97 protein-coding genes and 2 rRNA genes (1 of these 99 running past the window's edge) are annotated in these 115,343 nt (G+C 49.7%); 50 read left to right on the top strand and 49 right to left on the bottom strand.

Going from position 1 to position 115,343, the window contains the following annotated elements:
• The 5 genes from ACYVJG_RS02550 to ACYVJG_RS02530 all read left to right on the top strand — a co-directional run.
• A protein-coding gene (locus ACYVJG_RS02550) for a D-alanyl-D-alanine carboxypeptidase family protein (RefSeq protein WP_460429625.1) crosses the window boundary here: on the top strand, positions 1–481 show its 3' end. It extends 662 nt beyond the left edge of the window; only the last 481 of its 1,143 coding nucleotides appear in the window; the start codon falls outside the window, past its left edge; the stop codon is at positions 479–481.
• A gap of 13 nt (positions 482–494) precedes the next feature.
• The gene (locus ACYVJG_RS02545) at positions 495–764 is read left to right on the top strand and encodes a YbeD family protein (RefSeq protein ID WP_460429624.1); all 270 of its coding nucleotides are present in this window, start codon (positions 495–497) and stop codon (positions 762–764) included.
• A 10-nt stretch (positions 765–774) separates the two neighbouring features.
• Entirely contained in the window at positions 775–1,395 is a 621-nt protein-coding gene (gene lipB, locus ACYVJG_RS02540) for a lipoyl(octanoyl) transferase LipB (RefSeq protein ID WP_460429871.1), read from the top strand.
• On the top strand, positions 1,392–2,345 hold the full coding sequence (gene lipA, locus ACYVJG_RS02535; protein WP_460429623.1) for a lipoyl synthase: 954 nt from the start codon (positions 1,392–1,394) through the stop codon (positions 2,343–2,345). Before lipB ends, lipA begins: the two co-directional genes overlap by 4 nt.
• Before the next feature lie 204 nt (positions 2,346–2,549).
• Positions 2,550–5,984 (top strand): class I SAM-dependent DNA methyltransferase, encoded by a 3,435-nt coding sequence (locus ACYVJG_RS02530; RefSeq protein WP_460429622.1) that lies wholly within the window; start codon positions 2,550–2,552, stop codon positions 5,982–5,984.
• A 204-nt stretch (positions 5,985–6,188) separates the two neighbouring features.
• Here the strand turns inward: ACYVJG_RS02530 and ACYVJG_RS02525 are convergent, their stop codons facing one another.
• The 3 genes from ACYVJG_RS02525 to ACYVJG_RS02515 form a co-directional block, all read right to left on the bottom strand.
• Entirely contained in the window at positions 6,189–6,509 is a 321-nt protein-coding gene (locus tag ACYVJG_RS02525) for a hypothetical protein (protein ID WP_460429621.1), read from the bottom strand.
• A 264-nt stretch (positions 6,510–6,773) separates the two neighbouring features.
• Entirely contained in the window at positions 6,774–8,633 is a 1,860-nt protein-coding gene (dxs, locus tag ACYVJG_RS02520) for a 1-deoxy-D-xylulose-5-phosphate synthase (protein WP_460429620.1), read from the bottom strand.
• A gap of 19 nt (positions 8,634–8,652) precedes the next feature.
• Positions 8,653–9,519 carry a polyprenyl synthetase family protein gene (locus ACYVJG_RS02515; RefSeq protein ID WP_460429870.1) on the bottom strand — a complete coding sequence of 289 codons (867 nt, stop codon included), beginning with the start codon at positions 9,517–9,519 and terminating at the stop codon, positions 8,653–8,655.
• A 250-nt stretch (positions 9,520–9,769) separates the two neighbouring features.
• On the opposite strand from ACYVJG_RS02515, the gene gyrA reads away from it, so the two are divergent.
• The 9 genes from gyrA to aroF all read left to right on the top strand — a co-directional run bounded on the left by gyrA (position 9,770) and on the right by aroF (position 19,067).
• On the top strand, positions 9,770–12,388 hold the full coding sequence (gene gyrA, locus ACYVJG_RS02510) for a DNA gyrase subunit A (protein WP_460429619.1): 2,619 nt from the start codon (positions 9,770–9,772) through the stop codon (positions 12,386–12,388).
• Positions 12,372–12,818, top strand: a complete 447-nt coding sequence (locus ACYVJG_RS02505; RefSeq protein WP_022654506.1) for a PaaI family thioesterase — start codon at positions 12,372–12,374, stop codon at positions 12,816–12,818. The genes gyrA and ACYVJG_RS02505 overlap by 17 nt, the downstream gene beginning before the upstream one ends.
• A complete protein-coding gene (locus ACYVJG_RS02500) occupies positions 12,815–13,255 on the top strand; it encodes a PaaI family thioesterase (RefSeq protein ID WP_022654507.1) in 441 nt (146 codons plus the stop codon). Before ACYVJG_RS02505 ends, ACYVJG_RS02500 begins: the two co-directional genes overlap by 4 nt.
• Before the next feature lie 36 nt (positions 13,256–13,291).
• Positions 13,292–14,377 carry a 3-phosphoserine/phosphohydroxythreonine transaminase gene (gene serC, locus ACYVJG_RS02495; protein ID WP_460429618.1) on the top strand — a complete coding sequence of 362 codons (1,086 nt, stop codon included), beginning with the start codon at positions 13,292–13,294 and terminating at the stop codon, positions 14,375–14,377.
• 17 nt (positions 14,378–14,394) lie between these two features.
• Positions 14,395–15,492: a prephenate dehydratase gene (gene pheA / locus ACYVJG_RS02490; protein ID WP_460429617.1), complete on the top strand. Its 1,098-nt coding sequence runs from the start codon at positions 14,395–14,397 to the stop codon at positions 15,490–15,492.
• Between the two features lie 13 nt (positions 15,493–15,505).
• On the top strand, positions 15,506–16,087 hold the full coding sequence (locus ACYVJG_RS02485) for an LOG family protein (RefSeq protein ID WP_460429616.1): 582 nt from the start codon (positions 15,506–15,508) through the stop codon (positions 16,085–16,087).
• A 24-nt stretch (positions 16,088–16,111) separates the two neighbouring features.
• Complete coding sequence (hisC, locus tag ACYVJG_RS02480) at positions 16,112–17,221, top strand: histidinol-phosphate transaminase (protein WP_460429615.1); 1,110 nt, start codon at positions 16,112–16,114, stop codon at positions 17,219–17,221.
• Between the two features lie 51 nt (positions 17,222–17,272).
• Entirely contained in the window at positions 17,273–17,959 is a 687-nt protein-coding gene (gene elbB / locus ACYVJG_RS02475) for an isoprenoid biosynthesis glyoxalase ElbB (protein WP_460429614.1), read from the top strand.
• Between the two features lie 85 nt (positions 17,960–18,044).
• On the top strand, positions 18,045–19,067 hold the full coding sequence (gene aroF, locus ACYVJG_RS02470) for a 3-deoxy-7-phosphoheptulonate synthase (protein ID WP_460429613.1): 1,023 nt from the start codon (positions 18,045–18,047) through the stop codon (positions 19,065–19,067).
• Here aroF and ACYVJG_RS02465 read toward each other — a convergent pair whose 3' ends face one another.
• Positions 19,068–19,736, bottom strand: coding sequence for a DUF484 family protein (locus ACYVJG_RS02465; RefSeq protein WP_460429612.1), 669 nt, complete (start codon positions 19,734–19,736; stop codon positions 19,068–19,070).
• Positions 19,733–20,563, bottom strand: coding sequence for a diaminopimelate epimerase (dapF, locus tag ACYVJG_RS02460; protein ID WP_460429611.1), 831 nt, complete (start codon positions 20,561–20,563; stop codon positions 19,733–19,735). The genes ACYVJG_RS02465 and dapF overlap by 4 nt, the downstream gene beginning before the upstream one ends.
• A gap of 285 nt (positions 20,564–20,848) precedes the next feature.
• Here dapF and ACYVJG_RS02455 point away from each other — a divergent pair, with 285 nt between their 5' ends.
• Complete coding sequence (locus ACYVJG_RS02455; protein ID WP_460429610.1) at positions 20,849–22,102, top strand: two-component system response regulator; 1,254 nt, start codon at positions 20,849–20,851, stop codon at positions 22,100–22,102.
• A 21-nt stretch (positions 22,103–22,123) separates the two neighbouring features.
• Here ACYVJG_RS02455 and ACYVJG_RS02450 read toward each other — a convergent pair whose 3' ends face one another.
• The 16 genes from ACYVJG_RS02450 to ACYVJG_RS02375 form a co-directional block, all read right to left on the bottom strand.
• Positions 22,124–23,536: an exonuclease domain-containing protein gene (locus ACYVJG_RS02450; protein WP_460429609.1), complete on the bottom strand. Its 1,413-nt coding sequence runs from the start codon at positions 23,534–23,536 to the stop codon at positions 22,124–22,126.
• On the bottom strand, positions 23,537–24,691 hold the full coding sequence (locus ACYVJG_RS02445; protein ID WP_460429608.1) for an MFS transporter: 1,155 nt from the start codon (positions 24,689–24,691) through the stop codon (positions 23,537–23,539). It lies immediately after the preceding gene.
• Between the two features lies 1 nt (position 24,692).
• The gene (locus ACYVJG_RS02440) at positions 24,693–25,094 is read right to left on the bottom strand and encodes an RNA-binding S4 domain-containing protein (protein ID WP_022654611.1); all 402 of its coding nucleotides are present in this window, start codon (positions 25,092–25,094) and stop codon (positions 24,693–24,695) included.
• On the bottom strand, positions 25,091–25,744 hold the full coding sequence (locus tag ACYVJG_RS02435; RefSeq protein ID WP_460429607.1) for a fumarylacetoacetate hydrolase family protein: 654 nt from the start codon (positions 25,742–25,744) through the stop codon (positions 25,091–25,093). Before ACYVJG_RS02435 ends, ACYVJG_RS02440 begins: the two co-directional genes overlap by 4 nt.
• 20 nt (positions 25,745–25,764) lie before the next feature.
• The gene (locus ACYVJG_RS02430; protein WP_460429606.1) at positions 25,765–27,117 is read right to left on the bottom strand and encodes a TrpB-like pyridoxal phosphate-dependent enzyme; all 1,353 of its coding nucleotides are present in this window, start codon (positions 27,115–27,117) and stop codon (positions 25,765–25,767) included.
• A 51-nt stretch (positions 27,118–27,168) separates the two neighbouring features.
• Complete coding sequence (rraA, locus tag ACYVJG_RS02425; protein ID WP_460429605.1) at positions 27,169–27,648, bottom strand: ribonuclease E activity regulator RraA; 480 nt, start codon at positions 27,646–27,648, stop codon at positions 27,169–27,171.
• Between the two features lie 33 nt (positions 27,649–27,681).
• On the bottom strand, positions 27,682–29,178 hold the full coding sequence (locus ACYVJG_RS02420; RefSeq protein WP_460429604.1) for a DegQ family serine endoprotease: 1,497 nt from the start codon (positions 29,176–29,178) through the stop codon (positions 27,682–27,684).
• Between the two features lie 49 nt (positions 29,179–29,227).
• Complete coding sequence (gene nth / locus ACYVJG_RS02415; protein WP_460429603.1) at positions 29,228–29,857, bottom strand: endonuclease III; 630 nt, start codon at positions 29,855–29,857, stop codon at positions 29,228–29,230.
• Complete coding sequence (locus tag ACYVJG_RS02410; RefSeq protein ID WP_460429602.1) at positions 29,854–30,543, bottom strand: electron transport complex subunit E; 690 nt, start codon at positions 30,541–30,543, stop codon at positions 29,854–29,856. The genes nth and ACYVJG_RS02410 overlap by 4 nt, the downstream gene beginning before the upstream one ends.
• Complete coding sequence (gene rsxG / locus ACYVJG_RS02405; RefSeq protein WP_460429601.1) at positions 30,540–31,166, bottom strand: electron transport complex subunit RsxG; 627 nt, start codon at positions 31,164–31,166, stop codon at positions 30,540–30,542. The genes ACYVJG_RS02410 and rsxG overlap by 4 nt, the downstream gene beginning before the upstream one ends.
• Complete coding sequence (locus ACYVJG_RS02400) at positions 31,163–32,206, bottom strand: RnfABCDGE type electron transport complex subunit D (protein WP_460429600.1); 1,044 nt, start codon at positions 32,204–32,206, stop codon at positions 31,163–31,165. The genes rsxG and ACYVJG_RS02400 overlap by 4 nt, the downstream gene beginning before the upstream one ends.
• A complete protein-coding gene (gene rsxC / locus ACYVJG_RS02395) occupies positions 32,203–34,194 on the bottom strand; it encodes an electron transport complex subunit RsxC (protein ID WP_460429599.1) in 1,992 nt (663 codons plus the stop codon). The genes ACYVJG_RS02400 and rsxC overlap by 4 nt, the downstream gene beginning before the upstream one ends.
• Positions 34,194–34,781: an electron transport complex subunit RsxB gene (gene rsxB, locus ACYVJG_RS02390; protein ID WP_460429598.1), complete on the bottom strand. Its 588-nt coding sequence runs from the start codon at positions 34,779–34,781 to the stop codon at positions 34,194–34,196. Before rsxB ends, rsxC begins: the two co-directional genes overlap by 1 nt.
• Entirely contained in the window at positions 34,778–35,359 is a 582-nt protein-coding gene (gene rsxA / locus ACYVJG_RS02385; protein ID WP_022654711.1) for an electron transport complex subunit RsxA, read from the bottom strand. Before rsxA ends, rsxB begins: the two co-directional genes overlap by 4 nt.
• A gap of 157 nt (positions 35,360–35,516) precedes the next feature.
• Positions 35,517–36,320 carry a GTP cyclohydrolase FolE2 gene (folE2, locus tag ACYVJG_RS02380; protein WP_460429597.1) on the bottom strand — a complete coding sequence of 268 codons (804 nt, stop codon included), beginning with the start codon at positions 36,318–36,320 and terminating at the stop codon, positions 35,517–35,519.
• A 149-nt stretch (positions 36,321–36,469) separates the two neighbouring features.
• On the bottom strand, positions 36,470–37,738 hold the full coding sequence (locus ACYVJG_RS02375) for an MgtC/SapB family protein (RefSeq protein WP_022654708.1): 1,269 nt from the start codon (positions 37,736–37,738) through the stop codon (positions 36,470–36,472).
• A gap of 375 nt (positions 37,739–38,113) precedes the next feature.
• Between ACYVJG_RS02375 and ACYVJG_RS02370 the strand changes: the two genes are divergently transcribed.
• Positions 38,114–39,982, top strand: a complete 1,869-nt coding sequence (locus tag ACYVJG_RS02370; RefSeq protein ID WP_460429596.1) for a methyl-accepting chemotaxis protein — start codon at positions 38,114–38,116, stop codon at positions 39,980–39,982.
• Between the two features lie 56 nt (positions 39,983–40,038).
• On the opposite strand, the gene ACYVJG_RS02365 is transcribed toward ACYVJG_RS02370, so the two are convergent.
• The gene (locus ACYVJG_RS02365; protein WP_460429595.1) at positions 40,039–40,332 is read right to left on the bottom strand and encodes a hypothetical protein; all 294 of its coding nucleotides are present in this window, start codon (positions 40,330–40,332) and stop codon (positions 40,039–40,041) included.
• Positions 40,333–40,342: 10 nt separating this feature from the next.
• Entirely contained in the window at positions 40,343–40,759 is a 417-nt protein-coding gene (cadR, locus tag ACYVJG_RS02360; protein ID WP_460429594.1) for a Cd(II)/Pb(II)-responsive transcriptional regulator, read from the bottom strand.
• A 91-nt stretch (positions 40,760–40,850) separates the two neighbouring features.
• Here cadR and ACYVJG_RS02355 point away from each other — a divergent pair, with 91 nt between their 5' ends.
• Together ACYVJG_RS02355 and ACYVJG_RS02350 are read left to right on the top strand one after the other, a co-directional pair.
• Entirely contained in the window at positions 40,851–43,112 is a 2,262-nt protein-coding gene (locus ACYVJG_RS02355) for a heavy metal translocating P-type ATPase (protein WP_460429593.1), read from the top strand.
• 187 nt (positions 43,113–43,299) lie between these two features.
• On the top strand, positions 43,300–43,929 hold the full coding sequence (locus tag ACYVJG_RS02350) for a tetratricopeptide repeat protein (RefSeq protein WP_460429592.1): 630 nt from the start codon (positions 43,300–43,302) through the stop codon (positions 43,927–43,929).
• Positions 43,930–43,976: 47 nt separating this feature from the next.
• Here ACYVJG_RS02350 and ACYVJG_RS02345 read toward each other — a convergent pair whose 3' ends face one another.
• On the bottom strand, positions 43,977–45,530 hold the full coding sequence (locus ACYVJG_RS02345) for an ATP-binding protein (RefSeq protein ID WP_460429591.1): 1,554 nt from the start codon (positions 45,528–45,530) through the stop codon (positions 43,977–43,979).
• A 75-nt stretch (positions 45,531–45,605) separates the two neighbouring features.
• Here ACYVJG_RS02345 and recD point away from each other — a divergent pair, with 75 nt between their 5' ends.
• A complete protein-coding gene (gene recD, locus ACYVJG_RS02340) occupies positions 45,606–47,666 on the top strand; it encodes an exodeoxyribonuclease V subunit alpha (protein ID WP_460429590.1) in 2,061 nt (686 codons plus the stop codon).
• Between the two features lie 52 nt (positions 47,667–47,718).
• Here the strand turns inward: recD and ACYVJG_RS02335 are convergent, their stop codons facing one another.
• The 3 genes from ACYVJG_RS02335 to speA form a co-directional block, all read right to left on the bottom strand.
• Positions 47,719–48,921: an ammonium transporter gene (locus ACYVJG_RS02335; RefSeq protein WP_460429589.1), complete on the bottom strand. Its 1,203-nt coding sequence runs from the start codon at positions 48,919–48,921 to the stop codon at positions 47,719–47,721.
• Positions 48,922–49,179: 258 nt separating this feature from the next.
• On the bottom strand, positions 49,180–50,334 hold the full coding sequence (gene earP, locus ACYVJG_RS02330) for an elongation factor P maturation arginine rhamnosyltransferase EarP (protein ID WP_460429588.1): 1,155 nt from the start codon (positions 50,332–50,334) through the stop codon (positions 49,180–49,182).
• Positions 50,335–52,224 (bottom strand): arginine decarboxylase, encoded by a 1,890-nt coding sequence (gene speA / locus ACYVJG_RS02325; protein WP_460429587.1) that lies wholly within the window; start codon positions 52,222–52,224, stop codon positions 50,335–50,337.
• Between the two features lie 344 nt (positions 52,225–52,568).
• Here speA and ACYVJG_RS02320 point away from each other — a divergent pair, with 344 nt between their 5' ends.
• The 6 genes from ACYVJG_RS02320 to rimO all read left to right on the top strand — a co-directional run bounded on the left by ACYVJG_RS02320 (position 52,569) and on the right by rimO (position 57,434).
• Positions 52,569–54,038: an inorganic phosphate transporter gene (locus ACYVJG_RS02320; protein ID WP_460429586.1), complete on the top strand. Its 1,470-nt coding sequence runs from the start codon at positions 52,569–52,571 to the stop codon at positions 54,036–54,038.
• 107 nt (positions 54,039–54,145) lie between these two features.
• Entirely contained in the window at positions 54,146–54,388 is a 243-nt protein-coding gene (locus tag ACYVJG_RS02315; RefSeq protein WP_460429585.1) for a FitA-like ribbon-helix-helix domain-containing protein, read from the top strand.
• A gap of 6 nt (positions 54,389–54,394) precedes the next feature.
• A complete protein-coding gene (locus ACYVJG_RS02310; RefSeq protein ID WP_460429584.1) occupies positions 54,395–54,823 on the top strand; it encodes a PIN domain-containing protein in 429 nt (142 codons plus the stop codon).
• Positions 54,824–54,937: 114 nt separating this feature from the next.
• Positions 54,938–55,561, top strand: a complete 624-nt coding sequence (locus tag ACYVJG_RS02305; protein ID WP_460429583.1) for a glycine zipper domain-containing protein — start codon at positions 54,938–54,940, stop codon at positions 55,559–55,561.
• A gap of 4 nt (positions 55,562–55,565) precedes the next feature.
• Positions 55,566–55,991: a hypothetical protein gene (locus ACYVJG_RS02300; protein ID WP_460429582.1), complete on the top strand. Its 426-nt coding sequence runs from the start codon at positions 55,566–55,568 to the stop codon at positions 55,989–55,991.
• Between the two features lie 108 nt (positions 55,992–56,099).
• Positions 56,100–57,434, top strand: a complete 1,335-nt coding sequence (gene rimO / locus ACYVJG_RS02295) for a 30S ribosomal protein S12 methylthiotransferase RimO (RefSeq protein ID WP_460429581.1) — start codon at positions 56,100–56,102, stop codon at positions 57,432–57,434.
• Positions 57,435–57,476: 42 nt separating this feature from the next.
• Here the strand turns inward: rimO and ACYVJG_RS02290 are convergent, their stop codons facing one another.
• The 3 genes from ACYVJG_RS02290 to miaA all read right to left on the bottom strand — a co-directional run bounded on the left by ACYVJG_RS02290 (position 57,477) and on the right by miaA (position 59,957).
• Positions 57,477–58,211, bottom strand: coding sequence for an oxygen-binding di-iron domain-containing protein (locus ACYVJG_RS02290; RefSeq protein WP_460429580.1), 735 nt, complete (start codon positions 58,209–58,211; stop codon positions 57,477–57,479).
• A gap of 3 nt (positions 58,212–58,214) precedes the next feature.
• The gene (locus ACYVJG_RS02285; protein ID WP_460429579.1) at positions 58,215–58,799 is read right to left on the bottom strand and encodes a hypothetical protein; all 585 of its coding nucleotides are present in this window, start codon (positions 58,797–58,799) and stop codon (positions 58,215–58,217) included.
• A 204-nt stretch (positions 58,800–59,003) separates the two neighbouring features.
• A complete protein-coding gene (gene miaA / locus ACYVJG_RS02280) occupies positions 59,004–59,957 on the bottom strand; it encodes a tRNA (adenosine(37)-N6)-dimethylallyltransferase MiaA (RefSeq protein WP_460429578.1) in 954 nt (317 codons plus the stop codon).
• Between the two features lie 279 nt (positions 59,958–60,236).
• On the opposite strand from miaA, the gene ACYVJG_RS02275 reads away from it, so the two are divergent.
• The 3 genes from ACYVJG_RS02275 (at position 60,237) to ACYVJG_RS02265 (ending at position 62,952) form a co-directional block, all read left to right on the top strand.
• A complete protein-coding gene (locus ACYVJG_RS02275) occupies positions 60,237–60,872 on the top strand; it encodes a GIY-YIG nuclease family protein (RefSeq protein WP_460429577.1) in 636 nt (211 codons plus the stop codon).
• A 161-nt stretch (positions 60,873–61,033) separates the two neighbouring features.
• Positions 61,034–61,963 carry a cysteine synthase A gene (gene cysK, locus ACYVJG_RS02270; protein WP_460429576.1) on the top strand — a complete coding sequence of 310 codons (930 nt, stop codon included), beginning with the start codon at positions 61,034–61,036 and terminating at the stop codon, positions 61,961–61,963.
• Between the two features lie 71 nt (positions 61,964–62,034).
• Positions 62,035–62,952, top strand: coding sequence for a bestrophin family protein (locus tag ACYVJG_RS02265; RefSeq protein WP_460429575.1), 918 nt, complete (start codon positions 62,035–62,037; stop codon positions 62,950–62,952).
• 98 nt (positions 62,953–63,050) lie between these two features.
• Here the strand turns inward: ACYVJG_RS02265 and ygfZ are convergent, their stop codons facing one another.
• A complete protein-coding gene (ygfZ, locus tag ACYVJG_RS02260; RefSeq protein WP_460429574.1) occupies positions 63,051–63,968 on the bottom strand; it encodes a CAF17-like 4Fe-4S cluster assembly/insertion protein YgfZ in 918 nt (305 codons plus the stop codon).
• A gap of 87 nt (positions 63,969–64,055) precedes the next feature.
• On the bottom strand, positions 64,056–65,441 hold the full coding sequence (rlmD, locus tag ACYVJG_RS02255; RefSeq protein WP_460429573.1) for a 23S rRNA (uracil(1939)-C(5))-methyltransferase RlmD: 1,386 nt from the start codon (positions 65,439–65,441) through the stop codon (positions 64,056–64,058).
• 110 nt (positions 65,442–65,551) lie between these two features.
• Here rlmD and ACYVJG_RS02250 point away from each other — a divergent pair, with 110 nt between their 5' ends.
• The 8 genes from ACYVJG_RS02250 (at position 65,552) to ACYVJG_RS02215 (ending at position 76,086) form a co-directional block, all read left to right on the top strand.
• Complete coding sequence (locus tag ACYVJG_RS02250; protein WP_460429572.1) at positions 65,552–66,658, top strand: L,D-transpeptidase; 1,107 nt, start codon at positions 65,552–65,554, stop codon at positions 66,656–66,658.
• Between the two features lie 260 nt (positions 66,659–66,918).
• On the top strand, positions 66,919–67,518 hold the full coding sequence (locus ACYVJG_RS02245) for a methyltransferase domain-containing protein (RefSeq protein WP_460429571.1): 600 nt from the start codon (positions 66,919–66,921) through the stop codon (positions 67,516–67,518).
• Positions 67,519–67,572: 54 nt separating this feature from the next.
• Positions 67,573–68,046, top strand: a complete 474-nt coding sequence (locus ACYVJG_RS02240; RefSeq protein ID WP_460429570.1) for a copper chaperone PCu(A)C — start codon at positions 67,573–67,575, stop codon at positions 68,044–68,046.
• 98 nt (positions 68,047–68,144) lie between these two features.
• Positions 68,145–69,767, top strand: a complete 1,623-nt coding sequence (locus ACYVJG_RS02235; RefSeq protein ID WP_460429569.1) for a methyl-accepting chemotaxis protein — start codon at positions 68,145–68,147, stop codon at positions 69,765–69,767.
• Between the two features lies 1 nt (position 69,768).
• A complete protein-coding gene (locus ACYVJG_RS02230) occupies positions 69,769–70,641 on the top strand; it encodes a Rossmann-like and DUF2520 domain-containing protein (protein WP_460429568.1) in 873 nt (290 codons plus the stop codon).
• Positions 70,642–70,909: 268 nt separating this feature from the next.
• On the top strand, positions 70,910–72,358 hold the full coding sequence (locus tag ACYVJG_RS02225) for an OmpP1/FadL family transporter (RefSeq protein ID WP_022654519.1): 1,449 nt from the start codon (positions 70,910–70,912) through the stop codon (positions 72,356–72,358).
• 133 nt (positions 72,359–72,491) lie between these two features.
• Complete coding sequence (locus ACYVJG_RS02220) at positions 72,492–74,867, top strand: 3-hydroxyacyl-CoA dehydrogenase NAD-binding domain-containing protein (RefSeq protein ID WP_460429567.1); 2,376 nt, start codon at positions 72,492–72,494, stop codon at positions 74,865–74,867.
• A gap of 16 nt (positions 74,868–74,883) precedes the next feature.
• On the top strand, positions 74,884–76,086 hold the full coding sequence (locus tag ACYVJG_RS02215; RefSeq protein ID WP_022654517.1) for an acetyl-CoA C-acyltransferase: 1,203 nt from the start codon (positions 74,884–74,886) through the stop codon (positions 76,084–76,086).
• Between the two features lie 451 nt (positions 76,087–76,537).
• Here the strand turns inward: ACYVJG_RS02215 and cphA are convergent, their stop codons facing one another.
• On the bottom strand, positions 76,538–79,135 hold the full coding sequence (gene cphA, locus ACYVJG_RS02210) for a cyanophycin synthetase (protein ID WP_460429566.1): 2,598 nt from the start codon (positions 79,133–79,135) through the stop codon (positions 76,538–76,540).
• Positions 79,136–79,150: 15 nt separating this feature from the next.
• The gene (locus ACYVJG_RS02205) at positions 79,151–81,298 is read right to left on the bottom strand and encodes a cyanophycin synthetase (protein WP_460429565.1); all 2,148 of its coding nucleotides are present in this window, start codon (positions 81,296–81,298) and stop codon (positions 79,151–79,153) included.
• A gap of 392 nt (positions 81,299–81,690) precedes the next feature.
• On the opposite strand from ACYVJG_RS02205, the gene ACYVJG_RS02200 reads away from it, so the two are divergent.
• The 3 genes from ACYVJG_RS02200 to ACYVJG_RS02190 are packed head-to-tail and all read left to right on the top strand — an operon-like array spanning position 81,691 to position 84,934.
• Positions 81,691–83,925, top strand: coding sequence for a cyanophycin metabolism-associated ABC transporter (locus tag ACYVJG_RS02200; RefSeq protein ID WP_460429564.1), 2,235 nt, complete (start codon positions 81,691–81,693; stop codon positions 83,923–83,925).
• Between the two features lie 15 nt (positions 83,926–83,940).
• Complete coding sequence (locus tag ACYVJG_RS02195; protein WP_460429563.1) at positions 83,941–84,438, top strand: cyanophycin metabolism-associated DUF1854 family protein; 498 nt, start codon at positions 83,941–83,943, stop codon at positions 84,436–84,438.
• A 16-nt stretch (positions 84,439–84,454) separates the two neighbouring features.
• Entirely contained in the window at positions 84,455–84,934 is a 480-nt protein-coding gene (locus ACYVJG_RS02190; protein WP_460429562.1) for a MaoC family dehydratase, read from the top strand.
• On the opposite strand, the gene ACYVJG_RS02185 is transcribed toward ACYVJG_RS02190, so the two are convergent.
• Positions 84,931–85,536, bottom strand: coding sequence for a Smr/MutS family protein (locus ACYVJG_RS02185; RefSeq protein ID WP_460429561.1), 606 nt, complete (start codon positions 85,534–85,536; stop codon positions 84,931–84,933). The genes ACYVJG_RS02190 and ACYVJG_RS02185 overlap by 4 nt on opposite strands.
• Complete coding sequence (trxB, locus tag ACYVJG_RS02180) at positions 85,536–86,495, bottom strand: thioredoxin-disulfide reductase (protein WP_460429560.1); 960 nt, start codon at positions 86,493–86,495, stop codon at positions 85,536–85,538. The genes ACYVJG_RS02185 and trxB overlap by 1 nt, the downstream gene beginning before the upstream one ends.
• Positions 86,496–86,637: 142 nt before the next feature.
• On the opposite strand from trxB, the gene ACYVJG_RS02175 reads away from it, so the two are divergent.
• A complete protein-coding gene (locus ACYVJG_RS02175) occupies positions 86,638–86,826 on the top strand; it encodes a hypothetical protein (protein ID WP_460429559.1) in 189 nt (62 codons plus the stop codon).
• Positions 86,827–86,905: 79 nt separating this feature from the next.
• Here the strand turns inward: ACYVJG_RS02175 and ACYVJG_RS02170 are convergent, their stop codons facing one another.
• The gene (locus ACYVJG_RS02170; protein ID WP_460429558.1) at positions 86,906–87,244 is read right to left on the bottom strand and encodes a P-II family nitrogen regulator; all 339 of its coding nucleotides are present in this window, start codon (positions 87,242–87,244) and stop codon (positions 86,906–86,908) included.
• A 108-nt stretch (positions 87,245–87,352) separates the two neighbouring features.
• Here ACYVJG_RS02170 and purL point away from each other — a divergent pair, with 108 nt between their 5' ends.
• Both purL and ACYVJG_RS02160 read left to right on the top strand, forming a co-directional pair.
• On the top strand, positions 87,353–91,318 hold the full coding sequence (gene purL, locus ACYVJG_RS02165; protein WP_460429557.1) for a phosphoribosylformylglycinamidine synthase: 3,966 nt from the start codon (positions 87,353–87,355) through the stop codon (positions 91,316–91,318).
• A 139-nt stretch (positions 91,319–91,457) separates the two neighbouring features.
• Entirely contained in the window at positions 91,458–92,462 is a 1,005-nt protein-coding gene (locus ACYVJG_RS02160; RefSeq protein ID WP_460429556.1) for a lectin-like protein, read from the top strand.
• Between the two features lie 57 nt (positions 92,463–92,519).
• Here the strand turns inward: ACYVJG_RS02160 and ACYVJG_RS02155 are convergent, their stop codons facing one another.
• Positions 92,520–93,650 carry an aminotransferase class V-fold PLP-dependent enzyme gene (locus ACYVJG_RS02155; protein ID WP_460429555.1) on the bottom strand — a complete coding sequence of 377 codons (1,131 nt, stop codon included), beginning with the start codon at positions 93,648–93,650 and terminating at the stop codon, positions 92,520–92,522.
• Positions 93,651–93,747: 97 nt separating this feature from the next.
• On the opposite strand from ACYVJG_RS02155, the gene ispF reads away from it, so the two are divergent.
• The 5 genes from ispF (at position 93,748) to ACYVJG_RS02130 (ending at position 98,391) form a co-directional block, all read left to right on the top strand.
• On the top strand, positions 93,748–94,257 hold the full coding sequence (gene ispF / locus ACYVJG_RS02150; RefSeq protein WP_022653969.1) for a 2-C-methyl-D-erythritol 2,4-cyclodiphosphate synthase: 510 nt from the start codon (positions 93,748–93,750) through the stop codon (positions 94,255–94,257).
• 56 nt (positions 94,258–94,313) lie between these two features.
• Complete coding sequence (gene rpiA / locus ACYVJG_RS02145; RefSeq protein ID WP_022653970.1) at positions 94,314–94,976, top strand: ribose-5-phosphate isomerase RpiA; 663 nt, start codon at positions 94,314–94,316, stop codon at positions 94,974–94,976.
• A gap of 141 nt (positions 94,977–95,117) precedes the next feature.
• Entirely contained in the window at positions 95,118–95,819 is a 702-nt protein-coding gene (gene phoU, locus ACYVJG_RS02140; protein WP_022653971.1) for a phosphate signaling complex protein PhoU, read from the top strand.
• Between the two features lie 151 nt (positions 95,820–95,970).
• A complete protein-coding gene (gene ppx, locus ACYVJG_RS02135; protein ID WP_022653972.1) occupies positions 95,971–97,458 on the top strand; it encodes an exopolyphosphatase in 1,488 nt (495 codons plus the stop codon).
• 237 nt (positions 97,459–97,695) lie between these two features.
• Positions 97,696–98,391, top strand: coding sequence for a hypothetical protein (locus ACYVJG_RS02130; RefSeq protein WP_460429554.1), 696 nt, complete (start codon positions 97,696–97,698; stop codon positions 98,389–98,391).
• A 65-nt stretch (positions 98,392–98,456) separates the two neighbouring features.
• Here ACYVJG_RS02130 and ACYVJG_RS02125 read toward each other — a convergent pair whose 3' ends face one another.
• The 8 genes from ACYVJG_RS02125 to ACYVJG_RS02090 form a co-directional block, all read right to left on the bottom strand.
• Positions 98,457–99,548, bottom strand: a complete 1,092-nt coding sequence (locus ACYVJG_RS02125; RefSeq protein WP_460429553.1) for a hypothetical protein — start codon at positions 99,546–99,548, stop codon at positions 98,457–98,459.
• Between the two features lie 452 nt (positions 99,549–100,000).
• The gene (locus tag ACYVJG_RS02120; protein WP_460429552.1) at positions 100,001–101,785 is read right to left on the bottom strand and encodes an ABCB family ABC transporter ATP-binding protein/permease; all 1,785 of its coding nucleotides are present in this window, start codon (positions 101,783–101,785) and stop codon (positions 100,001–100,003) included.
• 48 nt (positions 101,786–101,833) lie between these two features.
• Positions 101,834–102,457 (bottom strand): LysE/ArgO family amino acid transporter, encoded by a 624-nt coding sequence (locus tag ACYVJG_RS02115; protein WP_460429551.1) that lies wholly within the window; start codon positions 102,455–102,457, stop codon positions 101,834–101,836.
• A 116-nt stretch (positions 102,458–102,573) separates the two neighbouring features.
• Positions 102,574–106,443, bottom strand: coding sequence for an ATP-dependent RNA helicase HrpA (gene hrpA, locus ACYVJG_RS02110; RefSeq protein ID WP_460429550.1), 3,870 nt, complete (start codon positions 106,441–106,443; stop codon positions 102,574–102,576).
• A 57-nt stretch (positions 106,444–106,500) separates the two neighbouring features.
• Positions 106,501–107,073, bottom strand: coding sequence for a thermonuclease family protein (locus ACYVJG_RS02105; protein ID WP_460429549.1), 573 nt, complete (start codon positions 107,071–107,073; stop codon positions 106,501–106,503).
• The gene (locus tag ACYVJG_RS02100) at positions 107,070–107,639 is read right to left on the bottom strand and encodes a cob(I)yrinic acid a,c-diamide adenosyltransferase (RefSeq protein WP_460429548.1); all 570 of its coding nucleotides are present in this window, start codon (positions 107,637–107,639) and stop codon (positions 107,070–107,072) included. Before ACYVJG_RS02100 ends, ACYVJG_RS02105 begins: the two co-directional genes overlap by 4 nt.
• A gap of 25 nt (positions 107,640–107,664) precedes the next feature.
• Positions 107,665–108,087 (bottom strand): DNA polymerase III subunit chi, encoded by a 423-nt coding sequence (locus ACYVJG_RS02095; protein WP_460429547.1) that lies wholly within the window; start codon positions 108,085–108,087, stop codon positions 107,665–107,667.
• Positions 108,077–109,639 (bottom strand): leucyl aminopeptidase, encoded by a 1,563-nt coding sequence (locus ACYVJG_RS02090; protein ID WP_460429546.1) that lies wholly within the window; start codon positions 109,637–109,639, stop codon positions 108,077–108,079. Before ACYVJG_RS02090 ends, ACYVJG_RS02095 begins: the two co-directional genes overlap by 11 nt.
• 207 nt (positions 109,640–109,846) lie before the next feature.
• On the opposite strand from ACYVJG_RS02090, the gene lptF reads away from it, so the two are divergent.
• Genes lptF through ACYVJG_RS02075 form a run of 3 tightly spaced genes read left to right on the top strand, consistent with a single transcriptional unit; the run spans position 109,847 to position 114,584 of the window.
• Positions 109,847–110,944, top strand: coding sequence for an LPS export ABC transporter permease LptF (gene lptF / locus ACYVJG_RS02085; RefSeq protein WP_460429545.1), 1,098 nt, complete (start codon positions 109,847–109,849; stop codon positions 110,942–110,944).
• Entirely contained in the window at positions 110,941–112,020 is a 1,080-nt protein-coding gene (gene lptG, locus ACYVJG_RS02080) for an LPS export ABC transporter permease LptG (RefSeq protein ID WP_460429544.1), read from the top strand. The genes lptF and lptG overlap by 4 nt, the downstream gene beginning before the upstream one ends.
• Positions 112,017–114,584 (top strand): [protein-PII] uridylyltransferase, encoded by a 2,568-nt coding sequence (locus tag ACYVJG_RS02075; RefSeq protein ID WP_460429543.1) that lies wholly within the window; start codon positions 112,017–112,019, stop codon positions 114,582–114,584. Before lptG ends, ACYVJG_RS02075 begins: the two co-directional genes overlap by 4 nt.
• Here the strand turns inward: ACYVJG_RS02075 and ACYVJG_RS02070 are convergent, their stop codons facing one another.
• From ACYVJG_RS02070 to ACYVJG_RS02060, 3 genes are all read right to left on the bottom strand, one after another.
• Entirely contained in the window at positions 114,585–114,911 is a 327-nt protein-coding gene (locus ACYVJG_RS02070) for a hypothetical protein (protein WP_460429542.1), read from the bottom strand. It abuts the gene before it with no gap.
• A 181-nt stretch (positions 114,912–115,092) separates the two neighbouring features.
• Positions 115,093–115,205, bottom strand: a 5S ribosomal RNA gene (gene rrf / locus ACYVJG_RS02065).
• A gap of 59 nt (positions 115,206–115,264) precedes the next feature.
• Positions 115,265–115,343 (bottom strand): 23S ribosomal RNA (locus ACYVJG_RS02060); the annotation flags it as partial.

The following is a 115,343-nucleotide window of genomic DNA, read 5'->3' as shown; positions in this document are numbered from 1 at the left end:
TGGGATGAAAACCGGCTTTACTGATGCGGCAGGGTATAACCTCGTTGCCAGTTCGCGTCGTGATGGTCGCCGTGTGGTGTCGGTGGTGGTTGGCACCAGCAGCCCCGAAGCGCGTGCGGTTGAGAGTTCAAAGTTATTGAACTACGGGTTACAGTTCTTTGATACCCCACGGCTGTATATGAACAAAAAACCGGTGTCGAAACTCCCCGTGTTCAAGGGTAAAGAAAGCGAGCTGGAAATTGGTGTCAGCCGTGATGTGTATGTTTCTGTCCCCAAAGGCACTGCACGCAAGATTCAAGTGCAAATGACCACACAAAAACCGCTGTTAGCCCCGATTAAAGCAGGCCAAACCGTCGGTAAATTGAGTTTGTCCCTCGATGGCAAAGTGTTGGCTGAACAACCATTGGTGGCCTTGAAAGAAGTCCCCGAAGCGGGGTTCTTTGGCCGTTTAATCGACAGCATCAAGTTGATGTTACAGTAAAGAAATCATCACCATGTCGGATTCCACTCAGGATTTGTTGCAGTTTCCCTGCCAATTCCCCATCAAAATCATGGGTCACAACGTGCCCGAGCTGTTTCCTGCGATTTGTCAGGTGGCGGCTACGCATATCGAAACCTTCGATGCCAGCATGGTTGAAAGCCGTGAAAGTAAGGGGGGGAATTATGTCGCCCTCACCATCACTTTCGAGGCCCAATCGCGCATTCAGCTCGATAATTTCTATTTGGCGCTCACCAGCCATCCTTTGGTGAAGGTGGTGTTATAACGTGAGACCGATTGTCCGCTCTTTAGGCCAAGTGGAATACGAACCCACTTGGCGTGCCATGCAGGCTTTTACCGAGCAACGCACAGCCGAGACTGCCGATGAAATTTGGGTGGTTGAGCATCCGCCTGTGTTCACACAGGGGCTGGCCGGTAAGCCAGAGCATTTACTCCATCACACCACGATTCCAGTGGTCAAAACCGACCGTGGCGGACAAATCACCTACCACGGCCCCGGTCAGTTGGTGGTGTATTTGTTGTTGAATGTAAAACGCTATGGTTATGGTGTCCGCGAGCTAGTGCGGCGTATAGAACGGGCAGTGATTGCTTTGTTGGCGCAACACGGGATTGAAGCCTATGGCGATGTCAATGCACCGGGAGTGTATGTCAATGGTGCCAAGATTGCCTCGTTGGGACTGCGTATCAGGAATGGCGCCACCTATCACGGCCTGTCGCTGAATGTGGATATGGATTTATCACCGTTCAGTGTCATCAATCCCTGTGGCTATGCAGGTTTGGCGGTAACACAATTGCGCCAGCTCGGTATCACGCTATCGGTTGCAGAATGTGCGGCACAACTTCTGCCCCATCTCTACACACAACTTGAAGCAGAAGTCGGAGAAGACTCACCATGAAATTAGATAACGCTATTGGCGTGAAACACAAAGGCGAGGCCAAAACAGCCCGCATTCCAATCAAAATTGTGCCACTAGAAGAAAAATTAAAAAAACCAGAGTGGATCCGCGCCAAGTTGCCCACTGGCCAACGCTTTTTTGAGATTAAAGACATTTTACGCAGCCAAAAACTGCATACGGTATGCGAAGAGGCCTCTTGTCCTAATATCGGCGAGTGTTTTAGCAAAGGCACGGCCACTTTTATGATCATGGGCGACATCTGTACTCGCCGCTGTCCGTTCTGTGATGTGGGTCATGGCCGGCCTAATGCGCTCGATCCTAATGAGCCAAAACATTTAGCAGAGACAGTTGCCTCGCTGCGATTACGCTATGTGGTGATTACTTCCGTTGATCGTGATGATTTGCGCGATGGCGGGGCCGAGCATTTTGCTGAATGTATCCGCGAAATCCGCCGCTTATCACCCTCAACCCAAATTGAGGTCTTGGTGCCAGATTTTCGTGGTCGGTTGGAATTGGCACTCGATATTTTATCGATAGACCGTCCGGATGTGATGAATCACAATTTAGAAACGGCCCCACGTTTGTATAAACAAGCGCGTCCGGGTTCGGACTATCTGCATTCTTTACAACTGCTGCAACAGTACAAACAGCGTAATCCGGATGTGGTCACGAAGTCGGGGATTATGGTTGGTTTGGGTGAGACGGATGAGGAAGTCTATGAAGTCATGGCGGATATGCGCGCCCATGATATTGATATGATTACCATTGGTCAGTACCTACAGCCGTCTAATGGCCATTTGCCCGTATTGCGTTATGTCACACCAGAGCAGTTTAAGGTGTTTGAGAATAAGGCCTACGAAATGGGCTTTAAACATGCGGCAGTCGGTGCGATGGTGCGGTCTAGCTATCATGCCGATGTGCAGGCACATGAGGCGGGAGTGTACGAATAACGTTTGTTCAGTGTTGGCAAGCCCTCAACCATCGAGGGCTTTGCAATTCTATTGACATCCTCCTGCAACAGCACTTTGTTGAACCCGAAGCGACACAAACTAGCAAAGCCGCGCATGTACCGCGTGCCGGATCAACCATACCGGTTATGACATCACTTATGCTTTTGTTTTAACATTGGTCTTTTTGCTAGGGATTTTGTCGCCGTGTCGGATAACACCATTGAAACTTTTCTTCACCGCTGGTCAAAAGCGGGCGGTACAGAACGAGCCAATTACCAGCTATTTCTGACAGAACTATGTGCGCTGTTACAACTTCCCCTACCTGAACCCGCAGGTAACGACACTAAAGACAATGCCTATGTATTCGAGCGACGGGTTGTCATTGCCCAGCCCGATGGTTCACGAAATAATGGTTTTATCGACTTATACAAACGCGGTTGTTTTGTCCTAGAAGCGAAGCAAACAGGCAAGACATTAGACAGCAGTGGCTGGGATAAGGCCATGCTGCGCGCTCATAATCAGGCCGATCAATACGCTCGTGCTCTGCCAGTGGACGAAGGGCGGCCTCCGTTTATTATTGTGGTGGATGTTGGTCGAAATATTGAGCTGTATTCTGAATTTAGCCGCTCGGGGGCAACCTATACCCCTTTCCCCGATCCTGCCAACCATCGTATCCGCCTTGAAGATCTGCGAGATGACAACATTCGTCAGCGTCTAGCTGCGGTATGGCTCGATCCTCTCAGCCTCGACCCTTCTCGTCGTTCTGCGCGCGTCACTCGCGACATCGCCAATCAATTAGCCCTGCTTGCCAAATCATTAGAAACCGAAGGCCATGCACCACAGGAAGTTGCCGATTTTTTGATGCGCGCCTTGTTCACGATGTTTTCTGAAGATGTGGGGTTATTACCAGAACGTTCGTTTACCGAATTGTTATATCGTTTGCGCACTAAGCCAGAAAAATTTGCCCCAATGGTTGAAAACCTATGGCAAACCATGAATACCGGCGGTTTCTCTGCAATTTTAGAAGATACCTTATTGCGTTTTAACGGTGGCTTATTTGCCCACCCTCATGCAATTGCATTAAATCGGGATCAGCTTGAGCTGTTGATCTTGGCATCGGAAGCAAATTGGAGTGATGTTGAACCGGCCATTTTTGGTACTTTGCTCGAACGTGCATTAAATCCCCGTGAGCGTCACAAATTGGGGGCGCACTATACACCGCGTGCGTATGTAGAGCGGTTGGTTTTGCCAACGATTATCGAACCATTGCGTAATGAATGGCGCGAGGTGCAAGCGGCAGCATTGACTTATGAACAGCAAGGAAAACATAAAGAAGCGGTTGCCGAGGTTCGAGCGTTTCATCGTCATCTGTGCGAGATAAAAGTGCTTGATCCTGCGTGTGGCAGTGGCAATTTTTTGTATGTCACGCTCGATCACATGAAGCGGTTAGAGGGTGAGGTACTGAACTTGTTGCATGATCTTGGTGAGACACAAGGCTTGCTTGAGTTGCAGGGGATTACTGTTGATCCTCATCAGTTTTTGGGTTTGGAGATCAATCCTCGGGCTTCGCGTATTGCTGAGATGGTGTTGTGGATTGGTTATTTGCAATGGCATTTCCGTACACATGGGCATGTCAACCCACCGGAGCCGGTTTTGCGTGATTTTCATAATATTGAGAATCGCGACGCGTTGATAGATTACGAAGCGATGGAGTTGGTTGTTGATGCCGATGGCAAGCCTGTAACGCGCTGGGATGGGGTCAGTTATAAGATCAGCCCGATTACAGGGGAAAAAATCCCTGATGAATCATGTCAAGTTGAACAATATCGTTATCTTGCACCGCGCAAAGCGGTATGGCCACAAGCTGACTATATCGTAGGGAATCCGCCGTTTATCGGGGCATCGACGATGCGTCGGGCGTTGGGTGATGGTTATGTGAATGCGGTGCGCGGTACGTGGACAGAGGTACCTGAGTCGGCGGATTTTGTGATGTATTGGTGGCATATCGCGGCGGAAAGTGTACGGGCAGGTCACGTACAACAATTTGGTTTTATTACGACAAATAGCATTCGGCAAACTTTCAACCGCAGAGTGATTCAAGCTCAATTAGAGGCTAAAAGCCCGCTGTCGCTGGTTTTTGCGATTCCTGACCATCCATGGGTGGATTCTGCAGATGGGGCGAAAGTACGGATTGCAATGACTGTAGGGGCAGCAGGAAAACTTGAAGGACTGTTATTGAAAGTGCTCGATGAACAAAATTCTGACACTGATGAAATTTATGTGAATTTCCAATCTCATCAAGGAATGTTGTTTGCAGACTTAAAAATTGGGGCAAATGTAGTGGCATCTCGTTCACTACAAGCAAATTTAGGAATTAGCCAACGCGGTTTTGAATTGGGAAATGCAGGTTTCATTGTTTCTCATAGCGAGGCAATGACTCTTGGTTTAGATGTAATACCTTCAGTTTCTAGACACATAAAAGATTATCGAAATGGAAAAGACTTAACAGATCAGCCCCGTGGAGTCATGGTCATAGACCTATTTGGATTAGGTGAAGATGAGGTGCGGACACAGTACCCTGCTATCTATCAATGGTTACTTGAACGGGTCAAACCTGAAAGAGAGCACAACAGAGATCCACGCCTACAACGCCAATGGTGGCTACATCGTCGTTCACGTGATGATCTTCGTAAAATGATTGCCTCTGTTTTTAGGTTTGTTGCAACAGTTGAGACAATGAAACATCGAGTTTTTCAATTTATTGATACTAAAATTCTTCCTGATAACAAATTAGTAAATATTGCTATTGATGATGCTCATGCCCTAGGAGTATTAAGCAGTAGAGTTCATATTATTTGGGCTCTGGCCGCCGGTGGCACCCTAGAGGATCGGCCGTGCTACAACAAAACAGTCTGCTTTGAAACCTTCCCTTTCCCCGACGCCACCCCCGACCAGCAAACCCACATCCGCGCACTGGCCGAACAACTCGATGCCCACCGCAAACGCCAACAAGCCGAACATAGCGGCTTAACCCTAACAGGCATGTATAACGTACTCGAAAAACTGCGAAGTGGTGAAAAACTCAATGACAAAGAAAAACTGATACATCAACAAGGATTAGTGTCTATCCTGCGCGAACTACACGACCAACTCGACCGTGCCGTATTTGCCGCCTATGGCTGGGACGACCTTGCCGACAAGCTCGTGGGTTTACCCGGCGCAACAACACCGCTTTCTGACAAACCTGAAACCCAAGCAGAGGCCGAAGAAGAATTGCTGTCAAGACTCGTTGCCCTCAACGCAGAACGCGCCGCTGAAGAAGCCCGAGGTTATATTCGTTGGTTGCGGCCAGAATACCAAAACCCAACTGCGACAAAACCCGTACAGCAAACAGAAATCGAAATAGAAGAAACCGAAAAAACGCCCACCGACAAAATAACCAAACAACCTTGGCCAAAAAGTATGCGTGAACAAGTGGCGGCGGTTCGCTCGATCTTACAAGCACAAACTCTGTCGATTGAAGACATTGCCAACCACTTCAAACGCTCTCCCAAAAATGCGGTTCAATCTGTGATTGATGCTTTAGAAGAACTGGGCATGGTTCAACAAAACGAGGGCTTGTTTAGACTTGTTGCGTGATTTCCTGTGCAACAGAGTAAGGTGGATAAGCGTAGCGCATCCACCAACCAACTATCGACGAGCCCAAAGCCCAGTAGTGTGGGCACCGTTTTTGTGCCCACAACATCGACAAAAAATAGCAAAACACCGCCGTATGTAACACAAACCGGCACAAATATCAGGGCAGGCACAGAAGCCTGCCCCTGCATACGGCAACGGCGCTGATCAACCCTCGAAAATATCCTCTAACCGCTGCGCCTGCGTTAACGACACTCCCCACTGCTGCAACTGCTCCGGCGTCGCTGCCCGTAACCGCGACAACACCCAATCTGGCAACGGCTGACCAAACCGTGCCTCAATCAATGTTCGGAGAAGGGTTTGCATACCTTCTTCTCTGCCTTCTTCCCGTACAGTGATGATGTCGGTGTTGTAATCCCACACCGCCCGTTCACGTGCCAATGCCCGCAACCGTTCTTCCTTGGTCTGGCTCATTTGCTCTAGGGATTGCAAGACAGTCATTACCGGGGTGTGTGTCAGCTGTGCCATGATGTATTGCTCCTGCCAGTGTTCAAGACCCAGTTCTTTAACGCAGTGGGCGCAAGTTGGAGGCGGTCGGCTTTGTCTAATTCCAGAATATCAATTTGCTGTGCTTTGGTGAGGACAACATCAGGAATATGTTGATCGCGCAGTTCAAACCGCCATGAGGCTTGTTCTGAGTGTTCTACGACTTCTCATCAAAAAAACAAAACCCCCAAAACAATCGGGGGTTTGTCAGTGGTCTGAAGACGAACACCATGTTCGCCCAGATCGTCATACATTCTCGCAGGTCGATAACCACGTTTTCACCGAGGCGAGAATACCCTCGGCATCTAAACCACAGTCCGCCAGCAACACCGCTGGATCGCCGTGTTCAACAAACTCATCAGGTAAACCAAGATGTAAGAAAGCTGGACGATGAGAACAGGCGGTCAAAGCTTCAGCACAGCCAGCGCCAGCACCACCCGCCACCGCATTTTCCTCAATCGTCACAAAATAACGATGCTGCTGTGCCAATGAGGTCAACAACGCCACATCCAACGGTTTCACAAAACGCATATCTACCAGCGTTGCATCACAGGCCTCAGCCGCTTGCCACGCAGGATGCACCATACTACCAAACGCTAAAATGGCAATTTCACCTTGTCCTTGCCGTAACACCCGCGCTTTCCCGATGGGGAAGGCAGTCATATTGCTATCGGGCACTACACCGCTGCCACTACCACGCGGATAACGCACAGCCACTGGCCCATCGTGCAAAAAGCCAGTGTAGAGCATCTGACGACATTCATTCTCATCCGAAGGTGCCATCACCACCATATTGGGAATGCACCGTAAATACGATAAATCAAACGCGCCAGCATGGGTTGGGCCATCGGCACCAACTAAACCAGCACGATCAATCGCAAACAACACCGGCAAATTTTGAATTGCCACATCATGAATCAGTTGATCGTAAGCACGTTGCAAGAAGGTAGAGTAAATCGCCACCACCGGTTTCAGACCATCACAGGCCATCCCTGCGGCAAAGGTCACCGAGTGTTGCTCGGCAATACCGACATCGAAATAGCGGTCAGGATGTTCTTTTTCAAAACGCACTAAACCCGAGCCCTCGCGCATCGCTGGGGTAATCCCCACCAAGCGATGATCGATTTTGGCCATATCACATAACCAATCCCCGAAAATCTGGGTGTAGCTTGGTTTACTCGTTCCTTTTGCCGTTGCTAAACCACTGGCAGGACTGAATTTTGATACGCCGTGATACAACACAGGATCGTTTTCGGCCAGCTTATAACCTTGTCCTTTACGGGTCACCACATGCAAAAACTGCGGGCCAGAGAGCTGGCGGATATTCGAGAGGGTGTCGATTAAGGTTGGCAAATCATGGCCATCAATCGGGCCAAGATAATTAAAACCAAATTCTTCAAACAACGTTGATGGTGTGATCATGCCCTTGACGTGTTCTTCTGCCCGCGCAGCTAATTTCTGCAACGGCGGAGCAATGCCGAGCACGTTTTTCGAGCCTTTTTTCATCTTGGCATAAAAACGACCACTCATCAGCTTAGTGAGGTAATGGTTCAATGCCCCGACATTAGGCGAGATTGACATATCATTGTCGTTCAAAATCACCAATAAATTGGCATCCATCGTGCCAGCGTTATTCAATGCTTCAAACGCTTGGCCGGCGGTCATCGCACCATCGCCAATAATCGCCACCACGCGACGGTCGAGTCTGGCTTGTTTGGCAGCGACGGCCATACCGAGGGCGGCTGAAATCGAAGTGGAAGAATGACCGACACCAAAAGTGTCATACGGTGATTCACAGCGTTTTGGAAAGCCAGCAATCCCACCTTTTTGCCGTAGGGTGTGCATGAGATGGCGGCGGCCAGTCAGAATTTTATGCGGATAGGTCTGATGTCCCACATCCCACACCAAACGATCATCTGGGGTGTTAAATACGTAATGCAGGGCAATGGTTAATTCGATGGCGCCTAAATTCGAGGCAAAGTGTCCACCGGTCTTGCTGACCGATTCCACAAGAAATTCTCGCAACTCACGCGCCAACACAGGAAGGTCCTTACGGTCGAGGGCACGCAAATCCGCAGGGGAGTCGATACGGTCAAGTAAGCTCATGATGGCAAGCATTCATCCATTAAAAAGAACGGGTAATGATGTAGTCCGCTAGTTGCAACAGGCGCTTGGCATCATCACCAAATGGGGTTAAGGCAGCGCGGGCATCTTGATGCAAGTCCGCTGCAAATGCCTTGGCAGCGGCTAAACCCATGATACTGACGTAGGTAGGTTTGTCTTGGGCGGCATCTTTGCCGGCGGTTTTGCCTAGGGTTTGGCTATCCGCTTCACAATCTAAAATATCATCTACCACTTGGAAGGCCAGACCCATCCGGCCAGCAAAACGTTCCAACGCTGCGATCTGTTCGGCCTCTACCTGTCCGGCATGCGCCCCTAATAAGATAGCAGCTCGGATCAATGCCCCCGTTTTCAAGCAGTGCATCTGTTCCAATTCAGCTTGATTAAGCTGTTTGCCCACGGCGGCCAAGTCAATCGCTTGTCCACCCGCCATCCCACCAGCACCACTGGCATGGCTTAACTCTTTCAATAATAACAGTTGTGTATTCGCTGTTAGGCTGGGTAAGGGTTGGCATAGGATTTCAAAAGCCAATGTTTGCAAAGCATCACCCGCCAACAGCGCGGTGGCTTCATCAAAGGCAACGTGACAAGTCGGTTTACCGCGTCGCAAGACATCGTTATCCATACACGGTAAATCATCGTGCACCAACGAATAGCTGTGAATCAGCTCAACCGCACAAGCTGCAACGTCTAACACTTCGGCAGAGGCATGACTGAGCTCACCCGCAGCATAGACAAGCAAGGGCCGTACCCGTTTTCCGCCATTTAACACCGCATAACGCATTGCGGCATGAAAACGCTGTGGATGTTTTTGTTCAGAAGGCAAAACACGCAATAGAGCCTGTTCTACCTGATGTTGTTGCGCGGCCATCCAAGATGGTAAAGAAAGGGCAGCAGGATGCAAGATACAGTCTCCCAAGCGTGAGCAACAGTCGAAAACGGGCGGATTGTATCGGTTTTACCCAAGCAAGGCATCTAGCAAGCTCAGACTGCCTTGGCTATGGCCACAGCAAGGCACATAGTTTGCATCTAATTTCATTTTATTGCCGCCTGTGTTTAGGACGCTGTCCGTGTTAGAATCTGGGTCATTTTTCGTACCGCAAAGTGTGTGCGCTGACCTCATGACAGACCAATTATTCGCCAAGGAAACCATTTCCATCAGTCTCGAAGAGGAGATGCGTCGTTCCTATCTGGATTACGCCATGAGCGTAATCGTAGGGCGCGCGCTCCCCGACGTGCGTGATGGCCTCAAGCCTGTTCACCGCCGCGTGTTATTCGCGATGCACGAACTTCATAACGACTGGAATCGTGCTTATAAGAAATCTGCCCGTATCGTGGGTGATGTGATTGGTAAATACCACCCACATGGCGACACGGCGGTATACGACACTATTGTGCGAATGGCACAGGACTTCTCGCTACGCTATCCCCTGATTGATGGCCAAGGTAACTTTGGTTCGGTGGATGGTGATAATGCTGCTGCGATGCGTTATACCGAAATTCGTATGGCACGCATTGCCCATGAATTACTCGCCGATATTGAAAAAGAAACCGTTGATTTTGGGCCAAACTACGATGGTTCTGAACATGAACCGCTGGTTTTACCTGCCAAAATCCCGAATTTATTGATCAATGGTAGCTCGGGGATTGCCGTGGGGATGGCAACCAATATCCCACCGCACAACCTCAATGAAGTGGTCAATGCACTGTTGGCCTTACTCGATAAGCCTGACTTAACCATTGATGAGCTGATTGATTTTATCCCTGCCCCCGATTTTCCGACTGCCGGTATTATTTACGGCACCGCTGGGGTGCGTGAAGGCTATCGTACCGGCCGTGGACGGGTGGTGATTCGTGCGCGTACCCACGTCGAGGAATTTGGCAAAGATCGCCAAGCCATCATCATCGATGAGCTGCCTTATCAAGTCAACAAAGCCAATTTGTTAATCAAAATTGGGGAGTTGGTGCGTGAGAAAGTGGTGGAAGGCATTTCCGATTTGCGGGATGAATCGGATAAGTCGGGTATGCGCGTGGTAATTGAACTCAAGCGCAATGAAACCCCTGATGTTGTACTGAACCATTTATACAAACACACCCAGCTGCAAGACAGTTTTGGCATGAACATGGTGGCCTTGGTTGATGGTCAGCCGCGTTTACTTAACTTAAAACAAATCCTCGAAGCCTTCCTGCGCCATCGCCGCGAAGTTGTGACCCGTCGCACTGTGTTTGAACTGCGTAAGGCGCGTGAGCGTGGCCATATTCTAGAAGGTCTGGCGGTTGCACTGTCGCATGTCGATCAAGTGATTACTTTGGTGAAAAGTGCACCGAATCCGGCACAAGCCAAGAGTGAATTGATGGCGCGGACGTGGCCGTCTGCTTTGGTCAGCGAGATGTTGAGCAAAGTCGATGCACAACAAGCCCGCCCAGAAGGTTTATTACCAGAATACGGTCTTTCTGCCGCCGGTTATCGCCTGTCCGAAGCTCAGACTCAAGCCATTTTAGAGTTGCGCTTGCAGCGTTTGACTGGTCTGGAACAAGACAAAATTATCGGCGAATACCGTGAAGTGATGGATACCATCATCGACCTGCTTGATATTTTGGCGAAATCCGAGCGAGTGAATGAAATCATCGCACAAGAGTTGAACCAAATTAAAACCCAGTTTGGTGATGCGCGTCGCTCGGAAATCGAAAAATATGGCGCGGATATTCACATCGAAGATTTAATCCCACGCCAAGATATGGTCGTCACCCTGTCGCATAGCGGTTATATGAAAGCGCAGCCGATTGGGGATTACCAAGCCCAACGCCGAGGCGGACGCGGTAAACAGGCAATGGCAACCAAAGAAGAAGATTTCATTGATAATCTTTTTGTTGCCAATAGCCACGACTATCTATTGTGCTTCTCGAGTTTTGGTCGGGTGTATTGGATCAAAGTCTATGAATTGCCACAGGGCAGCCGCAATTCACGCGGTAAGCCAATCATCAACTTACTCCCACTGGCAGAAGGTGAAAAACTGAATGCCATTTTGCCAGTGCGTGAATTTAGCGATGACCGTTTTGTCTTTATGACCACCCGCGCCGGTATTGTGAAGAAAAGCGCCTTATCCGACTTCTCCCGTCCACGCAGCAGCGGCATTATCGCCCTTGGTTTGGATGAGGGTGATTATCTGATTGGCGCATCGATGACCGATGGCAGCCATGAAGTGATGTTGTTCTCTGATGCTGGCAAAGCAGTGCGGTTTGATGAGCAAGAAGTGCGTGCTATGGGTCGCAGTGCGCGGGGTGTCAAAGGGATGGAATTGCCAGAAGGCAATTTTGTGATTGCCATGCTGAGCGCACCTGCCAATGCTGCCGACTTTGCCCAAGTGCTGACTGCCACTGCCAAAGGCTATGGTAAACGCACACCGATCAGCGAATATCGTAAGAGTCGTCGTGGCACACAAGGCGTGATTGCCATTGACACCGGCGAACGCAACGGCGCCTTAGTCGCCGCCGCTTTGGTTGAGGAAACCGATGAGCTGATGCTGATGACCGATGGTGGTGTGTTGATTCGCACCCGTGTCGCAGAAATTCGGGAAACCGGCCGTGCCGCCCAAGGCGTGCGGTTGATTAACTTGGACGAAGGCGAAAAATTAGTCAGTTTGGAAAAAATCGCCGAACGTGACGAGGACGATACCACGCTTGGTGAGGCAGAAGCTGAGGGCGAAAACAGCGAGGTGGTTCATGACACCGTTGATTGACCGCATGCAACAATGGTTCGTCAGCTTGCCGCATTGCGCCACGCTGGGTCTGCGTTTTGTAGATAGCGCAGAGAATTGGGTCATTTTAGCGGTGGATTGGCGGGAGGAATTAGTCGGTAACCCTGCCACGGGTGTATTACACGGTGGCGTGATTACCAGCTTGGTCGATACCTGTAGCGCGTTGTCGGCATTCACTGGCTTGGAAGAAGCGGAAGCGATGGCCACGCTCGACCTGCGTATTGACTATCTCAAGCCCGCACAGCCACAGCAAACCGTGTTCTGTCGGGCGGAATGTTATAAGTTGGGACGACAAATCGCCTTTACTCGTGCGGTGTGTTACCAACAGGACATGAATAATCCGATTGCACACGGTCTAGCAACCTTTATGCGGGCTTCAAGTCGGGCAGTTTTAGGCGGAGGACAGGCATGACCAGCGATTACATGACCCGTTTTTTAGCCTTGCGTGATGCCAAAGACTATCACGGGATTATTGACAGTATTCCTTACGCCCGCTTGCTAGGGGTTGAAATGTCTGAAGATGGCGAAGGAAATCTGCTGTTTACCTTGCCTTTTGCCGAGCGTAATGTCGGCAATCCCATCCTCCCAGCATTGCACGGTGGGGTCATTGGTGGTTTTTTGGAAAATGCGGCCTTAATTCATCTGATGTGGATTCGGGAATCGCTCGAACCGCCAAAGGTGATCGATTTTTCTTTGGATTATTTAAAAAGTGGTCGGCCCCAACCGCTGTTCGCACGGTGTTCTCTCACCAAGCAAGGCAAGCGTGTAGCACACATGTTGATTGAAGCGTGGCAAGAAGATGCGCGCCAGCCAGTCGCTGTCGCACGTGCCCATTTCTTATTGGCTTAACCTGCCGCTGCGGCGGCCCTCGGAGATTCTCAACTGATGAGTAAGGTGTATAACTTTTCTGCAGGGCCTGCGGTCCTGCCGTATGAAGTGTTGTTAGACGCACAACGTGAACTCGCTGATTGGCATGGTTCTGGCATGTCAGTGATGGAAATGAGCCATCGTGGGCGCGAATTTATGGAAATCATCCATCAAGCTGAAGCCGATTTGCGCACGCTATTGGATATTCCAAAAAACTATAAAGTGTTGTTTCTCCAAGGCGGTGCCACCAGCCAATTTGCGATGGTGCCAATGAATTTGTTGCGTGGAAAACAATCCATTGACATCGTGTTGACCGGTCATTGGTCAAAAATGGCAGCAAAAGAAGCCAAGCACTTTGCGAATGTCAATATTGTTGCCAGTAGCGAAGACCGCGCCTTTAGCTATGTGCCAGAACAAGCACAGTGGCGTTGTTCACCCGATGCCGCGTATTTGCATTATGTCTCGAACGAGACAATCGGTGGTGTGCAATTCCCCTTCGAACCCACTGCTGATGTGCCAGTGGTGTGTGATATGTCCTCCGACTTTTTATCACGTCCAATCGATATCAGCCGCTACGGTTTGATTTTTGCCGGTGCCCAGAAAAACATTGGCCCCGCAGGGTTGACTGTGGTGATTGTGCGTGAAGATTTATTGGGCGAAGTGTCGCCAGCAACGCCAACCATGTTCGATTATCGCGTTCATGCTGACGCTGAATCGATGTATAACACCCCACCGACATTCTCGATTTATATCGCTGGTTTGGTGTTCAAATGGTTGTTGGCCCAAGGTGGTATCAAGGGCATTGCCGCACGCAATGAAGAAAAAGCCCATCTGTTATATCAAGCGATTGAAGACAGCGCCGGTTTCTATAGCTGCCCTGTTGAAGCGCCATTCCGGTCAAAAATGAATGTGCCGTTCCGCATTCATGATTCGGCCTTGGATGCCTTGTTCCTTGAACAAGCAGCAGATCGCGGCTTAGTACAACTTAAGGGGCACCGCTCGGTGGGTGGCTTACGGGCATCGATTTACAATGCGATGCCAATTGATGGTGTCAAAGCGCTCGTCAACTTTATGCACGACTTCGCTAGCCGTCATCCGCGTTAATGCCCGAAGGAAAGATTATGTCTGCTGCCCCTCATGCCCCCAACCACGACGACCAAGCCTTAAGTACCCATCGCCATGCCATCGACAGCATTGATGCGGAAATTTTGTCTTTACTCAATCAACGTGCTGGCCATGCGCGTGCCATTGGTGAGATCAAAGGCGGTGGGGTGATTTATCGCCCTGAACGTGAGGCTCAGGTATTACGCCGCATTAAAGACTTGAACCAAGGCCCGCTACCAGATGAATCGGTGGCGATTCTGTTCCGTGAAATCATGTCGGCGTGCTTGTCATTAGAAAAACCGCTGTCGATTGCTTTCTTAGGCCCAGAAGGAACATTTAGCCAAGCGGCGGCGGTGAAACACTTTGGCCATGCGGCCAATACAGTGGCTTGTGTTTCGATTGATGAGGCATTTCGGGTGGTTGAGGCGCGCAACTGTGACTATGTGGTTGCGCCGGTGGAAAACTCCACCGAGGGCGCAGTCGGACGCACCTTGGATTTGCTAGTCAGCACGCCGCTAAAAATCTGTGGCGAAGTGGTGTTGCGCATTCATCATCATTTATTGCGTAAAAACCCAGACGCCCCACTCCCGCGTAAGGTCTATTCTCACGCGCAATCGCTGGCTCAATGCCACGAGTGGCTAAACCGTTTCTTGCCTGATGTTGAGCGCGTGTCGGTGGCAAGTAATGCCGAAGCAGCACGCTTAGCCAGCGAGGATGAAACCGTTGCTGCGATTGCTGGCACGGCAGCAGCAGAACGCTATGGTTTGGTGCGGTTGCATGAAAATATCGAAGATGAACCTAATAACACCACGCGCTTTTTGGTATTGGGGCATCAGGATGCTACGCCATCAGGCCGTGATAAAACCACGTTGGTGTGCTCTGCTCAAAACCGTCCGGGGGCGGTACACAGCTTGTTAGCTCCCTTGGCCGATGCCGGTGTCAGCATGACCAAACTCGAATCTCGCCCCTCTCGCACCGGATTGTGGGAATATGTATTCTTTATGGATTTAGAAGGTCACCAAGCCGACCAAAAAATGCAAGAAGCATTGGATGCTTTGCGCCAACGGGCGGCTTTTGTGAAAGTGATTGGTTCATATCCCGTGGCGGTGATTTAAGGAACAGAACATCGTGAAAAATCTGTGCGTATTTTGTGGCTCTCAGTTCGGTAATCGCCCAGAGTATGAAGTGGCTGCCCGCTTGTTGGGGTTGGAATTAGCGGGTCGTGGCATACGCCTGATTTATGGTGGTGGCCGTGTTGGCTTAATGGGTGTGGTGGCTGATGCGGTGATGGCAGCCGGTGGCGAAGTGGTGGGAGTCATTCCCGAATTTCTGATGCAAAAAGAAATTGGCCACGTCGGACTGACTGAACTGCATGTGGTCGATTCCATGCACAGCCGCAAAGCCAAGATGGCCGAGTTGGCCGATGGTTTTGTTGCCTTGCCGGGTGGTTTTGGCACATTCGAAGAGTTTTTTGAGGTTCTAACTTGGGCCCAACTTGGTATGCACAACAAACCGGTTGGTCTGTTGGATGTGGCAGATTTTTACTTGCCGATGGTGGCGTTTTTACGCCACTCCGCTGCCCAAGGTTTTATCCGCAACGACCATTTGTCTTTGATTGTCCATGCCCGTGAACCAGAAGACCTGATTCAACGCTTAAGCGGCTATCAGGCCGTCACTGTCCCAAAATGGTTAGACCGCGCTGGAGCCTAATTTTACGTTGATTTTGGAGTGTTCATGCTGTACGCAACCCTTGCCCCCGAGTCGATCCGTGCGATCGCCCCCTATCAACCCGGAAAGCCCATCAGCGAATTAGCACGCGAGATGGATTTAGACGAGGCCTCGATTGTGAAATTGGCCTCGAATGAAAACCCGCTTGGTATGGGGTCACAAGCACAGGCCGCACTACAGGCCGCTGTCGCCGATTTGGCACGTTATCCCGATGGGAATGGCTTTGCGCTAAAACACGCCCTTGCCTCGCGTTTTAAAGTGGCACCACAGCAAATTATTCTCGGCAATGGTTCAAATGATGTGTTAGAGCTGGTGGCACGAACCTTTTTGGGCCCGGGCGATGAGGCCATCTATTCGGAGTTTGCCTTTGCCGTGTATCCGCTGGTGACACAAGTGACTGGGGCAACAGGGGTAGAAGTGGCAGCTCAGGCATGGGGACATGATTTAGCGGCGATGCGGGCGGCGATCACTGAAAAAACAAAAATTATCTTTATCGCCAATCCAAATAACCCCACTGGCACCCTTTTACCTGCCGATGAGCTGCATCAGTTTATCGCCAGTGTTCCGAAGGAAGTGCTGGTCGTATTGGATGAAGCCTACACCGAGTATCTGGCGGAGGGCGAAGGCGGCGACAGTGTGGCGTGGACTCGTGAGTTTCAAAATCTGATTGTCAGCCGCACTTTCTCGAAAGCCTATGGCCTAGCCGGTTTACGTGTCGGTTTCGCAATTAGCAATAGCGAAGTCGCAGATTTGGTAAATCGAGTGCGACAACCATTTAATGTCAATTCGCTGGCCCAAGCTGCGGCTGTCGCTGCCTTGCAAGATGAGGCTTTTTTACAAGAAAGCCGCCGTGTCAATGATGAGGGAATGCAGCAGATTACCGCTGCGTTAACCGAGATGGGACTCAGCTTTATTCCCTCTCGTGCGAATTTTGTCACCTTCCACTGCGATCATGCAGCACAAATCAATGATTATTTACTGCATCATGGGGTCATTGTGCGGCCGTTGGCTGGCTACCGGATGCCAAACAGCCTGCGTGTGAGCATTGGTCTAGCTGAAGAAAACGCCCGCTTTATCACAGTCTTGCGTGAGGCTTTGCAACACTACGCTGGCTAATTCCCGTCCTGCTCCCTAAATGGGAGCATTGCTTGTTACTGGAGGTTATTCATGACGTCTTCCGCCCTACCCGTTGCTGTAATGTTATCTGGTTCTGGTGTTTATGATGGTTCTGAACTGACCGAGGCGGTCAGCCTAATCGTAGCGCTTTCACAAGCGGGATTGGACGTTGCCTTTTTTGCCCCCAATCGCCCACAAATGCACGTCATCAATCATGCACAAGGGCAAGTGGCAGAGGAAAGCCGCAATATCCTGACCGAATCGGCACGGATTGCACGCGGTAAAATTCATGCCTTAGACGAGCTCGACGTAGCAAACTACGCTGCAATCGTGATGCCGGGTGGTTTTGGTGCCGTGAAAAACTTCACCGATTTTTTAACCGCAGGTGACAAAGCACAACTGGCTGACGATATTGGTCAAGTGTTACGTCAAGCGCTACAAAGCAAAAAGCCGGTGGTCGCACTGTGTGCAGCGCCCCTCGCTGTGGCTATCGCGGCGCGTGATGTGGGATTGAGCAATGTGCAACTGACTTTGGGGGACTGTGAATACCCTGATATGGTGAAAGCAGCTGCCAGCTGGGGTATTCCTCATGTTGTAACTGCAGTCGATCAAGCGTGTGTCGATCACAACAACGCCATTATCACTGCACCGGCGTATATGTATGGCGATGCCACCCCAGCACAGGTCTTTACCGCTGCACAACAGGCGGTACACGCTTTGGTCAAACTTTTATCGTAATCCCTACCCTGATCCCCCTCTCCGTACTCACAGTTGGGTGATTACCACCGCAGGAGAGGGGGACTTTTTTTAGGAAGTCGTGTCGATGATTATCATCATGCAAAGCCAAGCGCAAGAAGCCGAGATTCAGGCGGTGGTCGAGCGTATTGAACGGGCGGGTTTAACCGCGCATGTTTCACGCGGCACCGAGCGCACTTTAATTGGCGCTGTCGGTGATGAACGTCAACTGAGCAGCGAAGTATTTGAGCGATTGGCGGGTGTCGAAAAGGCCATGCATGTGGTGAAGCCTTACCGCTTTGTATCGCGAGAAGGTCATAGCAACGATACTGTGATTGATATTCGTGGGATTAAATTAGGCGGTGGTCTGCCAGTGCAAGTGATTGCCGGCCCTTGCTCGGTCGAAACACAAGAACAGATGGATGCCGCAGCAGAAGCGGTGGTGGCTGCCGGTTGTCGCATGATGCGCGGTGGGGCATTCAAACCCCGTACCAGTCCCTACGCCTTCCAAGGTTTGGGCATCACGGGTTTAGAATACTTTTTACATTCTGCCCGCAGTCGTCAATTACCCATCGTGACCGAACTGATGGATGTGCGGATGTTAGACACCTTCTTGGAATACGATGTGGATGTAATCCAAATTGGTGCCCGCAACATGCAAAACTTTGATTTGCTGAAAGAAGTCGGACGGGTCAACAAACCTGTGATTTTAAAACGCGGTTTATCCGGCACCATCAGTGAATGGCTAATGGCCGCCGAATATATTGCGGCGGGGGGAAATCACAATATTATTTTCTGTGAGCGCGGTATCCGCACCTTTGAAACGGCCTATCGCAACGTGTTAGACGTGACTGCCATTCCGGTGCTGAAACGTGAAACCCATTTGCCGGTGATTGTTGACCCCAGCCATGCCGGAGGTAAAGCGTGGATGGTACCCGCTTTATCGTGTGCTGCAGTAGCAGCAGGCGCCGATGGTTTGCTGATTGAAGTCCATCCTAACCCCTGCGAGGCATGGTGTGATGCTGACCAAGCGTTAACGCCAAGCCAGCTCAGTGAATTGATGCAACAACTGCGCGCTTTAGGCGCTGCATTACAGCGCCCCTTGGCCTAATTACAGTTCTAACGTGCGTTCAAACGCCGCTGCCATTAAAGCGGCGATACGACTCAACAACTCGGTATTCATATCCGAGGTAAAACGGGTCGGGTCGTCGCTGGCCAATGCCAACATACCAAACACTTCACCACGCACCGTCCGCAGTGCCACCCGCGCAAAGGATTGCATCCGATGGGCGTCGGGGAACCACTGCAATACCGCATCGCTGGCATACGGCCCACAATAAGGCCGCTCACCCAAGCGTTCGAGTTCAGGGATATTGGCCAGATAAATTTCACCCAAACCCTGCGCTCTGGGATGTACCAAGCGAATATCAGCACACGGGACAGCAAAGTCTAACCGTAAATGGCTATACGAGACTTGTAGCACCCGTTCTGGGGTTGTTGCGCGCAATAAATCAATCGCCATCCGATGGGCACGGTCAACAATCACATCGTTTTGTTCACCATAACGCAGTAGCTCACGCATATGCGAAGCCAACTGACGATTTTTATCACGCAACAGCAACAACTGACGTTCAATCAACGGCACGCTATGGGCAGCATGCGGATGTGGCACCTGAATTTCTGCCAACATCTCGGCATAGTCATGAAAAAACTCGGGATGTGAAGCCAACCACGCAGCAATATCTGCTGCATTCATCGCCATAATATCGTCCCCTTTCACAGTGTGACCTCGCCTTGGAATACCGTTACCGCAGGCCCAGTCATCCATACTGAATGGCCATTGCCAGCCCATTCAATCCGTAAAACACCACCGCGTGTGGTGACTTCGACACTGGCATCAAGCAAGCCACGGCGAATCCCACTGACCACAGCAGCACAGGCGCCCGTCCCACAAGCCAGCGTTTCCCCTGCACCGCGCTCAAACACACGCAAGCGAATATGGCTACGATCAACGACTTGCATGAAGCCTGCGTTAACGCGCTGAGGAAAACGCGGATGATGTTCAATATGTGGCCCCCATTCTGCCACGGGTGCGGAGTCCACTTCATTCACACATAACACCGCATGAGGGTTACCCATCGACACCACCCCAACGGCGATATTGATTTGATCGAGGGCCAATAGATGTTCCACGGCATCTTGCTCGGCAATAAAAGGGATATCAGCAGGTTCAAAGCGTGGTTTTCCCATATCAACGCGCACCAAACCGCCGTCCAACAACTCCGGCACAATCACCCCACGTGCGGTTTCTACCCGAATTTGTTTTTTATCTGTCAAACCCTGTTCAAAGACAAAACGGGCAAAGCAACGGGCACCATTGCCACATTGTTCAACTTCGCTGCCATCGTTATTGAAAATACGATAGCGGAAATCGTTGTTTGGGTCGTGTGGCGGTTCAACCAATAGCAATTGGTCAAACCCAATGCCAAAACGGCGATCACCCAGCTGTTGCAGCTGGTCTGTCGATAAATTGACCTGTTGGCGCACCCCATCCACCACCACAAAATCATTGCCCAACCCTTGCATTTTGCTAAATCGCAGTTGCATAACAGACTTTCTAAAACCAAACATAAGAGAGCTCAGATGATAACAAAGAGTGCTGAAGCGCATGTAGATAGAGATTACAGAGCGCTTAAAGACTGACAACACATACTATCTAACACGATCTAGCTATTTCAGGTATTAAATCGCAAAAAATCGGCGATTTGTTTATCAAAAACACATTTTTGTTTTATATGCTACAGGTTTTCAGCAATTGTCGTAGTCGTTTGATATTTCTATCATCCTTGTTAAGCCATCTACCCATTCATCTCTCAGAAAAATCATCAAATTATGAAAATCTTATATGCTGAAGACTCTATTTCTATCGCAAAACATGTACAAAATGTACTAGAAAGCATGGGTTACCATGTCACCCATGTGGCAAATGGCTTGGAAGCAGTGAAGGCGTATCAGGCTTCACCACCTGACTTGGTGTTAATGGATGTGGTGATGCCGGTGATGGATGGGATTGAAGCAACGCGACAGATCAAGAAAATGGGCGGGGAGAAGTGGGTACCGCTGATTATTATGACCAGCTTGACTGGTAACAATGAAATCATCGAGGGGTTTACCGCTGGTGCAGATGATTATTTAGTGAAACCGATGGATTTAAATGTCTTAGAAGCACGGATGCGTTCGATGCAGCGCATCGCCACCATTCAAGGCAGTTTGTTCGGTATTCTCGACAATATGTATGAAGGCGTATTGGCGATTGACGATGCAGGTATTGTGAAGTCGTACAACAAAGCTGCACAACAGATCTTTGGCTATACCGCCGAAGAAGTCATTGGGCAGAATGTCAAAATGTTGATGCCTTCGCCATTTCGTGATGAGCATGACGGCTACCTTGCCCGTTACAACCACGAAAAAACCCCACGCATTATCGGCACAGGCCGCAAAGTCAAAGGACAACGGCGAGATGGCTCGGTGTTTCCAATGCACCTTGCGGTCACCGAAGTTGAACGCCCGGGTAAAAATCTGTTTATTGGCGTGGTGCGAGATATTTCGATTGAAGAAGAAGCCCGCAAACGGATTGAATTTTTAGCCCATCACGACGCCCTAACTGGACTGCCAAACCGTGCCCGTCTTGGCGAGGTGTTAAGCCAAGCCGTGGCTAACCCTTACACCGAAGCGGCTTTATTGTTTATTGACCTCGATGGTTTCAAACCGATTAACGACCGCTATGGCCACGAAGTGGGCGATTTTGCTTTAAAAGAAGTCGCCAGCCGCTTGCAACAGGTCATCGGCGCCAGTCATTTTGTTGGCCGCTTGGGAGGCGATGAGTTTGTGGTCTTGCTCAACAACATCACCACCGAAGAAGGCGCTTTGATGTGGGCCAATCAGATTATTGATGCCATTTCAAAACCGATGCGCTTCAACAACAACATCACCTGTCTATTAGGCGCCAGTATTGGCGTGGCCTGTATTCCTAAACATGGTCGCAGCAACACCGACATCTTGTCTCATGCTGATGCAGCCATGTATGAAGCAAAGCGCGCCGGTAAAAACCGTGCCATCATGAGCAGCGGTAAAGCCGCAGAGTAAGGGCACACGGGAAAACGCGCATTAACCGCCTGTTGTTGCTTGTGCAAACGGTACAACCCGCGTGTGATCGAAAGGGGTTTTGAGTTGTTTGCGCAATAAGCGATAGATGTCGGCATCGAATGTTTTAGGGTGTGATAGCAAACCCTGTTCGGCGGTGCCGAGGTAACACCATTGGTCAATCACATGATGCAGCGTTTTCCCAGACAGCGGGTCTTGCTCAACCACAGCAATCGGTTGTGGAAATGGCCAGTTTTCCAGTTTCAACCGCGCCAGCGCAGTGACTAGCCGTTGGTTAAATGCGGCAGGTTGCTCACGCCCAACACAAGCACCACGACAGCGACGCACTTGAAAAGCAAAACAAGGCCCTTGCTGTTTACTGGTCACCTGTTCCACCCCCAAACGGCGCTGGCATAAACCATGTTGTTCAGCAATAGTCTGCAACACCCTTTTTGCCTCGCGTGGATGGCGAAATAAGCCATATAACGGGGTGGTGTTCTGGCTGAATACATCCTGCGTGGCCACTATTTTTGCTTGATAAAAGCCATCGCTATCAGCCACCAGTTCAATCGAGTAGCTCCCCGCCTCACCTCGCCCCATACGGTTAAGCAACGGTTGTTTTTGTTTAATCCACTGTGCCTCTAACAGCAAAGCGCCAAATTCACCCAAAGTTTCTTGCCATTCAATACGACACACCTGCTGTGCCAATTTCATTTCTTTGCTATTTCGATTAGCCGCATAAAAATGCTCTAATACTCGCGCCCGCAAGTTAATGCTCTTGCCGACATAGAGCAACGCATCACCCGCACCATAAAAGACATACACCCCAGCCTGTTCTGGTAAAGCATCCACCACGTCAGCATCGATACCCGCCGGCAATGCCGTGCGCCGTTTAAGTGCTTGAATCTCACGTTGTAGGGTGTCGGGGCTGTGTTGTTGCAGCAGAAAACGAATAAAAGCTTGTAGGCTTTCAGCATCGCCTAATGCCCGATGTCGTTCATGCACAGGTAAAGCGTGGCGTTGGATTAAAGCATCAAGATTATGTTTCCCTTCATCGGGATACAGCCGTTGCGACAGTTTGACCGTACATAAGGTTGAGGTTTGAAAACGACGATCTAAACGACGGAATTCATTTTTTAAAAAACCATAATCAAAACGGGCATTGTGCGCCACCAACACGCGCCCCTGAAGCCGCGTATAAATTTCATCGGCAAGTTCGGCGAAAATCGGTGCTTGTGACACCATTTCATTGCGAATACCGGTGATTTCTTGCACAAAAGGAGGAATCGCTTGTTGTGGATTGACCAAGCTAGACCAACGATCTCGTTCAACGGCCCCTTGCATTTCAATAATGGCAATTTCCGTCACTCGGTCGCGCAGCAAATCACCACCAGTCGCTTCTAAATCGACAATCACATAAGGTTTATCAAATAGCATCTAATTCTTCACCGATTCTGTACCACGCTGGATAGCATAACAGGCCAACCCATACGCCACACCCGCCGCACCCGCCGCAGGCAAAAACGCACTCAACATCCCTTGCCATTCCCACATCGCCCCTGCCACCAATCCACCCAAACTGCCCCCCAAGCCAAACGACACCATGATATACAGCCCCTGTGCCCGACCTTGAGCGTAAGCAGGGAAATAGCGATGAATCAGCGCCAACGCCGCTTGATGATGCAAAGCAAAGGTAAACGCATGGCCCAACTGCATCAACGCCATCAACCATCCCAACTGCGGCCACAGCGCAATACAGGTAAAACGCAATGCGGCAATCAATAAACTCACCCGCAGTAAATCAAGGCTGTCATAGCGTTGATTCAGATGTGTCACCCACCAAAATAGAGCAATTTCCGCCATCACCCCCAAATTCCACAGGCCACCAATTTGCAACGGGGAATAGCCCTGTTCAGCTAAACCGATTGAATAAAAGCTGTAATAGGGGCCATGCGCAAAGGCCATTAAAAAGAAGCAAACAAACAGCCAGATAATAGACCGTTGGCGGAAAAAACTGGAAATAGGGCGTAAAGGGATATCGGCGGTATGCGATGTTTTCACCCACGGCGGCACCAAGACACTGACCGCCGCTAAGGCGAACAACATCGCCAAAATCACCCACGGCACCACAGATAAACCAAACCACTCAATGACCGCTGCGGCAGAGAGGCTCGCCACCACAAAACCAATCGAGCCCCACACGCGAATTTGTCCATAACGTGCGCCGACATGATGCAGGGTGATCGCCTCCATTAACGGTAACGCCGCCGCCCAAAAGATCTGCATTACAGCCAAGCCGAGAAACATAAACCAGAAATCTTGCCGCCACAGTGCAAATAAGAATCCCAACAGGGACAGCACGCTGGCCAGTTGTATCAACTGGCGGCCTTGACCCGTGCGGTCTGCTAACAGCCCCCATAACACCGGCGGCCCCAGCCGCGACAAGGGGGAAAGCGCCAGTAACACCGCCACTGACCACGAAGAAAACCCTAAACTTTTAAGATAAGGGCCGAAATAGGGCGAAATCACACCCACAATGGAAAAATAAAAAAAGTAAAACACCGCCGCAGCGGTGGCTGGCGACAATGCCACCTTACCACCCACCAGAGCGGAAACGGTCGAGTTCGCGTCGATCTTTTTTAGTCGGGCGGTTTTGTCCTAAATCGCTGCCAGCATATAAGGCTTTTAGTTCTAATTGTCGTTGCTCGCGTGCAGCAAGGCTGGCTGCCGATTCTTGATACAGCTGTTGTGCAAGCGTTGCCGAACCACGTCGTTCGGACAACGCCAGCACCGTCAAGTGATATTCCAGCTGATTCAACTTTAGGAGAATCTGGTCACCGACTTTAAGGGTTTTGGCTGGCTTAGCACGTTCGCCATTGAGCCGGACATGACCCGCCTCAATCGCCTCTTGTGCCAGACCGCGCGTTTTATAAAAACGCGCCGCCCACAGCCATTTATCAATCCGAACCTTGCTTAATGCAGCGTCGGCGGTCATGCCTGCACCTCAAACCGCACATCAATCAGATTGTCCAACACCAAATATAAGTGATCGCCCGCCTGTAAGCGCGAGACCCCTTCGGGGGTGCCGGTGAAAATCACATCGCCTTCGGATAAACCATATAGCGTTGATAGATGGTGAACAATTTTAGCCACCGAGAACAACATCAATTTGGTGTTACCGCGCTGACGGACTTCGCCATTGACCGCGAGAGAGAAACTGAGTTGTTGCGGGTCGTTCACTCGCGTTGCTGGCACAAACTCAGACACACAGGCTGCCGAGGGGAAACCTTTGGCTTTGGTCCACGGCTGGCCTTTTTTCTTGAGTTCACTTTGCACATCACGGGCAGTGAGGTCTAAGCCAATGCCATAACCAGCGATATGAGACAAGGCGTCTTGCTCTGCGATATGCCGCCCCCCTTTGCCGATATACAACACCAGTTCACATTCATGATGCACATCTTGTGAATAGGCCGGCAGGGTGATGGGGTGGTTTTCGTCAATTAAGGCCGAGGTGGGTTTGAGGAACACCAGCGGTTCTTCTTCCACCACATTGCCCAACTCTGCCACATGGGCCGCATAGTTACGGCCAATGCAAAAGATATTGGCAACAGGAAAAGCCTGACCATCGAGCGTAATAGATGCCATGTCTCATCAATCCTTGTTATTTAGGCAAAGCTAGGCAAACGGGCCAACGCAGCGCGGATGGCTTCTTCTGGATAGACATAGTCTTCCAGTTCACCTGCAAAGTATTTATCGTAACTTGCCATATCAAAATGACCATGACCCGATAAATTAAAGAAAATCACCTTGGGTTCGCCGCTTTCTTTACAACGCAAGGCCTCATCAATCGCCGCACGAATGCCATGGCATGATTCTGGCGCAGGCACAATCCCTTCGGCACGGGCAAACGTGACACCTGCTTCAAAGGTTGCCAACTGCGGCACGGCCACTGCTTCGACCAAGCCTTCGTTGTAAAGCTGGCTAACCAAGCTTGAAGCACCGTGATAACGCAAACCACCGGCATGAATCGAAGGTGGCATAAAATCATGGCCGAGGGTGTATTGCTTCATCAACGGGGTTAAACCGGCGCTATCACCAAAATCGTAAGCGTAATGGCCACGGGTTAAGCTTGGGCATGAAGACGATTCGACGGCGACTAAACGGACGTTTTTGCCAGCCGCTTTATCTGCCAAGAACGGGAAGGCAACGCCACCAAAATTCGAGCCGCCACCACATGGCGCAAAGATCACATCAGGATAGTCGCCGGCAAGTTCAAATTGTTTCTTCGCCTCCAGACCAATCACAGTTTGATGTAACAACACATGATTCAGCACAGACCCTAAACCATAGGTGGTGTCTTTGCGGCTGGCGGCTTCTTCCACCGCTTCGGCAATCGCCAATCCTAATGAGCCGGGGTTGTTCGGGTCGGCGGCAAGCGCATCACGACCGGCAGCGGTCAAATCGGTTGGGCTGGCTAAGACCTCGGCCCCCCATGTTTGCATCATCGAGCGGCGGAAAGGTTTTTGCTGATAGCTGACCTTCACCATATACACCCGCACATCAATACCAAACATTTGGCCAGCGAGTGCCAACGAGGTTCCCCATTGACCGGCACCGGTTTCAGTGGTCATGCGGCGAATCCCCGCCTCGCGGTTATACCAAGCTTGTGCCACCGCCGAGTTGAGCTTATGTGAGCCAGCAGCACTGATGCCTTCATATTTGTAGTAAATCCGCGCTGGGGTACCGAGTGCCTGTTCTAAACGATGGGCACGGAATAGCGGAGAAGGCCGCCATTGTTGGTAAATCTCGCGCACTTCTTCCGGAATAGGAATCCAACGCTCGGTCGAGATTTCTTGTTCAATGATGTTATCGGGAAAAATCACCGACAAGGCATCAGGGCCAATCGGCTGGCCATCTGGCCCTAACACCGGCGCAGGGGCATTGGGCATATCGGCAACGATGTTGTACCAGTGGGTGGGGATATCCGATTCAGGCAATAAAAACTTGGTTTGTGGCATGACGAGCTTTCAATAGCGGCGGTGGCCACCGCCACCGCACAACGCAATCAATTACAGTAAAGGTTTAGGCGAAACAATCACACCGTCTTCATCGACATAGACGATCTGTCCGGGACGGAACGTCACACCTGCAAAGGTCACGACCAGTTGATGATCGCCAGCGCCCTTTTTCACCGATTTTAATGGATGGGTATTCAACGCCCGCACCCCAATCGGCAAGGCGTTAATCGCCACAGAATCACGAATACACCCATAGACGATAATGCCAGCCCAGCCATTCTTCACGGCCAATTCGCCGATTTGATCGCCGACCAAGGCACAACGCAGCGAACCACCGCCATCGACCACTAACACTTTACCGTGGCCGGGTTGGGCCAAGGCTTCGCGTACCAACGAGTTGTCTTCAAACACTTTGACCGTTTGAATCTCGCCACAAAAGCGCGTATGTCCCCCATACGATTGAAACATCGGGGTGGCGACTTGTAAGGTGTCGCTGTACTCGTCGCACAGATCAGTGGTTAAAAAGTCCATCTAAAGTTTCTCCTTTGTTTTTTGTTTTGACTGTCACTCTTTTAAGCGCAACGGAATAAACAGCGTGTTATCCATCCGCCGCACCAAGAGTGCAGCACTGTCACCGCTTTCATTCAATAATTTTTCTAGCGATTTGGCGTCAGCAATTTCATGCTGATTGACCGCGATAATAATATCACCATGCATTAAACCAGATTTTGCCGCCAATCCGCGCACATTTTCCACCAACACACCCCCCTTAATCGCCAGCTGTTGCCGTTGCGCTGTGCTTAATTCGGCAACCGTCAGACCTAACGAGGGGAAACTGGTTTTATTATTTTTTGGCGGTTCTTCTTTGCTTGGCGTCGAGACGGCATCAGGTTTTAACTCGGCCAACGTCACCTCGACTTCTAAAGCCTGCCCTTTACGCCACAGCCCCAATTTCACTTTGGTACCCGGCTGCCGCCCACCAATTAACAACGGCAAATCACGCGAACTCGCCACCGCTTCGCCATCTACCGTCAACACAATATCGCCAATTTGCAAACCAGCACTTGCCGCAGGGCTATTGGGTTCAACATTGACCACCAACGCACCTTCTGCTGTTTTACGACCAAACGATTGGGCTAAATCGAGCGATAATTCTTGAATATGCACACCTAACTGACCACGGCTGACCTTACCGTTTTTCTTGAGTTGTTCAGCGACTTGCATCGCGACATCAATCGGAATGGAGAAGGAAATCCCCATAAAGCCACCGGAACGGCTGTAAATCTGTGAGTTTATCCCCACTACCTCGCCTTTGAGGTTAAACAGCGGGCCACCGGAGTTACCCGGGTTAATGGCGACATCGGTTTGAATAAACTGGACATAGGTATCATCCGGCAAATTGCGTCCCTTGGCAGAAACGATACCGGCGGTAACCGTGTTATCAAACCCAAACGGCGCGCCAATCGCCGCCACCCACTCGCCGACTTTTAATTGCGAGGCTTGGCCAATTTTCACTGCAGGCAATTGTGTGGCTTCGATTTTTAAAACGGCAACATCCGTGCGCTTATCCATCCCAATCAGTTTGGCGGAGAACTCGCGTTTGTCTGCCATCTTGACCTGAATTTGACTCGCCCCTGCCACCACATGGGCGTTGGTCATAATGAAACCATCGGTGGATAGAATAAAACCAGAGCCATACGACATCGCTTCGCGCTCGGTCGGTGCGCTGCGGCCACCGCCTTGACCGGGTGGCATAAATCGCTTGAAAAACTCAAAGAAGGGATCGTCTTCTGGAATCGGGAAAGGGAACGGCGAGGTATTTTCCTCGTCTTGTTCTTCGCGGTTATTGGCCGTGATATTGACCACAGCCGGCCCTTCACGCTCGACTAATTGTGAAAAATCAGCCACCAACATCCCGACGGGTGCCCCAGCTTGTTGGGTGGTCACCGGTGGGGTTTGGGCGGGTTGATTAAAATACTGTTGGATACGATCACAACCGGTTAAGGCCACGGCCAATGCCGTTACGATAGCGACACGCGGGAAAGATGGAGAAATAAGCATGATTGTGTCCTTATCAGCAGGGTCTATCTTCGCTAGACCAAGGCATCACTTAGTTTTTATCAGGATATTCGCATAAATCAGCAATCAAACAATGCTGACAATCGGGCTTACGTGCCTTACAAATATAGCGACCATGTAAAATCAACCAATGGTGGATATCTAGCTTAAAGCGTTCTGGTACCACTGCAAGTAAATTATCTTCCACCGCTCGAACCGTGTTACCGGGGGCTAAACCCGTCCGATTACTGACTCGAAACAAATGGGTATCGACTGCAATGGTGGGTTGGCCAAAGGCGATATTCAATACCACATTGGCTGTTTTGCGCCCAACGCCCGGTAAGGCTTCTAGGGCTGCACGTTCGGAGGGGACTTGGCCTTGGTGTTGTTCTAACAAGCGTTGGCAGGTGGCAATGATATGTTTCGCTTTATTGCGATAGAGGCCAATTTGTTGAATATAAGGTATTAAACCAGCCTCACCCAACGCCAATATCGCCTCGGGTGTCGCTGCATCAGCAAACAATTTGGCAGTCGCTTTATTGACGCTGATATCCGTCGCTTGCGCTGACAAAATCACCGCAATCAGTAATTGAAACGGATTGGCAAACGCTAATTCGGGTTTGGGATTGGGATTAGCGTGTTGGAAGCGCAGAAAAATCTGTTCACGAACACTTGGTTTCATGCCGAGACTTCTTGTGTGACAGTTTTTTGCCGCAAAGCACGTTGTCGTGCCCGTTCGTCTAAAAGGTTTTTGCCTGCAATTAACAACGCCAAGCCCAAAAACGCCCCCGGTGGTAACAAGGCCAATAAAAACTGATAGTTCCACTCTGCCGGTACCAGATGCCACACCCACGTTTTTGCCGCAGGGCCAAACAGCATATCCAACCCAGCAAATAACGTCCCTCGGCCACAGACTTCACGCAGCGCACCCAAGGCGATCAATACCCCCGTCAACCCCAAGCCCATCATCAAACCATCCCACGCGGCTTCACGGACGGGATGTTTCGAGGCAAATGCCTCTGCTCGCGCCAGCACAATGCAGTTGGTCACAATCAAAGGAATAAAAATACCCAGCACGTTATACAAATCGTGGGCCCACGCATTCATCGACAGATCTACCACCGTCACCAATGCAGCAATGATGAGGATAAACACCGGATTGCGAATTTCATTCGGCACTAAATGCCGCACCGCTGCCACTGCGGCCCCCGACAGAGCAGTCACCAACGTCGTGGCCAGCCCTAAACCGAGGCCATTGACCACGGTTGAACTGACCGCCAACACCGGACACAGCCCTAATAATTGCGCCAAGCCAGCATTTTGTTTCCACAGCCCATTGTGGGCAATTTCACGATAGACGCTGCTCATCGATTCGCCTTTTGTTTCCATTCGTCCAACCATGCCACCGCACGGCCCACACAGCTGGTCACCGCACGGGCACTGATTGTCGCGCCTGTCATATAGTCAAACGCGCCACCATCTTTTTTGACCTTCCAATAGCCAACCGCTGCCGCAGGGCCCTGCCAGCTTTGGCCAGTGAATTGCTGAGCCCAATCACTTTTCGCCAAATCGATGTAATCACCCAAGCCGGGGGTTTCTTTATGGCTCACCACGCGCACACCCAGTAATTGACCTTGGGCATCCACGCCCAATAACAAACGGATTTTGCCGCTATAGCCATTAGGCGCAACGGTTTCAAAAGCATACGCCACCACTTGCCCCTGACGACGTGCCAGATGAATGACGGCAGGCTGGTCATGTCCCAAACGTTTGGCCTCAACCGGCGACAAGGCTACCGTATCTGACAGTGGTTGGTTATCGTAATCGCTAGGCAACACTTGCTGGAGCAAAGCCAGCTTAGCAGCGTATTCATTGGCTAATACCGTGTCGCGGGTCAGCCAATAGGTTGAGGCTAAAATAGCGCTGGCCACCACAGCAAAAGCAAGGAGAGTCAGCGCACTGCGACGGGCTTGTGTTAAAGCGGTTTTCATGATTTCGCCGCCTTGGTGGTAATTTTTTTATGTTGTTGGCCAAAAACAGGGGGACGGGTATAGCGGTCGATAAACGGCACTGCAATATTCATAATCAATACCGCAAAGGCCACACCATCAGGAAAACTGCCCCACACTCGAATCACATACAGCAAGATGCCAACCCCAGCGGCAAAAATCAGTTTACCTTTCGGTGTGGTCGAGCCTGACACCGGATCGGTCACAATAAACCACGCTGCAAACATGGTGGCCCCGCTGAACAGATGAACCACAGGTGGCGCATAGCGCAGAGGATCTATGAGATGCATCACACCCGACAGCGCGGCGACTGCCAGCAATAACGCCACCGGTGCATGCCACGTCATAATCCGTTGTTGCAATAAAAACAGCCCACCGAGCAACCACGCCACCGCCAGCCATTCAACGCCCACTCCCGCTAACACCGAAAAATGGGTGGAATCAGCCAACAGTTGAGGCACAGTTTGCCCGTTCATCAGCTGTGTTTTGAGATAATCCAAAGGCGTGGCACTGCTGATGGCATCTAACGCCATGCCAGTTGGCAATTCACGCCAGAAAACCCATTGCAGTTGTTGCAGACTATCCAGCGATAACAACGGTGCCGCCCATTGCGACATCTGCGCCGGAAACGACACAATCATCAGGGCATACGCTACCATCGCAGGGTTAAAAGGATTATTGCCCAACCCACCATATAAATGCTTGGCCACTACAATCGCAAATAGCGTTCCCACGACAACCAGCCACCACACGCCAAGCGGTGGAAATGCCAACGCAATTAACCATGCCGTCACCACAGCAGAACCATCAGCGAGATAGGGGCGAACCGGCAAACCGCGCCAGCGCAAAACCAATGCTTCCGCAGCTAATGCTGTTGTGGTTGCTAAGGCGATCTGCAGCAATACCGCACAGCCAAATAGCCACACGGCCACAGCGGTGCCGGGCAGCAATGCAGCTAACACGGTGAGCATGATGCGGCTGACGCTGGTGAGTCGGAAAAAATGGGGCGAGGATGCCATCATGTTGGGTCTCCTTTCTCGGCCGCTTGTTGTGCTTTACGCGCCGCAGCACGCGCCATCGCCGCCTGAATCGCGGCTTTTTTCTCCTCATCCATCGCTGGTTTTGCCGCTGGTGCTTCGACTACCGGCACTGCTTCGCCGTTTTCTTTTGCCGCTTTTCTGGCTGCAGCGCGCTCCATCGCCGCTTGAATCGCAGCTTTTTTGGCATCGTCCATCGCTGGTTTTGCCGCTGGTGTTTCGACTGCCGGCGCTGCTTCACCGTTTTCTTTTGCTGCCTTTCTTGCTGCCGCCCGTTCCATTGCCGCCTGAATCGCAGCTTTTTTGGCATCGTCCATCGCTGGTTTTGCCGCTGGTGTTTCGACTACCGGCACTGCTTCGCCGTTTTCTTTTGCCGCTTTTCTGGCTGCAGCGCGTTCCATTGCCGCTTGAATCGCGGCTTTTTTCGCGTCGTCATCCATTTTCGGCTTGGCTTCCGGCGGTGCATCGGTGTTTTGCGCTTTTTTCTCAGCAGCACGTTTCATCGCCGCTTCAATCGCTGCGCGTTTACTGTCATCCAACGCTTGCGGTGCCGCTGTGGGCGGTGGCGTTGCGGTTTTCGCAGCTAAGCGCGCTGCTTTTTCTGCCTTATCACGCTCTAAACGGAATTGGCGGAATTCATGCCGTGTACGCGCCAAATCAGCGGCTTTTTTCTCGCGCTCTGCCGCCCAAATTTCACTCTTGGCAAAACGGTAATAATCGACCAAAGGAATCTGACTTGGGCACACATAACTGCACGCCCCACATTCAATACAGTCAAACAAGGCATTTTCTTGCGCAGCGCCAAGATTTTTTGCTTTCGCAAACCAATATAAATCCATCGGTTGCAGCTGTGCCGGACATGCCTCGGCACACGCGCCACAACGAATACAAGGCAAGGCGGCTGGCCGTGGTGGAAATAGCGCAGGGTCTTTGACAATCAAACAGTTACTGGCTTTGGTCAGGCTGGCTTGTAAATCGGGCAATTCAAAGCCCATCATTGGCCCTCCCATCACCACACCATATTGGCCGGTGAGGGTAGGTTCGGCTTGTTGCAACAACCACGCTAACGGCGTACCAATCAAGGCTTCTACATTACCAGCCTGTTTAACGGCACCGGTTAAAGTCACAATACGCGATACCACCGGTTCACCCAACACCACCGCCCGCCATACGGTATAGGCAGTGGCGACATTAAAACATTGCACACCCAAATCAGTTGAGCGCATTCCGTGTGGGACTTCTTTGCCAGTTAACAGGCGAATCAGTTGTTTTGCCCCCCCACTTGGGTATTTAGTCGGCACAACCGCCACCTCAATCGGCAACCCAGCACAGGCTTGTTGTAAGGCACGAATCGCCTCGGGTTTATTGTCTTCCACCCCGATTAAGGTTTGTTCTGCCTGTAAGCGTTGCCGCAGAATATCGACACCCGCCACGATGTCAGCAGCACGTTCACGCATCAGCAAATCATCACAGGTAATAAATGGCTCACATTCGGCGCCGTTAATCACCAGATGTTGTAATTTATCGCCGACTTTTAAGTGTGTAGGGAACACTGCACCGCCTAAACCGACCACCCCCATTGTTTGCAAATGCTGTTTGAACTGAGCTGTGTCGGCGTGTTGCCAATCAAGCGGTTGTTTTTCTATCCATTGTTGTTGTCCATCTGACTCAATCACGATCGCCAAATCGGGTAGACCAGAAGGATGGGCAAAGGGCCGCATGGCAATCTCAACCACAGTCCCCGAGGTGGGCGCATGAATAGCGGCCGAGACATGACCATCAGCCTTGGCGAGGGTTTGGCCAGCTAACACCTTTTCGCCAACATTGACGATGGGTTTGGCGGGGTTACCGATATGCTGACTCAGCGGCACCACCAAGGTCGGCGGCAGCGGGAGCTGGCGGATAGCAGTTTGATTGGACAGGTGTTTATACTCGGGCGGATGGATGCCGCCATGAAAATCATACAATTTCATCAAGACGAGCTTTCTGTCGTGGCAGAGGGACGAACCAGCTTTAAGGCAAACACAGGATAACGCCACTTCCAATTTTTCACGGTAGTGCCAACGGGCACGATATGAATGCAATCGACAGGACAGGGGGCCAGACAGAGTTCACAGCCGGTGCATTCACTGGCAATAATGGTGTGCATTTGTTTTGCCGAACCAACGATAGCATCTACCGGACAGGCCTGAATGCACAAGGTACAGCCAATACAGGTATTTTCATCGATGACAGCAACCGACTTAGGTTTTGGCTGAGCGGCACCCTCGTCAAACGGCTTAAACTCGACTCCAAGCAATTCGGCAAGCTTACGGATGCCTTCCTCACCCCCGGGTGGACATTTGTTGATGTCATCTTCACCGTGGGCGATTGCCTCGGCATAAGGACGGCATCCCGGATGGCCACATTGACCACATTGGGTTTGCGGCAATACGGCATCAATTTTTTCTACCAGCGGATCGCCTTCAACCTTGAATCGTACCGAGGCAAAGCCCAAAATACCGCCGAGCACCACCGCCAAAATAGCCATCACAGCGAGGGCAAGTAAGATGGCTGTCATTTCACCAAGCCTCCAAACCCCATAAAGGCCAAACTCATTAAACCAGCGGTGACAAAGGCAATCGCCGCCCCTCTAAATGGCGTTGGCACGTCAGCCCCTTCCAATCGCTCCCGCATTGCAGCAAATAAAATCAAAATCAAAGAAAAACCCAAAGCACTGCCCGCACCAAATACTAAGGCCTCGGCAAACGTATGTTGTTCTTGCACATTCAACAGTGGCACCCCTAATACGGCACAGTTGGTGGTAATCAGGGGCAGATAGATACCCAGCACTTGATATAACACGGGGCTGGTTTTATGAATCACCATCTCGGTAAATTGCACAATGCCAGCAATCACCAAAATAAAAGACAAAGTGCGTAAATACTCCAGCTCAAAAGCCACCAATAATTGATTGATAAGATGGCTCGACCCCGCAGCCAAGGTGAGAACAAAAGTCGTGGCGGCTCCCATACCAAGCGCCGCTTCGAGTTTCTTTGAGACACCCATAAATGGGCATAGGCCAAGAATTCTGACTAAGACGACATTGTTCACCAGAACAGTGCTGACGAGAATCAGCAGATAGTGACTGATATCCATGAGTAGGCGGGTCTATAGAAGTGAAGACATCATGAGTAAGACATAAAAAATCCGCCACCGTGACGGACAGTGGCGGATTATCCGCTTGTGCAATGCAAGATTCAAGCGCAGGGCAAGACCATGCGCCGCGAGGCTAATCAGTCAAGCTAGGCATAACTCAATTAAAATTATGCTCAATTAAGGCATAAGCAGAATGATTGTGGATAGATTCGAAGTTTTCTGATTCCACCACATATGCCACCACTTGCGGATGCGCTTGTACCGCTGCGGCTACATCACGCACCAAATCTTCGACAAATTTAGGATTGTCGTAGGCACGTTCGGTGACATATTTCTCATCTGGCCGTTTTAACAAACCATACAACTCACACGAGGCTTGTTTTTCGGCAATATCAATCATCTCTTCAATCCACACATGGCCAGCGGTGCGGGCGGTGATGGTGATATGCGAGCGTTGATTATGGGCACCATAAGCCGAGATTTTCTTAGAGCATGGGCACAAACTGGTCACAGGCACCAAGACTTTCATCGAGAAACGATATTCGCCATCACGGATTTCACCGACAAAAGTCACTTCATAGTCGAGCAAACTTTGCACGCCCGAGACTGGTGCCGTTTTATTGACGAAATAAGGGAAGGTCATTTCAAGATAGCCCGATTCGGCTTCTAAACGCTCCACCATTTCGCGAACGATGGTTTCAAACGATTCGACAGAGATTTCACGTTCGTGTTGATTCAAAATTTCCACGAAACGTGACATATGCGTGCCTTTGAAATGATGCGGCAAAAACACATACATATTGAACATACCGACAGTATGTTGTACCCCACCACTGCGGTCGGCGACTTTCACTGGATGGCGTAGTGATTTAATCCCTACTTTATTGATCGCAAGATTGCGCGTATCAGGAGAGCTTTGGACATCAGGAATGGCGGTCGAAGAAGGAGAAATAGAAGTCATTGAATTCGTCTGCTTATTGGCATCAAGAGTGGTAACAGTATAGCCGCAGGCAATACCCGAGTAAAGCACTCGGGTATCATAGCGACAGGCAAAATAGTCTATTGATATTGGCTATCAGGCAAGGTTTTTGTGTAGCGAAAGCGAATCGACTAGGCCCACACAAACGCGGTGATAAACATGGCACCCACGGCAATCAGGAACATCGGCGCGCAAACTTTGGCCAACTCTTTACCGCCCAATGACACAATCAAGCCAAACTTAAACGCCGAGTTCGCCATAATCGCCAAACACACTACCATCACCACTTGCTCTGGCACCAACTTACCCGCGTTGAACATATTGAGTGATGACAAGGCAATCGCGTCTAAATCGCTAATCCCAGACACCAATGCCACTAAATACAGCCCACTATTACCAAATAGATCTGATAACCACGCCGAGAAGAACATCACTGCTGCATAAATTGCACCAAAAATCAGGGCAGTACGCATTTCTGTTGGATTACGCAGTTCCATGCCGGTGCCAGCAGGTTCTTTGGCAGCGCGAAAGCGATACACCAATACATATAAGATACCGCTGATAAAACCGGCCAACATCACTGGCGATAAAGTCATCACCAAAGAAGGCGACAAGACAGCGGCAATCCCGATTAAACGCAGAAACAGCACCAAATTTGCCAGCAAAATCACGGTTGCTGAAAACGCTAAACTGGCAGGATTGGCTTTCACTTCACGGGCATAGGTCATGCTGGTTGCCGTGCTCGAAACTAAGCCCCCCAAAAAACCTAATAATGCCGCACCCGCTTTTTCGCCAATAATCATCACGGCAACATAACCAGCCCAGCCTACACCAGCGATTAACACCACCATCAACCAGATGTTATATGGGTTAAGGGCTTGATAGGGGCCAAAGCCTCTATCCGGTAAAATCGGCAAAATAATCAGTGAAACGGCGGCAAATTGCAGCAAAGACAGCAAATCAGGCCGTGATAAACGTTGGCTGACATGCACCAATTCTGGTTTCAGATACAGCACTAAAGTTGCAATAATCGCCAGCGCCACGGCTAAATCGGTCAACTCAAACCACACCAACAAACCGAGGGCATAGGTAACCAACAGCGCGATCTGTGTGGTGACATGTCCGCCACCAGCCCCACCCAACCCGCGATTCACCACCATCGCCAACACAAAGAACCCCGCCGCGCCCAGCCAGTTCAAGCCAGACAGTTGCCCCACCAAGCCCAAAGCGGTGGCAAAAAAGCTGGTCAGCATAAAAGTTCGAATGCCAGCGGGGGTGTTGCTCACCCGTTCCCGTTCAATTCCCAATAACAGGCCGATGCCTAAGCTGGTTAAGAACAAGGGCAAACTTTGGAACTGTGTGCCTTCTAAAGCAAAGAATGAGTTAAGCATGTCTTGCATCGTCCCGCCTCCTCGAAAAATTATTTTTATCGCATCACCAAACCACAGCAAAAATTGCGTGATGCGTATTCCTCACTGTACAACAAGCTTCTATTCAGTGTGCGACCAAAGTAGGGACATCGTGGATAGGTCGGGGGAAAACATCATCAAGACAGTGGTGCTATCACAACAAGAATCACCATTCTAGCCATTGCTGGTAGCAAAAAATCAAGTATGTGATAAAGTAATATCGACTAAGTATTTACCGCAGATAAAAAATAAAAATAATAAAAAAGCACAATCTGTCGATAACTGGGGTTGTTTATACCTACACAAAATAATGCAGGGTGGTGCTCGCCTAACTAGCGCCACCTCTCACCAAGGAAGATACCGATCATGTCATTACGCGCACGACTGATGGCTTTTGTTTTATTAGTGCTGACCTGTTTATCGATTCTGTTCTGTGCTGTGGCTTATTGGAAGATGAGCGATGCGGTGGAACAAGAAATTCACAATCAAATCACCATGGCAGCCGAGGGCAAGGTCAGTTTTGTCAGTGAATGGGTAGACAGTCGGCAAAAAATTGTCAGTTCCATTTTGCCGCGCTTTGGCACAGGCGAACTCAAGCCAATTTTAGATCAAGCCAAGCAAGCTGGGGGGTTTGATGATGTCTATATTGGCCAACCCGATAAAACCATGACGCAATTTAGCCAAGCTGTTCCTGTTCCTCCCGGTTACGACCCCACTGGGCGGCCTTGGTATGTTGCGGCAAAAGAAACCAACGATCCTATCGCCACCGCCCCGTATATCGATGCTGCCACCAAACGCCCGATTATCACCTTCGCCCAAGCACGTAAAGAAAATGGTCAGTTAGTGGCTGTGGCGGGGGGCGATGTCACGTTGGCACGAGTGGTTGAAGAAGTGACTGCCGCGAAGTTGCCAGGCGAAGGCTACGCTTTTTTAATGACCGCCACCGGTGAGATCATTGCCCACCCCAATAAAGACGCAACGCTGAAAAAAATCACTGAGGTGGTGGCTGGTTTCGACCTCAATATGATTAACAAAGCGGGGGTGATTCAAGAATTGAATCTGAATGGCGACCATGCCATGACCGCTTTTTACGCCATTCCTAAAACAACATGGGTACTCGGCGTGGTGGTCCCAAAAGCAGCAGCAATGGCACCAGTGAAACAACTGGTGTTGGTAATGATTGGCCTTGCGGTACTTGGCTTAGTGTTGGCGACCATCCTTGCTTACGCCGGTATTGCTAAAATGTTGTCGGGTTTGGGTGCGCTACATCGTGCAATGCAACAAGTGGCTAGCGGACAGGGTGATTTAACCAAACAATTGCCAGTTCATCGTCATGATGAAGTGGGACAGATTGCCGAAGCATTTAATCAGTTTGTTGCCAAACTACGCGAGATGTTTCTTACCGTACGAGAAGAGTCTGAAGCATTGGCAGGCGATGCCGTACAGCTAAACCATGTGGCTGAACGTATCGCCGAAGATTCACGGATTCAGTCGCGTGAATTATCTGCCACCGCCGCCACCATCGAAGAAATCACCGTCAGTATCAACCATATCGCCGATCATGTCGGTGAAACCGAGAAATTGGTTTCACAAAATCATCATCACTCGGTGGAAAGCTATCACGCGATGGCCGAAGTCGAACGCGAAGTGCAGTCAATTCTCGACGCAGTCTCATCGTTACATCATGTGATGGGCGATTTGTCTGGTCAATCGGAGCAAATTAAAGGCATTGTGAATGTGATTCACGATATCGCCGATCAAACCAATTTGTTGGCCCTGAATGCTGCGATTGAGGCCGCACGCGCGGGTGATTCAGGCCGTGGCTTTGCTGTGGTGGCAGATGAGGTGCGTAAATTGGCCGAGCGCACCGCCAGCGCCACCATCCAAATTGCCGGCATGATTGATACGGTGATTCGCTGCACCAGTGAAGCAATTACCCATACCCAAGCCACCAGTGATAAGGTTTCATCAGGTGTTTCACTATCACGCAACGCCGCTGCAAAAGTGGAACAAATTAAGAGCAACACTGAGGAAATTTCCTCACGCATGGAGGAAATCACGTCTTCAACCGCAGAGCAAAGCGTAGCTACTAATTTAATGGCCAATAGCGCCGATCAGGTGAATGTCATGGCACAACAAACCGATGCCAGCTTGCAACAAGCACTTGAAACCATCCATGTCTTAACCCAGCGTGGTGATGAGTTGAAGGGATTAGTCGCGCGCTTCCGTCTCTAAATAGCAAAAACAGATAGGGGCGCAATCCCGTGCGCCCCTATTTATTTGCTAGCATTTCAAAAGTAGCGTTTCTTGCCAGAAGGGCTGAAACAGAACATCCCGCCACGAGGCCCCATACACTGTCGCCCAGTTCCACATCGGCAATCATCATCCGATTTTTTCGCATCATGGCCATATTTTTTGGGCTTGTCTTTTTTATAGCCATGAGAATAACCATGGGCAGCATGCCCACTGTGTCCACGGCCTTTCCCGCCTTTCGCCTCAGCCACCATCGGCAACATTAAACCCAATACAACAATCATTACACCTACATTGATGCTGAATAATTTTGCTGAGAGTGCTCTCAACATAATGGCTCCTTTATTTCTCAGCTACCGTTATCGCTGCCGCCTGTTGCAAATGGCGAATAATGCCACATTCGCTGGCCTTCTGATTGTGATGACACGTTTCCCGTAACTGGCGTAGCTGATTCTCTAATACTTGCAATGATTCAACCTGCTGATGAATACGTTGAATTTGTTGGTCGATCAAATGGTTAATTTCATCACATGCCAGATCTGGGTTAACTTGCAAATCTCGCAAGCGGCGAATATCAGCTAGCCCAATCCCTAAAGCACGACAAAGCCGAATAAAATTTAACGCAACGACATGCTGTGTTTGATAAACCCGATAACCACTGTTTGTGCGCTCAGGAATGGGTAAGAGACCTTCGCGTTCGTAAAAGCGAATGGTTTGTACCTCGCAATTTGTCAACCGTGCTAGTTCACCAATTTTCATTTTTGAATTTCCCTTGTTAGATCGGCTTGACCCTATAGCGACTATAGGGTGTGTAATGATTCCATCGCTAATTTTTGTATGGAATTGCACCATGTCCAGCCCATCTAAACGAGTGATTTCGCTACAACCTATCTCGGTAAAAACCGGGAGTTGCGGGTGTCATGGAGAATGCCATACACCAAATTCAGGTTCGACAGCTTCACCAACCACTGCCATGACAGATGGCGAGATGCTTAGCCTGCCTAAAGTGCGCTATCGCATTGACAATATGGATTGTCCAACCGAAGAGCAGCTGATTCGCCAAGCCTTAAACACGATGCCTGAAATCAAGCATCTTGCTTTTAATTTACTGGCTCGAGAGCTGACGGTATACCACCGGTTAAGCGAAACCACGCCCATCACAGAGAAATTACGCACGATTGGGATGCATGCTATTTGTCTGGACCAACAACAAACGCCGCCCAGTTTACCGCCGGCTATCAATCGTCAACTGAAATGGCAACTTGCCCTCGGGGGAACAACGGCTTTGCTTGCAGAAAGTTTGGCATGGTACTCAGGAGATGAAAATTCTTTATGGGTGATGAGCTTAGCTTTGCTGTCATTGTGTAGTGCAGGGTTAACCACCTTACGCAAGGGTTGGATTGCGCTCAAACACCGAACGATCAATATCTATTTTTTAATGTCGTTGGCAGTGATCGGTGCCATGCTCATTGGCGAATGGCCAGAAGCAGCGATGGTGGTGTTTTTATTTGCGTTAGCAGAAGCCATCGAAGCGCGTTCCTTAGAGCGCGCTCGGCACGCGATTGAATCTGTTCATGGTTTAACGCCAGAGCAAACCGAAGTGTATCGACATTCGCAGTGGCAAACAGTGGTTGTACGCGAGGTAATGATTGGTGAAACCATTCGGATTCGTACGGGAGAAAGCGTCCCTTTAGACGGAAAATTAAAGCATGGTCATGCCAGTGTTAACCAAGCGCCTATCACAGGCGAAAGCGTACCCGTTGAAAAACAAGCCGGTGATGACGTTTATGCCGGAAGTATTGTCTGTGATGGTGTCGTTGAAATCTCTGTGACCGCTGATGCACAACACAGCACACTGCAACGTATTGCCGATGCCATTCAACAAGCGCAAAGTGAACGCGCCCCCACGCAGCGTTTTGTCGATCAATTTGCGCGTTATTACACACCGATTATCGTATTGTTGGCCGTTTTACTTGCCCTCCTGACACCGCTATTTGGTGGCGATTGGCAACAAGGTTTATATCAAGCCTTGGTGATGCTAGTTATTGCTTGCCCATGTGCTTTGGTCATCTCCACCCCAGTCACTGTCGTCAGTGGTCTAGCAGCCGCTGCTCGACGCGGCATCATTATTAAAGGAGGGAAATACTTAGAATTGGGCAGCCAATTGCGTGCCATTGCCTTTGATAAAACCGGCACACTCACCAGCGGCCGTGTTCAACTCCACAAAATCACTGTCTTCGCACCCTATTCTGAGGATAGCGCGTTGTTGCTGGCGGCTCAGCTTGCGCAACACAGCAACCACCCCTTATCTCAAGCCATTTATCAGGCAGCACAACAACAGCATGGATTTTTGGCAACACAGCACATTCAAGATTTCCACACTGAAGCCGGTCGAGGCATCTGCGGTAAGCTTGAGGGGGTCTCTTATTTTCTTGGCAAAGCAAGTTGGTTGCAAAGCTTTGTGCCTGTTTCAACTGCCACCGCACATCGTCTGAGTGAAATAGAGCAGACAGGAGATAGCGTTGTCGTGCTTGCTCATACAGAACAAATTGTTGCGATTTTTTCGCTACGAGATAGCCTGCGCGACGACAGTGCCACAACCATCAGCACCTTAAGTGACAAAGGCATTCATACGGTGATGCTGACTGGCGATCATCAAACCAGTGCCAACCACATTGCAGCGGCCACAGGCATCAAAGAAGTCGTTTGCAACCTTCTTCCAGAAGAAAAATGGCAGGCTATTGCAAAATTACAACACTCTCATGGCACAGTCGGTATGGTCGGCGATGGCATTAACGATGCCCCTGCTTTAGCGCGTGCAGATATTGGTTTTGCTATGGCAGCGGCAGGGACAGCAACGGCGCTTGAGACAGCTGATGTCGCCATCATGGACGACAAACCACACAAGATTGTCACCTTTATCCAGCTCAGCCAACACACCCGAAGAGCGCTAAAACAAAATATTTTATTAGCATTACTGATTAAATCCGTATTTCTACTACTCGCTTTCCTTGGCTATGCCACGCTGTGGATGGCAGTGTTCGCAGACGTTGGCGCCAGTCTTTTAGTGGTTTTAAACGGCCTTCGACTATTACGATACAGTAAGGACTAGACAACAAAGCACAAAAGCATAACAATGATGTGACAGAACATTATGTTCTTTGTTAAAATTATCAAATAATGATTTAGCGCAAATCCTTGTTGCAAAATTATTGAGATGATTGCAGCAAAACAACTGTTCGTTTTGCGATTTAAGCAAGCAGCACACTCATTAAGCACCTCTTTTGGGAACTGACTTTATGTGTTTCAACAACTTACGATTCCACAAAGAAGCAGGGGAAGAATTATTTCGTATCGCCATGCACTACGATGAAACATGGCAATACGAACAAGCCGTGTTTTGGTATCGTAAAGCTGCAGAACTCGATCATGCTGCCGCGCAATATCACCTTGGGCTGTGCTATGCCTACGGTGTGGGCGTGGAAAAACAAGTGGATATTGCAGCAGTGTGGTATCGCAAAGCAGCTGAACAAAACCATGTCAGCGCACAATTTGCCTTAGGCATGTACTACAGCGAACAAACACATTTACCAGAGCATTACCAAGCCGCTGTGTTTTGGTTTGAAAAAGCCGCTGCACAAGGTGATGCAGATGCTCAGTTCCAATTAGGTTTGTGCTATGAATATGGCCACGGTGTTATCCAAGACGAGTGCCAAGCCGTGGGCCACTATCAACAGGCCGCCGAACAAAACCAAATCGCAGCACAATTTCGTTTAGCGCAATGCTATGAATATGGAATTGGGGTGAATGCTGATGCAGCTATGGCAACACATTGGTTACGCCATGCCACACAGCAAACCAGCGCAGTCGCACAAAATGAAGAAGAACCTCATCATCAGTGGTACTTCCAACTGACACAAGCAGCTTAATTTACGGAAAAAATTTTGTGCATGAGGCATCCTTGCTCATGCACAGCTCAATCTTTCACCATCAGTGTCGCCCACTCAAACCCGACCACATTCCGCTGTTCACGGCTAAACTCAATCCCGATTAAGTGAATCGGCTCACCTCGGCTGCGGTATTTCTCGGCATAGCCTCGCTCTTGTAGTTGTTGTAAGGCTTTGCCTTGTGGTGTGGCTTCAACGACTTTGAATTCAAACAAATACACGTGTTGATTAAATAACACTGCCATGTCAATGCGGCCTTTATTGGTGATGTCTTCAAGGCGGATGTCTAAGCCAAGTGCAGCGAAGTAGCTGTAGAACACGCTGGCGTAATAGCCTTCGTATTGGGCAATGGCGTTGTTGCGTTGCCAGTCATAGGGAATGCTAGCGAATAAAGCGTGCAGCAGCGTTTCGAGCTTGGAAACATCCGCTTTGCTGAGCAACCGATATAACTGTCCGGTGTATTGATGTGGCAATGAAGAATTGCCCATTAACATTTCCAGCAACACGCCATTTAAACTGGCTTGGACTTCTAGGTTGGGATATTTCAGGGTGTATTCGGTTAAAGCACCCATGTGGAAGCTATCCGCAATAGTGAGATAGCCGGTTTGGAACATCAGTGCTTCGGTCGGGATGTCTTCAACATCAAAGCGCGATAACAACGTTTCCATCGTCACCAACTGTGATAACTCTGGGGTGAAGGCTTGGCGTTGGCGCAGGATGTCAATTAAGAAAGTGGGTGTGCCGGTTTCGAACCAATAGGCGCGGAATTGGCGTTTTTGAAACAGCAACAGCACATCAAATGGGTTGTAGACTGATTCACCCAGCCAGTTATAACCGTTGTACCACTCACGAATCTGCTCTCGGTCTAACCCAGCTAATTCCGGTGCAAAAACCGTGTCAATATCGTGGTCGGTGTAACCACAAATCGCTGAATACTCGGCATCAAGGGTGATGTCATTCAGGTTGTTCAGCCCAGAGAACAAACTCACTTTGCTGAATTTTGATACCCCAGTCAGAAACACGAACTTAATCACCGCATCCTGACCTTTTATCACTGAATATAAATTCCTCAGCTCATCGCGCATCGCTTTGGCGAGTTCTGGATTGGTCAGATTATCGAGAATTGGTTTGTCGTATTCGTCCACCAATACGACAACCCGTTGCCCCGACTGTTTGTGTGCGTGTTGAATCAGATCAATAAAACGATCAACAATCGAATTGGCACGATAGTTCAGTCCAAACCGTTCCGCCTCGGACTGTAAAATATGCTGAATTCGTTCTTGTAATGCTTTAGGCGAGTGCATGACACCTTCGGCAAAGCTGATGCGAATCACCGGATAGGACACCGACCAATCCCATTTATCGTGAATCCATAGCCCTTGAAAAAGCGCCTCATTCCCTGCCCACAGTTCAGCTAAGGTATCAAGGAACAAGCTTTTGCCGAAACGACGTGGACGGGATAAAAAGTAATGGCTGCCCTGTGTCACCAGTTGGTAAGCCATCGGGGTTTTGTCGATGTAGTAATGGTTGTCTTCGCGAATTTTGGCGAAGGTTTGGATACCGATGGGTAGTTTTTTTCGCATGGTCATCGCTCCTCATTTTTCAGATAGTTGTTATTGCCTTATGATTAAGCCATATTTTTCACAGAGAACTCTCTCATGCTACTGACCACCGACGATTTGCTACATGATCTGCAACAATGGCAACACTATCACGGCCTGCGCCCCCTAGATGTTGCCTTTGCTCGTTTTCTTTACGATTGTTCTCCAAAAGAACATCCATTAGTGCTACTCGCTGCGGCCTTAACCAGCGCTAACTTAGGTAAAGGGCACCCCGCCTTACCGCTAGATCAATCTTTAAGTGAGGTTATCCATCTTCGAGTTGAAGAAGAGGAAGATATTGCTCAGCTACGGCAGCTCAAGGACTGGGTTGAACATATCAGTTTAAAAGCGTGGACGGATATCTTGCTGCAATCTCATAGTGTGAGCACCCAGCCTAATACAGTCGCCCCACTTTATTTCGATTCCCCTCGGCTTTATTTACGTCGTTATTATCAGTATGAATGTCAGGTTGCTAATGCTTTACAGCAGCGATTTAAAAACAAAATTGATATCTGTCTACCCGATATAACTATTCAAAAAACATTGACAGCCTTATTCCCAACACCAGTAGGTAACACTTCCCCAGATTGGCAAAAAGTGGCTGCAGCTTTAGCTATCAAACAGCGTTTTGCTGTGATTTCAGGTGGGCCCGGTACGGGTAAAACCACCACAGTGGTAAAAATTTTAGCAGCATTGCAAATACTTCAATCTAAACAGCACCAAAAACCATTGGTGATTCGACTAGCTGCACCAACAGGCAAAGCAGCTGCACGATTAACAGAATCAATCGGTCAACAATTAAAATCACTATCAGAATCTTTATCTCCGTTATTTAAAACAGCAGAAGATAAAGAAAAAGTGATAGCAGCACTCCCAACTCAGGTGGCGACATTGCATCGCTTACTTGGCGCGCGGCCAGAAAGTCGAAAGTTTAAGTATCACTCTGATATGCAATTACCACTGGATGTATTAGTGATTGATGAAGCGTCAATGATTGATTTAGAAATGATGGCTAAATTATTGGACGCTTTACCTCCAGATGCACGTTTAATTCTACTGGGCGATCACCAACAATTAGCTTCCGTAGAAGCAGGCACAGTGTTAGGGAGTCTATGTATGGACTACCCGTTAATGAAATTAAAGCAGCAAAACGAGCCAACGTTGTTTGCTTCGTCGAATTTAGTCAATCATTTAACACAAATGACAGGCATTCAATTAAAAACACTTGACGATTCCTCTCCAGCAGTCGCTGATCATATTGTGATGTTACGACATAGCCACCGTTTTAATGCCGAAGAGGGCATTGGTCAGTTAGCTAAGTTGCTGCAACAGTATCTCTATGCCGAACCTAAGCAACAGCATGAATTATGGGAGGAGAAATTTGTTCCCTTCTTTAAGAAAAACGATACTGTTGCCACAATAACCATCCATGATTACAAAAATAAACAGTGGCTTGATTTATTAAACAGCTATAAGCCATACCTTGACTTGTTAAAAAATCAGAACTTATTCATTCAAAAAACAAAAATATCAAACATGCAAGACCAATGGGCAGAGAAAGTATTAGATACATATAATGATTTTCAGATTTTAACAGCCATTCGGGAAGGGGTATGGGGTGTTGAAGGGGTCAATCAGGTTGTCGAAAACCATATTAAGCATGAACTCAACATTCTTTCAGATAGAAAAAGCTGGTATCACGGTCGGCCAGTGATGGTAACAAAAAACAATTATAATTTAGATCTGATGAATGGTGATATTGGTATCACGCTAAGATGGTCTGACCCAGAAAAAGAAGATGGTCAACCTGAACTGCGTGTTGCCTTTAAAGTAGCCAAGGGAGTGATTAAATGGGTGGTTCCATCTCGCTTAAACGATGTAGAAACTGTCTTCGCGATGACGGTTCATAAATCTCAAGGTTCAGAATTTACTCATACCGTATTAGTCATTCCCGATCAACACAGTGCAATTCTGACTTCAGAACTGATTTACACAGCCATTACACGTTCAAAAGAGAAATGCACTTTGGTTTTCCCCCCTAATGGAAAAGAGGTTTTTAAAAGAGCCATCGGAAAAAGGGTACAACGAAGTAGTGGCTTAAGTGAAAAACTTGGATAGCAAAACAAAAAAGCCTCATCTGATTTCGATGAGGCTTTTTAACAAGTCAACATTAGAAATGGGTTTCTCGTTCAGGTGTAGCGGTAATGCGATGGATAGACAAGTCGGCCCCGTTAAATTCTTCTTCCTCATCTAATCGAATGCCGATGGTTTTCTTTAACACTCCATACACCACATAGCCCCCGACAAAAGCAATCACCACGCCTAACCCAGTACCAATCAGTTGTGCCATCAAGCTGACATTCCCCAAACCGCCCAGAGCCTGTTGTCCAAAGATGCCGGCGGCAAGGCCACCCCACACGCCACAGATACCATGCAATGGCCACACACCTAAAACATCATCGATTTTCCAACGGTTTTGGGTCACGGTGAACATCCATACAAAAATCGCACCTGCCACCGATCCAACAACCAAAGCACCGATTGGGTGCATGATGTCAGAACCTGCGCAGACGGCAACCAAACCAGCCAGCGGGCCGTTATGGATAAACCCGGGGTCATTTTTCCCCATCACCATCGCCACCAAAGTGCCGCCCACCATTGCCATTAACGAATTCATCGCCACCAAACCGCTAATGCCCTCGATTTTTTGTGCACTCATCACATTAAAGCCAAACCAGCCAACAATTAAGATCCATGCGCCCAGTGCCAAAAATGGAATGGAAGAAGGCGGATGCGCTGCTACGTGGCCTTCACGCGAATAACGACCTTTACGGGCACCTAAGTGTAGAACAGCGGCTAGACCAATCCATCCCCCCACCGCATGCACCACCACCGATCCGGCAAAATCATGGAAAGTGGCACCAAATTGCTGTTGCAACCAATCTTGCAAACCAAAATGACCATTCCAAGCAATGCCTTCAAAAAATGGATAGACCAAACCAACAAGAATACAGGTGGCTAATGTTTGCGGATGGAAACGTGCCCGTTCAGCAATACCGCCGGACACAATTGCTGGAATTGCCGCAGCAAAAGTCAATAAAAAGAAGAATTTAACCAAGTCATAACCGTGGTTGCTGGTCATCTCTTGTGCTGAAGCAAAGAAATTGACGCCATACGCCACGCTATAGCCGATGAAAAAGTAAGCCAAGGCCGACACAGCAAAGTCGGTCAGAATTTTAACCAAGGCATTCACTTGGTTTTTTCGGCGCACCGTTCCCAACTCTAAAAAAGCAAAACCAGCATGCATCGCCAAAATCATAATGGCGCCCAACAAGATAAAAAGCACATCTTGTGCACTATAACTGTGATCCATCTGCCTATCTCCGAGGATTGATTGCAAGTTGGACGCACCATAAGCAAGCCTAATGCCTATTTTTATAGGCATTTGTTTATGAAAGAGATTTTTCTTAAGATAAATTTAAGCAATCAAATCTGGTGCAGGAAAACCCACAACTCGAGCAACCTCGCTTATCGTTCAGCACAGAGAAGCAGCTTACTCTGCTCTTTTTTGGTGCTTAGAATAGATACAAGGAAAATGTCCCTCTGCTTGATAAAACAGAGCGAAACGGTGTTATCGCCGTACCCAACGCACTAAATTGGCGGCAAGATGTCCGTGTTGTGAGAGCTGACGTTGCCAATCTCGGGCATGGCGTTGCCACTGAGGGAGATGATTGAGCCAAGTTTGCCATTGCATCGCCAACTGCCCAACCTCGGGTACAACATCCGCATTTAACCAATGCCAATTAGACCAACCCAGTTGTTGTAGGTCAGCAGGTAATGAGGCGCTGTAACCCTGCCAAAAAGCTTCTAATTTCTGCCAATGGGCGCCGTCCTCGGTGGGATAGATATGCCAGAAAAAAGGTTTGGCCGCCCACTGCGCCCGCACAAAAGAATCTTCGCCCCTGACAAAATTGATGTCACAGCTCCACAACAAACGATCAAAAAAAGCTTGGTTGCCAAATGCTAGGTTATGCAGCGTGAGCTTACCTCGTTGCAGACAAGCCCCCGCTGTAAAAGGATGTTCGTAGTAAGCCGCCACCATGTTCGCTGCGCGGTCGTTCGGTATTAACAAGCGTACTGGCTGTGGACTGTGTTCTAACACTTGTAACCAACTCACCAATGCTGGCGGTTCGTAGGTAAAAACAGAAATGGTGAGTTCATCAACCGCAGGAGCCGATAGGCCAAGTTGTTGCCAGAAATCAGCTTGTTGCAGTGCATCAGCTAAAAAAGCATCGCGAGCTCGCAAGCTGGCATCACTGCCCAAAACACCACCGGTATTGCTAGAAAATCCGGGAAAGAAAAAGGTTTGTTGTAATGGCAAGCGCGGATGCTGCGATTGGCTCAGATGGCATCCTTCTACCCATGCCTCTGCGGAAAGATATTCTAGGTTAATCCACTGTGGCGGTGGTTGGCAGCGTGCCATCGCCTGTAAAAAGGCGTCAGACAGACCGCAGGCAAATGCCTCAATCACCACTTCACCCGGGGTAAGCGACTCTTGTTCTAAGACCCAGTGATAAATGGAGATGCCGTCCACCGTTTGTTTTGGTAGATGACTTTGCACACGGCATTCAATATGAGCAAAGCTCACCAAGTCATCTACCCACAGCCGAATCGGTAGGGCATAGTCTTGCGCCAGCTGTTGTGCTAAACGCCAACACACCCCAATGTCGCCATAATTATCTACGACACGACAAAAAATATCCCAATACCGATCCGGTGTTCGCATTTACACCACCAAATAAGAGGAATGGGTTAAGCCAGTTCGCAATGCTTCTAAGAAGTGCCGGCGTTCATCACCGCTCAAGGTCGAGGCAGCCCACACCTTATCACGATAACGATTCATCAATTCATCGGGTTGCAGATGGACATAACGCAGCATATCTTCGATGGTGTCGTGAACTTCCACGCCGCCAAAGCGCACCGCGCCCGAGGCATCGACATACACGTTGACGCTATCGGTATCGCCAAACAGATTGTGCATATCGCCCAAAATCTCTTGATAAGCCCCAACTAAAAAGACACCCAACAGATATTCTTCACCCACCGCCACATCATGCACAGGCATGGTCGATTCAATACTCTGTTGATCGACATACTGTGTTACACGGCCATCGGAATCGCAGGTTAGGTCTTGTAACACGGCACGGCGGGTGGGGGCTTCTTGTAAACGGTGAATAGGCGCAATAGGCAATAATTGATCGATGGCCCAAGTATCTGGCAGCGATTGGAACACGCTAAAGTTGCAGAAATACTTATCTGCCAGTTTCTCGCCTAGTTCATCGAATACCGGTCGGTGTGAGCGTTGTAGGGTATTCAATGCCCCATAAATGCGGCGACATAAGGCAGCATAGCACTGTTCAGCCAGCGCTTTTTCACGCAACGACACAGCACCATCGACATACATTTCCGCCACCGTTGACACATACTGACCGGCACGGAAATAGGTTTCTGTGGCGGTTAAAATATCGGTGGAAGTGGCAAGTTCATATAGCTTAACAACAGGTGTCGCCAGCTGTTCAAGCTCCTCGCTGCTCACCGATGGCACACTATCGTTAGCACGCTCCACATCGGTGACATTGACCACCAATACGGCATGGTGGGCAGTTAACGCACGTCCAGATTCACTCATCACATGCGGGCATGGAATCGCTTGCTCGGCACAAAAGTCTTTCACCATGCTAATGATGGTTTCTGCATACTCACCGATGGAATAGTTGACGGAACTGTCATTGCGCGATTGTGTGCCATCATAATCCACACCTAAGCCACCGCCGACATCCAAATGATCGAGTGGTAACCCCAAGGCGGATAATTCGCCGTAGTAACGCAACGCTTCACGGAAACCACGCCGATAGTCGGCAATATTGGCAATTTGTGATCCCATGTGGAAATGGAGTAGGCGTACCGCTTGTTTCAGCCCTGCCGCAATAAAACGCTCACTGACCGCAATCAATTGCGCCGCCGATAAACCAAATTTTGCCTTATCGCCACCGGAATCAGCCCACCGACTGCTGGCCAGTGAAGATAACCGCACCCGCAGCCCAACATTTGGCATCACCCCTAGGCGTTGGGCTTCTTCAATCACCAATTGCACTTCGGATTCTTTTTCAATCACGATAAACACGCGATGACCAAGCTTTTGTCCAATCAGAGCAAGATGAATAAATTCACGGTCCTTGTAGCCATTACAGACAATGGTGGCACCCTGTGGAGCCAATGCCAACACAGCCATCAATTCAGGCTTTGAGCCAGCTTCGAGTCCAATCGGCAAACTACTGTCGGCAATAATCCCTTTGACCACTGCTTCTTGCTGGTTGACCTTAATCGGATAGAGTAAGGTATAGCCGGCTGGATAATCATATTCAGCTTGCGCTTGCGTAAATCCCTCGACGATACGGCGCGCACGTTGGGTCAAAATATCGGGGAAACGCACCAATAAGGGCAGTGATAAACCATTGTCACGCAGCGTATGTGTCAGCTGGTATAAATCGACCTCGGCGCCTTCGCGACCATTCGGCCGCACAATGACATTCCCTTGTTCGCCAACATCAAAAAAGTTGACGCCCCAGTGACGAATGCCATATACATTTCTACTGTCATTCACGGTCCATACCATAGTCGCAACACTGCCTTTCTTGTCTAAGGGAGGTCTCTCTGGGGTAGAAAAGAGAGACACATTCGAATGGAAATATCGCAAATGCCAACTGTGTGCGGGATGGCCGCAACAGTGGCGATTCAGCGACGCCATTGAAACACATATTGTATGCAAACAGCGATCAGCTGCTGGGTCATTTCTTATATTGATGCGACAGCAAGACAGCCTTAACAGCAACAACGCACCATTTTTGGGCAAAACAGCCCTGCCAGATTAAAATAATGTTTCTTTTTGATGAAAATTCATCTAAAGCAGCCTTGTTTCGGCAATAATAGCGCCCGTCTTTGACTCCTTGTTTCCCTCTCATGTTCGAGCTTTTTCACGATCTGTCGCTCGGTGCCAGCGCCAGTCTGCTGTTGGCGTTGTTTTTTGTTCTCGCCTATGAATTTATCAATGGTTTTCACGACACAGCGAATGCTGTTGCGACCGTGATCTACACCAAAGCCATGCCCGCTAATTTGGCGGTGGTGGCATCCGGTATTTTTAACTTTTTTGGGGTGATGCTCGGTGGATTGGGTGTTGCCTATGCCATCGTCCATTTATTACCCGTCGAGCTGATTCTTAATGTCGGCTCGGGTCATGGCCTCGTGATGGTCTTTGCCCTGTTGGCCTCGGCGATTTTATGGAACTTCGGCACATGGTATGTTGGTTTGCCAGCTTCGAGTTCACATACTTTGATTGGTTCAATTCTCGGTGTGGGGATTGCCCACTCGCTGATGAACGGTATTCCACTGAATCAAGGGATTAACACCGGCAAAGCCATTGATATCATGCTGTCGCTGTTAATTTCGCCAACAGTTGGTTTCTTGGTTGCCGGCGGCATGTTATTGGTGTTACGCCGTTATGCCAGCAATACCCGCTTGCATTTCACCCCCGAAGAACGGAAAAACTTTGATGGCAAAAAACGCCCACCGTTCTGGACACGTTTTACCTTGATTGCCTCGGCCATGGGCGTGAGTTTTGCCCACGGTTCAAATGATGGTCAAAAGGGGATTGGGCTGTTAATGCTGGTGTTGATTGGTTTAGCACCCACACAATTTGTGCTTGATTTGACGAATACACCTTATCAAATTGAACGTACCCGCGCCGCAGCAGTACAAATGGGCGAGTTTTATCAGCGCCATGCTGCTTTGCTAAGTGAGCATGTCAAACCACCGCGCAAAGCCGGCATTGTGTTGCCCGAGGCGTTTGCTTGTGAAGCCGAAACCACGTTGCCTGCTATTGCCTTGTTGCAACAACGGTTAGATGGTTTGAAGGGCTATGCCGACTTAAATGTTGATGATCGCCGTCAAGTCCGCCGTTTGATTCTGTGCTTGGACAATACTGCGAAAAAAGTAGCAGCATTGCCCGGTTTACCTTCCACCGATAAAGCTGACTTAAACAAGCTGCGTAAAGATTTGGTGGTTCCTACGGAATATGCACCACAATGGGCGATTGTCTTGATTGCCTTGGCTCTGGGTTTAGGTACGATGGTGGGCTGGAAGCGGATTGTGTTAACCGTGGGTGAAAAAATCGGTAAAACCGGTATGACTTATGCCCAAGGTGCATCAGCACAAATCACCGCTTCGTTGGCGATTGGGATTGCCAGTTTCACCGGTATGCCGGTCTCTACCACGCATGTGTTATCTTCTGCTGTCGCAGGGACAATGGTAGCAAACCGCAGTGGCTTACAAGGCAGCACAGTCCGTAGCATTTTACTGGCATGGGTCTTCACTCTCCCAGCAACCATTTTGCTCTCTGGTGGCTTATTCTGGTTAGCAACCAAATTTATTTAAGCTCACATCCCGTCGGCTAAACCGCAAAAGCAACGCCGAGTCCGCTTTGCTAGGAGTGATATCAATGACTACAATACTGTCGTTGATATCACTCAAAAGGTGTCGCTATGGCAACCTTGACGATTCGGAATATGGACGACTCCATCAAGCAATCGCTGCGTATCCGCGCTGCACAGCATGGAGTGTCGATGGAAGAAGAAGCTCGCCGCATTCTGCGTGAAGCTTTGGTGCGGGTATCCCAACCACAACCCTTAGGACAACGACTAAAACAGCGTTTTGCGGAAGTGGCTGAGGCAGATTTTGAGCTTCCCTCGCGCCAGCTACCACGCACCCCACCGGATTGGGGTTAACGCGCTGTGAAATTGCTCGATACCAATGTGTTGTCCGAATTCATGCGTCCACAACCTTCTGAAGCAGTGACAACATGGCTGGATCGCCTCCCTGCTGAACAAGTATGGGTCTGTGCCATTAGCCGCGCTGAAATTGCACTCGGTTTGGCATTGATGCCAGCGGGGAAACGTCAATCGGCCTTGACACAAGCAGCGCAAGCAATGTTCGAAGAGGACTTCGGCGAACGCTGCCTGCCATTCGATGAGTATGCAGCACTCCATTACGCAACGATTGTCGCCCAACGGACGCGCATGGGGCGCCCCATTAGCACCGAAGATGCCCAAATTGCTGCCATTGCACTCACGCACAATCTGATCTTAGCAACACGTAATGTGTCTGACTTTGAGGGGATCGATGGCTTGCAAATCATCAACCCATGGTTGGTGCACGCTTGAACATTCTCTCCGCCAGCTAGCGGAGGCTAGGGCACCGCTTAATATAGATGAATATTTGCCCTCAGCCTGTTTTAATATTGCAAACTATTAAACAAAAACAGAAGGGAGCTTCTTATGCAACAACGCTATCTTTGCGGCCTTGTCGCGGCAGCGATGTTAACTGTGAGTGGCTGTAGCACCGTCGATCCTAACACCGGTCGTAGTCAAACTTCCGTGGCACGCAGTGCCGGTCTTGGTGCACTGATTGGTGGCGCAGCAGGGGCGATTGTTGGCGGACGAGAAGGCGCGTTAATTGGTGCGGCCATTGGTGGCGGAGCCGGTGCGCTGATTGGTTATGAACAACGTCAACGTGAACTCGAAGACGCATTAACCACCGCTGAATCAATCCGCCGTGATACAGGGATTGCCCCCCAAGTACGCACCCGTCCTTATACCGCCCCTGCCAATAGCGAAAAACCACGCAACAGCCAATCGCGCCAGCTTGATGATTTCACCGTCAAAACACGCTATGACAGTACAGTTACTGGTGGACGTTTACATCCCAAAGCCGCCACAGCCTATCAGCGAATGAACGATTTGGCGCGGCGCAATGGTGGCCGGATGATTGTCCAAGTGCCTAATGGGACGCCAAGCAGCGTGATTCGTGATATTCAACAACAAGCCCCGAATGCACGCATTGTGCAAAGTGGCAGCGGTTTGTTTGTGGCGCGGATTGAACCTAGCTCACAGGCAGCCTAAATCGATGCGAACTGTTTTTATTGCAGCACTTGTCTTTGCGTTGCTGGGTATCAGTTTCGCTGGCTTTACTTGGTTAACACAAAGCCAAGCACCGATTGAGCCACGGCCTAATATCGTACGCCCAAATCAAACGGAAACCCTGCAACCCGGGCTAAACCCTAATGGGCCAGCAGAAACCGTCGCCGCGCCAACGCATACCCCAACGGCCATCCCCAGCTTACCGCCAGCAACACCCGTAGCCACCGACCCCACATCATCGGTACAGGTGGAGGCCGAAGTTAAAATGAACATACCGTTAGACGTGACATCCACACCAGCGGCACCGGCGGTGAATACCATACCGGCGGCAGAGCCAGTGCAGGATGCAGCAGAAGAAGGGTGGGATAAAGTCCATGCACAGCTTGACCGTTTAGAAGCTAAAGGACGTTAATCAGCACAGCGCGTGGGGATGCGCTAAAATCCGCTTTGTGTTCAACCGGCTGCCAATGCAGCCGGTTTTCTGTTTTGGCTTTTGATTACCTATGGATTTCAACGTTTTATGAAGACTTCTTTTTCCGCGCCTAAAGTGGGCATGGTTTCCCTTGGCTGTCCTAAAGCCAGTGTCGATGCAGAACAAATTTTGACCCGCCTCCGTGCAGAGGGTTACGAGATTGCCCAAGATTATGCAGGGGCGGATTTAGTCGTGGTCAATACCTGCGGTTTTATTGATGATGCGGTGGCTGAATCGTTGGATGCTATTGGCGAAGCATTGAATGAAAATGGCAAAGTGATTGTCACCGGCTGTCTTGGCGCTCGTGAAGAAGGGGCGATGGTGCGCAATGTCCATCCTTCCGTGTTAGCAGTCACCGGCCCACACGCGGCGGCTGAAGTGTTGGAACACGTCCATCATCATTTGCCAAAACCGCACGATCCTTTTGTCGATCTGGTGCCCGGTACCGGCGTGCGTTTAACCCCAAAACACTATGCCTATTTAAAAATTTCCGAAGGCTGTAACCACCGCTGTTCTTTCTGCATTATTCCCTCGATGCGTGGCGATTTAGTCAGCCGTCCGGTGCATGAAGTGTTACAAGAAGCAGAAAACTTGGTGAAAGGTGGAGTGAAGGAATTGCTGGTGGTGTCGCAAGATACCTCAGCCTATGGCGTCGATTTGAAATACCGCAGTGGTTTTTGGCAAGGTCGGCCTGTGAAAACTCGCCTGAAAGAATTGGCAACCGAGATGGGATCATTGGGTGCATGGGTGCGGTTGCACTATGTTTATCCTTATCCGAGTGTCGATGAGGTGATTCCTTTGATGGCCGAGGGTTTGGTGGTGCCGTATTTGGATATCCCATTCCAACATGCTTCACAAAAAGTCTTAAAAGCCATGAAACGCCCAGCCAATAGCGAAAATGTACTGGAGCGCATTCGCACATGGCGCAGCATCTGTCCTGATATCACCTTACGCTCTACCTTTATTGTCGGTTTCCCTGGCGAAACCGAAGCCGATTTCCAACAGTTATTAGAGTTTTTGGAAGAAGCACAGCTAGACCGTGTCGGCTGTTTCACCTATTCGAATGTCGATGGCGCGACAGCAAAAGACTTGCCAGACCACATTCCTGAAGCCTTAAAAGAAGAACGCAAAGCGCGGTTTATGGAGGTGCAAGAACGCATCAGCGCGGCCAAGTTGCAACAAAAAATTGGCCGTACCATGACGGTGTTGGTTGATGAAGTCGATGAGGAAGAAGACGGTTTATGCTGTCGTTCGATGGCCGATGCGCCCGAGATTGATGGGGCGGTGTTTATCGACGGTGTGGCAGGGGCAAAAGCGGGAGATTTCTTAACCGTGAAAATTGTCGATGCCGATGAACATGATCTGTGGGGCGAGCGCGTCTAACGGATCAAAATAAGGCGGGGGCGCCTATGGCACCCGCCTTGTTTAAGCCATACCGACTTTCAATTCATCAAACCAATTGATAAAACGCATCACATCGGCACCGCGATAAATCGCCCCGTGTTGTGGGCATAACTGCTCGATGGTCAGTTTACTGACCCGTTCGCACCAATCACGTTTTGCCTGATTCGATCCCATCCAACGGACATGGAAACCCTTGGCATAGGCAATATGGCGGTCGAAATCTTTCACATACAGCGCGTTATCATCTTCTGGCAATAAAGCGGCACCCACATCACCGCTAAATAGAATTTTGGCCGTTGGGTCATACAGATGAAAATTGCCGGAGGAATGCAAATAGTGCGCACTTACCGCTTGCAATTGCGCCACCCCGACATGCAGCTCTTTTCCTTCATCCGGCATGCCAATCAGGGTTTGTTTATCACCGCCAAAATGGGGAATAAAAGTCTCCCATAAACGACTGATATGGCAACGGATATTAGGGTTAAACGCAATCCACAGCGCCAGCGAAGAAATCACATCGGGGTCTTGGTGGGAAGCGAAAATTTGCCGGACTTGTGTTGGATCGACCACTTCGGCCAAGGCACTGAACACCGCCGGAAAAATTTCCATCCCCCCCGGATCAGTCAACAGCGCATCATGTCCTGATTGCACCAGATATTCATTGGTATCAATCAAGAAACTGGGCCGCATTGGATCGCGGGCAATGGCATACCAACGATGATGGCCTTCCTCAAAAATAGCCGTCGCTTTCTTCACGCTCTACCCTTTCAGCGCCTGTTTAAGTTGTTCTAAATTAGGCAAAATTTGTTCGACATAGTTGGAAAATTGATTAGACGCATCCGCTAACGCCGCGCCAAGTGGGCCAGCGTGGGCGGCTTCAATTTTTGCGGTGCGCGCAATGACCGTCCCAAATAAACAGGCTTGATAGGCATCATCGACCCATGTTTGCATCGCGCTATGAATCTGTCCCATTTGTCGTTGTAATTGCTGATGCTGGGTTTGCAACTGGCCTTGTGCATTTTGCAGCCGGTCGTGTGCGGTGTGTTGCCCTGCACGGGTCAATAGATTTAACTGGCGCAATAATTTCAGCTCATAGCTGGCCAAAGAGACTAGCTTGGTACTGTTCTCGCCTAACCCTTCCATTTGTGTTCGCAATAGCTGGCTAAAGTCGCGCAGCTCTGTCGAAATCACCACAAAACCACGCGCTTGTTCACCAAAGCGTTTTGCCAACAAAGTGGCATTCAAGGCTAACAGTTTGATTTGAAATGCGCGAAATGCCACTTCTTTAATGCCTTCTCGCAGCATAATAAATCGCTGTAATTCATGGCTTTGCACAGAAGACATCGCTGACACATGGCACCCCATCGTTAATTGACTTCAGACCGCTACATTGGCTGTGGCAGCACAAACCGGAATACTGCAAAAAGCAACCACTAAAACATCTACAGCTAGCAAAAAAGCAAAATGTATCGGTATCACCCGCAATTATACGGATCATAACCTAATTCTATTGAGTGTTCGATACCTCCGCCATCCTCGCCAGCCTTCTTAATGACACTCAGCGGCCAATAGGCTTTGTAATTGCTGTAACAGCATGGGGAAAGGATCGCCGGCGACACAATCCAATGTGGTCAAATTCGGCATACTGCGTAGCCAAGTTAGCTGTCGTTTTGCCAGTTGTCGGGTTGCGGCAATGCCTTTTTCCACCATTTCCTCGCGTGAGCATTCACCATCGAGGTATTGCCATGCTTGGCGATAACCAACACAGCGCATGGACGGCAAATCGGGGTGTAAGGTTGGATAGTTTTTACGCAACGTCGCCATTTCTTCTAACAGCCCTTGGGTCAACATCTGTTCAAAACGCAAGCCAATCCGCTGGTGTAAAAGGTGGCGATCTGAAGGAACTAAGGCAAAAAAATGTTTCGGGTCTGCCAAAGGTGCCGCACTCCGCGCCGCCAGTTGGGCCGACATCGGCTGACCTGTTAATAGGCAAATTTCTAAAGCACGTTGAATACGTTGGCTATCAGTAGGTTTTAACCGCGCAGCCGTCGTTGGGTCGAGTACGGCTAAACGTGCGTGCATAGCAGGCCATCCTTCGCTGGCCGCCTGTTGCTCTAAGGTTTGCCGTAGTACGGGATCTGCTGGTGGTAGGTCGGATAAACCTTCGCACAGGGCTTTGACGTAAAGCATGGTGCCACCGACTAGCAAGGGTAATTTGCCGCGCTGTTGGATATCGTGAATCAAGCGCATGGCATCGTGATGAAAGGCAGCGGCGGAGTAGGTTTCTAGTGGTGAAATGACATCTATCAGATGGTGGGGAACAGCGGCTTGTTCGGCTGGCGATGGTTTTGCTGTGCCAATGTCCATGTCACGATAGACCAAGGCAGAATCAATGCTGATGATTTCGAGAGGAAAGAATTCGGCAAGACTCAAGGCAAGCTGGGTTTTGCCAGAGGCCGTCGGCCCGATTAAGAACACTGGCGGGAAAATGCTGGAGGTCATGAACAGAAAAGTGGGAGGTAAACGAATAACTTATTATCGCGTGTCTTCCGGCGATGGCACAGTGATAGTTTGTGCTGTTGTGGCGCACACCTACCGATACGGACATTACTGCTATCGCAGCAGCTATGTGTCCACTACATAGATCGCCCATTTGTCATTATACTATAGTCGCTTAGGCTAATCTGAATTAAACCAACACAGCCACAGCAACGCAATGTTGGGTTGCCCTCATCACCCAACTTAGCGTTAGCTATCATCGTTAAGGATAGAGAAATCGTCATGGCAGAGAACCAAATCGTCTATGTTCTAACGAACCCTGCAATGCCCGGCTTGATAAAGATAGGGATGACAACTCAGCTAGAAGTTGAAGACAGAATGAAACAGTTATACGGAACAGGGGTTCCAGTCCCGTTCGACTGTGCTTTTGCCTGCCAAGTCAAAGACGCCTCAGAAGTTGAGAGGGCATTACATTTTGCCTTCGGTAATTCACGAATCAACCCAAATAGAGAATTCTTTAAACTCGAACCAGAGCGAGTAATTGCCATATTGAAGCTTTTGAAAGTCGATGAAATAACGACGCAATTCGAGAAGCAAATCGAGTCTGAAACCGATGCGGCGGATAAACAGTCAGCAGTTAACTTGAGAGAATCGCGTAGACCAAGGATGAACTTCGTCGAGATTGGCATACCAATCGGCTCAACCCTTCAGTTCAAAAGTGGTGGTGTAGAAGTGAAAGTTCTCACCGAAAAAAAAGTCGAATACAACGGCGAAGAATGCTCACTGACCGCAGCGACACGCAAAGTGCTTGGCCTTGCAGAAGATTATCCGCTTCAACCCTCACCTCATTGGTTATTTCAGGGAAAGACGGTTAAAGAAATCTATGACACCTACCATGATGGTGATGATGAAAGCTAATCGCCCATAGATTAGATCTTATCAACCCAGCACAACCACTTTCCAAGCATACATCATGAAAAGAAAAGTTAGTTGTAAACAAATAACTTATTAACCGTGTCTTCAAGCGATGGCACAGGTATAGTTTGCCCTGTTGTTTCCTGTTCCCGTGAGAACCGCCCATGAAAATCGCACAAAACGTCTCAGAATTGATCGGCAACACCCCACTGGTTCGGCTCAACCGCCTAACCGACGGCGCACAAGCCACCGTGTTAGCCAAACTAGAGTTCTTCAACCCCGCCCACAGCGTCAAAGACCGCCTCGCCTTAGCCATGCTCGATGCCGCCGAAGCCGCTGGTAAAATTGGGCCAGAAACGGTGATCGTAGAACCCACCTCCGGCAATACCGGAATTGGCCTCGCGATGGTCTGCGCGGCACGCGGCTATCGTTTAATCATCGTCATGCCCGAAACCATGAGCCGTGAACGCCGTATGCTATTGCGTGCCTATGGCGCAGAGCTGGTTTTAAGTCCGGGCGCGGAAGGGATGAGCGGTGCCATTGCGAAAGCCAATGAATTGGCTGCCAGCAACCCCAACTACTTTATCCCGCAACAATTTGAAAACCCAGCCAACCCCGAAATCCACCGCAACACCACGGCAGAAGAAATCTGGCGTGATACCGATGGCAACGTCGATATTTTCGTTTCTGGCGTCGGTACCGGCGGCACCATCACCGGCGTGGGTGAAGTCTTAAAAGCCCGCAAACCCGAAGTCAAAGTCGTTGCAGTTGAGCCAGATGCCAGTCCGGTGTTATCTGGTGGGCCAAAAGGGCCGCATCCTATTCAAGGGATTGGCGCCGGATTTGTGCCAGCAATTTTGAATACGGCAATTTACGATGAAGTATTCCGTGTCAAAAATGAAGATGCTTTCCGCACCGCGCGCGAAATGGCGGCAAAAGAAGGTTTGCTGGTGGGAATTTCCTCAGGGGCAGCAACATACGCCGCGCTTGAATTAGCCAAACGCCCTGAAAACGCAGGCAAAACCATTGTGGTGATTATCCCCTCATTCGGTGAACGCTATCTGTCCACTCCCCTGTTCGAAGACCTCGCCTAATCGCAGCCCTTCGCCAACACAGCCACCGTGGCGTACCATGGTGGCTGATTCATTTGGTAGGGTTCCCACCCATGATTGTTTTACCCCGTTATCACTGGCTACGTTTATTATTTGTATGGCACGGTTCGGTTTTGCCTCGTGTCATGTCTCGTTTATGGTTGGTGTTTGGCTTATCTGTTGTCGCCGGTCTGATTCACCATTGGTGGATTAGCCACCACGCACAATCAACACTCAATATCTCTATCTTTACCCTACTGGGTGTCTCGCTCGCGATTTTCCTAGGCTTTCGTAATTCAGCCAGTTACGACCGCTTTTGGGAGGCGCGTAAATTGTGGGGACGTTTGTATATCGTGTCTCGTTCTCTCACTGGCAAAGTCTCAGCCGCATTAGGTAAGACAGGTGACTCCATTCAATTTTTAGAAACGATGTGCGCGCTCAACTATGTTTTAAAAGGACAGCTGCGTAATGATGATGTCAGTCAACACCTCTTACGGTTGTTGAACGATGAACAGCGAGCAGAACTTGAAACCAGCCGCCACCGTATGGCGCGCTTGTTGTTATGGTTACACCAAAGCAATCAACAATGGCTGCAACAACAACGCATCAGCGATACACAGTGGCTAGCGATCAATCAGAATTTAGACGAGCTATCAGAAGCCATTGGGGGCTGTGAACGCATCTCGACAACGCCAATTCCATTTACGTATCGGGTGTTGTTGAATCGAACAGTGACCATTTACTGTTTGTTATTGCCGTTGGCATTAGTGAACAGTATCGGTTGGCTAACACCTTTTATCGCGGTGTTTGTTGCTTACACCTATCTCGCATTGGATTGTCTGGGAGATGAATTAGAAGAACCTTTTGGTAAAGAAGGCAATGATTTACCGCTGTCGGTGCTGTGCTACAACATTGAAGCCAATGTGCGGGACATGCTGCAACAACCCATCACCATCTCCCCTCCACCCAAACAAGGGATTTACCAATTTTAATGTTGTTACTGCGGCAGCATAAAAAAGGGCGAACGCATCGGTTCGCCCTTAGTGGTAGATCAGCAAAGCCTATCCACCTTTAAAAAAATACAACGGGGTTATGCGGGTAGGGCGTAGGGCAATTCAGCAAAACTGAGCGTGGGGCCTGTGGGTGAGCCGAGGTGGATGCCATCGGCAAGATGGCTGGCTTGCACTACCGCTAACACATCACTACTTCCATCATCATTGGCGACAGCAGACACAATATTCCCAATCGTTTGTTCACCGGTCAGCGCACAAAACAACGGTTGACCAGCTTGGGCATGAGCGGCAACTTGAGCAGGAAACATCCGACGCTTGACCTTGCCGATATATTGCGTGCGAGCGACGATTTCTTGGCCCGGATAACACCCTTTTTGAAAACTGATCCCCCCTCCCAACAGTTCCAAATTACACATCTGTGGCACAAACATTTCTTTGGTTGGCAACGTAATCCACGGCACTGCCGCCACAATATCCTGCCGTTGCCATTCCGTATGCGGCGCCTGCGGCAAGGTCGCCAAGGCAGGGGCAAGAGGTGTACCGTCTGTCACAACAACCATTGCCCGCTGTTCTGGTAGCCCCAATAGATGTACTGGTGCAGCGCTTTGCTGTTGCCAATCTGTCACCGGCGACGTGGCATACGCCGTAGCAGCGGCCTGCCGTGCTTCTGCCCCCACTAGACCGTAGATTTTCGCCTCAGTCAGCAAACTGGCTTTGACTTTTGCCCGCAGGATAAACATCGACAAACGTTTTAATGTCGCCTCGGCCAAATCCGCCGACACCAACAAGTGATAAGTGTCGGCAGCCGCTTGCCATAGGATAAAACTCGCCTGCATCCGGCCCTTGGGCGTGGAATAGCTGGCTAAACGGCAGCGTTGTCCATCCGCTTCGCGCACATCACAAGATAACTGCCCCTGCAAAAAACTTTGTGCTTCAGGCCCAGTAAAAGCCAATACGGCTAAATGATCTAACTCGGCAATAAAAGGCGCATTCATCGCATATTTCCTTCGCGGTTTAATCTTGGGGCTCAAACTCAGGGCAAAACCGGCTAGCACAAGCACCAGCCGGTCGGACGGACACAGTTATTCTGCTGTGATAGACGCGTCTTCCATCGCAGCAAGTTCTGCAGCAGTTTTACATGGCGCTGTTTTTTCAAACCAAGCTATTGATTCGACATGTGCGGTATGTGGGAACATATTCACGATACCAGCCGCTTTAAGGGTGTAACCCTTGGTATGGACTAACACCGCTGCATCACGCGCCAAGGTCGCTGGTTGGCAGGACACATAGACAATCCGCTGTGGTGCAGTGTCATCGGTAAACGCTTTACACAGTGCCAAAGCGCCATCACGCGGTGGATCGATTAACATTTTGTCAAAACGGCCCAATGCCGCCAGTTTGTCTTCATCGATTTCAAATAAGTTAGCAATTTGATATTGGGTACGGTCTTTCAGGCCATTGAAGTCGGCATTTTCAACAGCGCGTTCGATCAGCTGTGCACTGCCTTCCATCCCCAATACCGTGGCACCGCTGCGTGCAATCGGCAAAGTGAAGTTACCCAAACCACAGAACATATCGGCAATCCGTTCTCCTGCTTGTGGATTGAGCAACGCCAGCGCACGCTTCACCAACACCCGATTAATCCCCGGGTTGACTTGAGTAAACTCAGTCGGCTTATACGGCATCTCAATCGAGAAATCTGGCAGGGTATAACTCAGTTGTGGCACATCCAAGGGATAAAATGGATAGACACTGTCTGGGCCACGAGGCTGCAACCAGAATTGCAACGGCTGTTCTCGCCCTTGGTTATATTGATCAGCAAAGGCTTGCAGATGTTGTTCATCAGCTTGGGTCAGTGCATCCATATTACGCAACACCAAAGCATCGACATATTCACCGCAGGCGATTTCAATTTGTGGCATACGGTTATAAATCGACAACTGCCGTACTAAACCACGCAAAGGCACCATTAAATCGGAGATACGTTGCGGCAAAATATGGCATTGCTGCATATCGGCGATAAAACTCGACCGCCGCTCGTGAAACCCGACCAAAATGGTATTTTTCTTTTCGACCCAACGTGCTGACAAACGTGCACGATGGCGATAACGCCAAGTGGGGCCATAAATTGGAGGCAGAATGGTTTCTGGTTTAACTTTGGCAATATGCGCTAAGTTGTCTTCTAATACCCGTTGTTTAGCCGCAACTTGTCCTGTTGGTTCAACATGCTGCATCGAACACCCGCCACAGACCCCAAAATGTGGGCAGGCTGGTTGTGTCCGTAAAAAACTTTCTTCTAACACCTTAACGGTATCGGCTTTTTCAAAGCTGGGTTTTTTACGATAGCTGGAATACTCCACCCGTTCATAGGGCAAGGCACCGCCGATAAAGATGGTTTTACCGTCGACATGGGCAATGCCCTGTCCTTCATGGTCGAGCGATTCAATACAGGCAACCGGAAAAGGCATAATTTTCCCCACGCAAAAGGGCGTATTTTCGCAAAAAAAACCACAGTCCGTACACGGAAACACAACTCCCGTTATACTGCGACTTTGTTCACCCCTTTTGCATAGCTGCCATGAGCCGTTTTCCTTCTTCCTGTGTACCGCGATTTGTCTTGTTATCCTATGTCTTGGTGGGGAGTGCCCTCAGTCCATGGGTGATGGCAGGCATCCCCGAACCTGACTTTATGGTCGAACAACAAGGGCTGCATGTGGTGATTAACGTGCCACAAACCCGATTGTTTTTATACCGTGATGGCAAGCTAGACCAGTCGTATCCGGTTGCGGTCGGAAAAATGCTGACGCAAACACCAGCAGGTGAATACACCGTCACCGCGATTGCACGCAATCCAACATGGCATGTACCGAAGTCAATTCAAAAAGAAATGGCAGCAGCAGGAAAAGAAGTGTTAACGGTCGTTCCCCCCGGTCCCAGTAATCCATTGGGCAAAGTGTTTGTCCGCTTTGGTGAACCACGCTTAGGGTTGGGGATTCATGGCACAAATGTGCCGTCTTCAGTGCCGGGTTTTCGCAGTCATGGCTGTGTGCGAATGAAAAACGAGGATGCGTTGACTTTTGCCGGCAGAGTATCAATCAGCACGCCCGTTTCGGTGATTTATCAACCCTTGCTGTTAAACACCGATCCACAAGGTCATTTATGGCTCACCGTGTTGCCGGATGCGTATAAAAATGGCCGTGAAACGCAGCGTATTCGCCATGTAGCAAAAACATGGGCAGAGGAAAATAAGCGGAAATTAGAACTCAGCCGCTTTGATGCAGCATTAAAAGCAGGCAGCAAGGCAGCAAAACCAGTGTGTTTGTCATGTTCACAAGACAATCCCCCTCGCCCCAATCAGCTATTGGCACTCAATAAATCACCTCGCGCCACGGTGCCAGTGTCCACATCACCCACACCCGTCGCAACACCAGCAGTCAATGAAACGGATCTTGCTGAACCCGCTTTGCGTGAGTTGGATCAATCCATGCCAAGTGTGGAATCCCCCAGCGAACCGACGGTTAGCCCGTTGTTGGAAGCCCCTCGGCAACCCAAACCAACTGCACCAGAAACCATTGGTCAGGAATTGACAAATAAACCAGTCAAAAACAGTGAGGGCAAACAAAAACCGACCCCTGCTTTATTACGTCAACCGAAACCTGTGCAGTTAGATACGCCGTTGTTGTGATAAATGAGATGCTTGGGTTGAGAAAATCAACCCAACCGAGTTCAAATCCATAGCTGTTTTTGCGCCTAGCCCTCGACCTTTGAGAGAGTTGGCCGAATGAGATTAATTTTCCGATGGAGCATGGTAGGATTATCTGTTCTGGCAAAAACAAGATCGCTGCTTGGTTGACCGAATTAACAAGCCAATCAATTCAAATGGGGTTTTCTTTATTGTTCCGTGGCACAATTCACCCTTCGATAAAATAAAACAGGTGGTAGGTCATGGCACAGGACAGTTCTCTACCCGATTTTTGGTGTAAACGTTATCTTTCGGACGTCATGCCTTGGGATGCTGGCGGCGTACCAGAGGAGTTTATGCAATACAGTCAACAGATCACACCACAACACACCATCTTTATCCCGGGGTGTGGTACTGGATATGAAGTCGGTTGGCTTGCAGAGCGTGGTTATGCCGTTGAAGCGATTGAATTTAGCCCAGCCGCGTTAGAAATGGCACAAAAGGTGCTCGGTGAATTTGCACAACACATCCATGCCGGAGATTTTTTTACTCACCAACCAAACAAACCATTTGATTGGGTTTATGAGCGCGCTTTTTTATGTGCGCTACCTCGTAAAATGTGGGCAAGTTATGCTGAAAAAATGGCAAACATCATTGCACCTAATGGCGTATTAGCCGGCTATTTCTTTATTGGCGACCACCCCAAGGGTCCACCCTTCGGCATCTCACAAGCAGAATTAACCACATTACTCAGCCCACACTTTATCTTAGAAAGCGATCAAGCCAGTGTTGCTCCCTTGCCTGTCTTTGCAGGCAAAGAACGGTGGCAAGTTTGGCGGCGCTGCGACAATCTGTCGCATTGATCTCTCCACAAAGCTCACCTATTGTGCGAGCTTTGATTATTTTCTGGGGGTTGTATGTCTTTTCTGCGCCACGTTGCCCTTGCTTGCGCCATCGTTGCTTTGCCTGCCTTTGCCCATGATTACAAAGTTGGCAATTTACATATCGACCACCCGTGGGCGCGTGCAACACCCTCGGGCAGCCAAAATGGTGCGGCGTACTTAACTATCAACAACCAAGGTGAAGCAGATAGCTTATTGTCAGCCTCAGCCACGGTATCTAAAACCGTTGAACTGCATACACACCTCAATGAACAAGGGGTGATGCGGATGCGCCAAGTGCCGGAAATCACTGTTCCAGCACAAGGAAAAGCCGAACTGAAACCGGGCGGCTACCACATCATGTTAATTGGCCTGCAACAGCCACTTAAGCAAGGTGAAAAATTTCCACTGACACTCAAATTTGCTAAAGCTGGCGAAGTCAAGGTAGAGGTAGCCGTAGAAGGCCTCGGTGCACCACAGCCTAAAATGATGCACGGCCATCAGCATTGATTTAACAAAACATTCTGTATCCTATAGCAAAAAAACAATTTACAATTTCTTTAACATTTACATTGTGGATTGTCAGTATTTTGCTATAGGAGAACGCCGTGCTGCAGGACTTTTCACTACGCGCCAGAATGCGCATTATCATGTTCATGGTCTGTGCGCTATTCTGTATTGCCGCAGCACTGGCTTTGTTTGGCTCACACCTTAGCCAGCAAAAATTCAGTCAACACATCGACCAAGAACAAATCGCCCGTTACAGCATCACCAAACTCTATGCCAACGGGCTGCAAATGGGACAAGCACTGCGCAATATCTTGCTCGACCCCAGCCATCCACAAGCTTATAAAAACTACGATAAAGCGCATGAAGTCTTTGAAAAAGAACTGAATGTGCTCAAAAAAGTGGGGGAAAGTTTGCCTCGCGCCGAACAAGAATGGCAAGAAATCAACCGCTTGTTCAATGCACAACATGCCCAACACGAACCGTTAATGGCGCTGATTAAACAAGGCGAATTACAACAAGCACAACAATTTCTCAACCAAAACGAAACCCCAAAATGGCGGGAATTGCGTAGTTATTTACTCGATAGTATTCAACGCTACGACCAAGACATCGAACAAATTCGTCAGCAGTTAGAACAAGATATTCAACGTTGGCAACAACTGGCGCTGTTGTTTATGGCGCTGGCTATCTTGGTTGGTATTGTGTTGGGCCGTTGGCTAGTGCGCCATGTTTTAGCACAAGTCGGGACCGAACCACGCAAAGCAGCTCGTATTGTCCACACCATTGCCGCCGGTGATTTAACCCAACCGATTCCTGATACCAATGCTGAAAGCGTGTTGACTGCGGTACAACACATGCAATCGCATTTAAAAGACCTGATCAGCCGCATTCGCAGCCATGCGAAGGCCTTGGCACAACAAGTCGAACAAGCCGATCAACAAAGCGTTGTCCTAGCCGATACCGCCCGTCAACAAAGCGACGCCGCGCAAGCGATGGCAGCAGAAGTCGAACAGTTGTCAGTCGCGATCACTGAAGTAGCAGAAAATGCACAAAAGGCGCGGGAAAAAGTGGACGATGCTGGTCATATCGCAGCAGAAAACGGCGCTGTGATTCAAAAATCTAGTCAAGAAATGCAAAGCATTGCCCAACAAATCCGCACCACTGCCGACGTCATCACCGAATTAAGCGAGGCATCTAATCAAATTTCGCATATCGTGGCGATGATTAAAGAAGTGGCCGAACAAACCAATCTATTGGCCTTAAATGCCTCCATTGAAGCGGCACGGGCGGGTGAATCGGGGCGAGGGTTTGCGGTAGTCGCCGATGAAGTACGCAAATTGGCAGAACGCACCCACGCTGCCACCGGCGATATTGTCAACACCATCAGCGCCATGCAGCAGCGTTCGCAAACCGCCGTCCAACACATGGAAGAAACCGTCAATCAGGTGGAGCATGGTGTCACACTGTCTAGCCAAGCCAGCCAAGCCTTTGCCCATATCCACACCGATGTGATGCAGATTTTGCAATTAGTGGCAGGTATTTCTCATGCGCTACAAGAACAGCGCAGTGTCAGTCAATCGATTGCCAACCATGTTGAAACCATCAGCAATATGTCGGTGAACACCAGCGCCGCCGTCAGCGAATCCGCCCAAGCGATGCACCAACTACACGGGCTGGCCGATGATATGCGCCAATCCGTCAACGCTTTTAAAGTGCATTAAAATGAGCAAGTTACATCTAGTCGGTGCTGGTCGTGTCGGTAAAACCTTGGCCTATTTATTACAACAACAAGGGGTGCAAATTGGCGGCATTGTTTGTCGTCACTTTACCCATGCCCAACAGGCTGCGACTTGGTTACAGCAAGGCCATGCCTGTGCTGATTTAACAGCCTTGGCCCAGCTGCCCCCTGCCAGCAGTGTGTTATTGGCAACTCCCGATGATGCTATCGCCGAACAATGTCTGGCCTTGGTACAACACGGCATTATTCGACCGAATATGGTGGTATGGCATGTCAGTGGGGCATGTAGCAGTGCCCGATTAGCGCCAGCACAGGCCGCTGGGGCGGTGGTGGCGTCAGCGCACCCCATCCGCAGTTTTGCCGATGTTGAACAGGCCATTACCCAATTTGCTGGGACTGCGTTTGCCCTCGAAGGGATGCCGCAGGCGTTGGCTTGGTTGACACCAAAAATCCAAGCTATCGGCGGTCAACCCTTTGAATTAACAGGGGATAAACGCTTATACCATGCCGCTTGCTGTGTGGCATCAAATTATGCCGTTGCGTTGGCGGATTTTGCCCTTCAGTTGGCACACCAAGCCGGCTTATCACCCGAAACCGCCCGCCATATTTTGCAACCGCTGGCCAGTCAATCGTTGTCCAATGCCTTTCAACTGGGGCCAAGCGCTGCGCTAACTGGGCCGATTATGCGCGGCGATATCGACACCGTGCGCCAACACCTGTCTGCTTTGATTTCAGTCAAAGAGCAACAGCGTTATCAGGTTTTGGGTCAAGTCGCCCTCGAATTGGCTGCACCACGGTTATCACCAGCGATTTATGCCGAATTACACACCCTATTATCTGCAGTGCACAAACCATAATTTAACGTATTTTTTAGCATTTTCTGTTTTTATTGCTGCGATGCAGCAAATGTTATGCTGAGTTTCTCTGTTTTTTGGTGAATGTGGTCAAGATTAACCAAATGTTGCATTCATGCAACAAAGTTGCGGCGATCACAAATTAAAACGGTCGTTTAGAATGCACATTTGAATGGCTCTGCTAGTATCTGTTCACTGGCTCGCGCCATTTTGCTGCTGAACTAGACACACCACAGGCCAATCAAGGCCGGAAAAAAGAGGAAGACTCATCATGAACATCAAGCCTATCAGCCTTGCTATCGCTGTGCTCGGCACTGGTTTCACTGTGTTGAGTGGGGCCAGCTACGCATCGGGTTATCACTTCGGTACCCAAAGCGTCTCCGCTCAAGCCACAGCCAACGCCAGCGCCGCCGAAGCCAACGATGCCACGACACTGTTCTACAACCCAGCCGGCATGACTCGCTTGAAGGGCACCCAGTTTTCGGGCGCCTTAAACTTAGTTGCGCCAAGCGTGAAATACTCCAACGCCAGCGGCAACTATCCTAACCAACCTGCACGTAATCCTGCCAATCCCTCCCAAGTCGGGATCAAACCGGGTACCGCCATTGCTGGCAGTACAGGCGGTAAAATCACCGATGATTTGATTGTGGTGCCACAAATGTACCTCACCCATCAAATCAACGACCGCATCACCGCCGGTTTGGGTATTTACGTACCGTTTGCGTCCGAAACAGACTATGAGCGGACATCGGTATTGCGCTACAACGTCAACCAAACCTCTCTCACCACCATCGACATCAACCCAACGATTGCTTTCAAACTGAATGATCAACACTCGGTGGCAGTGGGTTTGATTGCACAACGGGCAGAAGCCGAGCTGCGCCAATATGCTAACTTTGCCGGTGCGGTGTTAGGGATTCCTCACGGTGTAGCGGATGGCTATGCTGAAGTGGAAGGCGATGATTGGGGCTTTGGTTTTAACCTCGGTTGGTTGTGGGAAATCGACCAAGATACCCGAATTGGCCTGTCTTACCGTTCGCCAATCAAGCATACGCTAAAAGGCAAAGCCGACTGGACGACCCCTTCCTCCGGCCCATTTGCTGCCGTCGGTGCCGTGGCACAAGCGAATGGTTATATCGACAGTGATGTGTCAGTTGATATCAAAACGCCAGAGTCGCTTTCTTTACATGGCTATAAAAAGATTGACCCGAAATGGGCAGTGATGGCCGATTTGACATGGACGAAACACTCACGTTTTGACAAAGTCGATATTCAATACGCAGTACCGAAAAACGCACCATTCTCACAAGCCGTACATGGCGGTGTCCGTGCACCCGCGACAACATTAAATCCAAAGTGGGATGACACTTGGAAACTGGCTATCGGCGCGAGCTATCAATACAGCGATCCATTACAACTGCGTTTTGGTGTCGCCTACGATAAATCGCCAGTCCCAAGCGAAGATTTCCGCATGTCAACCATGCCAGATAACGACCGTATTTGGTTCTCGGTCGGTGGCCGCTATGACTTTGATAAGAAAAACTCGCTGAATGTGGCATATAGTTATGTCCACATCAAAGACTCCAAAGCCAAGGTCAATGGCTATTGCGGCGGAGCCACAGCGGGTGCAGTGAACTGCGTATCCAGCTACACCACAGGCCAAGCAGAATATAAGAGCCATGCACATATCTTAGGTGTTCAGTACAACTACCATTTCTGATCGACCTATGATGAGGAAAGCAGGGGATTTACTTCGCTGCTTTCCTGTGCTGCAATGCACCACACATTTTTTTGCTTATCGTTTCAAACAAACGTATGATTTTGTTTGTTGAACGTTGCCAACCGAGGAAACCATGTCTCAATCCAACTTTATTGTGCGTAAAGTCGCTGTTTTAGGTGCCGGGGTGATGGGGGCACAAATTGCTGCTCATTTGGTGAATGCCAAAGTGCCAACCATCCTGTTTGATTTGCCAGCCAAAGAAGGGGATAAAAGCGCTATCGCGAAAAAATCGATAGACGGATTGAAAAAGCTTAAGCCTGCCCCGTTCGCAGCCAAAGATCGCGCCGCCTATATCACCCCCGCCAACTACGATGAACACCTCGAGTTACTAAAAGAATGCGACTTGGTGATCGAAGCCATCGCCGAACGCTTAGATTGGAAAGCAGACTTATATAGCAAAGTTGCGCCTTTCCTCGGTGAGCAAACCATTTTCGCCACCAATACCTCCGGCTTATCGATCAATGCCTTGGCACAATCTTGCCCAGAGTCAGTTCGCCCTCGTTTCTGCGGCGTACACTTCTTTAACCCACCCCGCTACATGCACTTGGTTGAGATTATTCCTTGCCAAACCTCTGAAGCAGGGATGTTGGATAACCTCGAGCGTTTCTTAGTCTCGACTTTGGGCAAAGGCGTGGTCCGCGCAAAAGACACCCCTAACTTCGTGGCAAACCGCGTTGGGGTATTCTCGATGTTGGCAACCATCGCCAATGCCGAGAAATACGGTATCCGTTTCGATGTGGTTGATGATTTAACCGGCCCGCGTTTAGGCCGTCCAAAATCCGCCACTTTCCGCACCGCAGACGTGGTTGGCTTAGACACCTTTGCCCACGTTGTGAAAACCATGCAGGACACGCTGCCAAACGACCCTTGGCATAGCCTGTTCCAAAGCCCAAGCTGGCTGCAAACCCTGATTCAAAACGGTGCCCTCGGCCAAAAAACCAAGCGCGGCATTTATAAAAAAGATGGCAAACAGATGTTTGTCCTCAACCCAGCCAGCGGTGAATATGTCGAGGCAGGTCAAAAAGGGGATGATGCGGTTAAAAACATCCTCAAAGAAAGCAACCCAGCACTGAAATTCAAAAAACTGCGCGAAAGCCAACATCCACAAGCACAATTCTTGTGGGCTTGCTTCCGCGATGTGTTCCATTACATCAGCTACCACTTGGCCGATATTGCCGACAATGCCCGTGATTTAGACCTCGCGATTCGTTGGGGCTTTGGTTGGAGCGTTGGCCCATTCGAAACATGGCAAGCCGCTGGCTGGCAACAAGTTGCCACTTGGTTGCAAGAAGACATCGCCGCTGGTCAAACTTTAGCCACAGCCGCCCTGCCTGCTTGGGTGACCGAGGGTGATCGCGCTGGCGTGCATTTTGCCGATGGTTCTTACAATGCAGCACAACAAACCCTATCGCCACGTTCCACCCTGTCAGTCTATCAACGTCAACTGGCGCCGGCTCGTGTCTTAGGCGAAACCGCACCCGATTTAGGGAAAACCGTCTTTGAAAACGAAGGCGTGCGTGCTTATAGCAATGGTGATGGTGTGTTGGTGGTCAGCTTTAATTCCAAAGCACACGCTATCGGCCCACAGGTGTTAGAAGGCGTTAACAAGGCGTTGGACATTGCGGAAGCCGAATATCGTGCCTTGGTGATTTGGCAAACTGAAGAGCCATTCTCTGTCGGTGCTGATCTGCAGTCGATGATGCCAGCCTTTATGATGGGCGATTGGAAAGGTATCGAGAACATTGTCAAGAATTTCCAAGACACCTCGATGCGTCTGAAATACAGCCAAATTCCTGTTGTTGCTGCAACACAAGGCTATGCCTTCGGTGGTGGATGTGAATTTGTGATGCACGCCGATAAAGTGGTTGCCGCTTTGGAAACCTATATCGGTTTGGTGGAAGTGGGCGTGGGTCTGTTGCCAGCCGGTGGTGGATGTAAAGAATTTGCCCTGCGCGCTGCCAATGAAGCCAAAGGGGATGTGCTGGCGGCGGTGAAGGATTACTTCATGGCGATTGCAACGGCTAAGGTCGGCACCAGCGCGCTCGAAGGTCAAGAAATCGGTTTTATTAAGAAAACCGATACCGTGGTCTTCAATGCCTATGAGTTGTTGTATGTTGCCAAACAAGAAGCCTTGGCAATGGCAGAAGCCGGTTACCGCCCACCGTTAAAAGTCAAAGCTTTCCCCGTGGCAGGTCGTGCGGGTGCCGCTTCGATTAAAGGTCAATTGGTCAATATGTTAGAAGGCCAATTTATCAGCAAACATGATTTCACCATTGCCAGTTTGATTGCTGACATCATGACCGGTGGTGATGTTGAACAGGGCACCTTGGTTGATGAGCAGTGGATTTTGGACTTGGAACGCAAAGGTTTTATGCAACTGCTGCGTAACCCACTGACCCAAGCCCGTATTGCCAATATGTTAACCACGGGTAAACCACTGCGTAACTAATTCGGAGAACTGTGCAATGAGCAAGCAAATTCAAGAAGCCTATATCGTCGCAACCACGCGTACCCCTGTTGGCAAAGCCCCTCGCGGCATGATGCGCCATGTGCGTCCAGATGACATGCTGGCCCATGTGTTAAAAGGCGCTTTGGCCCAAGTGCCGGCCCTCGATGTTAATTTGATTAACGATGTGGTGGTCGGATGTGCGTTCCCTGAAGCAGAACAGGGTTTAAACATGGCACGTATCGGTGCTTTGTTGGCGGGTCTGCCCGATACTGTCGGTGGTATCACCATCAACCGTTATTGTTCTTCTGGTATCAACGCAGTGCAAATCGCTGCCGACCGGATTCGTACTGGTGAAGCCGATGTGGTGATTGCCGCCGGTGCGGAATCAATGTCCTTGGTACCGATGATGGGCAATAAGGTTTCGCTCAACCCAGCAATTTTTGCCAAAGATGAGAACTACGCTATTGCTTATGGCATGGGTTTGACCGCAGAAAAAGTGGCCGAACAATGGAAAGTCAGCCGCGACGACCAAGACGCTTTTGCCGTCGAATCACATCGCCGTGCTTTGGCGGCCATGCAAGCCGGTGCTTTCCGTGACGAAATCACACCGTTGGAAGTCACATATCGCACGCCAAACTTGAGCACCGGTGAAGTGGAAAGCCAAGTACGTTTGCTCGATAGCGATGAAGGCCCTCGCGCTGATACATCGTTAGAAGGCTTGGGTAAATTAAGACCTGTCTTCTCGGCCAAAGGCTCGGTCACCGCAGGCAATAGCTCGCAAATGTCCGATGGTGCCGGCGCAGTGGTGTTGGTCTCGGAAAAAGTGCTCAAGCAATTTAATTTGGTACCTTTAGCGCGTTACGTCAGCTTTGCTGTGCGTGGTGTGCCACCGGCTATCATGGGGATTGGCCCGAAAGTGGCCATTCCAGCCGCCTTGCAACAAGCCGGTATCAGCCAACACGATCTGAAATGGATTGAGCTGAATGAAGCGTTTGCGGCTCAGGCGTTGGCAGTGATGCGTGATTTGGAGTTGGATGGTCAAATTGTGAACCCTAACGGTGGTGCGATTGCCTTGGGCCATCCATTAGGCGCAACAGGTGCGATTCGTACTGCGACATTGGTTCATGGTATGCGTCGTCGCGGTGAAACTGGCTACGGTATGGTGACAATGTGTATCGGTACCGGCATGGGTGCCGCAGGGATTTTAGAAATCCTCTAATCCCAACAGTTGTAGGGTAGGCACCACAGTGCCTACCACATCGACCAACGGCAAAACATCACCGTATGTCATCCAGAACCGCCTTGCCCTGAATCGGGTGAGGCGGTTTTTTTTGGTGTTATGTTTTGGCGGTTTGCTTCAAGCCATTTTGCAAAAACGTATGCCGTAACACCGCAGGCGTAGGGTAGATAAGCGTAGTGCATCTACCAACCAACACCTATTGATTGTTTACGACAGGATTTCAGGCAAACATTGCTTGAACACCCCTTTTTAATTAAAGCCATTGTGATTTTATCGAACCAACTGAATTGCATTTGGCAGTGATTTGGTGGATGCGCTATGCTTATCTACCCTACTACTACTGCTTTCTCCATAAAAAAAGAGCGACCCCACTGGCTCGCTCTTTTCAATCCAACACACCCAACAGGCGCACCGTAGCGCGCCGTGATCTTTAAGCCAATGCTGGCGTTGGGCGTTTTGCCTCAGCAATACGCTGCTTAATATGCGCCAGCGCCTCTTCCACCTGATCAATCAAAATCAAACACAAATCACCCGCCTGCAACTGACCTAGCGCATGATCAATCGCCACAAACTCACCTCGCACCTCTTGCACATCACGCGTCCGCGTGGCATCGGCCAATCCCTCACGCAACAACGAAATCACCTCACCGTCGGCGCGTCCACGCTGGCAAGCATCTTGATACAACACCACCGTATCAAATGCATCACCCAAAATACGGGTTTGTTGACGTAAATCCTCATCTCGACGATCCCCCGCCCCACTGATCACCACCATCCGCCGCTGCGCTGGCATGGTCGCAATCGCTTGTGTCAGCGCGTTAATCGCATCGGGATTGTGGCCGTAGTCAGCAATCACCGTGGCTTCAGCATAACTAAACACATTAAAACGCCCCGGGGCGGTGTCGGCATCACTGGTAAACGAGGCCAAACCACGGCGAACTTCATCCCAATCACGCCCTAATGCCCATGCCGCACCCAAGGCCGCCATCGTGTTTTCCACTTGAAAGCCCAACAAACCTTGGCCGGTTAAGGGAATATCAGCGAGGGCAAAGCGTTGCACCACCTGTTCACCTTCGGCCAACACAATCTGCCCTTGCTCAACAAACACCACCCGTTTACCGGCGGCACGATGCGCTTGCAAAACGGGATGAGAGGCCTCGGAAGCAAAGAAAGTCACCTGTCCCGGGCAGTTATCCGCCATATTCGCCACAATCGGATCAGCCGCATTCAACACCGCCATGCCGGTTGGGGAGACATTTTGCACAATCACCCGCTTGACCACAGCCAGATCTTCTACTGTGCTGATATACGACAAACCGAGATGATCGCCTAAACCGATATTGGTGACGATGGCCACATCACACTCATCAAAGGCCAAACCTTCACGCAATACCCCACCCCGTGCGGTTTCCAACACCGCCGCATCGACATCCGGATGCAACAACACATTGCGTGCACTGCGTGGGCCGGCGCAATCGCCGGTATCAATTCGCTGCTCACCGATATACACGCCATCGGTGGTGGTCATCCCCACACAATCGCCGTGCATTTTCAGCAAATGCGAGGTCAACCGTACCGTAGTGGTTTTGCCGTTGGTACCAGCCACCGCCACAACAGGAATGCGGCCATTACTTTGATTCGGGAATAATTCGTTGATGATGGCTTCGCCCACTGCACGCCCCTGACCAAACGAGGGTTCGAGGTGCATCCGCAAGCCGGGGGCGGCGTTGACTTCAACAATGCCACCGCCTTGATCCTCTAAGGGGCGGTCAATCGCTTCACACACAATATCCACACCACAAATATCCAACCCCACCATCTGGGCCGCTTCAATCGCCCGTGCAGCTAATTCGGGATGAACTTGATCGGTGACATCGGTGGCAGTGCCACCGGTGGAAAGATTGGCATTATTGCGCAAGACCACTTTTTGCCCTGCAGCAGGAATCGAATCGGCAACAAAGCCTTGAGCCTGCAAGCGCGCCAGCGCAATATCGTCAAAACGGATTTTGGTTAAAGAAGTGGCATGACCTTCACCACGGCGCGGATCGGCATTCACCTGATCGACCAGCTGGCGGATGGTATGCACACCATCACCGATCACCAACGGCGGTTCACGACGGGCAGCGGCAATCAATTTATCACCCACCACCAATAAACGATAATCCTGACCCGGCAAATAGCGTTCCACAATCACTTCATCACTGATCGCCTCAGCCGCTGCATACGCACGCAGGAAATGGTCATGGTTGTCGATGTTCACCGCCACCCCTTTGCCTTGGTTGCCATCACGCGGCTTAACCACCACCGGCAAACCAATGTCCAACGCGGCTTGCCAACCTGCAGCAGCATCGGTGACTGAGCGTCCTTGTGGTACAGGGATACCAGCGGCGTGGAGTAAGGCTTTGGTCAAATCTTTATCTTGGGCAATCGATTCTGCCACCGCGCTGGTGCAATCTAATTCAGCGGCTTGAATGCGGCGTTGTAACTTCCCCCAGCCCAATGTCACCAAACTGCCATCGGTCAAACGGCGGAAAGGAATATGACGGGCTTGGGCCGCATCCACAATCGAGCCGGTGCTCGGCCCTAGGCGCAGGTCTTCATCTAATTCATGCAATTTGGCGATGGCGGCAGCCACATCAAAAGATTGCTGTGCTAACACAGCGGCAATCAATTGCTCGGCATACTCAAATGCCAACCGTCCGACTTGCTCTTGGGTGTATTGCACCACCACTTGATAGACACCAATCTCTACCGTCTGCGTGGTCTTACTAAAACGAATCGGCGAACCAGCGGTAGCTTGCAGATGAAATGCCACACGCTCTAACACTTGTGCCAGCGATACCGGCAAGGTTTGCCCTTCTGTTGCCAACTGTCCCAAACTGGGCAGCGTTTGCCGCAGGTTTGCTTCAAAATTTGCCAACAATGCCACATCACATTCATTGGGGGCACACGACACAATCGCTTCGATGGCGGTGTGGCGGCTCCACAGATTCGGTCCCCGCAGGGCACGCAGACGAGAGAGTTCCATAACAAACGAGTCCTTTTATACGGAGTAAGAGACAGACCAAGTTGGCAAAGCAGCCACCCGCTCAAGCAAGCTTGCCGGTGAAACATTCATTGCCCAAGCGGTGGTTAAAGCCGCGAGCTGTGCGATTGAGAACGACTGAGAGATGGCCAGCGATTGCGACTGCTGCCCCTCATGGAATACCAAGGTGTTGTGCTGCTGTTGCAATACCCGCCCACCTTCAGCCAGATGGGCAATTAAGGCGGGAGATAACGGCTGTTGAGTGAAGAACGACACCGCACCATCAGACAAACGGGCCATCTCTGCCACCAGCGCATCATCAGCGTTTAACACTGCCGCACCACTGGCCAGCACCACATCAATCTGACACCGGAAGATAGAAGAGACTTTTTCTGGGCTGTCGATATAGAACGGCCCCAGATGCGCATTGACGTCAATGTCGGTCAACACCCCAATATGACAACGATCATAAGAAAAGCCTTCACTCAACAAGCCCTCGGCTGTGTGCTCAATCACCGCCACATCAACAGCGCGGTTAATCAACAACCGTTGTCCCGCTTGCCATTGCCGTTGGTCGCCACTCGCCAAACAACGTTGGTTGAGATACAAGCCATTCGCGCCAGCCAGACCCACGACTTTTTTCGGGCTGTCTTGCAATAAGGCCGCTGTCAGCGCAGCCGCTTCGCTGCTGTGCTGCGAGCCCATCACACCAATCACCGGAATACGACCTTGTTCACCTTCCGCAAACAAATGATCGACAATGGCACGACCAACAGGGCGCGGTTGACCTGCCGCCGGTTTTAAGTGCATTAACAACCCCGGGCCAGCATTGACTTCGACAATCGCCCCGCCTTGTTCCGCCAATGGCCGCGAAATATCTTCTGCCACCAGATCGACACCGGCAATATCCAATCCAACTACCCGTGCCGCCAACGCCACCACTGCCGCCACGTCAGGGTGCACTTCATCGGTGCAATCAAACGCAACGTTGCCATTGCGTTGAATCAACACCGACTGTCCCAATGCAGGAATCGACTCACCATCGACAAGGCCTTGCCGTTTCAACTCTAACCGTGCCGCAGAATCAAGACGGACACGATTTAAGGGATGTTCTTCGCTGCTGCCGCGCCGAGGGTCGCTGTTCAGTTGACTGTCAATCAAGGCATCGACGCTAGACACGCCATCACCCACAATCCATGCCGCTTCACCACGTGCAGCGGCAACCACTTTTTTGCCAACCACCAATAAGCGATGTTCATTACCCAATACAAAACGCTCAACAATCACGCCACTGCCTTCTTCCACCGCAATGGCGTAGGCTGCTTCGACTTCTGCCTGAGTCATCAAGCAAGTAAACACGCCGCGCCCATGATTGCCGTCGTAGGGTTTTACTACCACCGGTAAGCCAATATCCTGCGCAGCATCCCACGCATCCGCCGCGCTTTCGACTAAACGCCCCTCGGGTACGGGTACACCACAAGCTTGTAACAACGCTTTGGTCAGGTCTTTATCACGCGAAATACCTTCGGCGATGGCACTGGTGCCGTCACTTTCTGCTGTCCAAATACGGCGCTGGGCTTTGCCATAGCCTAATTGGACTAAATTGGCGTCATTAAGACGGATATAAGGAATATCCCGATCATCCGCAGCATCAACAATGCAAGCGGTGCTTGGCCCCAAACACTCGTCATCCGCCAAATCGCGCAGGGTTTCCACTGCGTCGGCCAGATCGAAGCTTCGATCTTCAATCGCTGCCATCAGCAGATCACGAGCAAAGTACAAGGCGCGGCGGGTCAGCGGTTCGTGCCATGCCCGCACGACGACCTTATAAACGCCGCGAATTGGGGTTTCTCTGGCTTTACCAAAACCACCGGGGAAACCGGCTAAGGTTTGGAGCTCAAGCGTGATGTGTTCCAAGATATGACCGGGCCATGTGCCCTCTTGCACACGACGCAAAAAACCACCGCGTTCACCATAGCTACAACGGTGTTCAATCAACCCCGGCAACCAAGTGGATAAACGCTCGTATAAACCGGGAATGGTATTCGAAGGACAATCCTCTAAATCGCCAATATCAACCCATGCTTCTAATACGGGACGATATGTCCAAATATTGGGACCGCGCAGCGAAATAATGTTCAGAAATTCAATGTATTTCTTATTCATAGTGTTTTACCATTTTGCTATGGCTTTTTGCATCGCTTAAATACGCTTGTTTTAACAATATGTTTTTTTGCATTAACAGCTGTTGTACAAGCGCGTTGATTTGGCTGGCACTATACACTTTGCGCGCCAGCAATTAAACTGCGCGCTGTTTGTTACCAAAACAGACACTTTTTACACAAGCCATTGTTTTTACAAGATTTCTTTGTATTGAGCGTAGTTTTTACACAAATTGTTACATATTCGATGCAGTGCAACATGGTGCAAATCGCCTTTTGTAACAGAATGTAATGCAAAGTAATCGATTGAAAAGAAAAAACGGTCTGTTAATCGCTTTGCGCGAGCGTGTGCGGTAACATTTTCTGTGCAGAATCCGTGTTATAGGTAAAATAACGATGAAAATAACAACGGCAGAGCTAGTTAAAAGCTCGGATATCACTGCCTTATTCAATTCAGGCGAAAAAGTGATTGTCCGGTTAGAAATGGATTTAACCACTGACTTACATTTTGTCAGCAGTGAATTGATATTAACTAACCAACGCTTATTCAGTCAGGTGGCAGGACAAGCAGAATGGCAAGTCTGGCCACTCCATGAGGGCCTGCGCTTGGTACGCTCGGATCATGCGGGGGTCGGCTTGCTCGAATTGGGTACGGCGCAAGAGCGCTTGACCTATTGGCGCTATCGACTGGGCCGTGATGAGGCAGTCCGGCGTTTGGTTGACCAATTCGAACAATTGCAACATCAAACCCATCTTGATGATGGCAAACACTATTGTGATAGTTGCCATGCTGAATTGCCCGAAGGCGAAGACAGTTGCCCACAATGTGATAACCCCGAACTGACACCGCCTTCGACATGGACTTTGCTACGGCTGTGGCGCTTTGCCCGACCATATCAAGGCCAGCTATTGCTCGGCTTTCTGTTGACGTTAGCGTCCACCGCTGCCACCTTGGTACCGCCTTATCTCACCATGCCATTGATGGATAATGTGTTAATCCCGTTCCAAAACGGTGTGCCGATTGACCCTTACACCGTGATGTTGTATTTGGGCGGTTTATTGGGTGCGGCCTTGTTGGCGTGGGGTTTAGGCTGGGCGCGAACCTATATTTTGGCTTTGGTCAGTGAACGCATCGGGGCCGATCTACGCACAGAAACCTATGAACATCTCTTAAAGCTGTCGTTGGAGTATTTCAGCGCAAAACGAACTGGCGATTTGATGGCGCGCATCGGCTCGGAAACCGACCGTATCAACGTTTTTTTGTCTTTACATCTGTTGGACTTTGCCACCGATGTCTTGATGATCACCATGACAGCGGTGATTTTGTTCTCGATCAATCCGTGGTTGGCGTTGGTGACTTTGCTACCCCTGCCGTTAATCGCGTGGATGATTCATGTCGTGCGCGACCGTTTGCGTACCGGCTTTGAAAAAGTCGATCGTATCTGGTCACAAGTGACCAATGTACTCGCCGATACCATTCCCGGAATTCGCGTGGTCAAAGCCTTTGCCCAAGAAGAACGCGAAACCGGACGCTTCCGTGATGCCAACCAATACAATCTTGCAGTCAATGATAAGGTCAACCGCGTTTGGTCATTATTCACACCAACTGTAACTTTATTGACCGAGATTGGCTTGTTAATTGTCTGGGGGTTTGGGATTTGGCAAGTCTCACAAAATCAAATCACCGTCGGGGTTTTAACCGCCTTTTTAGCCTATATCAGCCGCTTTTATCTGCGGTTGGACTCGATGAGCCGCATTGTGTCGGTAACACAAAAAGCTGCCGCCGGTGCCAAACGGATTTTTGACATCCTCGATCATGTTTCCAGCGTGCCAGAAGCCAGCCAGCCGCAACAACTGGCCGAGGTCAAAGGCCAAATCGAGGTCAAACAATTGGGCTTCCGCTATGGCAATCGCACCATCTTGCGCGACATCAACCTTAGCATCCAACCCGGCGAGATGATCGGCTTGGTGGGCCACAGCGGGTCAGGCAAAAGCACGTTGGTGAATTTGATGTGTCGTTTCTACGATGTCTCAGAAGGCTGCATCAAACTAGACGGAATTGATATTCGCCAGTTGCCGATAGCGCAATATCGCGGCCAAATTGGTTTGGTGTTACAAGAGCCGTTCTTATTTTTCGGCACCATTGCTGAAAATATTGCCTACGGTAAACCGAATGCAACTCGGGCAGAAATTGTCGCTGCCGCCCGCGCCGCCCACGCCCATGACTTTATTTTGCGATTGCCTCAAGGCTATGACTCACTGGTGGGAGAACGTGGTCAGGCCTTATCCGGCGGGGAAAGACAGCGCATTTCGATTGCGCGTGCCTTGTTAATCAATCCAAAAATTCTGATTTTGGATGAAGCCACCGCTTCGGTGGATACCGAGACCGAAAAAGAAATTCAAAAAGCTTTGGATAATTTGGTGAAAGGCCGTACCACCATCGCCATTGCCCACCGCCTATCGACGCTGCGGCAGGCAGATCGCCTTGTGGTGTTAGATCGTGGGGAAGTGGTGGAAGTGGGGCAACACGATACCTTGTTGGCTCAACAAGGGCATTATTTCCGTCTTTATCAAGCCCAAGCCAAATTAAATGAAGAAGCCCATGCCAGCTTACAGGGCGCCACCGAATAACCTAGGAAAGTCATCATGATGCACGATCCTTCGATTGCTGATTATCTAGCGCTCGATTTTGAGTTAAACCGTAATAATTTTGGTCAGTTGGTTCTGACTACCAATGATGAACAAGTGCATATTGGTGTCGTGCCGGTGCGGGCGTTTCCGATTGAAGCACCCGACGAGGGCATTTCTTTGGTCAGCAGTGATGGCCATGAGTTGGTATGGATTGAACGCCTGACCATGTTGCCGCCGCGCTTACGCAGCTTGGTATTAGAAGAGTTGGCACAACGTGAGTTTATGCCGGAAATCCGGCGCCTGTTGGCGGTATCGAGCTTTGCCACGCCTAGCACGTGGCAAATTGAAACAGACCGAGGCACAACAGAGTTAACATTAAAAAGCGAAGATGATATCCGCCGTCTTGGTCGCCACCATCTTCTGATTAGCGACCGCCACGGGGTGCAATTTCTGATTCGCGACCTCAATCAACTTGATCGCTATAGCCGTAAATTATTAGATCGCTTTTTCTAATGGAGTTGTTTCTGTAATGAGTTTGTTAGAAACCTTACCCGCTACGTTGTATTTTGAAGATTTTGAAGTAGGGATGGTATTCACCAGCCCTACCCGCACCACTTTGAGCGAGGCGGACATTATCGCCTTTGCACAGCAACATGACCCACAACCGTTTCATACCGATCCGATTGCCGCTAAAACCACGTTTTTTGATGGTTTAGCCGCCAGTGGCTGGCAAACCGCATTGGTTGCGATGCGGCAGTTTGTCGATATGTTGGCTCATCGTGTCGCCGGTGGTTTGATTGGGATGTCGATTGACCAATTACGTTGGCCGCGCCCAACGCGGCCCGGTGATACCTTACAAGCCAGTGTGGAAATTTTGGGCAAGAAAGCCTCTCGTTCAAAACCCGGATTTGGCAGCATTCAGCTGCGTTGGGTGGTACACAACCAACATGGCGAGTTGGCCATGTCGTTAGAAAACTCGATTTGGCTGCCTTGCCGTCCACAGTCTTAATCAGTTTGTCGGCGGCGGCGGAGCAAAACCAATACCGCACCACCGCCGGCATCTTCACAAAACGCCAAAACTTCTGGATGTCGCGACAACCACTGTCGCACCAAAGGCTTTAACACCGGCGCACCGGCTGCCGAACCCATCCCCAAACCGTGAATCACCCGTACCGCTTGACCGCGTTGTTGTGCCAAAAACAAAAAGGTCAACAACCGTTCCTCCGCCTGATGACGGCTTGCCCCATGCAAATCAATCTCGGCCACCACCGGCCAATGCCCTGCTCGTAATTTACGCAATACCTGATGTTGGATACCCGTTCGCAAAAAGTGTGGCGGCACTGTTTCAGCATCAAAATAGTCAAACGCATGTGCCATTTCAGCATGAGAAGCAGGAATCGGTGAATGAACCGGACGTTGGCGAGGATGCGGTGAGGGGCGTGGAGATGGATGTTGCACCCGTGGTTCAACCGCCAACGGCACAACATCAGCAAATAACTGTCGAAACTCAGGCTCAGGAGGCGGCGGCGCGACGGGCGGAGGAGAGGGGGAAAGGCGCACAGCGCGCAGCGCCGCTTTGAACGGAGAATAGGCCACTGTGCGCTTGACCATTATGCCGAAGCAAGCCCATCAAGATAGCGCTCGGCGTCCAGTGCCGCTTGGCAACCGGAGGCCGCCGAAGTAATTGCTTGGCGATAGATATGGTCTTGCACATCACCGGCGGCGAAAACACCGGGTAAATTGGTAGCAGTGGCTTGGCCTTGATGACCGCCTTGGGTCACGATATAGCCATTTTCCATCGTCAGTTGATCGACGAATAAATCAGTGTTGGGTTTATGCCCAATCGCGACAAAGACCCCAGCCAAATCCAGTTGTTTGGTGCTGTCATCTGCGGTAGAGCGTAAGCGAACACCCGTTACGCCGGAAGCATCGCCTAACACTTCATCTAAAGTATGGTTCCACTCAACAGTGATTTTGCCTTCGGCCACTTTCTGCATCAGTTTATCGGCCAGAATTTTTTCACAACGGAATTTATCGCGGCGGTGTACCACGGTCACATGATCGGCAATATTCGCCAGATACAAGGCCTCTTCCACGGCTGTATTGCCGCCACCAATCACGGCCACTTTTTGTTTCTTGTAGAAGAACCCGTCACACGTCGCACATGCCGACACCCCCTTGCCTTTGAAGGCTTCTTCCGACGGTAAACCCAAATACTGCGCTGAGGCACCGGTGGCAATAATCAGGGCGTCACAGGTGTATTCCCCTTGGTCACCGATCAGGCGCATCGGCTTTTCAGTCAGTTTTGCGGTATGGATATGATCGAAAATAATTTCAGTACCAAAACGCAAGGCATGTTTTTCAAATCGTGCCATCAATTCTGGCCCCATCACACTGTCGGCATCGGCTGGCCAGTTATCAACATCGGTGGTGGTCATCAGTTGGCCGCCTTGCGCCATGCCAGTGATAATCACTGGATTGAGATTAGCACGAGCTGCATACACTGCAGCAGTATAACCCGCTGGGCCAGAGCCGAGGATAAGAAGGCGTTGATGGCGAACTTGAGTCATGGCGAAATCCATTTCTTGGCAAATAAAACATCAGAAAAACAGCTAGGATGCCGATATGGGGCTAGAAGATCGGGCTTAAAGCCCCTATTCTGGAACAGAGGCCGATCATTGTCGTTTCACCGTTAACCAAGGGATGTGCAGCATGAATACCATCGATACCCAAACCCAAGCCATGAATGTTCTCGATCCAGCGCCTTCTCCTGCATTGAAAAAGGCGGCGGAAAACCAAGAACAGGTTGCAAAACAAGCTCAGGTGCAAGCACAACAAGAAGCTGAACCGAAAAAACCAGACAACCCTAACATTGGCAGCAATATCAACTTGAAGGCCTAACACGTCGACAACCTCGCCACGGCATTGGCAAAGAAAAACGCGGGAACAACCCGCGTTTTTCTTTTTATGTCGCACCGAATTAAACGGCTTGCTCGCCCATCTCGCCGGTACGAATCCGCACCACTTGCGCCACATCGAACACAAAAATTTTACCGTCGCCAATTTTACCGGTGCGGGCACTGTTCACGATGGCTTCGATGGCCTGTTCTAATAAATCGTCAGCCAGCACAACTTCAACTTTCACTTTTGGCAGAAAATCCACCACATATTCTGCACCGCGATAAAGCTCGGTATGGCCCTTTTGCCGACCAAACCCTTTTACCTCGGTTACGGTTAAACCATTGACACCCAACGCAGACAGGGCTTCACGCACCTCATCTAATTTGAATGGTTTGATGATCGCTTCGATTTTTTTCATGACCTACTCCTCAATAAATGATACAGCCTGCCTCAGCCATGGCTGAAGTGTGGCGGGTTTTCAGGTATTATGAACGCCTTTTTTCGATCCGTGTGTGCGAGTCTCGCCATGTCCCCGATTCTGAAGCTGCGCGGTCGCGCTGCCCTTTCCCCTTTTCGTTTAGAAAAATTACTGGCTAGTGCCCGTGAGGCCAACCTACCTGAGCTGACGCTTGCCGCAGAATTTTGGCATTTTGCCGAAGTTACGGCGCCGCTGACAGCGCAAGAACAATCCACCTTAGAAAAAGTGTTGGATTATGGTGATTATCCTGCGCTAGCCACGCCAACAGCCGATGCGCAATTATTTTTAGTTCTACCCCGCTTAGGCACCATTTCGCCTTGGTCTTCTAAGGCCAGCGACATTGCTCGCCTGTGTGGTTTAGAGAAAGTGAAACGTCTCGAGCGCGGCATCGCGTTCTGGATTCACGCTGATACACCACTTGATGCTGCGACAACGCAACAACTGACAGCATTGCTGCATGATCGGATGACCGAGCAAGTGGTCTCCGACTTGAATGCCGCTGACGCTTTGTTTACTCACATCGCGCCAGCCCCCCTCGCGCATGTCGATATTTTACAGGCTGGTCGCGCCGGTTTAGAACAAGCCAACCGTGAAATGGGTTTGGCTTTATCTGAAGATGAAATCGATTATCTGCTCGATAACTTCACCCGTTTGGGCCGTAATCCAAGCGATGTTGAGCTGATGATGTTTGCACAAGCGAACTCGGAACATTGCCGCCATAAAATTTTCAATGCCGATTTTATTATCGATGGCGAAGCACAAGCGAAAAGCTTGTTTGGGATGATCCGCGACACCCACAAGGCGTGGCCACATGGCACACGCGTGGCGTATTCAGATAATTCCTCGGTGATTGATGGTGCAACCATCGACCGTTTCTACCCACAGCCGAACACAGCGGCCTATCGCTATCATCACGAACCCACCCATATCATTATGAAGGTGGAAACGCATAACCACCCAACGGCCATTTCACCGTTCCCCGGTGCAGCAACAGGTTCTGGCGGTGAGATTCGTGATGAAGGGGCCACTGGTCGTGGTTCACGTCCGAAAGCAGGCTTAACCGGCTTTACCGTATCGAACTTGAACATCCCACACTTCAAACAGCCGTGGGAATATTACAGTGCCGACCAAAGCGAATACGGCAAACCCGGCCGGATTGCCTCTGCCTTAGACATTATGATTGAAGGCCCGATTGGTGGCGCAGCGTTTAACAATGAATTTGGCCGCCCTAATCTGACTGGTTACTTCCGTACCTTTGAGGAAGAATTCCAAGGTCAAATGCGCGGTTATCACAAGCCAATCATGATTGCAGGTGGCTTGGGCAATATCCAAGAACAGCAAATTGAAAAAGCCGATATTCCGCTTGGTGCACTGGTAGTGCAGCTTGGCGGCCCCGGCTTATTGATTGGTTTAGGCGGAGGCGCCGCTTCGTCAATGGACACCGGTGCCAACAGCGAGAATCTGGATTTTGACTCGGTACAACGTGGTAATCCAGAAATTGAACGCCGTTGTCAGGAAGTGATTGACCGTTGCTGGCAGTTGGGCAGTGATAACCCTGTGTTATCGATCCACGATGTCGGGGCCGGTGGTCTTTCTAATGCCTTACCCGAAATCGTACACGGTAACGGTCGCGGTGCCACTATCGCCTTGCGTAACATCCATATTGAAGAATCGGGAATGAGCCCGATGCAAATTTGGTGTAACGAATCGCAAGAGCGCTATGTTTTGGCAGTCAAACCTGATGCCATCGACACCTTCCGTGCGTTGTGTGAGCGTGAGCGTTGTCCGTTTGCCATCCTCGGTGTGACCGACGATAGCGGCCAATTGATCGTGCGTGATGATTTATTCGATAACCGGCCAGTGGATATGCCGCTGGAAGTGTTACTCGGTAAACCACCGAAAATGACTCGCCAAGTCAATCGCCAAGCACATCAACCGAGTGTGTTTGATGCCTCTCGTTTTGATTTGCGCGAATCGGCCTACCGCGTATTGCGTCTGCCAACCGTTGCCAGCAAAAACTTCCTTATCACCATCGGTGACCGTACAGTGGGTGGGATGACTGCACGCGATCAGTTTGTCGGGCCGTGGCAAGTGCCGGTGGCAGATGTGGCAGTCACTACCATGGGCTTTAACACCTATTTAGGTGAAGCGATGGCAATGGGTGAACGTACCCCAGTGGCGTTGATTGATGCACCAGCTTCAGGCCGGATGGCAATCGGTGAAGCAGTCACCAACTTGGCAGCGGCTTATGTCGGTGATTTGGGCGAGGTCAAGCTCTCTGCTAACTGGATGGCGGCGGCAGGTCATGGCGCAGAAGATGCCAAACTGTTCGATACAGTGAAAGCGGTGTCTGATTTGGCACAAACGCTGCGCTTGTCGATTCCGGTCGGCAAAGATTCGCTGTCGATGAAAACCGTCTGGCAAGAAGAGGGTGAAACCAAATCTGTTGTCGCGCCGCTGTCTTTGATCGTGTCGGCCTTTGCACCGGTCAAAGATGTCCGCCGCACCGTAACACCACAGTTGCAAGCCGACAGCGATACCGATCTGTTGTTAATTGATCTTGGCAATGGCCGTTGCCGCTTAGGTGGATCGGCCTTGGGTCAGGTGTGGAAATCCGTTGATGGTTTAGCACCCGATTTAGACCAACCCCAACAGCTCGCAGCCTTATGGCAAGGCGTGCAAAGCCTGCTGGCAGACCAGCTGTTACTGGCCTATCACGACCGTTCTGATGGTGGCTTATTCGCTACCCTCGCTGAGATGAGCTTCGCTGGTCATTGTGGTATTGACATTGATATTGATGAATTGGTCATTGGCCGCAAACAAGCGCAAATGGTCAATGATGACTTTATCCAAGCCGATCCGGCTGCTGCAGAATACGCCCGCGTCATCCGTGTGTTGTTCAACGAAGAATTAGGCGCGGTCTTACAAGTCAAAAAAGCGGATACCGCCAAGGTATTAGAAAGCTTACAACAAGCCGGCTTGTCACGCGAAGTGTATGTATTAGGCAGCCCAAGCCAAGATGATAAGCTGACCTTCCGTCGTGGCGAGCTGCAGTTGTTTGCAGAATCACGTGCTGAGCTGCAACAAGTGTGGGCCGAAACCAGCTACCGCATTCAACGGCTGCGCGACAATCCTGCTTGTGCTGAAAGCGAATTCTTGTTGTTAAGCGATAAACAAGATCGTGGCTTATTTGCTGAATTGTCTTTCAACCCAGAAGATAACCCTGCCGCACCGTTAATCAATGTTGGTGCCCAGCCACGCATTGCGATTTTGCGTGAGCAAGGGGTCAACGGCCAGATTGAAATGGCAGCCGCTTTTGACCGTGCCGGTTTTGCAGCAGTTGACGTTCACATGAGCGACATCATCGCAGGGCGGGTGTCTTTGCAAGATTTCCAAGCCTTGGCTGCCTGCGGTGGTTTCAGTTATGGCGATGTGCTGGGTGCGGGTGAAGGATGGGCAAAGTCAATCTTGTTTAACCCACAAGCCCGTGCTGAGTTTGAAGCCTTCTTTGCTCGTTCAGATGTGTTGGCCCTTGGCGTGTGTAATGGTTGCCAGATGATGTCTAATTTGAAAGAGATCATCCCCGGTGCCGAGCATTGGCCGAAGTTCTTGCGTAATGTATCGGAACAATTTGAAGCACGGTTTGTGATGGTGGAAGTCGCCGACAGCCCATCATTGTTCTTCCAAGACATGGCCGGCAGCCGCTTGCCCGTGGTGGTCAGCCACGGTGAGGGTCGCGCCACCTTTAACAGTGCCGAGCAACAAGCGCAGGCACAGGTGGCAATGCGTTACATCGATCATCAAGGCCAAGCCACTGAGGTATATCCACGCAATCCAAATGGTTCGCCACAGGGGATTACGTCGGTGACGACTGCTGATGGCCGTTTCACCATCATGATGCCACACCCAGAACGGGTGTTCCGTAGTGTGCAAAACAGCTGGTATCCATCCAGTTGGGGTGAAAATGGTGCATGGTTCCGCATGTTCGCCAACGCCCGCCGTCATTTTGGTTAATCATTCACCACCAAGAAAAAACAGCGCAGCATGATGTTGCGCTGTTTTTTTGTCATGTATTAGACCTAGTTATTCTTCCTGATAACATGCTATTCTCTTTATGCATAACAAGAATTTTTCTGTTGAAAAGAGGTGAAGCATGACGTATCAGTTTTCTTATGGTGGCCACAGCTACGAGTTAGTACCCACTGCCAAAACGTGGTCTGAAGCCAAAACCGCCGCTGAGGCCAGCCAAGGCTATTTGGCGATGATTGAATCACAGGCCGAAAATCAGGCGATTGTGAATGCCATCAGTGCCTTGAACCTGTCCTTTCCCACCGCAGAGGATGGCGGCGGGGCGGCTTATGTATGGCTTGGCGCCAGCGACCGCGTGACCGAAGGGAATTGGCTGTGGGTTAATGGCAGCAATGTCAGTAGTGGCTATCAAAACTGGGGCAAGGGCAGTTTGGGCACCGAACCAGATGACTTTGGTGGTGCTCAAGACAGTTTGGCCTTGGGCATGGGCAAATGGCCAGCGCCCACAGGGGGGATCGGTGAGTTAGGCCAATGGAACGATGTCAACAGTGATAACAAACTGTATTACTTAATTGAGAAAAATAGTACCAGCACCGTGCATACTGGTGGGTCAGGTATCGATAGCAAAACCTTTAGCAAAGCGTTTTCTCAGTACACAGTAACACGCGACGGTACAACACTGACTGTTACCAGCAGTGAAAGCACAGAGAAACTGGTGTCGTTTGAACGATTGGTATTTGCCGATCAAAAACGCGCTTTTGACCTTGATGGCAATGCAGGAACCGTCGCCAAAATTCTGGCGGCGACGTTTGGTGCTGAATCGGTCAAGAATGCTGGGTATGTTGGCATTGGTTTGAAGTTCTTAGACGAAGGTGGCAATGCAACCCAACTGGCAAAATTGGCAATTGATGCACGAGTTGGCGCGAATGCAAGTGCTAAAACGGTGGTAGAAACCTTGTATTTTAATGTTGTCGGTACCGCCCCTTCAGCTGCAGACCTCAATCATTTCCAAGGACTGTTAGACAGCGGCGCCCACAGCGCAGCTAGCCTGACTTTATTAGCCAGCGATGTGGCCAGCGGTAAAATTAACCTCACCGGATTGGCACAAACAGGCTTAGAATTTGTGTAATTCCAACTAGCGCAACCAAAAAGAGGATGTCACCATGACATCCTCTTTTTTTCATGCTTACAAACCTGCGGCACTAAACCCTTGTTCTAACCTTGCTACGGCTTGTTCTGGTGCATGGAGCTTATCTAAACCAAACAGGCCAATGCGGAAAGTCCGGAAGTCAGGGCCTTCGTCACATTGCAATGGCACCCCTGCGGCAATTTGCACCCCCGCTGCGATCAGCTTTTTACCTGTTTGAATGTCAGGGTCGGTGGTGTAACTCACCACGACACCGGGAGCTTGGAAACCTTCAGCCGCAACACTGGGGAAACCACGGGCCACTAAGAAAGCGCGCACCTGACGACCCAATTCTTTTTGCTCTTCGCAAACCTTAGCAAAACCATAGGCCTCAGTTTCTAACATCACATCACGGACAGAGGCCAAAGCATCCGTTGGCATCGTCGCATGATAAGCATGGCCACCTTGTTCAAAGGTTTCCATGATTTGTAGCCATTTTTTCAGATCACAGGCAAAACTCGTACTTTGTGTGGCCTCAATGCGCTGGCGGGCGAGTTCGCTTAACACCACAAAACCGGCACATGGCACCCCACTCCAGCCCTTTTGCGGTGCACTGACCAACACATCCACACCCGTTGCCGCCATATCAACCCAAACCGTCCCCGATGCGATACAGTCCAACACCATCATGCCATCCACGGCATGTACCGCATCCGCGACGGCTTTGATATAGCTATCTGGCAAGATCATGCCGGATGAGGTCTCAACATGAGGTGCAAACACAACAGCGGGACGTTGTTCGGCAATCGTAGCCAGCACCTCTTCTAGCGGAGCAGGCGCAAACGGCGCTTGTGCCCCTTCACCTTGTTGTCGGGCTTTTAAGACGGTACAAGCGGAAGGGATCGAACCGGCTTCAAAAATTTGCGTCCAACGGTAACTAAACCAGCCATTACGAATCACCAAACACGGCTGGCCAGTCGCAAACTGCCGCGCCACCGCTTCCATCGCAAACGTACCGCTACCCGGCACAATCACTGCGCTGTGGCCGTGATAGACTAATTTTAAAATACGAGAAATATCACGCATCACACCTTGAAAGCGTTGTGACATGTGATTCAAAGCACGGTCGGTATACACCACAGAATATTCCAGCAAACCATCTGGATCGGGATGAGGCAATAGAGCAGGCATGAGATCTCCTAGACGCTTCAATAAAAGCGTTAAGCATAACGACAAGCGCGCAGCCTTGCTAGCGGCAGCTTGGTGATAAAACAGAAAGGTGAAAAAAATGAGTTTTAGAATTGGACAAGGATGGGACGTACACCGGTTGGAAGTTGGTCGCCCGCTGATTCTTGGTGGCGTCCACATTCCCTATGAAAAAGGCTTGGCTGGACACTCGGATGCCGATGCGCTGTTACACGCCATCACCGACGCGCTGTTGGGCGCAGCAGGTTTAGGCGATATTGGACGACATTTCCCAGATACTGACGCAAAATATGCCGGTATGGATAGCCGCATTTTATTGCGCGAGGCATATCAGCGTGTGTTGGCGGCTGGCTGGGTTTTAGCCAACCTCGATTCAACGATTATTGCACAAGCGCCAAAAATGGCCCCACATATTGGACAGATGCGAATCAATATCGCCGCCGACCTCGGTGTTGAGCCAGAACAAGTGAATATTAAGGCCAAAACCTCGGAAAAACTCGGCCATTTAGGTCGTGGAGAAGGCATTGCCGCTGAGGCAGTGTGTTTATTAACCGCAAAACCACGCCCAAGCTTACAGCGCAAAACACAATAAGCTGCCGCTTGTGGGATAATTAGCGAATAGTCGCCCATTCACTCAGGAATAATGTCATGGATCAAAATACGCTCAAACGCAACGCTGCCCTAAAAGCCCTCGATTTTCTGCCCGAGAAGCCGTCTATTATTGGCGTTGGCACCGGTTCAACCGTCAACTATTTTATTGATGCTCTGGCACAACAACGCGATCGTATCGATGCAGCTGTGTCAAGCTCAGTCGCCAGTACCGAACGCCTCAAAGCAGCTGGAATTCAAGTATTAGAGTTAAATGCCGTGGGTGATATCGCCCTCTATGTCGATGGGGCAGATGAAATTAACCATCACATGCACATGATTAAAGGGGGTGGCGGTGCATTGACCCGTGAAAAAATTGTGGCAGCCGCTGCAGAGACCTTTGTGTGTATTGCCGATGAATCAAAATACGTCAGCAAATTGGGAGAATTTCCTGTCCCTGTTGAAGTGATTCCAATGGCGCGTAGTTTGGTAGCGCGACATTTGGTCAAACTCGGCGGTCATCCTGAATGGCGGCAAGGGGTGGTAACGGATAACGGCAATGTGATTTTAGATGTTCACGGCTTAGATATTCAAAAACCGGTGGAAATGGAAGAAGCCATCAACCAGATTCCCGGTGTCGTGTGCTGTGGTATCTTTGCCCGCCGACACGCAGATGTGCTGTTGTTGGGCATGGCCGATGGCAGTGTAAAAGAGTATAAATAAACCAAAACGCACCAAACAGCGCGGGCGCAACGTGGTCGAGCAAAATTTTTGCTGCAATTCGTCAGGATTGTCACGTTTTCGTCATAGCATCCTGCTAGGGTAACGCGTTACTTTCCCCTGAATCCACACGGAAACGTTACGATGCCTGAACACATTTCTAAACAGTTCGATCTCGAACTGGAATCCATTCGCACCCGCGTGTTACAGATGGGCGGCTTGGTTGAACAACAAATTCGCAATGCTATCGATGGCTTGGCCCGTGCCGACCGCGATACATTAGAGCGTGTGATCGAAACCGATGCCCAAGTCAACTCAATGGAGATTGGCTTGGATGAGGAATGCCAGCTCATCATTGCACGCCGCCAACCTGCCGCCGTTGATTTACGGATGGTGTTGACGGTGATTAAAACCATCACCGATTTAGAGCGTATTGGCGATGAAGCGCAAAAAATCGCCCGCATGGGTCGTCTGATTCTCGATGCCGACCGTGTGCATGTGCCGCGTTTGCGTGAAATTCATAAAATGGCAGAAGTCGCGCTTTCCATGCTACGTCATGCTTTGGATGCCTTTGCGCGCTTGGATGTCTCGGCCGCGATGGATGTTGCTAAGCAAGATCGCTATCTGGATGAAGACTTCAGCGCCAGCTTGCGCCAGCTGATTACCTTTATGATGGAAGACCCGCGCACCATCTCAATGTCAATCGACACGCTATTTATCAGCAAAGCGATTGAACGTATCGGCGATCATTCAAAAAATATCGCTGAATATGTCGTCTATTTGGTTAAAGGCAAAGACATTCGCCATTTAGCCATTGAAGATGCTGAACGTGCCGCTGGCCTATAATATTTTGTCGTTGATCGACCAGTTGTAGCGAGAAACGGGCGGCATTCAGTCGCCCGTTTTGTGTTTATTTACCAACCTTTTTGATAGAAAACGTGCCGTACCTTGTCAGCCTGATGATCAAGCCGTTTTCTCAGTGCAGGAGCATAACAGGGTGAATCAGCCGCATTTTCAAACCCTTGCTGCCGTTGATCTCGGCTCAAATAGCTTTCGCTTACAAATCGCCCGTATCGTGGACGATCAGATTTATACCCTCGATAGCCTGAAAGACACCGTCCGTCTTGGTGGGGGGTTGACCGAAGACAACTATCTGGATGAAACCACCCAAGAACGCGCATTAGCTTGTTTGGCCCGCTTTGGTGAACGCTTACGGGGTTTTAACCCTGATGCCGTACGTGTTGTTGGTACCAATACCTTACGGGTCTCTAAAAATGCTACGGCCTTTATCGCCCAAGCCGAAGCATTATTAGGTTTCCCAATTGAAATTATTGCCGGTCGTGAAGAAGCGCGATTGATTTACCTTGGCGCCGCGCACAGCCTGCCGAGCAGCCGTGAAAAGCGCTTGGTGGTGGATATTGGCGGTGGTTCGACCGAGTTTATTATTGGCAGTGGACACAAAGCCCTCCGCACCGAGAGTTTAACCATGGGTTGTGTCAGCTACAGCCGCCGTTTTTTCCCCGATGGCAAAATTGGCAAAGCCCAATTCCGTGAAGCAGAAGCCGCTGCCGGCAATAAAGTACAAACCCTAGTCCATGAATTTGCTCAGGCCCATTGGGACCAAGCCATTGGCACTTCTGGAACAGCCCGTTCCTTGCGCGATATTTTAGAAGCCAATGAAATCAGTGATGGCGAAATTACCCTCGCTGGAATGGAATGGCTAAAAGAACAGTTGATTGATGCAGGGCATATCAAAAATGTCAGTATCGAAGGACTGCGGGCAGAACGGGTACCTGTCATTTCAGGTGGGCTGGCAGTGATGTTGGCCGTCTTCCAAGGTTTAGGCATTGAACAGATGCAGGTTACCGATGGTGCACTGCGCGAAGGGGTGTTGTACGACATGCTGGGCCGTCATCATCATCGCGATATGCGCGAAACCACCGTAACCCAATTCAAACGGCGCTACCATGTCGATCTGCCACAAAGTCAGCGAGTGGCAACCTTAGCCTGTCGCTTTGCCATGATGTTAAATGACGGCACAGTCAGCGATCTGGAACGGATGAAACGGATTGAATGGGCAGCCAAACTCCATGAAATCGGTCTGTCGATTGCTCACAGCAGCTATCACAAACACTCGGCTTATATCGTTGAACAAGCCGATATGCCCGGCTTTTCACGGCGCGAGCAAAAACATCTGGCGTTTTTGGTGGTCAGCCATAAAGGTTCACTCAGCAAATTGTTAAACTGGGACATTGGTGAGATTGATTGGCCAGCGGTATGTGCATTGCGTTTAGCGGTGATTTTCTCACGCAGCCGCAGCGACTTAACCTTGCCGGATCATATCGGCCTCACATTTGATGGCAAACGATTTAGTCTGTCTTTACCAGAAGATTGGTTAGAACAAAATCCCCTGACAACCAGTGCGCTACGTCAAGAAACGCAGTATTGGAAAGGTGTTGGCATGGCGTTGGCGATTAACGCTTAACCGACTCCACCCCATCGTAGCACCATCAAGTCCCTAACCGTTTGCTTAGGGACTTTTTTTACCACCAAAAAATAGCAAGCCTCGCTTTGATTACCTATATAAACTTAATTTCTGGTATTCCAAAAAAATTTTAGCCTGAATCAAAATCCAGATTGTTCACTATGGTACAGTGCGGAAGGAAGGCGTTGTTAAATTTTAATTGATACAACTGTTTGATTTAATAGGGAGATTATTACCATGAGCGCAGCCACCCATCTCGCCAAGTTTGGCGTGAGCCTGAATGCGGCAAAACAGTTTCTTTTAGACAACCTATCACAGCCAGCACAGATTCACAGCGTGTGTAAACAATTCGGTGTGACTAATGCAATGATCGCCGAGATTGTGGGCGTATCAGAGAACGATGTGGTCAGCTTCTTCTCGAGTCGAGGGCTCAATGCAGCGGAGCTTAACGGCACCAGCCAACCCACCACAACCACATCGGTTCTGAGCAATTTCCCCGCCACCTTGAGCAGTCTCATCACCTACAACACCAATAGCGGCACACTGTCTACCGAATCTTTACGGGCGGATATCGTCAGCAAAGTGGGACAAGCCAATTACAATACGGCGTTTGGCAATTCCACTGATGCAGAGTCACAAGCTTTTGGGACTTTGATTCGTATTATGAAGTCGATTGATATAAACGAAGCCATGCAAATCAGCAGCTTTATCATGCAAAATCAAGCTGGCTTTGCCGCACAAGACCCAACTGTATTAAACAACTATCTGAATTTAATGGGGAATATCTACTCCACCCCCGCCAATCCACAACTCATTCCCGACACGGTCATCCACACCTCATTGGTGAATAGCTTTGCCCAGATGATTCAAGTTGTCGGATCAGGGCAGTCGGTTGATTGGAATGGTGTATTTGCAGGCTTTAGCGGTTTCTAATTTTTGCATACTCAGCAAAAAAGCCGCCTTCGTCAGGCGGCTTAGTCAACATCACGGTACAAAGATCAATGCACTTCGACTTGTTGCGCTTCGGGATCCACGCTACTGATAAAGAAAGGAACGCCATTGACTTCATTGGCTTGGATACCCGGGATTAAGCGAACATCGCTTACTTGACATTCCTTCATCAGTGCCGAGAAATTCTCAACAATATGGGGCACAGAATCCAAAGCCGCCAAGGGCCAAGCATAGGCAGCCATGTGTTTTGCTTCACCCGGGGTGCTGATGGTGAAACGCAATTCGCCGCCTTCGTGCGCACTGGCAATCGCCACAATCGGCAAATTATGTTCACGCAATTTGCGGATAATGCCACTGGCAAACACCTGCATATTCACTTCTAAGCGGAAAGCGGCTCCCTGACGTAGCGCCTCGGGTAATACTTGAGGTTGAATCGGGATCGGGAATAACGTCACTTGTGGATGGTGCAATTGGGTTTTAAGTTGCTGCATCACTTCCATTGCCCACGCACCATGACTTTGTGGCCGCAATACCGGTGGTGCACCGACAGGCTGCATCGCAATCCCCAACACATAGCGAACAAACACCGCCTCATCTTTTGCAGGGACTGGCGCCGGCAAACGCTCGAAGGGCAACCCAAGCTCAACATCATCAATCGTCTCAGCGTAACGATATAAGTCGGGCATGCTAATCGCTGCCAACGATTCTGGGTGGAGCAATTCGGGGAATAGATGACACACAGCGCCTTCGGCAATCAAACCATGCCGCTGCAGGGTTGCCAACATACTGGTCGTGTCGGTCAACGTACCTGACAGCGTCGTTGTCTCTTTACTGCCTACTACCAAAATCACCGGCAGCGCAAATACCACCGCCGTTTGGCGACCATCGGGGAGTTGAGTCAATACATCACACAGGGCGTGCCACAGGGTTTTATAAGCTTCCTGTGAGGGCGCAAATTGCAAGGCCAACGCCAGCGATTGTTGGTCCCGCATCATTAACGTTTCCGCCACTGCCATCTGTAAGCGTTGCTGTGCAGTGGTTTGTTCAGCCTCGGTAGCGGTTAAGACAGCCGCGACTAAATCGAGTAAACCATTTTTAGGGGGAGTTAATACACTGGGACGGGGATCGGGCAACATCATAGCGACAGGTTCTCACAAGCAAGATAAACAAAGCGGTGATTGTCGCACAAAGCTTTATACACCGCAGGAACAGGTGAATTTTCGTTACATTTCGTTTCCGAACTGAAATATGGTCTATTTTTCGACATCTATTTATATTTTTGATTCATTCCGAACAATCGAGGTTGACATTGCAGTGCAGCATAGCCATAATACGCATCATTGAGACGCAGCGATTGCTTCTTGATAGTTTCTCCTCTATTTCTCCTTTGTAGATTCAGCCCAAGTCTTCACCGACTTGGGCTTTTTTTTATTTTTTATTCGGCATAAAAATCAGATAGTTAGCAAAAACCATCCGGTTTCAAGCAAACCTTTTTTCTCGATTCAATGGAAACGGCACCGCAAGCATGGCTTTACGTTGACGTAAAGCTGTGGCAATCGCTCAATGTTCGATATCGAACATTGAGCCCTCGTTAAGCCTGTTCTGGATTCTCTTGTTGCAAACGCCACAGTGCTGCATAGGCACCATCGCGAGCTAAAAGTTCACGGTGGGTTCCTGTTTCAATGATCTTGCCACCATCCATCACCGCAATTTGGTCGGCATCAACGACGGTTGAGAGACGATGAGCAATGATTAAAGTAGTGCGATTCGCAGAGATTGCCGCCAGCTCGTTTTGAATCGCTTTTTCAGTGCGGGTATCTAGTGCGCTGGTTGCCTCATCGAAAATGAGGATAGGCGGGTTTTTTAACAAGGTACGCGCAATCGCCACTCGTTGTTTTTCGCCACCCGACAATTTCAAACCGCGCTCACCCACTGTCGTGTCATAGCCATCGGGCAAACTCATCACAAAATCGTGAATATGCGCCGCCTGTGCAGCAGCGATCACCTCCTCACGACTGGCTTCAGGACGTCCATAGGCAATGTTGTAGTAAATGCTATCGTTAAATAACACCGTGTCCTGCGGTACGATCCCAATATGGGCACGCAAGCTCGCTTGTGTCAGTTGGCGAATATCGTGGCCATTGATACGGATGCTGCCATGATTGACGTCATAAAAACGGAACAGCAACCGCGACAGGGTAGATTTCCCAGCACCCGACCGCCCCACCACCGCTAACGTCTTACCGGCTGGAATATCTAAATCAATACCCTGCAAAATTTCTCGTTTACCGTCGTAAGAAAAAGCCACATGCTCAAAACGAATACTGGCCTGTTGTGTCTGTAATGTCACCGCATCGGGTTTATCATCCACTTCACGTTCGACATTTAATAAGGTGAACATCCGTTCCATATCAGCAAGGGAATGCTTGATTTCTCGATAGACAAAACCAAGAAAGTTCAACGGCGCATACAGTTGGATGAGATAGGCATTCACCAACACCAAGTCACCCACGCTCATACTGCCGTCCACCACCCCAGAAGCCGCCAACCACATTAAACCAGTTACCCCAGCCGCAATAATCGCGCCTTGCCCCGCGTTGAGCAGGTTAAGGGACACTTGATTTTTAATGGCGGAGTGTTCCCACGCTGACAAACTGTTGTCGTAGCGTTGGATTTCCCAGCGTTCATTACCAAAATATTTGACGGTTTCAAAATTCAATAAGGCATCAATCGCCCGACTATTGGCCTTAGAATCCAAGTCGTTCATGCTGCGCCGAAAGACCATCCGCCATTCGGTGACCCACAGGGTAAAGCCAATATAGCTGGCGATGGTAGCAAACGTGACAGCCGCAAATGACCAGTGATACTTACTGAACAAAATCGCCGCGACTAAGGTAATTTCTAGCAGCGTCGGCAGAATGTTGAATACTGTGAAATTGAGCAAAAAACCAATACCCTTGGTTCCTCGCTCAATGTCACGGCTCATGCCACCGGTTTGACGATTGAGATGAAAACGTAAAGAAAGTTGATACAGGTGTGTAAAGACTTCTAACGCAACCCGATGGATAGCTCCCTGCACCACTTTGGCGAATACCGCATCGCGCAGCTCACCAAATAAGCTGGTTGCCAACCGTGCCAAACCATACGCCGCCACCAAGCCCAACGGCACCGCCAACACCACATCTCGGGTACTTAGCGTGTCGACCACATCTTTTAATAACAGTGGCACACTGACGTTAGCCAGTTTTGCCCCAACCAATAAAGCAATCGCAATGGCCAATCGGCCTTTAAATGCCAATAGATAAGGCACTAAAGTCTTTAGCGTCTGCCAGTCGTGCCGCCCCGTGGGTGCGGGGCCGGAATGAGAAAAGCGCATGACCCATAGCCTCTCAAAAAAGATTACACATTGAGGGCTAACGGTAAATCACAAGGGAGCAGCCATGATTAAGCCCAAAGCCAAGCCCCACATAATGCAGCCAGTGATCGCATCCAAAATCCGCCATGCCAAGGGGCGTTGAAAATAGCGAGTTAGATAGCCTGCGCCAAACCCCAACACAATAAACCACAGCAAAGAGGCCGTCATAGCGCCGAGGGAAAACGATAGCTGGGCATATTCTGGTAATTTACCGCCAATCGCTCCCAACACCACCAGCGTATCTAAATACACATGCGGATTTAACAGCGATAGCGTTAATACAGTCAGGGCAGCTTGCCAACGGTTAAGCGGTGCTGCTTGATAGGTGGCCAAACTGCCGCCACCCTGCCAACACGCCCGCCATGCCCGCCAACCATAAGCCAATAGAAACAACGCCCCACCCCAATGCGCCAGCTGTAATAACAGGGGGTTTTCACTGATTAACAACCCCATCCCTGCTACGCCCAACCCAATCAGGATGATGTCCACCAAAATACAGAGGGCCACGGTGATTCCCACATGCTGCCGTTGCAGGCCAACCCGCAAAACATGGGTACCTTGAGCCCCAATGCTGATAATTAAACCAGCGCCTAATGCCATGCCCTGAAAATAAGTAGGTAATAACAACATCATGCGTTCCTTTGCTATTCACGAAGAAGATGACTTAGTGTCTAGCAAAGGCGCAAAAAGCTAAATAAAGTTTAATATTTGATGGGATAGCTTAATTTTTCTTCATCTACACCCGCTTTTCAGCGCGCCAGCTGTGCGCGCAATTCTGCTTCAACCCGTTTGACCGACACTGGGTAAGGCGTTTTCAACTCTTGGGCAAACAACGACACGCGCAATTCTTCTAATTGCCAACGCACGGCCAACAACCCTAGGCTGGCCATCCCTTGTTGTTGTGCCACCGCGCTTTCCCACTCACGCCACAGCCGTTGAATGTCTGCCGCATGTTTTTGATCGCGGGCGGGATTGTTGCGGTATTTGTCCATCCGCAACCCCATTGCCCGTAGATAACGCGGCAGTTGTGCCAGCTGTGACCACGGTGTCGTTGATAAAAAGCCCTGATAGATTAGTGTCTGTAATTGCTCACGCAGCGCCGATGCCAAAGGATGTTTCTCCAGCGACTGCGCCACCTTTTGATATTCGCCAGCAATATCGACACACAGTGTCGCCACCGCCTGTTTAACCGCCGGCAGGCGCGCCCGAGCGCGAGTTTTTTGTTCTTCAAAGGCGCGTTCGTCACGCGGCAACACATCTTCACCCACCAGCGCCCGATCACAGATGGCAGTGATCGCATCGGCCAATAATGCCTCGCGATTGATCACCCCACGCAATAACAACGCCGTTTGGGTTAGCTCAGGCCAGCCTTTTTGCAGCTGTTTCATCTGTTCTTTTAGCTGTAATTGCAATAAACGAATCACCCCTTGCCGATGAGAGGCGTCAGCAGCCAGCTCCGTATCGAACAAACGAATGGCAACGCGCTCACCTTCAACCGCTAACGCCGGATAGCCGGTGAGTTGTTGACGTCCTCGGGCAAACTGAATCACCGCCGGTAAAGCACCAAAATCCCACGCGATGACTTCATCGCGTTCCCATTCCAAAGAACTTTCACGGAAGGTCAGCTGTGCCACCTCGCCAAATTGCTGTTGCAGCTGTGATAAGTCACGCCCCATGCCCAACTCTTGCCGACCGTCATCCAAAATGCGAAAGTTCATCCAACAATGCAGCGGCAGTTGCCCCAGCACAAAATCGGCTTCACTGAAACTGTGTCCGGTGTCTTGCTGTAAAAAACGCACCAGTTGGGACAATAAGCTGTGCTGTTTATCCAAAGGCGAGGATAAAAAGCGTGTGACACAATCCGGCACCGGCACACATAAGCGGCGCAAGCCCTTGGGCAAACTTTTAATCAACAACGTGACTTTTTCACGCAACATCCCCGGCACCAGCCATTCGAAAGGTTCGAGTGGCAATCGATTCAAAATTGGCAGCGGAATATCAACGGTTACCCCATCGAGAACATGATTAGGTTCAAAACGATAGCGCAATTTCAAACGACCATCTGCAGTGTCAAAATGGGTGGGGAATTGTTCCTCTGTGACATGCTCGGCGGCATGTTGCATTAAGTATTCGCGACTGAGATATAACCGGCGCGGTTCGGTTTTTTGTATGTCGTCTAACCAATGTTCAAAGCTAGCAGTATCAAAGACATTAGCTGGAATGCGCTCGTTGTAGAAATCAAACAATGTCTGCTCATCCACCAACACATCTTGTCGCCGTGCCTTATGTTCCAACTGTTGCACTTCACGAATCAGCGTTTGATTGTGGCGGAAAAACGCTGCTCGGGTCTGAAATTCGCCCACCGCCAACGCTTCACGAATAAAGATCTCACGCGCCTCTTCTGGATTGATACGGCCATAACTGACTCGTCGCCGCGCCACAATTGGTAAGCCATACAATGTCACTTTTTCTGTGGCAACCACCTCGCCACGGGCTTTTTCCCAATGGGGTTCAAAATAGTGACGCTTCACCAAATGTTCGGCCAAACCTTCAACCCACTCAGGTTCAATTGCAGCAATACAACGACCATATAAGCGTGTGGTTTCGGTCAATTCAGCAGCCAATATCCATTTAGCCTTGGTTCGCCGCAGCCCAGAACCAGGGAAAATATGAAACTGAATCCCCCGTGCGCCTAAATAACCATCGCCTTCCAAGGTTTTCATCCCAATATTGCCAAGCAAACCGGTCAATAAAGCACAATGAATTTGCTCAAAAGTGGCCGGAGTGGTGTTGTCACGCAGACCGAGTTCATCTGCAATATTTTTCAGTTGGCCATGTAATTCACGCCACTCACGCAACCGCAAATAGGACAAAAAGTGTTGATGACATAAATTAATCAACTGACGGTTAGAGGTCTTGTTGGTCAGGGCTTCATGGAAAAATTGCCATAAATTTAAAAAGGCAAGGAAATCAGACTTTTCATCTTTAAAACGGGCTTGGGCACGCTCTGCTGCTTCTCGCGCTTCAAAGGGGCGTTCACGCGGATCTTGAATCGACAGTGCCGCTGCCAAAATTAAAATCTCATGCACACAATGAAATTGTCGCCCAGCCAACAACATCCGACCGATTCTCGGATCAACCGGAATCCGCGCCAATTCATTACCAAGCGGCGTTAACTGCTGTGTATCATCCAACGCCCCGAGTTCATGCAATAGCTGCACCCCATCGGCAATCAAGCGCCGGCTTGGTGCTTCAATAAAGGGGAATTCGTCAATAGCGCCTAACCGCAGGCTGGCCATTCGTAAAATCACCGCTGCCAAGTTGCTGCGGATGATCTCAGGATCGGTAAAAGCGGGACGAGCGTTAAAATCTTCCTCACTGTATAAACGAATACACACCCCTGCCTGCACGCGACCACAACGGCCTGCGCGTTGTCGAGCAGCGGCTTGACTGATTTTTTCAACGTGTAATTGCTCGACTTTCGCACGCGGTGAATAGCGTTTTACCCGTGCCAAACCAGTATCAATCACATATCTAATACCGGGCACCGTCAGCGAGGTTTCCGCCACATTCGTGGCCAATACCACTCGACGACGCTCACCCCCTGTTTGAAAAATTCGGTTTTGCTCTTCATTCGATAGCCGCGCAAATAGCGGCAGAATGTCATACCCCGCACCGCGATTCATTTGCCGTAGGGCATCGGCAGTATCACGAATTTCCCGTTCCCCTGGTAAAAACACCAACACATCACCGGCACCGTGGGTCTGTAATTCTTGCACTGCCTCGACAATCGCCTCTTCCATCTCCAATTCCGCTTCGTCTTCGTCGCGTTCTTGCAAGGGCCGATAGCGAATTTCCACCGGATAGGTTCTCCCCGACACTTCCAACACCGGTGCACCATTGAAATGTTGACTAAACCGCTCAGCATCAATGGTGGCCGAGGTCACAATCACTTTTAAGTCGGGACGACGAGGTAAAATCTGTTTTAAATAGCCCAATAAAAAATCAATGTTCAACGAACGTTCATGCGCTTCGTCAATGATAAGGGTATCGTATTGATTGAGATAACGGTCGTTCTGCGTTTCAGCCAATAAAATGCCATCGGTCATCAGCTTGATATAACTGCGATCCGAGCTGTGATCGGTAAAACGCACTTTAAAACCGACTTGTTCGCCGAGTTTGGTTTGCAGTTCTTGTGCAATACGCTGCGCGACTGAGCGCGCAGCCAAGCGACGCGGCTGGGTATGACCAATCAAGCCACGCACACCACGGCCTAATTCCAAACACAACTTAGGTAACTGTGTGGTTTTGCCCGAGCCAGTTTCACCACAAACAATCACCACTTGATGTTGGCTAATCGCCTGTTTGAGATCCTCTAAACGCTGATTAACAGGGAGAGCAGGGTCAAATTGCGGTTGAGGGAGGGCAGTTAAACGAGATTGATAACGCTGATGTGAGCGTTGTATATCACGTTCTAATTCAGCAAACATCCGATCCGCAGGTTTACCGGCTTTCAGACGCTGTTGTAATTGACGTAAACGGGCTTTAAGAACAGGAAAATCTCGGGTCATCACCTCGGATAGGAGCTGATGTAATGTATGCGTAGGCAAAGCAGCCATGAAAGAACCATATCAAACCACAAAGGCCGATTCTAACAAAAAGCCCCGTTGCTGGGGTTATTGAGCGGCTCGCTTCTGTTGGCGAAAATCCCACGGCGGGGTGGGATTGGCTTGTTGCCATAATCCTGTGCCTTGCTGCTCGGCAAGCTTTTGTGCCTGTTGATAGCGGGCATAGTCACTGCTCGCTTGTTTTTTGGCATATTGCGTGTAATGCCATGCTAAACCTTGCCGCACCATGTCATAGTTCACATCGGCTCCGGCCAAGCGTACCCGACCCACAGTGCGGCCATAGCGGTCTTTCTCGATCACATCAACCGTCACCGTTTGCCCGAGCACCTGTCCAGATAAATGCTGTTTAGCCTCGTCGCCATGCGGTTGTGCTTTTTCTGGCGCATCAATAAAAGCCATTCTAATTCGGTGTTGCGACATGGTGATATCCTGCACCGTCACCGTGTCGCCATCGGCCACCGCAACCACTTTGCCTTGAATCGTATCTTGGCTAGCCGAGGTACCAAACCACCATCCCAGTACAGCGGTGAGCAACACCACCGCCGCTGCCAATTTTTGTTGAGGCGATGCCTGACCAAACAAAGTCAACACCGCTTGAATATGTTTGGCCTGCAATCTCATTGATTGGATACCTCCGGCGGTTGCGGTTTTTGCCACATCACTTCTTGTCCACCTTCATGGCGGTTCAATAACCGCGCCAGCACAAACAAGGCATCGGATAAACGATTCAGATATTGCTGTAGCCGTGGTGAAACACCCGCTTCTTCTGCGGCCAAGGCCACGACACTGCGCTCGGCACGCCGCGCCACCGCACGCGCGACATGGCTTAATGCCGCACTGCGACAACCACCCGGTAAGATAAATTCCTTCAATGGTGGTAGTTCGGCATTCATTTCAGCCAACCAATTATCTACACGCAACAAGGCAGCCTCTTCCAACCAGTGAAAGCCTGGTACAGCCAATTCACCCCCGACTTGGAACAGCTCATTTTGGATGGCGGTCAGCTGCACACGAACGGTATCAGGCAGCGTTTCACATAACAGCAACCCCAGTTGGCTGTTTAATTCATCCACATCACCCAATGCCACCACACGTAAAGCATGTTTGGGGACACGGCTGCCATCACCAAGGCCGGTGCTGCCATCATCGCCGGTACGGGTCGCAATTTTACTTAAACGGTATCCCATGTTCTTTCAGTCTGTTACTCGGCCCTTAACCACGGCCTGTCATATCGTGATACACAATCTCGGCCCCTAATTGCTTATAGTGCCGAGCCACTTGCCGTGCTTGTGCTAATTCCGCATCATCTGCACTGGCAATTTGCAAAATGCGTTCAAATTGCTGTGCTTCAGGCAATGGCGACAAGCGTAAGTTCAACAACACGCGCCCCGTCACCACCGGCGGTAACTCGGTTGCCAACCAAATCGGTGTTTGATTGGCATACGTCGCAGTCGGTGCACAATGCGGAATAAAAGCTTGTGGCTGAAATGTCCACAATAACTGGTCAAGTGCCTGACACTGTGCAGGATCAGGCACCAATACCATCAGCTGACTGCCACGTTGCCATGCAGTCTGAATTAAACGACAGCAAAACGGCAACGGGCGGGTAACGTGGTGGTAAAAATCAATCCGCATCGTCTGCAGCGCTTTCCTCATGATCGCGACGTGGGCGGCCACGGCGTAAAGTATGACCACTCAAGGCATCTGCTTTGTCCTGTAAGAATTGCACCAAGAGAGGAACGGGGCGGCCTGTTGCCCCTTTATCTTTGCCACTTTTCCAACCGGTACCCGCAATATCCAAATGTGCCCAATCATAGGCCTTGGCAAAACGCGCCAAGAAACATGCCGCCGTGATTGAACCCGCTGGCCGACCACCGATGTTGGCCATATCAGCAAATGGGCTCTTGAGTTGTTCTTGGTATTCTTCAAATAAGGGCATCTGCCATGCGCGATCCCCAGCTTCTTCACCTGCGGTGACTAACTCACGCGCCAGTTGATCTTGGTTGCTGAAAACGGCTGTTGTTTGATGACCTAAAGCAATAATGCAGGCACCAGTTAACGTCGCCACATCAATCACGGCTTGAGGGCTGAAGCGTTCCACATATGTCAACGCATCACACAGAATCAGGCGGCCCTCGGCATCGGTGTTGAGAATTTCAATGGTTTGCCCCGACATCGATTCAATAATGTCACCGGGCTTACTGGCACCACCGGAGGGCATGTTTTCGCACGTCGCCACCACCGCGATTAAGTTTAACGGCAGCTGCATTTCAACCGCAGCACGGAAAGTCCCCAATACGGTTGCCGCACCCAGCATGTCATATTTCATTTCATCCATGCCTTCGCCCGGTTTGAGCGAAATGCCGCCCGAGTCAAAGGTAATCCCCTTGCCCACCAACACCACCGGTTGCACTGTGGCTGACGCGCCTTGATATTTCAACACAATCAGACGAGGGGGCTCGATACTGCCTTTGGCGACAGAGAGAAAGGTACGCATCCCCAACGCATGGATGGCGGCTTCATCCAAAATCTCAGCCGCAACGCCATATTCCGTCGCTAATTCTTCTGCGGTTTGTGCCACATAACGCGGCGTACATACATTGCTTGGTAAATTGCCCAAATCGCGGCACAGTTTCATCCCACCGGCAACAGCCAAACCACGTGCTAAACCAGTTTCACCTTCGGCCAAATCACTGCGGCGAGAAACCGACAATGTCAACTTACGCAATTCGCGTGGGTGTTCTTCCACTTTGGTTTTAAAGCGGTCGAATTTGTATAACACATCCAGCGTTGCTACCACCGCTTCTTGCACCATCCATGTTACATCATGCTTTTTCACTGGAATTTCTGTGATGTAACTGACAGCCTCAACAGCGGCAGTCGCCCCTAAAGCACGCACCGAGGCTTTAATCGCTTCACGATATTCTTTTTCGCGAAAATCACGTTCCTTACCCAAACCAACCAACATCACACGGTCACATAAGGTATGAGGCACCGCATGTAGCACCAAAGTGGTGCCTAACTTGCCATCCATATCACCACGTTTGAGCACATCACTTAAAAAGCCATTGGAAATACGGTCTATTAAGTCAGCGGCAAAAGAGAGTTTGCGCGATTCAAATACCCCAACAATCACACACGCCACACGCTGTTTTTCCGGGCTACCGCTTTTTATGCTAAAGTCCATGTTCGTGATTCCTTATGTTTATTGACATTGAATGACATCCAAAAAATATGCCATAGCGTAACACCACTCGCTCCAGTTATACCCCATTTTCTAGAGTATTTGCGACGCTTGGTCTGATTTCTTCGATTTTAGACCGATTCCGGCATTTTTCCGCTTCCTGCAACATTATCACTAGCATTTCAGCGGGATGTCAAAAAGGCACATTTTATGATTTTTCAACGTAGTCTCGTCCGCGAACTGACCTCGGTCACCTTCGCGGTTTTTTTCGTGCTATTGGCCATTATGTTGACTACGCAAGTTGTGCGTTTGTTCGACAAAGCCGCCGCTGGCGATTTAGCCACCGATGCCATCTTCGCCATGATTGCATTTACCGCGTTAGCGTCATTTGGCACCTTATTGTCGATCACAGTGTTTGTGGCCGTTCTCGTGGTATTAACGCGAATCTATCGCGACCACGAAATGGTGGTATGGCTGGCAGCAGGAGTATCGCCCACCCAATGGATACGTCCAGTGTTAATGTTTGCCGTCCCCATTACTGTCATCATTGCCAGTGTTACCCTTTGGATTGCGCCGTGGGCACATAAAAAAGGCAATGAGTATGCCGACTTACTCAAACAACGCGAAGAAGTCAGCGCCCTTGCCCCCGGCATCTTTAAAGAATCAAAAAGTGCCGACCGCGTTTACTTTGTTGAAAATTTCTCCAGCGAAAACGGTTCAGCACAAAACATCTTCGTTGAATCTTGGGAAAACGGCGTGCTCTCTACGATTTTGGCACGACGCGGTTACCTACATACGACAGAACAAGGTGAGCGTTATCTGATTTTAGAAGATGGCCGGCGTTATGATGGACAACCAGGGCAGGCCAATTATCGTTTGGTTGAATTTGAACGTTATCAAGTCAAAATCGACCAAAGCCTAAGACAGCCCAATGCCACCGCTGCCAAACAGCGCACCACCCCAGAGTTATGGCAACGTAATCAATCCGATGACCGAGCAGAGTTAGCATGGCGAATTTCTATGCCTATTGCTACGTTGATTCTCGCCCTGCTAGCCATTCCTCTTGCTTATTACAATCCACGCAGTGGACATACCTTTAATTTGTTAATCGCGTTGTTAATTTATCAACTCTATTACCAAAGCATGAACGTAGCACAAAAATGGATTGGTAACGGCAAACTGGAAAGTGTTTTTGCTATTTTGCCGCTGCATATTGTTATGTTGGCATTGTTCGTGCTTTTACTCACCTTGCGCCGTAAGCCACTACGCTTGTTACGTCGCCAACTGCAAAGCCGGTCTTTATCATGAGTTTGATCGCACGTTATCTTATCGGCAATATTGTCCGAACGACCTTATTTACCTTATTGGCTTTATTGTCGCTATTTGCCTTCTTTGATGTTCTAGGAGAACTGTCTGCCTTAGGTCGTCATCATTACGACTGGAAAACCATGCTAACCGTGGTTGCCCTATATATCCCCGGGCATGTTTATCAACTTTTACCGCTCGCGGTGTTAATTGGTTCATTAGCTGCATTAACACTTTTGGCGGCCAGTTCAGAATATGCAGTGATTCGAACCTCCGGTGTATCAGCGCGCTATATCAGTCTTATTTTGCTAATGGTAGGTGGTGGTTTTGCTGTTGTGACATTTTTAATGGGCGAGTTTGTTGCACCAAAAGCAGAACAAGAAGCCGAACGCTTATATCTACAAGCCACCCGTTCTGTGGTTGCCCAAGATTTTCGGTCTGGATTGTGGGTAAAAGACGATAACCATTTTATCAACGTCAAAACTATGTTACCGGACAACACTTTGTTAAATGTTCGTATTTATCAATATGACCAAGATTACCGACTTACGGCAGTGCAAGAAGCCAATCGTGGGTTATATCAAGGTGAAGATAAATGGCTATTACAAGAAGTCAGAACCACTTATTTTGGTGCCGACTCAACTCGTATAGAACACCAAGCTGAACGTATTTGGCAATCGGTATTACGACCTGAAATCTTAGATGTCTTGCTGGTCGTACCAGAAAAGATGTCAGCGATGAATTTGTTCTCTTACATTGAACATCTGAAAAATAATAAACAGAAAACCAGCCGCTATGAAATAGCATTATGGGGAAAACTATTTTATCCCTTAGCCTGCTTATCGATGGCAATTATTGCAGTGGGTTTCACCCCTGCTAATCAACGCCAAGTGAGCTTAGGCTATCGCTTGTTTATTGGGATTGTGATTGGTCTCTCATTTCACTTTTTAAATCGCTTAATTGGTCATTTAGGTTTACTGTATCAATGGCAGCCTATTTTGATCACATTAATGCCGACAGTGCTGTTTTTAACCGGCGGCCTCGCACTGCTCTTCTATCGCGAAAGATATAGCGTATGACCTCAGAAATTAGTTTATGGCGGGCAGCATTAAGCCAAACACGCAAAGACCTAGCACAAGCATGGAATGAGCACCGCAACCCTAGCCTATTACTACAACAACATTGCGTTGCAGTTGATGAGGCAATCCAAAAAATATGGGCAGCACATCATTTTGATAACCAAGCAGCTTTATTAGCTGTGGGAGGATATGGCCGTGGTGAGCTTTTTCCTCATTCTGATATCGATATCTTAGTGTTGCTCCCCGATAGTGCAGCAACAACGCTACAAGAACAAATTGGTCAGTTAATTCCGCTGTTTTGGGATATTGGCCTTGATGTTGGGCACAGTGTCCGTACTGTCAGTGAATGTTTAGCTGAAGCACAAAATGACATTACAATTGAAACCACTTTACTAGAAACACGCCTACTCTGTGGCAATCAAGACTTATATCAACATCTGGTGAATGAATTAGAACGACATCGTGATCCTGTCGCTTTTTTTGAAGCCAAAGTTTTAGAACAGCAACAAAGACACGCCAAAGCCTTTGGTGTGACGAATAACTTAGAACCGAATATCAAAGAAAATGTTGGGGGACTGCGCGATTTACATACTTTAATTTGGGTTGCTAAAGCAATTGGTCTTAACAGTGAATGGCAAACCATGGTCGAGCAAGATATTCTGACTCGATCCGAAGCGCGTTTATTAAAGAATGCACAACAACGCCTGCAAACCTTACGTATCGACCTCCACCTCACGGCACATCGACGCGAAGATCGTTTAATTTTTGATCTACAACAAAAAGTAGCCTATCAATGGGGATTAACAGACAGTAAAGAATTGCGCGCCAGTGAAAAACTAATGGAGCAATACTATCGTGCTGCAAGAATTATTCATCAGTTAAACGGTATTTTATTGCCTAATCTGCGTAATCGCTTATTTTCTCAAGCAAAACAGAATGTGGTCATTCTTAATGATCGTTTCAAATCAGTGAACGGTATGCTTGCCTTACGCCGGTTAGATTATTTTGACAAACATCCCAGTGCTATTCTCGAAACTTTTTTATTGCTTTCACAACATCCCGAACTGAATGGTATTGCACCGCGCACACTGCGGGCATTGTGGCATGCACGCGGTTTGATTAATGATCGTTTCCGACGCGATCAAACTAACCGCGATTTATTTATTCAACTCTTTACCCAACCACAGGGTTTAACCCGTACTTTACGCCGTATGAATCTCTATGGTGTGTTAGGACGTTATTTACCCGCATTTGGCAAAATTGTTGGCAGGATGCAGCATGATTTATTTCATGTTTATACTGTAGATGAACATATCTTAATGGTCGTGCGTAACCTGCGCCGTTTTGCCATTCCCGCTTTTAATCACGAGTACCCCACTTTAAGTCGGTTAATTGCTGATTTTCAGAAACCGGAATTACTCTATTTAGCTGGGTTGTTCCATGATATTGCCAAAGGACGCGGAGGTGACCATTCTGAACTCGGTAAAAGCGATGCCAGAGAATTTTGTCTGAATCATGGATTTAACGAGGAAGAAACAGAATTAGTGGAATGGTTGGTGCAAGAACATTTGACGTTCTCGAGTATCGCACAAAAGCAAGATATTTATGATCCGGCTGTGATTGCTGATTTTGCCCATCGTGTACAAACACCACGCCGTTTGACAGCCTTATACCTGTTAACCGTGGCAGATATTCGTGGCACCAGTCCAAAAGTGTGGAATGCATGGAAAGCAAAATTATTAGAAGATTTGTATCATTCTACTTTGCGTTATTTAGGCTCAGGTAAACAACTTGATTTAGATTCTGCATTGGAAGAACGAAAACACGAGGCAAGAATTCTTTTGCGTCTCAATATGGTGCCAGATGGTGCAGAAGAAGCATTATGGCAACAACTTGATATGGTTTATTTTTTGCGCCATGAAGCACGAGAAATTGCTTGGCATGCGCGGGTATTAAACCGCTTTGCACGCAGTGAACAGCCTTTGGTTAGAGCCAGATTGTCTGATGATCGCGAAGGCATTGATGTTTTGGTTTACACCCCAGACAAACCAGACTTATTTGCACGGATTTGTTTGTTCTTTAATAAAACCGCTTACAGCATAGCCGATGCCAAAATCTATACAACAAGACATAAATACGCTTTAGATACATTCCATGTTTTCGTACCAGAAAATGGCGGTGATATCAGCTACCGTGAGATGATCAATTTCATTGAGTTTGAATTAACTCATGCGATTGAACGTGGTGGCGATTTGCTATGCCCACCTTCACAAGGTCGCATTAACCGCCATTTGAAACATTTCCCTATCAATCCTCAAGTCAATATTCGCGCTGATGATAAAGGTGATGGGTATGTATTATCGATTGTAGCGGGAGATAAACCGGGGTTATTAGCACGTGTTGCCTGTGTCTTATCAAGCTACAAGGTCAGTGTGCATTCTGCCAAAATTATGACTTTGGGAGGCCGCGCCGAAGATGCTTTTTTACTCACCGGCGCGGCGTTAAATGATGCGAAAAGTTTATTGATGATGCAGGCCGAGCTATTAGACGTGCTCAGAATCTAATTAAGTTGGCTTCGCAGTAGCATTGGACTCGAGCGTTAATTCTGCAGGTGTTTGAACTTGAACAATATTGCCATCAGTTTGAACATCTGCAGTTAAGCCAAGAATTTGTTCTGTCAAACGATTACGTGCATTTAAATGTTGATCTAAACGCCAATCGTTCATCAATTCCAAACCGAGCTCAAAATAACGCATATCAATTTCATACAGCTGGCTAATATCAAATAGCTTTTTCATTTCTAAAGCTACCGCCAACTGCTTTAATACTTCCATTTGTTGTGGATCACGACCCGACTCAATGAGCTTACGGATTTTTTTTGCTGCATTCATAGGTTCCCTCTTTCAAGTTGCCGGTGTTAAGTTTCACCGTACCATGTGATGGATGAACGCTATGCTAACGCAAACTAATGGTAAATAGGTGACAACAAAAAAATTTCATATTTTTGCAACAAAATTTTTTATGCAAAACAAAACCCCCTGCTACTTGGTAGCAGGGGGTTTTTTATGGGGAGCTTGGCGGAGACCTACTTTCACACAGGGATCTGCACTATCATCGGCGCTGAGTCGTTTCACGGTCCTGTTCGGGAAGGGAAGGGGTGGTACCAACTCGCTATGGCCGCCAAGCAAAAAGGGTTTGAAGAAGTAAAGACAAGGGTTAGATTGTAGTAAGTGTCGCAACTTATAGGATCAAGCCACACGAGCAATTAGTATCGGTTAGCTTAACGCATTACTGCGCTTCCACACCCGACCTATCAACGTTGT

The sequence above is a fragment of the Aquaspirillum soli genome, from assembly GCF_054781915.1.
The sequence above is the reverse complement of the archived record's forward strand: the minus strand, read 5'-3'. Positions and strand labels throughout refer to the sequence as shown.

Bases quoted from the DNA above. Each gene is read 5' to 3' on its own strand.
- ACYVJG_RS02220 (WP_460429567.1), top strand. From the start codon at position 72,492: ATGTCTCAATCCAACTTTATTGTGCGTAAAGTCGCTGTTTTAGGTGCC.
- ACYVJG_RS02120 (WP_460429552.1), bottom strand. From the start codon at position 101,785: ATGCGCTTTTCTCATTCCGGCCCCGCACCCACGGGGCGGCACGACTGG.
- ACYVJG_RS02285 (WP_460429579.1), bottom strand. From the start codon at position 58,799: ATGTCTTCTGTGCAAAGCCATGAATTACAGCGATTTATTATGCTGCGA.
- rsxG (WP_460429601.1), bottom strand. From the start codon at position 31,166: ATGAAAACCGCTTTAACACAAGCCCGTCGCAGTGCGCTGACTCTCCTT.
- dxs (WP_460429620.1), bottom strand. From the start codon at position 8,633: ATGAGCTTACTTGACCGTATCGACTCCCCTGCGGATTTGCGTGCCCTC.
- earP (WP_460429588.1), bottom strand. From the start codon at position 50,334: ATGCGAACACCGGATCGGTATTGGGATATTTTTTGTCGTGTCGTAGAT.
- ACYVJG_RS02435 (WP_460429607.1), bottom strand. From the start codon at position 25,744: ATGGCATCTATTACGCTCGATGGTCAGGCTTTTCCTGTTGCCAATATC.
- ACYVJG_RS02175 (WP_460429559.1), top strand. From the start codon at position 86,638: ATGAATACCATCGATACCCAAACCCAAGCCATGAATGTTCTCGATCCA.
- rsxB (WP_460429598.1), bottom strand. From the start codon at position 34,781: ATGACAGCCATCTTACTTGCCCTCGCTGTGATGGCTATTTTGGCGGTG.
- ACYVJG_RS02195 (WP_460429563.1), top strand. From the start codon at position 83,941: ATGATGCACGATCCTTCGATTGCTGATTATCTAGCGCTCGATTTTGAG.
- ACYVJG_RS02100 (WP_460429548.1), bottom strand. From the start codon at position 107,639: ATGGGATACCGTTTAAGTAAAATTGCGACCCGTACCGGCGATGATGGC.
- ACYVJG_RS02355 (WP_460429593.1), top strand. From the start codon at position 40,851: ATGTCCAGCCCATCTAAACGAGTGATTTCGCTACAACCTATCTCGGTA.
- aroF (WP_460429613.1), top strand. From the start codon at position 18,045: ATGATTATCATCATGCAAAGCCAAGCGCAAGAAGCCGAGATTCAGGCG.
- hisC (WP_460429615.1), top strand. From the start codon at position 16,112: ATGCTGTACGCAACCCTTGCCCCCGAGTCGATCCGTGCGATCGCCCCC.
- ACYVJG_RS02275 (WP_460429577.1), top strand. From the start codon at position 60,237: ATGGCAGAGAACCAAATCGTCTATGTTCTAACGAACCCTGCAATGCCC.
- purL (WP_460429557.1), top strand. From the start codon at position 87,353: ATGTCCCCGATTCTGAAGCTGCGCGGTCGCGCTGCCCTTTCCCCTTTT.
- nth (WP_460429603.1), bottom strand. From the start codon at position 29,857: ATGAAACCAAGTGTTCGTGAACAGATTTTTCTGCGCTTCCAACACGCT.
- ACYVJG_RS02225 (WP_022654519.1), top strand. From the start codon at position 70,910: ATGAACATCAAGCCTATCAGCCTTGCTATCGCTGTGCTCGGCACTGGT.
- ACYVJG_RS02375 (WP_022654708.1), bottom strand. From the start codon at position 37,738: ATGCAAGACATGCTTAACTCATTCTTTGCTTTAGAAGGCACACAGTTC.
- ACYVJG_RS02160 (WP_460429556.1), top strand. From the start codon at position 91,458: ATGACGTATCAGTTTTCTTATGGTGGCCACAGCTACGAGTTAGTACCC.
- ACYVJG_RS02400 (WP_460429600.1), bottom strand. From the start codon at position 32,206: ATGATGGCATCCTCGCCCCATTTTTTCCGACTCACCAGCGTCAGCCGC.
- ACYVJG_RS02250 (WP_460429572.1), top strand. From the start codon at position 65,552: ATGAGCCGTTTTCCTTCTTCCTGTGTACCGCGATTTGTCTTGTTATCC.
- rsxC (WP_460429599.1), bottom strand. From the start codon at position 34,194: ATGAAATTGTATGATTTTCATGGCGGCATCCATCCGCCCGAGTATAAA.
- ispF (WP_022653969.1), top strand. From the start codon at position 93,748: ATGAGTTTTAGAATTGGACAAGGATGGGACGTACACCGGTTGGAAGTT.
- recD (WP_460429590.1), top strand. From the start codon at position 45,606: ATGCTACTGACCACCGACGATTTGCTACATGATCTGCAACAATGGCAA.
- ACYVJG_RS02345 (WP_460429591.1), bottom strand. From the start codon at position 45,530: ATGCGAAAAAAACTACCCATCGGTATCCAAACCTTCGCCAAAATTCGC.
- ACYVJG_RS02350 (WP_460429592.1), top strand. From the start codon at position 43,300: ATGTGTTTCAACAACTTACGATTCCACAAAGAAGCAGGGGAAGAATTA.
- folE2 (WP_460429597.1), bottom strand. From the start codon at position 36,320: ATGACTTCTATTTCTCCTTCTTCGACCGCCATTCCTGATGTCCAAAGC.
- ACYVJG_RS02095 (WP_460429547.1), bottom strand. From the start codon at position 108,087: ATGCGGATTGATTTTTACCACCACGTTACCCGCCCGTTGCCGTTTTGC.
- serC (WP_460429618.1), top strand. From the start codon at position 13,292: ATGAGTAAGGTGTATAACTTTTCTGCAGGGCCTGCGGTCCTGCCGTAT.
- gyrA (WP_460429619.1), top strand. From the start codon at position 9,770: ATGACAGACCAATTATTCGCCAAGGAAACCATTTCCATCAGTCTCGAA.
- rpiA (WP_022653970.1), top strand. From the start codon at position 94,314: ATGGATCAAAATACGCTCAAACGCAACGCTGCCCTAAAAGCCCTCGAT.
- ACYVJG_RS02335 (WP_460429589.1), bottom strand. From the start codon at position 48,921: ATGGATCACAGTTATAGTGCACAAGATGTGCTTTTTATCTTGTTGGGC.
- hrpA (WP_460429550.1), bottom strand. From the start codon at position 106,443: ATGGCTGCTTTGCCTACGCATACATTACATCAGCTCCTATCCGAGGTG.
- cphA (WP_460429566.1), bottom strand. From the start codon at position 79,135: ATGGAACTCTCTCGTCTGCGTGCCCTGCGGGGACCGAATCTGTGGAGC.
- ACYVJG_RS02430 (WP_460429606.1), bottom strand. From the start codon at position 27,117: ATGCCACAAACCAAGTTTTTATTGCCTGAATCGGATATCCCCACCCAC.
- ACYVJG_RS02070 (WP_460429542.1), bottom strand. From the start codon at position 114,911: ATGAATGCAGCAAAAAAAATCCGTAAGCTCATTGAGTCGGGTCGTGAT.
- lptF (WP_460429545.1), top strand. From the start codon at position 109,847: ATGATTTTTCAACGTAGTCTCGTCCGCGAACTGACCTCGGTCACCTTC.
- ACYVJG_RS02545 (WP_460429624.1), top strand. From the start codon at position 495: ATGTCGGATTCCACTCAGGATTTGTTGCAGTTTCCCTGCCAATTCCCC.
- miaA (WP_460429578.1), bottom strand. From the start codon at position 59,957: ATGACCTCCAGCATTTTCCCGCCAGTGTTCTTAATCGGGCCGACGGCC.
- cadR (WP_460429594.1), bottom strand. From the start codon at position 40,759: ATGAAAATTGGTGAACTAGCACGGTTGACAAATTGCGAGGTACAAACC.
- ACYVJG_RS02500 (WP_022654507.1), top strand. From the start codon at position 12,815: ATGACCAGCGATTACATGACCCGTTTTTTAGCCTTGCGTGATGCCAAA.
- ACYVJG_RS02075 (WP_460429543.1), top strand. From the start codon at position 112,017: ATGACCTCAGAAATTAGTTTATGGCGGGCAGCATTAAGCCAAACACGC.
- speA (WP_460429587.1), bottom strand. From the start codon at position 52,224: ATGGTATGGACCGTGAATGACAGTAGAAATGTATATGGCATTCGTCAC.
- rraA (WP_460429605.1), bottom strand. From the start codon at position 27,648: ATGGACTTTTTAACCACTGATCTGTGCGACGAGTACAGCGACACCTTA.
- trxB (WP_460429560.1), bottom strand. From the start codon at position 86,495: ATGACTCAAGTTCGCCATCAACGCCTTCTTATCCTCGGCTCTGGCCCA.
- ACYVJG_RS02205 (WP_460429565.1), bottom strand. From the start codon at position 81,298: ATGAATAAGAAATACATTGAATTTCTGAACATTATTTCGCTGCGCGGT.
- cysK (WP_460429576.1), top strand. From the start codon at position 61,034: ATGAAAATCGCACAAAACGTCTCAGAATTGATCGGCAACACCCCACTG.
- pheA (WP_460429617.1), top strand. From the start codon at position 14,395: ATGTCTGCTGCCCCTCATGCCCCCAACCACGACGACCAAGCCTTAAGT.
- ACYVJG_RS02245 (WP_460429571.1), top strand. From the start codon at position 66,919: ATGGCACAGGACAGTTCTCTACCCGATTTTTGGTGTAAACGTTATCTT.
- ACYVJG_RS02420 (WP_460429604.1), bottom strand. From the start codon at position 29,178: ATGCTTATTTCTCCATCTTTCCCGCGTGTCGCTATCGTAACGGCATTG.
- ACYVJG_RS02525 (WP_460429621.1), bottom strand. From the start codon at position 6,509: ATGGCACAGCTGACACACACCCCGGTAATGACTGTCTTGCAATCCCTA.
- ACYVJG_RS02200 (WP_460429564.1), top strand. From the start codon at position 81,691: ATGAAAATAACAACGGCAGAGCTAGTTAAAAGCTCGGATATCACTGCC.
- ACYVJG_RS02155 (WP_460429555.1), bottom strand. From the start codon at position 93,650: ATGCCTGCTCTATTGCCTCATCCCGATCCAGATGGTTTGCTGGAATAT.
- rimO (WP_460429581.1), top strand. From the start codon at position 56,100: ATGAAGACTTCTTTTTCCGCGCCTAAAGTGGGCATGGTTTCCCTTGGC.
- ACYVJG_RS02440 (WP_022654611.1), bottom strand. From the start codon at position 25,094: ATGACCGCCGACGCTGCATTAAGCAAGGTTCGGATTGATAAATGGCTG.
- ACYVJG_RS02300 (WP_460429582.1), top strand. From the start codon at position 55,566: ATGCGAACTGTTTTTATTGCAGCACTTGTCTTTGCGTTGCTGGGTATC.
- ACYVJG_RS02305 (WP_460429583.1), top strand. From the start codon at position 54,938: ATGCAACAACGCTATCTTTGCGGCCTTGTCGCGGCAGCGATGTTAACT.
- ACYVJG_RS02410 (WP_460429602.1), bottom strand. From the start codon at position 30,543: ATGAGCAGCGTCTATCGTGAAATTGCCCACAATGGGCTGTGGAAACAA.
- ACYVJG_RS02105 (WP_460429549.1), bottom strand. From the start codon at position 107,073: ATGAGATTGCAGGCCAAACATATTCAAGCGGTGTTGACTTTGTTTGGT.
- ACYVJG_RS02450 (WP_460429609.1), bottom strand. From the start codon at position 23,536: ATGCTATTTGATAAACCTTATGTGATTGTCGATTTAGAAGCGACTGGT.
- ACYVJG_RS02505 (WP_022654506.1), top strand. From the start codon at position 12,372: ATGACACCGTTGATTGACCGCATGCAACAATGGTTCGTCAGCTTGCCG.
- lptG (WP_460429544.1), top strand. From the start codon at position 110,941: ATGAGTTTGATCGCACGTTATCTTATCGGCAATATTGTCCGAACGACC.
- dapF (WP_460429611.1), bottom strand. From the start codon at position 20,563: ATGCAACTGCGATTTAGCAAAATGCAAGGGTTGGGCAATGATTTTGTG.
- ACYVJG_RS02185 (WP_460429561.1), bottom strand. From the start codon at position 85,536: ATGGTCAAGCGCACAGTGGCCTATTCTCCGTTCAAAGCGGCGCTGCGC.
- ACYVJG_RS02265 (WP_460429575.1), top strand. From the start codon at position 62,035: ATGATTGTTTTACCCCGTTATCACTGGCTACGTTTATTATTTGTATGG.
- ACYVJG_RS02130 (WP_460429554.1), top strand. From the start codon at position 97,696: ATGAGCGCAGCCACCCATCTCGCCAAGTTTGGCGTGAGCCTGAATGCG.
- ACYVJG_RS02320 (WP_460429586.1), top strand. From the start codon at position 52,569: ATGTTCGAGCTTTTTCACGATCTGTCGCTCGGTGCCAGCGCCAGTCTG.
- ygfZ (WP_460429574.1), bottom strand. From the start codon at position 63,968: ATGAATGCGCCTTTTATTGCCGAGTTAGATCATTTAGCCGTATTGGCT.
- ACYVJG_RS02170 (WP_460429558.1), bottom strand. From the start codon at position 87,244: ATGAAAAAAATCGAAGCGATCATCAAACCATTCAAATTAGATGAGGTG.
- elbB (WP_460429614.1), top strand. From the start codon at position 17,273: ATGACGTCTTCCGCCCTACCCGTTGCTGTAATGTTATCTGGTTCTGGT.
- ACYVJG_RS02240 (WP_460429570.1), top strand. From the start codon at position 67,573: ATGTCTTTTCTGCGCCACGTTGCCCTTGCTTGCGCCATCGTTGCTTTG.
- ACYVJG_RS02115 (WP_460429551.1), bottom strand. From the start codon at position 102,457: ATGATGTTGTTATTACCTACTTATTTTCAGGGCATGGCATTAGGCGCT.
- ACYVJG_RS02230 (WP_460429568.1), top strand. From the start codon at position 69,769: ATGAGCAAGTTACATCTAGTCGGTGCTGGTCGTGTCGGTAAAACCTTG.
- ACYVJG_RS02370 (WP_460429596.1), top strand. From the start codon at position 38,114: ATGTCATTACGCGCACGACTGATGGCTTTTGTTTTATTAGTGCTGACC.
- ACYVJG_RS02125 (WP_460429553.1), bottom strand. From the start codon at position 99,548: ATGATGTTGCCCGATCCCCGTCCCAGTGTATTAACTCCCCCTAAAAAT.
- ACYVJG_RS02315 (WP_460429585.1), top strand. From the start codon at position 54,146: ATGGCAACCTTGACGATTCGGAATATGGACGACTCCATCAAGCAATCG.
- ACYVJG_RS02090 (WP_460429546.1), bottom strand. From the start codon at position 109,639: ATGGACTTTAGCATAAAAAGCGGTAGCCCGGAAAAACAGCGTGTGGCG.
- rsxA (WP_022654711.1), bottom strand. From the start codon at position 35,359: ATGGATATCAGTCACTATCTGCTGATTCTCGTCAGCACTGTTCTGGTG.
- ACYVJG_RS02515 (WP_460429870.1), bottom strand. From the start codon at position 9,519: ATGGCCGCGCAACAACATCAGGTAGAACAGGCTCTATTGCGTGTTTTG.
- lipA (WP_460429623.1), top strand. From the start codon at position 1,392: ATGAAATTAGATAACGCTATTGGCGTGAAACACAAAGGCGAGGCCAAA.
- ACYVJG_RS02190 (WP_460429562.1), top strand. From the start codon at position 84,455: ATGAGTTTGTTAGAAACCTTACCCGCTACGTTGTATTTTGAAGATTTT.
- ACYVJG_RS02455 (WP_460429610.1), top strand. From the start codon at position 20,849: ATGAAAATCTTATATGCTGAAGACTCTATTTCTATCGCAAAACATGTA.
- phoU (WP_022653971.1), top strand. From the start codon at position 95,118: ATGCCTGAACACATTTCTAAACAGTTCGATCTCGAACTGGAATCCATT.
- rlmD (WP_460429573.1), bottom strand. From the start codon at position 65,441: ATGCCTTTTCCGGTTGCCTGTATTGAATCGCTCGACCATGAAGGACAG.
- ACYVJG_RS02365 (WP_460429595.1), bottom strand. From the start codon at position 40,332: ATGTTGAGAGCACTCTCAGCAAAATTATTCAGCATCAATGTAGGTGTA.
- ACYVJG_RS02215 (WP_022654517.1), top strand. From the start codon at position 74,884: ATGAGCAAGCAAATTCAAGAAGCCTATATCGTCGCAACCACGCGTACC.